The organism is Pseudomonas sp. VS40 (genome assembly GCF_018587885.1).
Classification (GTDB): domain Bacteria; phylum Pseudomonadota; class Gammaproteobacteria; order Pseudomonadales; family Pseudomonadaceae; genus Aquipseudomonas; species Aquipseudomonas pergaminensis.
Genome location: NZ_JAGYWD010000003.1, coordinates 397,093 through 510,607, shown reverse-complemented (window position 1 = coordinate 510,607; position 113,515 = coordinate 397,093). Strand labels below are relative to the sequence as shown.

Annotated in this window: 106 protein-coding genes, 1 other RNA gene and 1 pseudogene (2 of these 108 running past the window's edge); 42 read left to right on the top strand and 66 right to left on the bottom strand. The window is 61.2% G+C overall.

The annotated features are described in order from the left end of the window. Nucleotides 1–133, top strand: the 3' portion of a protein-coding gene (locus tag KHP07_RS11475) for a YfhL family 4Fe-4S dicluster ferredoxin (RefSeq protein ID WP_003195146.1). It extends 119 nt beyond the left edge of the window; the window shows 133 of its 252 coding nt (coding positions 120–252); the start codon falls outside the window, past its left edge; it ends in the stop codon at nt 131–133. A gap of 113 nt (nt 134–246) precedes the next feature. Here the strand turns inward: KHP07_RS11475 and mutM are convergent, their stop codons facing one another. Beyond that, nucleotides 247–1,059, bottom strand: coding sequence for a bifunctional DNA-formamidopyrimidine glycosylase/DNA-(apurinic or apyrimidinic site) lyase (mutM, locus tag KHP07_RS11470; protein WP_028618324.1), 813 nt, complete (start codon nt 1,057–1,059; stop codon nt 247–249). 21 nt (nt 1,060–1,080) lie between these two features. Continuing rightward, a complete protein-coding gene (locus tag KHP07_RS11465) occupies nt 1,081–1,893 on the bottom strand; it encodes an HDOD domain-containing protein (RefSeq protein WP_177409538.1) in 813 nt (270 codons plus the stop codon). Nucleotides 1,894–2,171: 278 nt separating this feature from the next. Here KHP07_RS11465 and KHP07_RS11460 point away from each other — a divergent pair, with 278 nt between their 5' ends. The 4 genes from KHP07_RS11460 to KHP07_RS11445 all read left to right on the top strand — a co-directional run bounded on the left by KHP07_RS11460 (nt 2,172) and on the right by KHP07_RS11445 (nt 8,441). Then, nucleotides 2,172–3,368 (top strand): class I SAM-dependent rRNA methyltransferase, encoded by a 1,197-nt coding sequence (locus KHP07_RS11460; RefSeq protein ID WP_003195152.1) that lies wholly within the window; start codon nt 2,172–2,174, stop codon nt 3,366–3,368. Between the two features lie 248 nt (nt 3,369–3,616). Then, nucleotides 3,617–4,777, top strand: a complete 1,161-nt coding sequence (locus tag KHP07_RS11455; protein WP_214497211.1) for an MFS transporter — start codon at nt 3,617–3,619, stop codon at nt 4,775–4,777. Nucleotides 4,778–5,067: 290 nt separating this feature from the next. Then, complete coding sequence (gene ilvD, locus KHP07_RS11450; RefSeq protein ID WP_078050582.1) at nt 5,068–6,909, top strand: dihydroxy-acid dehydratase; 1,842 nt, start codon at nt 5,068–5,070, stop codon at nt 6,907–6,909. Nucleotides 6,910–7,121: 212 nt separating this feature from the next. Beyond that, nucleotides 7,122–8,441: a surface-adhesin E family protein gene (locus tag KHP07_RS11445; RefSeq protein ID WP_214497210.1), complete on the top strand. Its 1,320-nt coding sequence runs from the start codon at nt 7,122–7,124 to the stop codon at nt 8,439–8,441. Between the two features lie 74 nt (nt 8,442–8,515). On the opposite strand, the pseudogene KHP07_RS29895 reads toward KHP07_RS11445, so the two are convergent. The 4 genes and pseudogenes from KHP07_RS29895 to KHP07_RS11425 all read right to left on the bottom strand — a co-directional run bounded on the left by KHP07_RS29895 (nt 8,516) and on the right by KHP07_RS11425 (nt 13,823). Then, nucleotides 8,516–10,963 (bottom strand): annotated as a pseudogene (locus KHP07_RS29895) (TonB-dependent siderophore receptor). Nucleotides 10,964–11,094: 131 nt separating this feature from the next. After that, nucleotides 11,095–12,042 carry a FecR family protein gene (locus KHP07_RS11435; protein WP_099493136.1) on the bottom strand — a complete coding sequence of 316 codons (948 nt, stop codon included), beginning with the start codon at nt 12,040–12,042 and terminating at the stop codon, nt 11,095–11,097. After that, entirely contained in the window at nt 12,039–12,572 is a 534-nt protein-coding gene (locus KHP07_RS11430) for an RNA polymerase sigma factor (protein WP_214497209.1), read from the bottom strand. Before KHP07_RS11430 ends, KHP07_RS11435 begins: the two co-directional genes overlap by 4 nt. 192 nt (nt 12,573–12,764) lie before the next feature. Then, nucleotides 12,765–13,823, bottom strand: a complete 1,059-nt coding sequence (locus KHP07_RS11425; protein WP_099493137.1) for an HAD family hydrolase — start codon at nt 13,821–13,823, stop codon at nt 12,765–12,767. A 241-nt stretch (nt 13,824–14,064) separates the two neighbouring features. Here KHP07_RS11425 and KHP07_RS11420 point away from each other — a divergent pair, with 241 nt between their 5' ends. Continuing rightward, nucleotides 14,065–15,456, top strand: coding sequence for an L-cystine transporter (locus KHP07_RS11420; protein ID WP_078050588.1), 1,392 nt, complete (start codon nt 14,065–14,067; stop codon nt 15,454–15,456). Nucleotides 15,457–15,533: 77 nt separating this feature from the next. Here KHP07_RS11420 and KHP07_RS11415 read toward each other — a convergent pair whose 3' ends face one another. Further along, nucleotides 15,534–16,046, bottom strand: coding sequence for a dihydrofolate reductase (locus tag KHP07_RS11415; protein WP_028618334.1), 513 nt, complete (start codon nt 16,044–16,046; stop codon nt 15,534–15,536). Nucleotides 16,047–16,115: 69 nt separating this feature from the next. Between KHP07_RS11415 and KHP07_RS11410 the strand changes: the two genes are divergently transcribed. Then, nucleotides 16,116–17,486, top strand: coding sequence for a DUF2868 domain-containing protein (locus KHP07_RS11410; protein ID WP_214497208.1), 1,371 nt, complete (start codon nt 16,116–16,118; stop codon nt 17,484–17,486). Then, the gene (locus tag KHP07_RS11405; protein ID WP_214497207.1) at nt 17,479–18,846 is read left to right on the top strand and encodes a DUF3482 domain-containing protein; all 1,368 of its coding nucleotides are present in this window, start codon (nt 17,479–17,481) and stop codon (nt 18,844–18,846) included. Before KHP07_RS11410 ends, KHP07_RS11405 begins: the two co-directional genes overlap by 8 nt. Before the next feature lie 5 nt (nt 18,847–18,851). Here the strand turns inward: KHP07_RS11405 and KHP07_RS11400 are convergent, their stop codons facing one another. From KHP07_RS11400 to KHP07_RS11365, 8 genes are all read right to left on the bottom strand, one after another. Beyond that, a complete protein-coding gene (locus tag KHP07_RS11400) occupies nt 18,852–19,391 on the bottom strand; it encodes a hypothetical protein (protein WP_214497206.1) in 540 nt (179 codons plus the stop codon). 91 nt (nt 19,392–19,482) lie between these two features. After that, nucleotides 19,483–20,037 carry a phosphonate degradation HD-domain oxygenase gene (locus KHP07_RS11395; RefSeq protein WP_078050593.1) on the bottom strand — a complete coding sequence of 185 codons (555 nt, stop codon included), beginning with the start codon at nt 20,035–20,037 and terminating at the stop codon, nt 19,483–19,485. Further along, nucleotides 20,037–21,170 carry a TIGR03364 family FAD-dependent oxidoreductase gene (locus KHP07_RS11390; protein ID WP_214497205.1) on the bottom strand — a complete coding sequence of 378 codons (1,134 nt, stop codon included), beginning with the start codon at nt 21,168–21,170 and terminating at the stop codon, nt 20,037–20,039. The genes KHP07_RS11395 and KHP07_RS11390 overlap by 1 nt, the downstream gene beginning before the upstream one ends. Before the next feature lie 126 nt (nt 21,171–21,296). Continuing rightward, nucleotides 21,297–22,319, bottom strand: a complete 1,023-nt coding sequence (locus KHP07_RS11385) for a putative 2-aminoethylphosphonate ABC transporter substrate-binding protein (protein WP_078050595.1) — start codon at nt 22,317–22,319, stop codon at nt 21,297–21,299. 18 nt (nt 22,320–22,337) lie between these two features. Next, the gene (locus KHP07_RS11380) at nt 22,338–24,044 is read right to left on the bottom strand and encodes a putative 2-aminoethylphosphonate ABC transporter permease subunit (protein WP_100491931.1); all 1,707 of its coding nucleotides are present in this window, start codon (nt 24,042–24,044) and stop codon (nt 22,338–22,340) included. A 1-nt stretch (nt 24,045) separates the two neighbouring features. Beyond that, nucleotides 24,046–25,110: a putative 2-aminoethylphosphonate ABC transporter ATP-binding protein gene (locus tag KHP07_RS11375; RefSeq protein ID WP_214497204.1), complete on the bottom strand. Its 1,065-nt coding sequence runs from the start codon at nt 25,108–25,110 to the stop codon at nt 24,046–24,048. Between the two features lie 273 nt (nt 25,111–25,383). Further along, nucleotides 25,384–26,247, bottom strand: coding sequence for a LysR family transcriptional regulator (locus KHP07_RS11370; RefSeq protein ID WP_078050598.1), 864 nt, complete (start codon nt 26,245–26,247; stop codon nt 25,384–25,386). A 16-nt stretch (nt 26,248–26,263) separates the two neighbouring features. After that, nucleotides 26,264–28,516, bottom strand: coding sequence for a heavy metal translocating P-type ATPase (locus KHP07_RS11365; RefSeq protein ID WP_214497203.1), 2,253 nt, complete (start codon nt 28,514–28,516; stop codon nt 26,264–26,266). An 85-nt stretch (nt 28,517–28,601) separates the two neighbouring features. Here KHP07_RS11365 and cadR point away from each other — a divergent pair, with 85 nt between their 5' ends. Beyond that, nucleotides 28,602–29,042 (top strand): Cd(II)/Pb(II)-responsive transcriptional regulator, encoded by a 441-nt coding sequence (gene cadR, locus KHP07_RS11360; RefSeq protein WP_214497202.1) that lies wholly within the window; start codon nt 28,602–28,604, stop codon nt 29,040–29,042. Nucleotides 29,043–29,172: 130 nt separating this feature from the next. Here the strand turns inward: cadR and KHP07_RS11355 are convergent, their stop codons facing one another. The 3 genes from KHP07_RS11355 to KHP07_RS11345 all read right to left on the bottom strand — a co-directional run bounded on the left by KHP07_RS11355 (nt 29,173) and on the right by KHP07_RS11345 (nt 31,730). Continuing rightward, nucleotides 29,173–30,006 (bottom strand): thymidylate synthase, encoded by an 834-nt coding sequence (locus tag KHP07_RS11355; RefSeq protein WP_078050601.1) that lies wholly within the window; start codon nt 30,004–30,006, stop codon nt 29,173–29,175. Nucleotides 30,007–30,057: 51 nt separating this feature from the next. Further along, a complete protein-coding gene (lgt, locus tag KHP07_RS11350; protein ID WP_078050602.1) occupies nt 30,058–30,870 on the bottom strand; it encodes a prolipoprotein diacylglyceryl transferase in 813 nt (270 codons plus the stop codon). 77 nt (nt 30,871–30,947) lie between these two features. After that, nucleotides 30,948–31,730, bottom strand: a complete 783-nt coding sequence (locus KHP07_RS11345) for a sulfite exporter TauE/SafE family protein (RefSeq protein ID WP_099493148.1) — start codon at nt 31,728–31,730, stop codon at nt 30,948–30,950. Between the two features lie 121 nt (nt 31,731–31,851). On the opposite strand from KHP07_RS11345, the gene KHP07_RS11340 reads away from it, so the two are divergent. Beyond that, nucleotides 31,852–32,598 (top strand): NRDE family protein, encoded by a 747-nt coding sequence (locus KHP07_RS11340; RefSeq protein ID WP_214497201.1) that lies wholly within the window; start codon nt 31,852–31,854, stop codon nt 32,596–32,598. Between the two features lie 99 nt (nt 32,599–32,697). Here KHP07_RS11340 and ptsP read toward each other — a convergent pair whose 3' ends face one another. Beyond that, nucleotides 32,698–34,977 (bottom strand): phosphoenolpyruvate--protein phosphotransferase, encoded by a 2,280-nt coding sequence (gene ptsP, locus KHP07_RS11335; protein ID WP_025859566.1) that lies wholly within the window; start codon nt 34,975–34,977, stop codon nt 32,698–32,700. A 22-nt stretch (nt 34,978–34,999) separates the two neighbouring features. Beyond that, nucleotides 35,000–35,479 carry an RNA pyrophosphohydrolase gene (locus KHP07_RS11330; RefSeq protein ID WP_003176750.1) on the bottom strand — a complete coding sequence of 160 codons (480 nt, stop codon included), beginning with the start codon at nt 35,477–35,479 and terminating at the stop codon, nt 35,000–35,002. Between the two features lie 144 nt (nt 35,480–35,623). Between KHP07_RS11330 and KHP07_RS11325 the strand changes: the two genes are divergently transcribed. After that, the gene (locus KHP07_RS11325) at nt 35,624–36,280 is read left to right on the top strand and encodes a histidinol-phosphatase (protein WP_214497200.1); all 657 of its coding nucleotides are present in this window, start codon (nt 35,624–35,626) and stop codon (nt 36,278–36,280) included. Nucleotides 36,281–36,391: 111 nt separating this feature from the next. Here KHP07_RS11325 and KHP07_RS11320 read toward each other — a convergent pair whose 3' ends face one another. The 3 genes from KHP07_RS11320 to ilvA are packed head-to-tail and all read right to left on the bottom strand — an operon-like array spanning nt 36,392 to nt 38,829. After that, on the bottom strand, nt 36,392–36,859 hold the full coding sequence (locus tag KHP07_RS11320; RefSeq protein ID WP_214497199.1) for a DUF2269 family protein: 468 nt from the start codon (nt 36,857–36,859) through the stop codon (nt 36,392–36,394). After that, complete coding sequence (locus KHP07_RS11315) at nt 36,860–37,273, bottom strand: DUF2269 family protein (protein ID WP_099493151.1); 414 nt, start codon at nt 37,271–37,273, stop codon at nt 36,860–36,862. A gap of 41 nt (nt 37,274–37,314) precedes the next feature. Further along, nucleotides 37,315–38,829: a threonine ammonia-lyase, biosynthetic gene (gene ilvA, locus KHP07_RS11310; protein WP_078050608.1), complete on the bottom strand. Its 1,515-nt coding sequence runs from the start codon at nt 38,827–38,829 to the stop codon at nt 37,315–37,317. Between the two features lie 136 nt (nt 38,830–38,965). On the opposite strand from ilvA, the gene rpiA reads away from it, so the two are divergent. Continuing rightward, nucleotides 38,966–39,637 carry a ribose-5-phosphate isomerase RpiA gene (gene rpiA, locus KHP07_RS11305; RefSeq protein WP_068936376.1) on the top strand — a complete coding sequence of 224 codons (672 nt, stop codon included), beginning with the start codon at nt 38,966–38,968 and terminating at the stop codon, nt 39,635–39,637. 117 nt (nt 39,638–39,754) lie between these two features. Here rpiA and KHP07_RS11300 read toward each other — a convergent pair whose 3' ends face one another. The 4 genes from KHP07_RS11300 to KHP07_RS11285 all read right to left on the bottom strand — a co-directional run bounded on the left by KHP07_RS11300 (nt 39,755) and on the right by KHP07_RS11285 (nt 44,033). Further along, nucleotides 39,755–40,669, bottom strand: a complete 915-nt coding sequence (locus KHP07_RS11300) for an SdiA-regulated domain-containing protein (protein ID WP_078050609.1) — start codon at nt 40,667–40,669, stop codon at nt 39,755–39,757. 120 nt (nt 40,670–40,789) lie between these two features. Beyond that, a complete protein-coding gene (locus KHP07_RS11295; protein WP_214497198.1) occupies nt 40,790–41,716 on the bottom strand; it encodes an SdiA-regulated domain-containing protein in 927 nt (308 codons plus the stop codon). A 234-nt stretch (nt 41,717–41,950) separates the two neighbouring features. Then, the gene (locus tag KHP07_RS11290; protein WP_025859317.1) at nt 41,951–42,616 is read right to left on the bottom strand and encodes a fumarylacetoacetate hydrolase family protein; all 666 of its coding nucleotides are present in this window, start codon (nt 42,614–42,616) and stop codon (nt 41,951–41,953) included. A gap of 22 nt (nt 42,617–42,638) precedes the next feature. Beyond that, nucleotides 42,639–44,033, bottom strand: coding sequence for a D-2-hydroxyglutarate dehydrogenase (locus KHP07_RS11285; RefSeq protein ID WP_214497197.1), 1,395 nt, complete (start codon nt 44,031–44,033; stop codon nt 42,639–42,641). A 205-nt stretch (nt 44,034–44,238) separates the two neighbouring features. Here KHP07_RS11285 and serA point away from each other — a divergent pair, with 205 nt between their 5' ends. Beyond that, a complete protein-coding gene (serA, locus tag KHP07_RS11280) occupies nt 44,239–45,468 on the top strand; it encodes a phosphoglycerate dehydrogenase (protein WP_003195214.1) in 1,230 nt (409 codons plus the stop codon). A 63-nt stretch (nt 45,469–45,531) separates the two neighbouring features. On the opposite strand, the gene KHP07_RS11275 is transcribed toward serA, so the two are convergent. Next, complete coding sequence (locus KHP07_RS11275; protein WP_025859315.1) at nt 45,532–45,972, bottom strand: DUF4399 domain-containing protein; 441 nt, start codon at nt 45,970–45,972, stop codon at nt 45,532–45,534. Between the two features lie 134 nt (nt 45,973–46,106). Here KHP07_RS11275 and KHP07_RS11270 point away from each other — a divergent pair, with 134 nt between their 5' ends. Beyond that, nucleotides 46,107–46,583 (top strand): transporter substrate-binding domain-containing protein, encoded by a 477-nt coding sequence (locus KHP07_RS11270; RefSeq protein ID WP_100491924.1) that lies wholly within the window; start codon nt 46,107–46,109, stop codon nt 46,581–46,583. Nucleotides 46,584–46,662: 79 nt separating this feature from the next. On the opposite strand, the gene KHP07_RS11265 is transcribed toward KHP07_RS11270, so the two are convergent. Both KHP07_RS11265 and KHP07_RS11260 read right to left on the bottom strand, forming a co-directional pair. Beyond that, nucleotides 46,663–47,145 (bottom strand): 2-thiouracil desulfurase family protein, encoded by a 483-nt coding sequence (locus KHP07_RS11265; RefSeq protein ID WP_100491923.1) that lies wholly within the window; start codon nt 47,143–47,145, stop codon nt 46,663–46,665. Nucleotides 47,146–47,147: 2 nt separating this feature from the next. Further along, nucleotides 47,148–47,780 (bottom strand): 2OG-Fe(II) oxygenase, encoded by a 633-nt coding sequence (locus tag KHP07_RS11260; protein ID WP_214497285.1) that lies wholly within the window; start codon nt 47,778–47,780, stop codon nt 47,148–47,150. A 131-nt stretch (nt 47,781–47,911) separates the two neighbouring features. On the opposite strand from KHP07_RS11260, the gene KHP07_RS11255 reads away from it, so the two are divergent. Further along, on the top strand, nt 47,912–48,664 hold the full coding sequence (locus tag KHP07_RS11255) for a DUF2059 domain-containing protein (protein ID WP_078050614.1): 753 nt from the start codon (nt 47,912–47,914) through the stop codon (nt 48,662–48,664). 103 nt (nt 48,665–48,767) lie between these two features. Here KHP07_RS11255 and bipL read toward each other — a convergent pair whose 3' ends face one another. Next, nucleotides 48,768–49,691 (bottom strand): phospholipase BipL, encoded by a 924-nt coding sequence (bipL, locus tag KHP07_RS11250; RefSeq protein ID WP_078050615.1) that lies wholly within the window; start codon nt 49,689–49,691, stop codon nt 48,768–48,770. Nucleotides 49,692–49,790: 99 nt separating this feature from the next. On the opposite strand from bipL, the gene KHP07_RS11245 reads away from it, so the two are divergent. Together KHP07_RS11245 and KHP07_RS11240 are read left to right on the top strand one after the other, a co-directional pair. Then, nucleotides 49,791–50,366: a DUF6436 domain-containing protein gene (locus tag KHP07_RS11245; protein WP_214497196.1), complete on the top strand. Its 576-nt coding sequence runs from the start codon at nt 49,791–49,793 to the stop codon at nt 50,364–50,366. A 31-nt stretch (nt 50,367–50,397) separates the two neighbouring features. After that, on the top strand, nt 50,398–52,752 hold the full coding sequence (locus tag KHP07_RS11240; protein WP_214497195.1) for a penicillin acylase family protein: 2,355 nt from the start codon (nt 50,398–50,400) through the stop codon (nt 52,750–52,752). Between the two features lie 128 nt (nt 52,753–52,880). Here KHP07_RS11240 and KHP07_RS11235 read toward each other — a convergent pair whose 3' ends face one another. Next, nucleotides 52,881–53,783 (bottom strand): AraC family transcriptional regulator, encoded by a 903-nt coding sequence (locus KHP07_RS11235; protein WP_078050618.1) that lies wholly within the window; start codon nt 53,781–53,783, stop codon nt 52,881–52,883. Between the two features lie 99 nt (nt 53,784–53,882). On the opposite strand from KHP07_RS11235, the gene KHP07_RS11230 reads away from it, so the two are divergent. Continuing rightward, the gene (locus KHP07_RS11230; protein ID WP_016973032.1) at nt 53,883–54,236 is read left to right on the top strand and encodes a carboxymuconolactone decarboxylase family protein; all 354 of its coding nucleotides are present in this window, start codon (nt 53,883–53,885) and stop codon (nt 54,234–54,236) included. Here KHP07_RS11230 and KHP07_RS11225 read toward each other — a convergent pair. Next, nucleotides 54,214–55,179 (bottom strand): GlxA family transcriptional regulator, encoded by a 966-nt coding sequence (locus KHP07_RS11225; protein ID WP_099493161.1) that lies wholly within the window; start codon nt 55,177–55,179, stop codon nt 54,214–54,216. The genes KHP07_RS11230 and KHP07_RS11225 overlap by 23 nt on opposite strands. Before the next feature lie 247 nt (nt 55,180–55,426). Between KHP07_RS11225 and KHP07_RS11220 the strand changes: the two genes are divergently transcribed. Beyond that, on the top strand, nt 55,427–56,068 hold the full coding sequence (locus KHP07_RS11220) for an HD domain-containing protein (RefSeq protein ID WP_214497194.1): 642 nt from the start codon (nt 55,427–55,429) through the stop codon (nt 56,066–56,068). A 131-nt stretch (nt 56,069–56,199) separates the two neighbouring features. On the opposite strand, the gene KHP07_RS11215 is transcribed toward KHP07_RS11220, so the two are convergent. The 7 genes from KHP07_RS11215 to KHP07_RS11185 form a co-directional block, all read right to left on the bottom strand. After that, a complete protein-coding gene (locus tag KHP07_RS11215) occupies nt 56,200–57,084 on the bottom strand; it encodes an ABC transporter permease subunit (RefSeq protein ID WP_034116303.1) in 885 nt (294 codons plus the stop codon). Next, entirely contained in the window at nt 57,081–58,001 is a 921-nt protein-coding gene (locus KHP07_RS11210; RefSeq protein WP_078050621.1) for an ABC transporter permease subunit, read from the bottom strand. Before KHP07_RS11210 ends, KHP07_RS11215 begins: the two co-directional genes overlap by 4 nt. Next, the gene (locus KHP07_RS11205) at nt 57,998–59,140 is read right to left on the bottom strand and encodes an ABC transporter ATP-binding protein (protein WP_003195240.1); all 1,143 of its coding nucleotides are present in this window, start codon (nt 59,138–59,140) and stop codon (nt 57,998–58,000) included. Before KHP07_RS11205 ends, KHP07_RS11210 begins: the two co-directional genes overlap by 4 nt. 68 nt (nt 59,141–59,208) lie before the next feature. Next, a complete protein-coding gene (locus KHP07_RS11200; RefSeq protein WP_078050622.1) occupies nt 59,209–60,303 on the bottom strand; it encodes a polyamine ABC transporter substrate-binding protein in 1,095 nt (364 codons plus the stop codon). Between the two features lie 225 nt (nt 60,304–60,528). Beyond that, nucleotides 60,529–61,623 carry a polyamine ABC transporter substrate-binding protein gene (locus KHP07_RS11195; RefSeq protein WP_078051003.1) on the bottom strand — a complete coding sequence of 365 codons (1,095 nt, stop codon included), beginning with the start codon at nt 61,621–61,623 and terminating at the stop codon, nt 60,529–60,531. 196 nt (nt 61,624–61,819) lie between these two features. Continuing rightward, nucleotides 61,820–63,184, bottom strand: a complete 1,365-nt coding sequence (locus KHP07_RS11190; RefSeq protein WP_099493165.1) for an aspartate aminotransferase family protein — start codon at nt 63,182–63,184, stop codon at nt 61,820–61,822. 58 nt (nt 63,185–63,242) lie between these two features. Next, entirely contained in the window at nt 63,243–64,601 is a 1,359-nt protein-coding gene (locus KHP07_RS11185) for a glutamine synthetase family protein (RefSeq protein WP_065902296.1), read from the bottom strand. Between the two features lie 598 nt (nt 64,602–65,199). Here KHP07_RS11185 and KHP07_RS11180 point away from each other — a divergent pair. After that, nucleotides 65,200–66,576 carry a glutamine synthetase family protein gene (locus tag KHP07_RS11180; protein ID WP_010207341.1) on the top strand — a complete coding sequence of 459 codons (1,377 nt, stop codon included), beginning with the start codon at nt 65,200–65,202 and terminating at the stop codon, nt 66,574–66,576. 259 nt (nt 66,577–66,835) lie between these two features. Beyond that, nucleotides 66,836–67,465: a TetR/AcrR family transcriptional regulator gene (locus tag KHP07_RS11175; protein ID WP_078050625.1), complete on the top strand. Its 630-nt coding sequence runs from the start codon at nt 66,836–66,838 to the stop codon at nt 67,463–67,465. Nucleotides 67,466–67,577: 112 nt separating this feature from the next. Here KHP07_RS11175 and KHP07_RS11170 read toward each other — a convergent pair whose 3' ends face one another. The 6 genes from KHP07_RS11170 to ssuE all read right to left on the bottom strand — a co-directional run bounded on the left by KHP07_RS11170 (nt 67,578) and on the right by ssuE (nt 72,331). Next, nucleotides 67,578–67,793, bottom strand: coding sequence for a TOBE domain-containing protein (locus KHP07_RS11170; RefSeq protein WP_003213899.1), 216 nt, complete (start codon nt 67,791–67,793; stop codon nt 67,578–67,580). Between the two features lie 105 nt (nt 67,794–67,898). Then, a complete protein-coding gene (gene ssuB, locus KHP07_RS11165) occupies nt 67,899–68,705 on the bottom strand; it encodes an aliphatic sulfonates ABC transporter ATP-binding protein (protein ID WP_015886420.1) in 807 nt (268 codons plus the stop codon). Then, the gene (ssuC, locus tag KHP07_RS11160; RefSeq protein ID WP_078050626.1) at nt 68,702–69,490 is read right to left on the bottom strand and encodes an aliphatic sulfonate ABC transporter permease SsuC; all 789 of its coding nucleotides are present in this window, start codon (nt 69,488–69,490) and stop codon (nt 68,702–68,704) included. Before ssuC ends, ssuB begins: the two co-directional genes overlap by 4 nt. A 9-nt stretch (nt 69,491–69,499) precedes the next feature. Then, nucleotides 69,500–70,648, bottom strand: coding sequence for an FMNH2-dependent alkanesulfonate monooxygenase (ssuD, locus tag KHP07_RS11155; RefSeq protein ID WP_003176786.1), 1,149 nt, complete (start codon nt 70,646–70,648; stop codon nt 69,500–69,502). A gap of 25 nt (nt 70,649–70,673) precedes the next feature. Continuing rightward, nucleotides 70,674–71,642 carry a sulfonate ABC transporter substrate-binding protein gene (locus tag KHP07_RS11150; protein WP_100491916.1) on the bottom strand — a complete coding sequence of 323 codons (969 nt, stop codon included), beginning with the start codon at nt 71,640–71,642 and terminating at the stop codon, nt 70,674–70,676. 95 nt (nt 71,643–71,737) lie between these two features. Continuing rightward, nucleotides 71,738–72,331, bottom strand: a complete 594-nt coding sequence (gene ssuE / locus KHP07_RS11145) for an NADPH-dependent FMN reductase (RefSeq protein ID WP_015886424.1) — start codon at nt 72,329–72,331, stop codon at nt 71,738–71,740. Here ssuE and KHP07_RS11140 point away from each other — a divergent pair. Continuing rightward, the gene (locus tag KHP07_RS11140; protein ID WP_149873291.1) at nt 72,330–72,527 is read left to right on the top strand and encodes a hypothetical protein; all 198 of its coding nucleotides are present in this window, start codon (nt 72,330–72,332) and stop codon (nt 72,525–72,527) included. The genes ssuE and KHP07_RS11140 overlap by 2 nt on opposite strands. 120 nt (nt 72,528–72,647) lie before the next feature. Here the strand turns inward: KHP07_RS11140 and KHP07_RS11135 are convergent, their stop codons facing one another. Further along, entirely contained in the window at nt 72,648–73,286 is a 639-nt protein-coding gene (locus KHP07_RS11135) for a peroxiredoxin (protein ID WP_078050628.1), read from the bottom strand. A 272-nt stretch (nt 73,287–73,558) separates the two neighbouring features. Continuing rightward, nucleotides 73,559–74,923, bottom strand: coding sequence for an OprD family porin (locus tag KHP07_RS11130; protein WP_123474852.1), 1,365 nt, complete (start codon nt 74,921–74,923; stop codon nt 73,559–73,561). Between the two features lie 370 nt (nt 74,924–75,293). On the opposite strand from KHP07_RS11130, the gene tauA reads away from it, so the two are divergent. Continuing rightward, nucleotides 75,294–76,280: a taurine ABC transporter substrate-binding protein gene (tauA, locus tag KHP07_RS11125; RefSeq protein WP_078050630.1), complete on the top strand. Its 987-nt coding sequence runs from the start codon at nt 75,294–75,296 to the stop codon at nt 76,278–76,280. A gap of 110 nt (nt 76,281–76,390) precedes the next feature. On the opposite strand, the gene argA is transcribed toward tauA, so the two are convergent. Continuing rightward, entirely contained in the window at nt 76,391–77,692 is a 1,302-nt protein-coding gene (argA, locus tag KHP07_RS11120; protein ID WP_078050631.1) for an amino-acid N-acetyltransferase, read from the bottom strand. A gap of 135 nt (nt 77,693–77,827) precedes the next feature. Next, the gene (argE, locus tag KHP07_RS11115; protein ID WP_214497193.1) at nt 77,828–78,976 is read right to left on the bottom strand and encodes an acetylornithine deacetylase; all 1,149 of its coding nucleotides are present in this window, start codon (nt 78,974–78,976) and stop codon (nt 77,828–77,830) included. Between the two features lie 158 nt (nt 78,977–79,134). Between argE and KHP07_RS11110 the strand changes: the two genes are divergently transcribed. After that, entirely contained in the window at nt 79,135–80,502 is a 1,368-nt protein-coding gene (locus KHP07_RS11110) for a CYTH domain-containing protein (RefSeq protein ID WP_214497192.1), read from the top strand. A 67-nt stretch (nt 80,503–80,569) separates the two neighbouring features. Here the strand turns inward: KHP07_RS11110 and KHP07_RS11105 are convergent, their stop codons facing one another. Next, the gene (locus tag KHP07_RS11105) at nt 80,570–81,040 is read right to left on the bottom strand and encodes an Lrp/AsnC family transcriptional regulator (RefSeq protein ID WP_010207358.1); all 471 of its coding nucleotides are present in this window, start codon (nt 81,038–81,040) and stop codon (nt 80,570–80,572) included. A gap of 127 nt (nt 81,041–81,167) precedes the next feature. Between KHP07_RS11105 and KHP07_RS11100 the strand changes: the two genes are divergently transcribed. From KHP07_RS11100 to KHP07_RS11070, 7 genes are all read left to right on the top strand, one after another. Next, nucleotides 81,168–81,506, top strand: a complete 339-nt coding sequence (locus tag KHP07_RS11100) for an ACT-like domain-containing protein (protein ID WP_078050634.1) — start codon at nt 81,168–81,170, stop codon at nt 81,504–81,506. Nucleotides 81,507–81,590: 84 nt separating this feature from the next. Then, entirely contained in the window at nt 81,591–83,270 is a 1,680-nt protein-coding gene (locus KHP07_RS11095) for a GspE/PulE family protein (RefSeq protein ID WP_214497191.1), read from the top strand. 77 nt (nt 83,271–83,347) lie between these two features. Beyond that, nucleotides 83,348–84,268 carry an SPFH domain-containing protein gene (locus KHP07_RS11090; RefSeq protein ID WP_078050636.1) on the top strand — a complete coding sequence of 307 codons (921 nt, stop codon included), beginning with the start codon at nt 83,348–83,350 and terminating at the stop codon, nt 84,266–84,268. Between the two features lie 10 nt (nt 84,269–84,278). Beyond that, a complete protein-coding gene (locus KHP07_RS11085) occupies nt 84,279–84,725 on the top strand; it encodes an NfeD family protein (RefSeq protein WP_034110117.1) in 447 nt (148 codons plus the stop codon). A gap of 69 nt (nt 84,726–84,794) precedes the next feature. Then, the gene (locus KHP07_RS11080) at nt 84,795–85,109 is read left to right on the top strand and encodes a DUF2388 domain-containing protein (protein ID WP_003176799.1); all 315 of its coding nucleotides are present in this window, start codon (nt 84,795–84,797) and stop codon (nt 85,107–85,109) included. Between the two features lie 188 nt (nt 85,110–85,297). Next, nucleotides 85,298–85,963 (top strand): outer membrane protein, encoded by a 666-nt coding sequence (locus KHP07_RS11075; protein WP_214497190.1) that lies wholly within the window; start codon nt 85,298–85,300, stop codon nt 85,961–85,963. A gap of 157 nt (nt 85,964–86,120) precedes the next feature. Further along, on the top strand, nt 86,121–87,263 hold the full coding sequence (locus KHP07_RS11070) for a DegT/DnrJ/EryC1/StrS family aminotransferase (RefSeq protein ID WP_078050638.1): 1,143 nt from the start codon (nt 86,121–86,123) through the stop codon (nt 87,261–87,263). Between the two features lie 126 nt (nt 87,264–87,389). Here KHP07_RS11070 and gcvH read toward each other — a convergent pair whose 3' ends face one another. From gcvH to KHP07_RS11025, 9 genes are all read right to left on the bottom strand, one after another. Next, the gene (gene gcvH / locus KHP07_RS11065; RefSeq protein WP_033897550.1) at nt 87,390–87,773 is read right to left on the bottom strand and encodes a glycine cleavage system protein GcvH; all 384 of its coding nucleotides are present in this window, start codon (nt 87,771–87,773) and stop codon (nt 87,390–87,392) included. Nucleotides 87,774–87,826: 53 nt separating this feature from the next. Beyond that, a complete protein-coding gene (gcvT, locus tag KHP07_RS11060; RefSeq protein ID WP_078050639.1) occupies nt 87,827–88,909 on the bottom strand; it encodes a glycine cleavage system aminomethyltransferase GcvT in 1,083 nt (360 codons plus the stop codon). 156 nt (nt 88,910–89,065) lie between these two features. Continuing rightward, the gene (locus KHP07_RS11055; RefSeq protein WP_078050640.1) at nt 89,066–90,682 is read right to left on the bottom strand and encodes an ABC transporter permease; all 1,617 of its coding nucleotides are present in this window, start codon (nt 90,680–90,682) and stop codon (nt 89,066–89,068) included. Nucleotides 90,683–90,846: 164 nt separating this feature from the next. Further along, a complete protein-coding gene (locus KHP07_RS11050) occupies nt 90,847–91,851 on the bottom strand; it encodes an extracellular solute-binding protein (protein WP_099493177.1) in 1,005 nt (334 codons plus the stop codon). A gap of 160 nt (nt 91,852–92,011) precedes the next feature. Further along, a complete protein-coding gene (locus KHP07_RS11045; RefSeq protein WP_177409536.1) occupies nt 92,012–93,229 on the bottom strand; it encodes a 2-octaprenyl-3-methyl-6-methoxy-1,4-benzoquinol hydroxylase in 1,218 nt (405 codons plus the stop codon). A gap of 9 nt (nt 93,230–93,238) precedes the next feature. Then, a complete protein-coding gene (locus KHP07_RS11040) occupies nt 93,239–93,724 on the bottom strand; it encodes a DUF4442 domain-containing protein (protein ID WP_078050643.1) in 486 nt (161 codons plus the stop codon). Next, entirely contained in the window at nt 93,717–94,904 is a 1,188-nt protein-coding gene (ubiH, locus tag KHP07_RS11035) for a 2-octaprenyl-6-methoxyphenyl hydroxylase (RefSeq protein ID WP_214497189.1), read from the bottom strand. Before ubiH ends, KHP07_RS11040 begins: the two co-directional genes overlap by 8 nt. After that, nucleotides 94,901–96,223 (bottom strand): Xaa-Pro aminopeptidase, encoded by a 1,323-nt coding sequence (pepP, locus tag KHP07_RS11030; RefSeq protein ID WP_078050645.1) that lies wholly within the window; start codon nt 96,221–96,223, stop codon nt 94,901–94,903. Before pepP ends, ubiH begins: the two co-directional genes overlap by 4 nt. A gap of 20 nt (nt 96,224–96,243) precedes the next feature. After that, on the bottom strand, nt 96,244–96,801 hold the full coding sequence (locus tag KHP07_RS11025; protein WP_078050646.1) for a YecA/YgfB family protein: 558 nt from the start codon (nt 96,799–96,801) through the stop codon (nt 96,244–96,246). A gap of 138 nt (nt 96,802–96,939) precedes the next feature. On the opposite strand from KHP07_RS11025, the gene KHP07_RS11020 reads away from it, so the two are divergent. The 4 genes from KHP07_RS11020 to KHP07_RS11005 all read left to right on the top strand — a co-directional run bounded on the left by KHP07_RS11020 (nt 96,940) and on the right by KHP07_RS11005 (nt 98,359). Then, complete coding sequence (locus KHP07_RS11020) at nt 96,940–97,149, top strand: TIGR02449 family protein (protein WP_007982902.1); 210 nt, start codon at nt 96,940–96,942, stop codon at nt 97,147–97,149. Next, nucleotides 97,146–97,463: a cell division protein ZapA gene (locus tag KHP07_RS11015; protein ID WP_003176812.1), complete on the top strand. Its 318-nt coding sequence runs from the start codon at nt 97,146–97,148 to the stop codon at nt 97,461–97,463. The genes KHP07_RS11020 and KHP07_RS11015 overlap by 4 nt, the downstream gene beginning before the upstream one ends. Before the next feature lie 30 nt (nt 97,464–97,493). After that, a non-coding RNA gene (ssrS, locus tag KHP07_RS11010) (6S RNA) lies at nt 97,494–97,672 on the top strand. Nucleotides 97,673–97,729: 57 nt separating this feature from the next. After that, nucleotides 97,730–98,359 (top strand): 5-formyltetrahydrofolate cyclo-ligase, encoded by a 630-nt coding sequence (locus KHP07_RS11005; protein ID WP_099493178.1) that lies wholly within the window; start codon nt 97,730–97,732, stop codon nt 98,357–98,359. A gap of 7 nt (nt 98,360–98,366) precedes the next feature. On the opposite strand, the gene KHP07_RS11000 is transcribed toward KHP07_RS11005, so the two are convergent. After that, a complete protein-coding gene (locus KHP07_RS11000; protein ID WP_010207387.1) occupies nt 98,367–98,516 on the bottom strand; it encodes a hypothetical protein in 150 nt (49 codons plus the stop codon). Nucleotides 98,517–98,711: 195 nt separating this feature from the next. Between KHP07_RS11000 and KHP07_RS10995 the strand changes: the two genes are divergently transcribed. From KHP07_RS10995 to KHP07_RS10980, 4 genes are all read left to right on the top strand, one after another. After that, nucleotides 98,712–99,161, top strand: a complete 450-nt coding sequence (locus KHP07_RS10995) for an EVE domain-containing protein (RefSeq protein WP_025857402.1) — start codon at nt 98,712–98,714, stop codon at nt 99,159–99,161. Nucleotides 99,162–99,230: 69 nt separating this feature from the next. Beyond that, nucleotides 99,231–100,196, top strand: a complete 966-nt coding sequence (locus KHP07_RS10990) for an HlyD family secretion protein (protein ID WP_078050649.1) — start codon at nt 99,231–99,233, stop codon at nt 100,194–100,196. Then, nucleotides 100,193–102,910, top strand: coding sequence for a ribosome-associated ATPase/putative transporter RbbA (gene rbbA, locus KHP07_RS10985; RefSeq protein ID WP_214497188.1), 2,718 nt, complete (start codon nt 100,193–100,195; stop codon nt 102,908–102,910). Before KHP07_RS10990 ends, rbbA begins: the two co-directional genes overlap by 4 nt. Next, nucleotides 102,910–104,028, top strand: a complete 1,119-nt coding sequence (locus tag KHP07_RS10980) for an ABC transporter permease (protein WP_078050651.1) — start codon at nt 102,910–102,912, stop codon at nt 104,026–104,028. Before rbbA ends, KHP07_RS10980 begins: the two co-directional genes overlap by 1 nt. Nucleotides 104,029–104,125: 97 nt before the next feature. Here the strand turns inward: KHP07_RS10980 and KHP07_RS10975 are convergent, their stop codons facing one another. Next, nucleotides 104,126–104,533 carry a flagellar basal body-associated protein FliL gene (locus KHP07_RS10975; protein WP_015886451.1) on the bottom strand — a complete coding sequence of 136 codons (408 nt, stop codon included), beginning with the start codon at nt 104,531–104,533 and terminating at the stop codon, nt 104,126–104,128. 150 nt (nt 104,534–104,683) lie between these two features. Here KHP07_RS10975 and KHP07_RS10970 point away from each other — a divergent pair, with 150 nt between their 5' ends. Both KHP07_RS10970 and glpT read left to right on the top strand, forming a co-directional pair. Then, nucleotides 104,684–105,661 (top strand): NADPH:quinone oxidoreductase family protein, encoded by a 978-nt coding sequence (locus KHP07_RS10970; RefSeq protein ID WP_214497187.1) that lies wholly within the window; start codon nt 104,684–104,686, stop codon nt 105,659–105,661. 269 nt (nt 105,662–105,930) lie between these two features. Further along, nucleotides 105,931–107,268 carry a glycerol-3-phosphate transporter gene (gene glpT, locus KHP07_RS10965; protein WP_025857408.1) on the top strand — a complete coding sequence of 446 codons (1,338 nt, stop codon included), beginning with the start codon at nt 105,931–105,933 and terminating at the stop codon, nt 107,266–107,268. On the opposite strand, the gene KHP07_RS10960 is transcribed toward glpT, so the two are convergent. Next, nucleotides 107,265–107,918 (bottom strand): gamma-glutamylcyclotransferase, encoded by a 654-nt coding sequence (locus tag KHP07_RS10960; RefSeq protein WP_099493183.1) that lies wholly within the window; start codon nt 107,916–107,918, stop codon nt 107,265–107,267. The two genes, glpT and KHP07_RS10960, sit on opposite strands and share 4 nt — an antisense overlap. A gap of 26 nt (nt 107,919–107,944) precedes the next feature. Continuing rightward, nucleotides 107,945–110,332, bottom strand: coding sequence for a TonB-dependent receptor plug domain-containing protein (locus tag KHP07_RS10955; protein ID WP_099493333.1), 2,388 nt, complete (start codon nt 110,330–110,332; stop codon nt 107,945–107,947). Nucleotides 110,333–110,660: 328 nt separating this feature from the next. Here KHP07_RS10955 and KHP07_RS10950 point away from each other — a divergent pair, with 328 nt between their 5' ends. Next, nucleotides 110,661–111,143: a sn-glycerol-3-phosphate transporter gene (locus KHP07_RS10950; RefSeq protein ID WP_078050654.1), complete on the top strand. Its 483-nt coding sequence runs from the start codon at nt 110,661–110,663 to the stop codon at nt 111,141–111,143. Nucleotides 111,144–111,241: 98 nt separating this feature from the next. Here KHP07_RS10950 and KHP07_RS10945 read toward each other — a convergent pair whose 3' ends face one another. Next, nucleotides 111,242–112,210: a CDP-6-deoxy-delta-3,4-glucoseen reductase gene (locus KHP07_RS10945; RefSeq protein ID WP_078050655.1), complete on the bottom strand. Its 969-nt coding sequence runs from the start codon at nt 112,208–112,210 to the stop codon at nt 111,242–111,244. Continuing rightward, nucleotides 112,210–113,515 carry the 3' portion of a 4-hydroxy-3-polyprenylbenzoate decarboxylase gene (gene ubiD, locus KHP07_RS10940; protein ID WP_003176824.1) on the bottom strand. The gene runs 161 nt beyond the window's last position, so the window shows 1,306 of its 1,467 coding nt (coding positions 162–1,467); its start codon lies beyond the right edge, outside the window — the gene reads right to left on this strand; the stop codon is at nt 112,210–112,212. The genes KHP07_RS10945 and ubiD overlap by 1 nt, the downstream gene beginning before the upstream one ends.

The following is a 113,515-nucleotide window of genomic DNA, read 5'->3' as shown; positions in this document are numbered from 1 at the left end:
GTGTGTCGGCCACTATGACGAGCCGCAGTGCCAGCAGGTTTGTCCGGTGGATTGCATTCCGCTGGATGAGGCCCATCCGGAGACGGAAGAGCAGTTGATGGAGAAGTACCGCAAGATTACCGGTAAGGCTTAAGGGCCTCTTCGCGAGCAAGCCCGCTCCCACAGTTGACCGAGTTCCAATATGAGAATGCGGTCGAATGTGGGAGCGGGCTTGCTCGCGAAGGCGGCATCAGCCATCACACAAGATCAGCTCTGGCACTTGGGGCAAAACACACTCGCCCGTTGCCCCAGCACCACATTGCGCAACTCGCTCCCGCAAACCTTGCACGCCTCGCCACCACGGCCATAGACGAACAATTCCTGCTGGAAATACCCCGGTTGCCCGTCGCCACCGATAAAGTCCCGCAACGTGGTACCGCCGCGCTCGATGGCAGCGGCCAGCACGCGTTTGATCTCAATCGCCAGCTTCAAGTAACGCCCGCGCGAAATGCCGCCCGCAGCCCGACGCGGATCAATCCCCGCCGCAAACAGCGCTTCCGTCGCATAGATATTGCCCACGCCCACCACCACCGCGTTGTCCATGATGAACGGCTTCACCGCCATCGACTTGCCACGGGACAGTTGGAACAGGCGCTCGCCATCAAACAGGTCGGTCAACGGCTCCGGCCCCAGGCGTAGCAACAGCTCGTGGTTGTGCGGGTCCTGGCTCCAGAGCATGGCGCCGAAACGCCGCGGGTCGGTGTAGCGCAGGGCCATGCCCGATTCCAGCTCGATATCCACATGCTCGTGTTTGGCCGCCGGCATGCCGACCTCCACCAGTCGCAAGTTGCCCGACATGCCTAAATGGCTGATCAAGGTGCCTACTTCGGCATTGATCAACAGGTACTTGGCCCGCCGCTCCACCAGCACGATGCGCTGGCCGGACAGGCGCACATCGAGGTCTTCCGGAATCGGCCAGCGCAGGCGCCGTTCACGCACTACCACGCGACTGACCCGCTGGCCTTCCAGGTGCGGCGCGATTCCGCGCCGGGTGGTTTCGACTTCTGGCAACTCGGGCATGTGTACCTCTTGAAGAAAGGGTCAGTGGGCGCCCAGCTCGCGGATCGACAACTTCATGCTTTCGAAGTCGTAGTCCGACAGGCCCACGTAGTCCAGCACCAGATGGCCGATGGCATTCCACTCATGGTCCACCGCCTGGTTGCCCAGCACGCGGTAGGACGAGCAAATGTGCTCGGCCATTTTCAGGATCGCCAGCAGGTTCTTGAGCTGCGAATTGCGCGACGACTCATCGCTGAACACCGCCAGGGCGTTGTGGTGGTTGGCGATGGCGTCGGTCACATGCTCCGGCAGGCGCCAGGACTTGGCCGTGTAGTAACCCACCACGGCATGGTTGGTGTTGAACGCGTTGTTCTCGGTGTCGACCACGCGGCAGTCGGGGCCGGCGTTGGCGTAGGCCTGCTCCAGTACCGACATGTAATTGGGGAAACGCTTGAGCATCAGCGGCACGCCGCAATCGTGGAACAGGCCCAGGGCATAAGCCTCGTCCACCGCCTGGGCGCCGGTACGCTTGGCCAGGGTGAGGCAGGTCATCGCCACATCCTGCGCGGTGTCCCAGAAGCGGTTGAGGGTGACGATGGTGTCGTCGCTCATTTCGCCCTTGATCGACAGCGCGTTGATCAGGTTGATGATCGAGCGGCTGCCCAACAGGTTCACGGCACGCTGGATCGAGGCAATCTTGTTGCTCAGCCCGTAATACGACGAGTTGACGATCTTCAGCAGCGCACCGGAGAGGCCCGGATCCTGGGAGATCAACCGGGCGATCACTTCCAGGTCCGGGTCGGGCATGTATTGCTCCATCTGCAAATCCACCATGATTTGCGGCTGGGGCGGCACGCTGATGCCTTGCAGGGCCTGTTGGATCTGTTCGGAAGAAAGCTCTTGGGACATAAGTACATACTCTGGGCTAGGCGGGGATTCTAACCCCTAAGCAAACCTGACCGACACCCAAATGCCCGATTGAAATCGGACTAAATGTGGGAGGGGGCTTGCCCCCCGATTGCATCACCGCCGTACGTCAGATACACCACGCCGCCTGCATCGCGGGCAAGCCCACTCCCACATGAACCGCGCCGCAACAGGTATACTCCCGCTCTTTTTTCCGGAGCGACGTCATGTCCCTGCCAAGCCTGCGTCTCAAAGCCAACGCCGATCGTCGTTTGCGCAACGGCCACCTGTGGGTCTATAGCAACGAAATCGACGTGGCCGCCACCCCACTTCACGGCTTCCAGGCGGGCGACCAGGCCATCCTCGAAGCGGCCGGCGGCAAGACCCTGGGCATCGTGGCCATGAGCCCGAACAACCTGATCTGCGCGCGCCTGCTGTCGCGCGACATCAAGTTGCCGTTGGACAAGTCGCTGCTGGTGCACCGCCTGAACGTCGCCCTGTCCCTGCGCGACCGCCTGTTCGACAAGCCGTTCTACCGCCTGGTCTACGGCGATTCCGACCTGCTGCCAGGCCTGGTGGTCGACCGTTTCGGCGACATCCTGGTGGTGCAGATCGCCTCGGCGACCATGGAGGCGCATAAAGAAGACGTGATCGCCGCCCTGACCCAAGTGCTCAAGCCGAGCGGCATCTTGTTCAAGAACGACTCCGCCGCGCGCGACGCCGAAGGCCTCAACCGCTACGTCGAAACCGTGTTCGGCCTGGTGCCGGAGTGGGTTGCGCTGGAAGAAAACGGCGTGAAATTCGAAGCCCCGGTGATCCAGGGCCAGAAAACCGGCTGGTTCTACGACCACCGCATGAACCGCGCACGCCTGGCCCCGTATGCCAAAGGCAAACGCGTGCTGGACCTCTACAGCTACATCGGCGGCTGGGGCGTGCAAGCCGCGGCCTTCGGCGCCAGTGAAGTGTTCTGCGTCGACGCCTCCGCCTTCGCCCTCGACGGCGTGGAGCGCAATGCCGCGCTGAACGGCTTTGCCGAGAAGATGACCTGCATCGAAGGCGACGTGTTCGAAGCGCTTAAAGAATTGAAAGCCAGCGAAGAACGCTTCGACGTGATCGTCGCCGACCCACCGGCCTTCATCAAACGCAAGAAAGACATGAAGAACGGCGAAGGCGCCTACCGCCGCTTGAATGAGCAAGCCATGCGCCTGCTCAGCAAGGACGGCATCCTGGTCAGCGCGTCGTGCTCCATGCACCTGCCGGAAGACGACCTGCAAAACATCCTGCTGACCAGCGCTCGTCATTTGGATCGCAATATCCAGATGCTGGAGCGTGGCGGCCAGGGTCCGGATCATCCGGTGCACCCGGCGATTGCAGAGACGCGTTACATCAAGAGCATTACGTGCCGGTTGTTGCCAAACAGCTAAAGCCAAGCACAGATAAAAATGTGGGAGGGGGCTTGCCCCCGATAGCCGTGTGTCAGCCAGCTAATATGGGGCTGACACTACGCAATCGGGGGCAAGCCCCCTCCCACATTTGTTTGGTGGTTGCCGTAAAAGCTTTCCTACCCAAGCAAGCCACGTCAATTCAGGAAGTTTCTCTCAACGCTTTTGATTGAATTCCACTTTTCGCAAACTAGTATCCGTTTCTGGTTTTACTCCGGAAAACAAAAACAATGTCTCGGCCCCACCTCTCCCGCTTCATCCTCATCACCTGCATTTCATTGATCAGTTTCTTTCCGATCAATATTCTCCTGCCCTCATTCCCTGCCTTGGCGGCCCGATTCGACACGCCAAGCGCAGACGTAGCGCTGTCCATCAGCCTGTTCACCCTGGTCTTTTCCATTTCTCAACTGATCACCGGCCCGCTGTCGGACAAATGGGGGCGCAAGGAAGTCCTGCTCGGGTGCATCACGCTGTCGATCCTGGGTGCCCTCGGTTGCGCACTGGCGACGGACTACCTGGCCTTCCTGCTGTTTCGCAGTGTCCAGGCCATGGGTTGCGGGTTCTTCGTATTGGGCCACGCACTGGTGGAAGACCTGTTCGAGGAGCAAGACCGCGCTCGCGTGCGCCTTTACTACATGACCCTGAGCGGTTCATTCGTCGCGCTGTCGCCGTTGATCGGCTCCTGGCTGCAAACCACCTTCGACTGGCAAGGCAGCTTTTATGGGTTCGCCGTAATGGCACTGGGCATGTTGATCCACGCCCTCTGCATCCTGCCGTCCAAGTCCGCCAGCCCACACCGCACGCCGGTGTCGATCATCGGCACGCTGAAAGCCGTCGCCCGTAATCGCGACTTCCTGCGCTACTGGTGGATCGCCGCACTGGTATTCGCCTGCTACTTCGCCTTGATCAGCGTGACACCGCTCATTTTCATGGACGCGCTGAAGCTCTCCGAATACCAGTACGCGTTGGTGTTGATGGTCTATGGCGTGGCCTACTTGCTTGGCGGCGTTGCGGCCTCGTACCTGCAAAAGCGGATTTCACTGTCCCGGCAAATCAATATCGGCCTGGGGCTGCTGCTCGTCGCGGGCGTGCTGTTAACACTGATCGTCAGCCTGGATGCCATCACCCCTGTGACGTTGCTCATCCCCATGCTAATCAGCGCCCTGGCCGTGACCCTGGTTCGTCCGGCGGCGATTTCTGCGGCAATGTTGCTGTTCTCAAGCAGTGCGGGTACTGCTGCCTCGGCGGGCAACAGCATCATGTTCCTGACCGCCGCCGTCAGCAGTGCCGTCCTGGCGCAAACCGGGTCCAACCTATTGATCACCATCGCCATGAGCTTCATCGTCTTTAGCCTGTGGGGTTGGCTGACCAATGCCCGAACTGGACGCTAAGCGACTGTAGGAGCCGGCTTGCCGGTTCCTACCGTGGGTCGTGCGCCTCCCGCACGTCCCGTAAGCGCTATCTTCACGGTTGCGGCCATTCCCTCTCGCCGCCAGCGGTGTAGAATCGACGCTATTCATCGCCAGTCATCCCCCGGCGGGTTTATGAGCTCGAGGCCCAAGCAAGCGGCGATCCCGCGACGCGAGTGGCAACTTCCGGACACACGGCCATTTCTGAGTGTTCCAGACGTCAATAGAAGCTCACTCCCCATTGATACCGATTAGCCGCCCGGAGTGCTCCAATGCCTGATTACCGCTCGAAAACATCCACCCACGGCCGCAACATGGCCGGCGCGCGCGCACTGTGGCGTGCCACGGGGATGAAAGATGACGACTTCAAGAAGCCGATCATCGCGATTGCCAACTCGTTCACCCAATTCGTACCGGGCCACGTCCACCTCAAGGACCTGGGCCAACTGGTCGCCCGCGAGATCGAACGCGCCGGCGGTGTCGCCAAGGAATTCAACACCATCGCCGTGGATGATGGCATCGCCATGGGCCATGACGGCATGCTGTATTCCCTGCCGAGCCGCGAGATCATCGCCGACTCCGTGGAGTACATGGTCAACGCCCACTGCGCCGACGCCATCGTCTGCATCTCCAACTGCGACAAGATCACCCCCGGCATGCTGATGGCCTCCCTGCGCCTGAACATCCCGGTGATCTTCGTGTCCGGCGGCCCGATGGAAGCCGGCAAGACCAAGCTCGCCTCCCACGGCCTCGACCTGGTCGACGCCATGGTCATCGCCGCCGATTCCAGCGCTTCTGACGAGAAGGTCGCGGAATACGAGCGCAGCGCTTGCCCAACGTGCGGTTCGTGCTCCGGCATGTTCACCGCCAACTCGATGAACTGCCTGGTGGAAGCCCTGGGCCTGGCCTTGCCGGGCAACGGTTCCACCCTGGCCACCCACAGTGACCGCGAGCAGCTGTTCCTGCAGGCCGGCCGCACCATCGTCGAGTTGTGCAAGCGTTACTACGGCGAGAACGATGAGTCGGTGTTGCCGCGCAATATCGCCAACTTCAAGGCGTTCGAGAACGCCATGACCCTGGACATCGCCATGGGCGGTTCCACCAACACCATCCTGCACTTGCTGGCCGCGGCCCAGGAAGCCGAGATCGATTTCGACCTGCGCGACATCGACCGCCTGTCCCGTCATGTGCCGCAACTGTGCAAAGTCGCGCCGAATATTCAGAAGTACCACATGGAAGATGTGCACCGCGCCGGCGGGATCTTCTCGATCCTCGGTTCGCTGGCCCGTGGCGGCCTGCTGCACACCGACCTGCCGACCGTGCACAGCAAGTCCATCGCCGAAGGCATCGCCAAGTGGGACATCACCCAGACTGACGACGAAGCCGTGCACACCTTCTTCAAGGCAGGCCCAGCGGGTATCCCTACGCAAACTGCGTTCAGCCAGTCGACCCGTTGGGACACCCTGGACGACGACCGTGAAAACGGCTGCATCCGCAGTGTCGAGCACGCCTACTCCCAAGAAGGCGGCCTGGCCGTGCTGTACGGCAACATCGCCCTGGATGGCTGCGTGGTGAAAACCGCCGGTGTGGATGAGTCCATCCACGTCTTTGAAGGCCGCGCCAAGATCTACGAAAGCCAGGACAGCTCGGTTCGCGGCATCCTCGCTGATGAAGTGAAGGAAGGCGACATCGTGATCATCCGCTACGAAGGCCCGAAAGGCGGCCCGGGTATGCAGGAGATGCTGTACCCGACGTCCTACCTGAAATCCAAGGGGCTGGGCAAAGCTTGCGCCTTGCTGACCGACGGCCGCTTCTCCGGCGGCACCTCGGGCCTGTCCATCGGCCACGCTTCGCCAGAAGCCGCTGCCGGCGGCGCGATTGGCCTGGTGCAGGATGGTGACAAGGTGCTGATCGACATTCCGAACCGTTCGATCAACCTGTTGATCAGCGATGAAGAACTGGCCGCGCGCCGGGTTGAGCAGGACAAGAAGGGGTGGAAGCCAGTGGAGAAGCGTCCACGCAAAGTGACTACCGCATTGAAGGCTTACGCCCTGCTGGCCACCAGTGCCGACAAGGGTGCTGTGCGTAACAAGGCGATGCTTGACGGTCTGTAAGCTGCGCCCATAAAAATGCCCCGCCACGTGCGGGGCATTTTTTTGCCTGGCGTTCTGACGCTGTAGTTTTTCATACGCCGGCCGATAACAGGCGCAACTGTATTCTCAAGGAACTTACCCGCATGGATGCCCGCTCTACCGCTCTACACCCGGCTGCATGGGCGCTTTCCCTATTGGCGTTGGCCGGTTGCAGCTCGCTGCAAAAGCCTCAGGTGGACCCAGGCCTGGCACTCTTCAACGAAGCCATGACACTGCCGGCGCTCGACTACACCATCCTGCGCAACGGCGACAGGGTCGCGTACTCCGTCGATTTGCAGCAAAACCCGATCTCTGTGCAGTTCGACGCCTATTGCACACAAGGCCCTGGAAGGATGTTCTACCCCACGCGCTCGGGCCTGCGGGCATTTACTCCCTCACCGGCAACAGGCGTCGACCTGCCGACGGTACAGGCACAACAACTGCAGCAAAGCGCTCAATTGCAGAGCGTATGCAAGGCACGCCCCGTCCCCGACTGGCGGATGCTGCAAACCTCTGCCGATCAGGGCTGGCTGCTGATCGACCGTAACAGCGTGCAGCAGCAAAGCAGTCAGATATCCGCCTGGGTCGCACAGGATTACCTGCACTATCAGGTCGCCAAGAACGCATCGTTGTTTACTCAACGGCAGGAGCGGCTGACGCTGGATTGCACACGACGCACCATCACGTTGATGAGCCAGTTCAACCTTGATGAAACGCGCCAGATGATCAACGGCGAAATCCGTCGACAATTCAAGCCGCAAGCCTTGGATCAAGCTTCCGTCGAACATGCCCAGCTCTTCAAGGCTCTGTGCCAGGCGCCGGTGGAGCTGACCCATTTACCCGCTTTCAAGGCGCGCCAGCCATTGCCACCCGTTGCCAGCGCAACCAATGCCAACCCGGCCGTGCTGGCGGCCATCCGAGCGCTCGGCCTGCCTGCGCCAACCCGCACCCTGAGCGAGCTGGCGTATGACTATGACGCCGTGCTCTTCAACAACACCCGAGTGGGCGACCAGACCAAACAGGCATTTATCAGTGTCGACAACGCATCCGGCCAGACACTGGTACAAACGCGCGACTCGGCACTCGGCTTTAACCAGGAGCTGACCTTCCAAGGCCTGTTTGATCTGGACAGCCAAGGTCTCGACCGCAAAACCGGCAGTGACAAGGTGAAGACCCGTCTCTTGGTTGGCCTGAGCTTTCAAGGCGATTGGCGTAACTTGCCCCTCGCCAGTGAGGTGAGCTACACCCAGACATGGTCAAAATCCATCAACCCCGATGGCAGTCCTTCGTCAGAGACCAGTGAACCAAGAACCGTGACCTGCAAGGTCGCTCGGGAAATCCCGGCTGCCACCCTGACCCCGGACCTGAAGGGGCAAGCTCAGGTACTCGACTGCGTTCAGATGAAAGGTTGGACTTATCAGGCAGCCTATTTGAGCGACTATGGGCTGTTCATCAAATTGCGTGAGAACGCGTTGGTTGCGCAATGGAACTGGCATCTGAAATCGGTGAAGTGACGCGCGATAGCGTGGCTTGTTTGAGCCTATGAAAATGCCCCGCCACGTGCGGGGCATTTTTATTCCGGTTGCACTCAGAACTGCGGCGTGTAGGTCATGGTGAACATCACATTGCGCGGGTCGCCATAGTAGTTGCTGCCCCAGTTCGCGTTGTAAGCCGGGATGTAGTACTTCTTGTCGAACATATTGTTCAGGTTCGCCGCGACGGTGAATTCCTGGTTGATCTTGTAGGCCACCCGCGAATCCCAGAGGGCATTGCCGGGCACGCTGAATGTGCGGTCATAGGCGACGGTGCTGCTTTGCGCGGTCACACCGGCGCCGACACTGACGTTGCTCCAGTCCCCCGGCAACTGGTAGTCACCCCAGACCTTGAGCAGGTGCTTGGGCGTCCAGGTGCTGAAGATCTTGCCTTCGTAGGTGTCGTCCTTGATGAATTTGGTGGTGTTGTAGGTGTAGCTGGAAACCAGTTGCAGGCCCGGCAGCACCTCACCGCTCAAGGTGGCCTCGAAGCCCTGGCTGCGAACCTTGCCGGACGCGAGCGAGCAGTACCAGCCGCCACAAACCTTGCCGCCTTGCAGATCTTGAGCCGCACGGTTTTCCTGGTCATAGCGGAAGACAGCAAACGACGTATTGAGGCGGCCATCCGCCAGTTCGCCCTTCAGGCCCAGCTCGTAGTTCTGGCCCTCAATGGGCTTGAGCACGGTCAATGAGGTGGTCAGGTTGGTTTGGGGCTCAAAGGCGTCGGTATAGCTGGCATAGGCCGACCATTGCTCGTTGAGCGCATAAACCAGACCGGCGTAGGGCGTGACGTGACCATTGCTTTGCGTGGTGCTGCTGGTCGGCTCGCCGTACACCCCCCTGGCACCGCTCTCGTCCTGATAGGAATAGTCATACCAACTGGTGCGCGCACCGAGGATCAACGTCAGCGGGTCCAGTACTTGGACGCGCTAGGTGCCATAAATCCCCTTCTGGCGAATGTCATACCAGCTCTTCGTCGCATTCCCTGCCTGGAACAACTGGTTCTTGTCGCGCTGCGGACGGTTGTGGTCGATGTTGAAGATATCCGCCCCCGGCGTCGCCGCGCGCGCCCAGAAATCATCCGTGGTGAGTTTGGAATAGTTGGCGCCCAGCACCATCTCCTGCCGCAACCCCAGGCCTTCGAACTTGCCGTCGACATACACGTCCACACCGCGACTCTTGGTATTGAAGTCAGTGACCCAGTCCACGTAGCGCACGGTGCCGGTGTCACCGGGATTGGGGATGGTGTCCCACGTGGCCTGGTAGGTCGCGTCGTTGTGTTCATCCATGGCCACCAGAGCGGCCTTCACTTTCCAGTCATCGTTGAAGCGATGCTCGATATCGGCAAATACCTGGGTCTGGTTATTGACGTTGCGGTTCCAACTGGCGCCGACAAAGGTCGAGCGCGACAGGCCGATATCGCTGCCGTTGGCGTACCGGGGCAGCGACATGAAGTTGGGCCGCGAGTGCCCTTTCTGGTTGCTGATGCCCACGCCGACGGTGGTGTCTGGCGTGAAGTCGTAGTCCACCGCGGCATAGACCGTCTGGTTCCAACCGCCGGCGTAATCGACAAAAGAATCGGTCGTGTCGTAGTCCGCCACAAAACGGCCGCGCAAGGTGCCTTCGGTATTGAGCGGGCCACCCGCGTCCACTTGTGTGCCGTAGTGGTCCCAGGAACCGGCCTTGGCAGTGATGGTGACAGTCGGCGCCTGTTGCCCGCGCTTGCGCACCAGGTTCATCGTGCCACCGGGGCTGTTCGCGCCCTGCAGCAAGGCGGCCGGCCCACGCAGGGTTTCCACGCGATCATAGATCGCCATGTTTTCGGTGAGGTAGCTGCCCAGCGCGTAGGTGTTGCGCGGGATGCCGACGCCGTCGTATTGCAGGGTGCCGACCTCAAAACCACGGGAGAAGATAAACATGCCAGGGCCAGGGGACTTGGTCGCCGTCAGGCCGGGGGTGCGCTTGACCACTTCGGACAACTTGGTGGTGTTCTGGTCGTCCATCTGCTTGCGGGTCATGACGCTGACCGATTGCGGGATGTCCTTGAGCTTTTGCTCGCCTTTGCCGAGGGTCACGGCACCGGTGGTGTAGGAGCCAGTGCCTTCGGTGGTCGCCCCCAAGCGTTCAGCGCTGATGGTGGTGGCACCGACTTCGAGAGCGCCACCGGTGTCCACGCGTTTTTCCAGGGTGACGGTATCGGCGTTGATAAACGCCGCGCTCAGCCCAGTGCCGCCGAGCAGTTGCCCCAAGGCTTCACGTTGGCCCAGATTGCCACTCACCCCCGGCGACACCACCCCTTGGGTCAATTCACCACTCACCAACACCTGCACCCGCGTCACCGCCGAAAACGCCGCCAGCGCACCGTCCAGGCTCTGCCCTGGAATATCAAAACGGTAGGTCTGTGCCTGAGTGGTCTCGGCGGCCTGCAAGTACAGCGGTGCGGTGCCGCAGGCCATGGAAATGGCCAGTGCCAGCAAGGGCCGTGCGGCGAGTCGGTGTGCCATGGATGGTGCTCCCCGGTGCAAAAAGTCTGTGATCGGCGCCGCACTACTTGAGAGTGCTTACTATTTACGCCTCAGTGATCAAGGACGATGGCTTGCGGAGAAACCCTGAAACTATTTTGAGAAAGTTGCAGTCAGGACGCTTTGCCTTCGCGCAGCACCAGTAAATACGGGGTGTAATGCTCGGCGTGCAGGTTGAGGGTGTATTCCAACGCCTTGATCACGGCGTCGGGTTTGTCGATCTCGAACACGCCGGACACCACGCGATTGCGCAACGCCTCGCCCAGCACCAGGGTCTTGCCAGGCCAGTAGCGGTTCAACTCGCTGACCACTTCCGACAGCGGTTGCTGGCGAAACACCAGTTGCCGTTGGCGCCAGGCAAAGCCGCTCGCCGGATCAAAACCGTGGACATCGGCCAGCCGCTGCGCCTGATACTCCACCGCCCGCCCCGGCTCCAGGTACACCGGCTCACCACTGCCCGCACTGACCTGTACCTTGCCCTGCGCCACCTGCACCCGTGTCTGCGCATCACGCCGCGCGACGCTGAATTGGGTGCCGACTACCTTGACCCAGCCATCCCCGGACTGCACCACGAAGGGTCGCGCCGGATCTTTGGTCACGTTGAAAAAACCTTCACCGCGCAATAGACGAATCTGACGCTCACCGCCGCTTATGCGCACTTGCACGGCGCTGTCAGTATTGAGTTGCAACTGTGAGCCGTCGGCCAATTCGACGGTGCGCGATTCGCCGGTGCCCGTGGCGTAGTCCGCGCGCAGGCGGTCGAGCCAAGGCGTGTTCTGCACGGTCAACCCCACCGCCAGCAGCACCGCGGCGGCGCAGGCCCAACGTCGCGCGGGCTTGCGCCAGGCGGCCTGCTCGGCGCGGCGGATGACCCGGGCCGGTTCTCGCAAACCACCCAGCATCGCCTGCACTTCCTGCCAGGCATCGTCCTGGGCCTGGCCCTGCCCCAGCCAGGCGGCGAAGGCGTCCAATTCGGCAGGTGTCACGTCCTCGGCCTGCAGGCGGAAGTACCAGGCGGACGCTTCTTCGAACAACGCGTCGCCAGTGGGTAAAGCAGTCATGACCGACGTCCTTGAGTGTCGCAGGCGAGCCGCGTCTTGATGTAGGCGCGGCATTCAATCAAGGCGCGACGCAGTTGGTATTCCACGCTGCGCGGGCTGATTGACAGGCGATTGCCAATCTCGCGGTAGGAAAGTTCGTCGACATGATAAAGCAGGAAGATCTGCCGAGTCGCTTCGGGCAGCGACAGGATAGCGTCCTGCATGAGTTGCTCCTGCTGGTAGGCGGCCAGTTGCTCGTCAGCACCTGGGTTGCCACACGGCAGCTCTTCGCTGGGCTCGCCGGCATCCAGACGCTCGCGGCGGATGGCCTGGCGCTGGTGATCGCGCACCAGGTTGCTGGCGATGGTAAAGAGGAAGGCTGGGAGGTTGTCGATCTTCTCGCCGGAGTCCAGCCGCGCCAGGCGCAGGAACGACTCCTGGGTCAGGTCGGCGGCCACCTGGGCGCTGCCGGTGCGGCGAGTGACGAAGGCTTCGAGGGCTTTCTTCTGCTCCGCGAACAGGCGCGCGATCTGCGAATTCCAGGAGGGCACAGCACTACCTTGAGAAGAACGGAGGGTTCTGGAAGTGCGCACGCTAGCAGAGGATGAGATTGGTTCGCAATTGATATCTATTTTTGCCGACCTCGGTAGGAGCCGGCTCGCCGGCGATGACGGCCTTGAGTCTTGCATTGATCTCACTGACGCCATCGCCGGCAAGCCGGGCTCCTACAAGGTTGCGTCGGGCTACTGGATTTCGTCAGGCTTGACGATCACCCAGTTCTTGTCCGCCGTCACTGGCAACCCTTCCTTGGCCTGCGCCGCCGCATGCTTGGCGATCATGCCGTTCAGTTGGGTCATGTATTTATCTTTGCGGTTGATCCACAGGTGGATGCCGCCCTTGGCCACGTCCACATCGTGGAACAGCATGTAGCCATCGCTGGTCGGTGTGTCGCCGCCGACGATCACCGGTTTTTTCCATTCGTCGATGTAGGTGAGGATGGCTGCGTGCTTGCCCGCCATCCAGGTGGCCGGGGTCCACAGGTACGGGGTCAGCTCCAGGCCGAGGTTGGCCTTCTCGTCATATTTGCCGGCGCTGATCTGCTTGCGCGCGGTGGTCAGCTCGCCGGTCTTGCGGTCCTTGAGCAAGGTGCTTACGCCGATGACGTTCTCGGGTTTGACGTTGTAGCCGTACTTCGGATCGGCGGCGACCATGCGCACCAGCTCTTCCGAAGCGGCGGTCATCACATACACTTCGATGCCGTTTTCCATCAGCTTGTTGTACAGCTCGGCCTGGCCGGTGAAGACTTTCGGCGGCTGCACCTCAGACTGCTTCACCACGTCGCCTTCGAAATAGCTGACCGGCACAGGCTTGCCGGAGGCCATCAGCTCATCGACCTGCACTTTGAGTTCCTTGAGGGTGAAACCGGAGAACACCTGGGCAACCCACGGGTAGCAGACCATGTCGTCCACTTCGCAGAGGCGATAGTAGTAACTGAACAGACTTTCCTTATGGTCAGCGGTGTCTTTGAACGGCATAAGCTTGAGCGACGGATCAAGGCTGTCGCGGGTGATCAGGCCCTTGTTTTCCATGTAGGGCAGCAGGGATTCTTCGAGGTCGTAGCGGTAGCTGGTGTTGTCCATGTCGAACACCGCGTAATTACCCTTGTTGGCGTTGGCGGCGATCATTTTGTTCAGTTGCTCGGCGGCCGGTGCCGGCCAGTGTTTCAACTCGGTGGCGGCCATGGTTTGTCCGGCAAGGCCCAGACACAGCGCGGCGGCAAACAATCTAGAAGCGAGCTTCATATGCGTTTTCTCCCTGAGTTAAAAACATCGACGCTAACAAATCCCTGTGACAGTTACCGCCCGGGCGCGACCGCTTGCGTCGTGATCGCGCCAAAGGCATGTGCATGCGCGCCAGAGGCTTATTCCAAAAACGACAGTCACCATTCCATATCGGTATTAAATCAATATATTTCAAGCTGTTAGGCTTTCCGGTTCGCAATCGCAGGCTCTCGCGATTGGCTGCCTTCTCAACGGAGCTTCAATGAATCTGCCCCTGATTCTCAACCTACTGGTGTTCGTGGCCCTGCTGCTGGGCCTGGCACAAACTCGTCGCACACACTGGAGCCTCGCCAAGAAGGTGCTGGTTGCCCTCGTACTCGGCGTGGTGTTTGGCACTGTCTTGCACACGATCTACGGCGACGGCAACCCAGTGCTCAAAGCCTCCATCGGCTGGTTCGACCTGGTCGGCAACGGCTACGTGCAACTGCTGCAAATGATCGTGATCCCGTTGGTGTTCGCCTCGATCCTCAGCGCCGTGGCGCGCCTGCACAATGCCTCGTCCCTGGGCAAGATCAGCTTCCTGACCATCGGCACGCTGCTGTTCACCACCGCAATTGCGGCGTTGATCGGTATCGGCCTGACCAACCTGTTCGGCCTCACCGCCGAAGGCCTGGTGGCCGGCACCCAGGAAATGGCGCGCCTGCAGGTGATCCAGAGTGATTACGCCGGCAAGGTCGCCGACCTGAATATCCCGCAACTGCTGCTGTCATTCGTGCCGGCCAACCCGTTTGCCGACCTGGCCCGGGCCAAGCCGACCTCGATCATCAGCGTGGTGATTTTCGCCGCCTTCCTGGGGGTTGCCGCGCTGCAACTGCTCAAGGATGACGTGGAAAAAGGCCAGAAAGTCCTCAACGCCATCGACACCCTGCAAGCCTGGGTGATGCGCCTGGTGCGCCTGGTGATGAAGCTGACCCCGTACGGCGTATTGGCGCTGATGACCAAAGTGGTCGCCGGTTCCAACCTGCAAGACATCATCAAGCTCGGCAGTTTTGTCGTGGTGTCGTACCTGGCCCTGGGCCTGATGTTTGTGGTGCACGGCCTGCTGCTGTCCCTGGCCGGGATCAACCCGCTGCGTTTCTTCCGCAAGGTGTGGCCGGTGCTGACCTTTGCCTTCACCAGCCGCTCCAGCGCGGCGGCGATCCCGCTGAGCATTGAGGCGCAGACCCGTCGCCTGGGCATTCCGCAATCCATCGCCGGTTTCGCCGCGTCGTTTGGCGCGACCATCGGCCAGAACGGCTGCGCCGGTCTTTACCCTGCGATGTTGGCGGTGATGGTCGCGCCGACCGTAGGCATCAACCCGCTGGACCCGCTGTGGATCGCGACTTTGGTGGCGATTGTGACCTTGAGTTCGGCAGGCGTTGCCGGCGTGGGCGGCGGTGCAACCTTTGCCGCGCTGATCGTGCTGCCGGCCATGGGCTTGCCAGTGTCACTGGTGGCGCTGCTGATTTCCGTAGAGCCGCTGATCGACATGGGCCGTACGGCGCTGAACGTAAATGGCTCGATGACCGCCGGTGCGATCACCAGCCAGGTCATGGGGCAGACGGATAAGGCGTTGTTGAATGCGGATGAGCATGCGGAGTTAGCGCAGGCTTGATAGACCGCTATCGCCGGCAAGCCGGCTCCTACAGGGTAACGCAATCAACTGTAGGAGCCGGCTTGCCGGCGATGCTCCTAGGCCTTTTCCCAAACCTCGAAGTTATACGCCGGCTTATCTCCCTCAGCCGCATTCTCGACATTCGACACCAGCTTCCACTGCTTCGTATCAAACTCCGGAAACCATGCATCCCCTTCCGGACTCAACGCCACCCGCGTCAAATACAGGCGATCCGCCTGCTCCAGCCCCTGCGCATACAATTGCGCACCGCCGATCAGCATCAACTCGTCCACGCCTTGCGCCTTGGCCCATGCTTCAGCGCGCTCTACCGCCGCCTCCAGTGACGGAAAAACTTCCGCACCTTCAAGCGCCAGATCGGTCTGACGGCTAACCACGATGTTCAAGCGCCCCGGCAACGGTCGGCCCAGGGAATCCCAGGTCTTGCGCCCCATGATGATCGGCTTGCCAAGCGTGGTGGCCTTGAAATATTTGAAATCCCCCGGCAAGTGCCAGGGCATGCTGTTGTCGACGCCGATCACACGGTTTTCACCGAGGGCTGCGATCAGGCTTAAAGGGAGAGTTTTTTTCATGGCGACGAGAATACCAGAGCCCCGAGCCAGGGGTTATGCTCCAGGCTCACAAACACAACAGGACTACGCGTGACTCCACTGCACACACTCTGGCTGACAGAAACCGTGCGCCTGCGCGAAGAACATGCAGGCCCCCTGGAAGACCTCGAAGCCAACCGCCTGGCCCGCACCGCCGGTGGCGACCTGCCGACGCGCATCCAGCAGCGCGCCTTGCACTTGGCCGAGCGCGATGGGCTCACGGCCGCCCTCACCCGCTGGCTGCAAGGTGCGCGTCTGGCGCTGGTGCTGCTGGCCATCGTCGCGGTCATCAGCGGCGCAGGGCTGGCGTTCGCTGCACTGGGCAACGGTCTAACGCCGGTGAATGTGTTCTGGGCCCTGGGCAGCCTGCTCGGCTTGAACCTGATCCTGCTGATCAGTTGGGCGCTGGGCCTGCTGTTTGCCGGCGAACACAGCGCCAGCCTCGGCCGACTGTGGTTGTGGCTCAGCGAAAAGCTCGCCCGCGACGCCAAGGCCGCCCAACTGGCCCCCGCACTGTTACTGCTGCTGCAACGGCAAAAACTCAATCGCTGGGCCGTGGGTGTGCTGGTCAACGGCCTGTGGCTGCTGGCGTTGCTCAGCGCCATGGTGATTCTGCTCACGCTACTCGCTACCCGCCGCTACGGCTTCGTGTGGGAAACCACCATTCTCGGTGCCGACACCTTCGTCGCCGTCACCCAGGCCCTCGGCACCTTGCCTGCTCTGTTGGGCTTCAATGTGCCGACCGTCGAGATGATCCGCGCCAGCGGCGACTCCGCCCTGAATATCGAAAGTGCCCGCCAAGCCTGGGCCGCCTGGCTGGTCGGCGTGCTGCTGGTCTATGGCCTGCTGCCCCGCCTGATCCTCGCGTTGCTGTGCCTATGGCGCTGGAAGCGTGGGCGCGCCGCGCTGCGCCTGGACCTCAACCTGCCCGGCTACAGCCAACTGCGCGAGCGTCTGATGCCGAGCAGTGAGCGCCTTGGGGTCAACGACGCTGCGCCCGAACAATTGCATCACGTCAGCGGCGGCGTCAGTGAACTGGAAAGCGATGGCGCGCTGCTGGTCGCCATCGAACTGGACGACCAGCACGCCTGGCCGCCCAAATTGCCGGCCAGCGTGAAGAACGCCGGCATCCTCGACAGCCGCGAATCACGCCACAAACTGCTGGAGCAACTCTCGCGCTTCCCACCCGCACGCCTGGCCATCGCCTGCGACCCACGACGCTCGCCGGATCGCGGCAGCCTGGCGCTGATCGCCGAACTGGCGCGCAGCGCCACTGCCACCCGCGTGTGGCTGCTGCAAGCGCCGCCCGGCCAGGCCCTGGATGCCGAGCGCCTGGGCGACTGGCACGCCGCGCTGCAACAGCTTGAGCTGCCGTTCGCCGACTGCGCGCCGTTGAACTGGCTGGAGACCGGTCATGACTAAGCCACTGAAACTCGCCGTGGTTGGCCACACCAACGTCGGCAAGACCTCGCTGCTGCGCACCCTCACCCGTGACGTGGGTTTCGGCGAAGTCTCCCATCGCCCCAGCACCACGCGGCATGTCGAAGGTGCGCGGCTATCGGTGGATGGCGAAGCCTTGCTGGAGCTGTACGACACGCCCGGCCTTGAAGACGCCATCGCCCTGCTCGATTACCTGGAGCGCCTGGATCGCCCCGGCGAACGCCTCGACGGCCCGGCACGCCTGGCGCGCTTCCTGGAAGGCAGCGAAGCCCGCCAGCGTTTCGAACAGGAAGCCAAGGTGCTGCGCCAACTGCTGGCCTCAGACGCCGGCCTGTATGTGATCGATGCCCGCGAGCCGGTGCTGGCCAAGTATCGCGATGAGCTGCAAGTACTGGCCAGCTGCGGCAAGCCGTTGCTGCCGGTGCTCAACTTTGTCAGTAGCAGCGACCACCGCGAGCCGGACTGGCGCGAAGCCCTGGCCCGTCTTGGCCTGCATGCGCTGGTGAGGTTCGACAGCGTGGCGCCGCCGGAAGACGGCGAGCGGCGCCTGTATGAAAGTCTCGCCCTGCTATTGGAAAACGCCCGTCCGCAGCTGGAGCGGTTGATTCTTGACCAGGAAGCCCAACGCCAGGCCCGCCAGCAAAGTGCTGCGCGCCTGATCGCCGAGCTGCTGATCGACTGCGCCGCCTGCCGTCGCAGCGTGGTTACCGAGGATGAACAGCAAGCCATCGCTGACCTGCGCAAAGCCGTGCGCCAACGCGAACAAAAATGCGTGGAAGCGCTGCTCAAACTGTTCGGCTTCCGCCCGCAGGATGCCGCTGCCAGTGACTTGCCCTTGCTCGACGGACGTTGGGGTGATGACTTGTTCAACCCCGAAACCCTCAAGCAACTCGGCGTGCGCGTTGGCGGTGGCATTGCCGCCGGCGCGGCGGCGGGGGCCGGCGTGGATCTGCTGGTCGGTGGGCTGACCCTCGGCGCCGCCGCCATTGCCGGTGCGATTGCCGGTGGTGCCCTGCAGACCGCCCGCAGCTATGGCAGCCGGCTGCTGGGCAAGATCAAAGGCCAGCGCGAGCTGACCGTGGACGACAGCGTCTTGCGCCTGCTCGCCCTGCGTCAGCGCCAGTTGCTCAAGGCCCTCAACCTGCGTGGCCATGCGGCGATGCACAGCATCAAGGTCGATACGCCTCAGGACAAGACTTGGCGCGAAGGCAAATTGCCGGACGCGCTGCACAAAGCCCGCGCCCATCCACAATGGTCGTCCCTCAACCCCCACGCCAAGTTGAGCCAGGCTGAGCGCCAGGAGCAGGTCGAAGTCCTGGCCGCTCGGCTTGATGAGACCTGACCGAGTTATTGCACAAACCACCCAAACGCCAGGAAAGTCGTACATAGCGAGCGAATCAGTTCTTTATCGGCTTTATCGGCTACCCCATTGCGGTCGATGTCGCTATTGGTGAACGACTCCAACACGCCGTCACTGTTGCCGTCATAAGCAACCGCTTGGTAAACCAGCGACGACTTGCACCCAGACGTCGTGCGCTCATGGAAGTCGAGCTTGATCGCGTTGGGCGTTCCGGTTTTACCGAAGTGATCGACGTACATTGTCAACGTACGCTGCCAATGGCTGCGCTGATTGAACCAGCCCAGTTTCAAGAAACTGTCGGCAAAACTATCGACCTGCTCTGTATTCAGCACACGTGGCCGGCTGACAGGGTTCAGATCCTCCGCCCACTGTAGATCGACACGGCCATCGGCACTCATGTCCACCGCGAAGATCTCGTGAACCAGTTCATCCGGGCAACCTGCCTGATGCTCATAAAAATGCAGGATGACCGTATCGGCGCGGCCATTACCACTCATGTCTTGGGCAGTGGCTTTCAAGTAACGCATCCGTGTTGCTCCTTAAGGTAAGAAGCAAACACCTTAATGACGCGATGCCCCCGCCTCCAGACGGCGAGTCTGCGTTCGGTGTAAGGCCTGTCTACGCAACCAGTAGCCGCGCAGCCTTTGCCTTGAGCATCTGCAGGTCAAGTACCGGCACGTGCATCTCCTTGGCCTGTTCATCCCAATGACGCATGCGCAAACTCACGGCGCACAGCGGGTCCTGTTCGAACGCCTGGGCTTCTTCGGTGCTCATCACGCCGCCCTGAAAGGCCAGGGTACGGCGGCTGGCCTCACTGAGGCGGGCGTAGTAGTCCGGCTGGCTGAAGGTCAGGTAACGCTTGGCCTGCACGTGGTATTCCACCAACCGGGCCATGCGTTCGCTGAAGCCCGCGCGGCGCAGGTAATCCGCCCCCAGCCGCTCATGACTGACCACGCCGTACCCGCCCATGTTCTCGCCGCCCTGGCCGCAGAGGTGGCCGATATCGTGGAAAAACGCCGCCAACACCACTTCATCGTCAAAGCCTTCGGCCATGGCCAACTGCGCCGCCTGGGACATGTGCTCGATCTGCGACACCGGCTCGCCGATGTAGTCCGCCGTACCGTGTTTTTCGTATAAGCCGAAGACCTCGGCAATCGCCTGTTCCGGGTTCATCACGCCGCTCCCCACAAGGTGGTGATATTTCGCTCAGCCATCGCCGGCCCCACGCTCATGCCCACGCCGGTGTGCATCAACGCCGCACTCACGCCTGGAGCAGCCCTCAGGAAGGAGAACGGTCCCGGTCCGCGCGAGCCGTATACGCCCTGCCAGCGCTCCACCACCTGGATCTTGCAGCCCAGGGTTTGCTCGGCCAGTGCGATCATCCAGTCGTCGATCTGCTCGGCATTGAAGGGCGACGCGTCGCTGCCGTAGTCATGGGAGTCGCCGATGATCAGTTCGCCATGGGGGGTCGGGCTGATCAGCAGATGGATGCCGTGCTCGTGCAGGTGTGGCGTTTCACGCAGGATCTGCGCCTGCACCGGCGCGGCTTCCGGCAGATCGGCGAAGGCACCGTAGTGCACGCAACTCAAGCCGGTGAGCAATGCGTGTTGCAGGTTCAGGTTCACCACCGGGCGGGCGCGCAACATTTGCAGGCGGCAGATGCTCGGGTTGAGTTCGGCGAGCGATTCGGCCAGCAGGGTCTGGTAGTCGTGGCCGGAGCATACGATGATCTGCTCGCCGCGAAAACTGCCCGCCGTGCTGTGCAATTGGCCCGGCTCCACGTCGCGCACCAGCGTGGAGAAATAGAACTCCACGTTCAGCTCTTGCGCCAGGTAGCTGATCAGCGCCGGGATCGCTTCACGCGAATACAGCTGCTGATCGTCCTTGCCATGCAATGCGGCGCGGTGATGACGGAACTGGCCGCCGTACAGATCCTTCATGGCGGCGCCTTGCAGCAGTTCGACGTTGTAGCCGTGCTCTGCAGCGCGGCCGGCGCAGAAGGCTTCCAGCAAATGCTCCTCCGCTTCGGTGCGGGCGAACAGGTAAGAGCCGTTACGCTTGAGCTGCAGACCCGCCCGCTCAGCCCATTGCCCCCAGATAGCACGGCTTTCCCGGGCCAGGTCGAGCATTGGCCCCGGCGGTTGGCCGGTGACCAGCGCCTGGCCAAAGTTGCGCACCGAGGCGCCCAGTGGCGTGGCGCTGCGTTCGAACACCTTGACCTTGAGGCCGCGCTTGGCGGCGGCAAAGGCGTGGGACAGGCCGAGGATGCCGGCGCCGATGATCAGTAGGTCGCTGTGGTGTGTCATGTCGTGATGTCCTGTATTCGAGGCCGCCATCGCGGGCAAGCCCGCTCCCACTTGTTGATGTGTGAATACCTTCAAATGTGGGAGCTGGCTTGCCTGCGATGAGGCCATCAGCCCTGACGAAAACCCTTACTGGCCCGCCACCTTCTCCGACTTGCCGTCATAGCGCTTGCGCCACTCGGCCAGGATGCTATCGCGGTTCTTCGACGCCCAGGCAAAGTCATTCTTGATCAGGCGTTGTTCATAGTCGGCCGGCAATTCGGTCTGCGGCTTGGCAATGCCGGGTTGGGCGAGGACGGCAAAGTTGTCCTTGTACAGGTCCATGGCTGCTGTGCTGGCAGAGAAGTCAGCCAGTTTTCTGGCCGCATCGGCGTGGGCTGTGCCCTTGATCACCGCCGTGGCTTCGATGTCCCAGCCCAGGCCTTCTTTCGGTAGGATGATGTCCAGCGGCGCGCCCTGGCGTTTCAACTGCACGGCCGGGTATTCGAAGCTGATCCCGATCGGGAATTCACCCGACGCCGCGAGCTTGCACGGCTTGGAGCCGGAGTGAACGTACTGGCCGATGTTCTGGTGCAGGTCGTCCATGTATTGCCAGCCTTGCTTCTCGCCAAAGGTCTGCAACCAGGCGCTGACGTCCAGGAAACCGGTGCCGGACGAGGCCGGGTTGGGCATGACGATCTTGCCCTTGTACTCAGGCTTGGTCAGGTCCTGCCAGCTCACCGGCTTGGTCAGGCCCTGCTTTTCGGCTTCGACGGTGTTGAAGCAAATGGTTGCCGCCCACACGTCCATGCCGACCCAGGCCGGAGGGTTGGCGGCGTCACGGTAGTTTTTGCCGATCTTGTCCAGGTCCTTCGGTGCGTAGTTGTCCAGCATGCCTTGCTGGTCGAGGATCGCCAGGCTGGAGGCGGCCAGGCCCCACACCACATCAGCCTGCGGGCGGGCTTTCTCGGCCAGCAGCTTGGCGGTGATGATGCCCGTGGAGTCGCGCACCCACTTGATCTCGATGTCGGGGTTGGCCTTTTCAAAGGCCTGCTTATAGGTCTTCAACTGCTCGGCTTCGAGGGCCGTGTACACGGTCAGCTCGGTCTTGGCGAAGGCATTCAGACTGAATGCAGTGAGTACGGCAGCGACCAGCGCCAGGGGCTTGAACATGAAACACCTCCTTCAGGATTATTGGCCTGGCGCGGTCTGGCGCCAGGCTTGGGAGCGGCGCAGTGCGCCACGTGAAGCCCACGCCAGCAGCAGCGAGACGCTGCCTGAGGTGAACAGGATCAGGGTCGACATGGCCGCCGCACCGCCCACGTTGCCGGCGTCGTCCATGTTCAACACGGCGACAGCGGCGAGGATGGTGTCGGGGCTGTAGAGGAAAATCGCGGCTGACACGGTGGTCATCGCCGACACAAACAGGTAGCGCACGATGTCCAGCAGCGCCGGCAGGCAGATCGGCACCGTCACTTTCAGGTAATGGCGGTACAACGGCGCCTTGAGCGACAACGCGGCGGCTTCGAATTCGGCGTCGAGCTGGCGCAGTGCGGTGGTAGCGGTCATCTGTGCGGTGGTCAGGTAGTGCGCAATGGTGCACACCACCAGCAGGGTCATGGTCCCGTAGAACACATGCAGCGGGTTGCCGTTGAGGTTGAAAAAGAACACGTAGCCCAGGCCCAGCACCAACCCAGGCACCGCCATCGGCACGAAAGTGAGCATGCGCAGGGCGAGGTTGAGGCCTTTCTGACCCTTGGTTTTTTCCATCAGGTAGGCCCCGGTGAAGATCAGCACGCTGCCGATCAACGCCGTGCACAACGCCATGGTCAGGCTGTTGCGATAGGCCAGCCAACCGCCGCCCGCCGTGTCTTCGAACTGATAGTGGTTGAGCGACAGCGACAGGTTGTACGGCCAGAACTTCACCAGCGACGAATACACCGCCATGCCGAACACCAGCAGCAACACGGCACAGATCAGCAGCACGATGGCCAGGTAGCAGGCGTCTCTCAGGCGCGATGGCGCCGGCTGGAACACTTGGGCACGCCCGCTCATCGAATCGCCATGACGGCGGCGCAGCCAGGCATCCACACCAAAGCTGAACAGCGCCGGCAGCAGCAACACCATGCCGATCAATGCGCCACGCCCGAACTGCTGCTGGCCAACCACGGCTTTGTAGGCCTCCAGCGCCAGCACCTGGTAATCGCCGCCCACTACCACAGGCACGCCGAAGTCGGTGATGGTGAGGGTGAACACCAGGCAGAACGCGGCGAACACCGCCTGGCGCGTGGCCGGCCAGGTGATGCTGCGAAACGCCCGGGCCGGGCTGGCGCCCATGCTGGAAGCGGCGTCGAACAGTCGCGCATCCGCCAAGGACAGCGCCGACAGCAGAATCATCAGGGCGTGTGGGAAGGTGTAGATCACCTCACCCAGCACAATGCCCCAGAAGCCGTAGATATTGTCCGAGAGCAGCCCGCGCAGCATGCCCTGGTTGCCGAACAGGTACACCAGCGCGATGCCCGGCAGCATCGACGGAGCCATCAGCGGCAGCAGCGACAGGCCACGCCAGATCGACTTACCGGGAATCAACGTGCGTTGCAGCGCGTAGGCAAACAGGTAGGCAAGCGGTACGACGATGGCAGCAACGCTGAGGGAAACCTTGAGGCTATTGCCCAGCAGCCAGTGGAAGTTGTCACTCGTGACCAATTCCCGCGCGGCCACCAGGCCACCGCCCTGCCCGGCTTCGCTGCTGAAACCGCGCCAGAAGATCGCCAGCAGTGGCAGCAGCACGGCGACGCTCAGCAGCAAAAGCCACAGCCACTTGCCGCCAATCACGAAAAGACGGTCACCCCTTTCGGCGCGGGTAGCCTGGCGCGGCAGCGTCATCACCCTAGCCATCTCAGGCAAACACCTGCAGGCTGCGCGGCGGCAAGGCCACCCAAATATCCTGTGCGCCCAGGCGCGGCATGGCCTCGGGGGCCAGTTCAGCCAGCAACGAGTGCCCGGGTAACTGCTCCAGCTCAAAGCTCATGCGGCAGCGGTTGCCAAGAAAGGTGATCTCACGAACCTTGGCCGGGAACAGGTTCTCTTCATGCACCGGCGGGTTGACGCTGATCGCCTCCGGGCGACAGAACAGGCGCCCAGACCTGGCGACACCGGCGTCGTCGGCCAGGCGCATGTTCATCCCACCCACTTGGGCGTGGCTGGCACTGTTACGGCTGAACGGCAGCCAATTGCCCTGGCCGACAAACTCCGCCACGAACGGCGTGGCCGGGCGGTCGTAGATCTCCTGGGGCGTGGCGTATTGCTCGACCTTGCCGTTGTTCATCACGGCGATGCGGTCGGCCATCAGCATGGCTTCGTCCTGGTTGTGGGTGACCATCAGCGTGGTGATGCCCAGGCGACGTTGCAGTTGGCGCAACTCGGTGCACAGATGCTCGCGCACCCGGGCGTCGAGGGCCGACATCGGCTCATCCAGCAGCAATAACGACGGCGCCGGGGCCAGCGCACGGGCCAGCGCTACCCGTTGCTGTTGACCACCCGAGAGCTGGCCGGGGAATTTCTTTTCGCTGCCCAGCAGGCCAACCAGTTCCAGCATCTGGCCGACGCGCTTGCGCACTTCGTCACGACCGCCGCCGGTGAGGCCGTAGCCGATATTCGCTTCAACGGTAAGGTTGGGAAACAGTGCGTAGGACTGGAACAGGATGCCGTAGTCCCGCGCCTGGGGCGGCAGCAGGGAAACATCCCGGTTGCCCAGGTAAAGCTCGCCGCTGTCCTGGCGTTCCAGGCCAGCGATGCAGCGCAGCAGGGTGGTCTTGCCGCAGCCGGACGGGCCCAGCAGGCACACCAGCTCGCCGGCGGCGACGTCCAGGGAGACGTCATCCAGCGCAGTAAAGGCGCCAAAGCGTTTCTGGATACCGCGCACCTTCATGGGCGCGCCGGGTTGGGTCAGGGCTGTGTTCATGCAAGGCACCTCATCGAACGGATGAAGGCCATGCTAGGCAGGCAATGCGTCCCTGATGTGGCAGAAAGGCAAAACCCGGCGATAGTGGTATTGGTGAATTTGGGTAGGACGCGAACACCATTGTGGTGAGCAGGCTTGCCCCGCGCTGGGGCGCGCAGCGGCCCTAAAATCAGGCTCCCGGTTTTTCCTGCAAAAAATGCGGTGGCATTATTGGGGCTGCTGCGCAGTCCAGCGCGGGGCAAGCCCGCTCACCACAGAGATCTTACTCGACCGTTAGAGTGGAGACATTTCCTGCGCCAACCCCAGGAACGCCGCCGGTAACCGCGCGCTTTTGCGCTCCTTGAGGCAGTACAGGTACTCGGGAATCTGCGGTGCATTTTCGATGGTCAGCACACGCAGTTGCGGGTCGTGGGGCACTTCCTGACGCGCAATGATGCTGATGCCGATATTGCGCAGCACCGCCTCACGGATCGACTCGCGGCTGCCGATTTCCAGCAACGGGCCGAAGCTCACGTTGGCGCTTTGCAAGAGCTCTTCGGTCAGGCGTCGCGTGGTCGAGCCCGCTTCACGCATCAGCAAAGTGTGCCCGGCCAACGCTGAGAGCGGCACATGATCGAGCTTGGCCAGCGGATGGTTGCGGTGTACCGCCAGCACTAGCGGGTCGGTGCCCAGCACCCGGCGGATCAGCCGCGGGTCTTCCAGCAGTTGCGAGGAGGCAGCGACGTCGACGCGGTAATCGTCCAACGCTTCCAGCACCTGCTGGGAGTTGCCGATCTCCACCGACACATCCACTTGCGGCAGGCGCTCGCGAAAGGCTTTGACCAGGTCGAGGATGTAATACGGCGCTGTCGCGGCGATTCTCAATGCCCCCTGGACCTGGCCGTTGTTGCGCAGGAAAAACTCGATGTCCGCTTCCTGCTGCAACAGCGCCTTGACCATCGGCAGCAGGCGCGCGCCGTCGTCGCTGACGGTGAGGCGGCGGCCGCCGCGGTAGAACAGTTCGACACCGTACTGGCTTTCCAGGTTACGGATCTGGGTGGTGACCGTGGGTTGGCTCAGGCCGAGTTTTTTCGCCGCCTGGGTAATGCTGCCCAGGCGGGCGACCATGAAAAACGCCTTTAACTCCGCACTCAGCACACCGCCCTCTCATCGTTTATTTGCGCAACAGGCGCAGACCATTGAACACCACCAGCAGGGCCACGCCCATGTCGGCGAACACCGCCATCCACATGGTGGCCAGGCCCAAGAAGGTGACCACCAGGAAGATCGCCTTGATCACCAGCGCCAGGGTGATGTTCTGCTTGAGGATACTCGACGTTTGCCGCGACAGACGAATGAATGCCGGAATCTTGCGCAAGTCATCATCCATCAGCGCCACGTCAGCCGTTTCGATGGCCGTGTCGGTGCCGGCGGCAGCCATGGCAAAACCGATCTCGGCACGGGCCAGGGCCGGGGCGTCATTGATGCCGTCGCCGACCATGCCCACGCGGTGGCCTTGGCCGTAGAGCGATTCGATGGCTTGCAGCTTGTCCGTCGGCAACAGGTCACCCTGAGCCTGGTCGATGCCCACCTGGGCGGCAATCGCCTGGGCGGTGTGAGTGTTGTCGCCGGTGAGCATCAGGGTCTTGATGCCCAGTTCATGCAGTTGCTGGATGGCTTCGCGGCTGCTGTCCTTGACGGTGTCTGCCACGGCGAACAGTGCCAGCGGGCCGGAATTGTCGAGCAGCAGCACCACGGATTTGCCCTGCTTTTCCAGGGCGAAGAGTTTTTCTTCCAACTCCGGCGAGCACAGGCCCAGGTCTTCCACCAGGCGATGGTTGCCCAGGTGGTAGGTTGCACCGTTGATATCACCGCGCACGCCGCGACCGGCCAGGGCCTCGAAGTTATCCACAGCGTGAACCGGCAGTTTTTTATCCACAGCCGCATTGGCAATCGCCAGTGACACTGGGTGATCGGAGCGCCCTGCCAGGCTGGCGGCCAGGGCCGGCGCGCTGTCTTCAAGGTTCGGGAACAGCGCCAGGTAATCGGTTTGCACCGGCTTGCCGTGGGTGATGGTGCCGGTCTTGTCGAGCGCCAGGTAGTCGAGCTTGTAACCGCCCTCCAGGTACACGCCGCCCTTGATCAGGATGCCTTTGCGCGCGGCGGCGGCGAGGCCGCTGACGATGGTCACCGGGGTGGAAATCACCAATGCACAGGGGCAGGCAACCACCAACAGCACCAGGGCGCGGTAGATCCAATCGAACCAGGCGCCGGCCATGAACAGCGGTGGAATAATGGCCACGCCCAAGGCGAACAGGAATACCGCCGGGGTGTAGACCTTCGAGAAGCTGTCGACAAACCGTTGGGTCGGTGCCCGTGCGCCATGGGCTTGTTCCACCGCGTGAATGATGCGCGCCAGGGTGGAGTTGTTGGCCGCGGCAGTGACTTTATATTCCAGGGAGCCGGCCTGGTTGATGGTGCCGGCGAAGACCTTATCGCCCACGGTCTTTTCGATCGGCAGGCTTTCACCGGTGATCGGCGCCTGGTCGATGGTGGATTGGCCCGCAGTGACTTTACCGTCCAGGCCGATGCGCTCGCCGGGTTTGACCCGCACGATGGCACCCAACTCAATGCTTTTGACCTCTTTTTCGACCCATTTTCCATCCGCCTGCTGCACTGTGGCCTGCTCAGGCGTCATTTGCATCAAGCCGCTGATGGCATTGCGCGCACGGTCCAGGGACTTGGCTTCGATCAACTCGGCCACGGTGAACAGGAACATCACCATGGCGGCTTCCGGCCATTGGCCGATCAGGATCGCACCGGTGACGGCGATGCTCATCAGGGCATTGATGTTCAGGTTGAGGTTTTTCAGGGCAATCCAGCCCTTTTTGTAGGTGGTGAGGCCGCCGCTGAGGATCGACACCAGCGCGACCACCGCGATAACCCAGGTGGGTGCGGCATTGGTGAAGTGCAGCACCTCGGCAGCCAACGCGCCAACGCCGGACAGCGCCAGCGGCCACCAGTGCTTCTTGGGCGGTGGCTCGGCGGCAGGCTTGCCTTCCTCGATAGGGTCGGCCTGCATGCCCAGGGATTTGATCGCGTCGACGATGGGCGCAGTGTTCGGCAGGTCGTGAGTAACGCCGAGGATGCGGTTGATCAGGTTGAACTCCAGCTGCTGCACGCCCGCGAGCTTGCCCAATTTGTTCTGGATCAGCGTCTGCTCGGTAGGGCAGTCCATGGCTTCGATACGGAAGGTGCTCAGCCGGGAGCCGGCGGTGGGCGCTTCGCTCAGTTGCACCCGCGCAGTGGCGGGCGTGCCGGAACAGCACGAACCACCGTGGCCGTGGTCATGCACGGGCGTGAGTTTCTTCGGGCCATGATCATGGTCGTGGTCGTGCTTATGCGGGGTGTGGAGGGAATCGCTCATTCTGTCGCGTCCGTAAAGGTGCCTGTTGCCAAGTAAAGACCCTGTAGCCACTATAGGGTCAAGCACCCATTTGGAGATTGCTGCGATGAAGATCGGCGAATTGGCCAAACTGACCGACTGCCCGGTGGAAACCATCCGTTACTACGAGAAGGAAGGCCTGCTGCCACACCCGGCGCGCACCGATGCCAACTACCGCGTGTACACCCAGGCACACACCGAGCGGCTGATCTTTATCCGCAACTGCCGCAGCCTCGACATGACCCTGGAAGAAATTCGCAGCCTGCTGGGCCTGCGGGACAGCCCCCAGGACCAGTGTGAAAACGTGAATGCGTTGATCGACGAGCATATCCACCATGTGAAAGCGCGGATCGACGGGCTGTTGGCGTTGCAAGAGCAATTGCTGGACTTGCGCCAACGCTGTGGCGGCGGGCCCGAGTGCGGGATTCTGCAGCGGCTGGAAGTCAGCGGGAGTGTGGCAGCCAGCGAGGCTGAGCCCTCGCATGTAGGCAGAAGCCACGCCCACTAAATCAAGTGAACACCGCCTAAATGTGGGAGCGGGCTTGCTCGCGAATGCGGTGTGTCAGCCACTGCATGTGCAAGCTGATACTCCGTATTCGCGAGCAAGTCGAATCGTCGCACCGCCACTCCCACATTGATCAGATGGCCACGTCGGCCTTGATGCTTGGGTCGGCGTCGTAACCGACGATTTCGAAGTCTTCAAACGTGTAGTCGTAGATCGACGCAGGTTTGCGCTTGATCACCAGTTCCGGCAGTTTCTTCGGCGTGCGCGCCAGTTGGGTGCGGATCTGCTCCATGTGGTTGCTGTAGGCGTGGGTGTCGCCCGTGGTGACGATGATCTCGTGAGGGATCAGGTCGCACTGCTGGGCAAGCATATGGGTCAGCAATGCCAGCGCGGCGGTGTTGTACGGCAGGCCGAGGAACACGTCGGAGCTGCGAATGTACAACTGCATCGACAGGTGACCGTCGTGCACGAACGCCTGGTACAGCAGGTGGCACGGTGGCAGGGCTTGCTTGCCGTTGCGCGCGTTTTCCTGCGGGCTTTTGGTTTCGTCGGGCAGGTACTCGACGTTCCAGCCGTGGAACAGGATGCGGCGGCTGTTCGGGTTGGTCTTGAGCGTGTGGACCATGTAGTCGATCTGGTTGATCGTACCGCCGTCCTTGGTTGGCCAGGCGGTCCACTGCTCGCCGTACACCGGGCCCAGGTCGCCCTCTTCGGTGGCCCATTCGTCCCAGATGCGCACGCCGTTTTCGTTCAGCCACTTGATGTTGGTGTTGCCACTCAACATCCAGATCAGCTCATTGGCGATGCTTTTGAAGTGAAGCTTCTTGGTGGTCAGCAGCGGGAAGCCGTCGGCCAAGTTATGCCGATACTGACGGGCGAACACGGCCTTGGTGCCGGTGCCGGTGCGATCGCCCTTGGTCAATCCATTGGTCACGACGTCGTTCAGTAGTTCGAGATATTGCTTCATGTTGGTACCTGTATCGGTGAAGCCGAGGCTGGCGAGCCTCGGCATTCGAATTTAAAGCGCAGCGTTCTTCAGCGGTTGCGGGCGGTTATAGGCCCACCACAGCAGGCCCAGGCCCACGAGGATCATCGGCAGGCTGAGGATCTGACCCATGGTCAGCCAACCCCACGCCAGGTAGCCCAATTGTGCATCCGGCACGCGCACGAACTCGACGATGAAGCGGAAGATCCCGTAGAACAACGCGAACATGCCCGACACCGCCATGGTGGGGCGTGGCTTGCGCGAGAAGATGTACAGGATAAGGAACAGCGCCACGCCTTCCAACGCGAACTGGTAAAGCTGCGACGGGTGGCGCGGCAGTTGCGCCGGGTCGCTGAACGGCGGGAACACCATGGCCCACGGCACGTCAGTCGGCTTGCCCCACAGCTCGGCGTTGATGAAGTTACCGATACGCCCGGCACCCAGGCCGATCGGCACCATCGGCGCAACGAAGTCCATCAGTTGGAAGAACGACTTGCCATTACGACGGCCGAACCACCAGGCGGCGATCATCACGCCGATAAAACCGCCGTGGAACGCCATGCCGCCCTTCCACACTTCGAAGATCAGCGTCGGGTTGGCGATGTACGCCGAAAGGTCGTAGAACAGCACATACCCCAGGCGCCCGCCGACGATCACCCCCATCGACAACCAGAAGACCATGTCGGAGAGCTTCTCCTTGGTCCAGGTCGGGTCGAAACGGTTCAGGCGCCGGGAGGCCAGCAACCAGGCACCGCCGATGCCGATCAGGTACATCAACCCGTACCAGTGGATTTTCAGCGGACCGATGGCCAGGGCCACCGGGTCGATCTGCGGGTAAGGCAGCATTGCGACTCCTCGTTAATCATTCGTTGTTGCGACCGGACCATGCCCGGGCGCGATTAAGACTGCATTACTCACGTTTTTCAAAGCAAAAAGTTTATGCCGACACAGAACAGCAACCCGGCAAACAACCGCTTGAGCAAACGCGGCGACAACCGGTGCGCCAGGCGCGCGCCGAAGCGGGCGAACACCATGCTGGTCAGGGCAATGCCCAGCAGTGCCGGCAAATACACGAACCCTAGACTATGAGCGGGCAACAGCGGGTCATGCCAGCCCAGAATCATGAAACTTAATGCACTTGCCAGCGCGATCGGCAGGCCGCAGGCCGATGAGGTGGCGACCGCCTGTTGCATCGGCACGCTGCGCCAGGTCAAGAACGGCACGGTCAGCGAGCCACCGCCAATCCCGAAAATCGCCGAAGCCCAGCCAATCACGGTGCCCGCCAGGGTCAGGCCGACCTTGCCCGGCACCGTTCGGCTGGCCTTGGGCTTGACGTCCAGGGCCAGCTGCACGGCCACCAGCAGGGCAAACACACCAATGATTTTCTGCAGGTGCGGGCCGGAAATCGCCTCGGCGGTCAACGCGCCAAAACCCGCACCGATCAGGATGCCCACGGTCATCCACACAAAGATCGGCCAACGCACCGCGCCACGTCGGTGGTGCTCACGCACGGCATTCACCGAGGTAAAGATGATCGTTGCCAGGGAGGTGCCCACGGCCAGGTGGGTCAGCACCTGCGGGTCGAAGCCCTGCAAGGTGAAGCTGAACACCAGCACCGGCACGATGATGATCCCGCCGCCCACGCCAAACAGCCCGGCGAGCACGCCCGCACAGGCGCCGAGCAGCAAATACAGCAGAAATTCCATGGGAGCCCCCGAACCAAGTCCGGCATGTTAACGGATGGAAGGCATGCGACCCAACTGGATACGATGGAACGGCGCTGCCGGTGTGGGTAGAGTGGGAAAAAACACAAAAGGGAATCGCCTGATGTGCCTGATTGTTTTCGCCTGGCGGCCGGGCCACGCCCAGCCGTTGATCGTCGCGGCCAACCGCGATGAATTCTACGCCCGCCCCAGCCTGCCGCTGGCCCAGTGGCCGGATGCGCCCGACGTCTACGCCGGTCGCGATCAGGAAGCAGGCGGCACGTGGCTGGGGGTGAATGCCGATGGGCGTTTTGCTGCCCTCACCAATATCCGTGACCCGCACCAGCCACCGGCCCGCAAGTCCCGTGGCGAGCTGGTGGCGCGTTTTCTCAACGGTTCTCTGCCGATTGAGGACTATTTAGCCGACGTTAACGGCCGTTCGATTGAATATGCCGGGTTTAACCTGCTGCTGGGCACACGGGATGAGTTGTGGCATTACAACGCCAATCATACGGAGCCGACGCGATTGGAGCCTGGGGTGTATGGATTGTCCAACGCCGGACTGGATACGCCGTGGCCCAAACTGCTCAAGGCCAAGGCGGCATTGAGCGCGCTGCTAGAGGATCCGCAGCCGGAAGCCTTGTTGGGGATTTTGAGTGATCCGCAGACGGCGCCGTTTGCGGACCTGCCGGACACCGGCGTGGGGTTGGCGACCGAGAGTTTGCTATCGAGCGTGTTTATTGCCAGCCCAAGCTATGGGACGCGGGCGAGTACGGCGCTGATTGTAAATGCCGACGGGACGCGGCGGATGGTGGAGCGTAGTTTTGGGCCGCATGGTGGCCGACTTGGCGAGGTAGAACTGAGGATTTAGCGGTGCTTGAGCGAGCGCCATCGCGGGCAAGCCCGGCTCCCACAGTTGAAATGCATTCCAATGTGGGAGCTGGCTTGCCTGCGAAAAAGGCGACTCGGTCTAGAGGGTTTTTGCGGAGGCCGGGTTGATCATCCGCGTCAGCCCCAGGTTTTTCAGGGCCAATTGCAACGAGCTGTGGATAACTTGCGGGTTGTCGATGGTCATCAACTCCGCCAGCAGGTCCTTGGCCATGCTCAGTTCAACCTGGCGCAGCATCCACTTCACCTTCGGCAAGTTGGTGGCGTTCATCGACAGGCTGTCAAAGCCCATCGCCATCAACAGCACCGCCGCCGCGGGGTCGCCGGCCATTTCACCGCAGATGCTCACCGGCTTGCCTTCGGCGTGGGCGTCGCGCACCACATGCTGCAGCGCTTGCAGCACGGCCGGGTGCAGGTAGTCGTAGAGGTCGGCCACCCGTGGGTTGTTACGGTCCACGGCCAGCAGGTATTGGGTCAGGTCGTTGGAGCCCACCGACAGGAAGTCCACCTGCCGCGCCAGCTCCTTGGCCTGGTACACCGCTGCCGGGATTTCGATCATCACGCCAATCGGCGGCATCGGTACGTCGGCGCCTTCGTCGCGTACTTCACCCCAGGCGCGGTGGATAAGATGCAACGCCTCTTCCAGCTCATGGGTACCGGAGATCATCGGCAGCAGGATGCGCAGGTTGTTCAGGCCCTCACTGGCCTTGAGCATGGCGCGGGTTTGTACGAGGAAGATTTCTGGGTGGTCGAGGGTGACGCGGATACCACGCCAGCCGAGGAACGGGTTGTCCTCTTTAATCGGGAAATACGACAGTGACTTGTCGCCGCCAATGTCCAGGCTGCGCATGGTCACCGGCAACGGGTGGAAGGCTTGCAGTTGCTCGCGATAAATCGCCAGCTGCTCCTTCTCACTCGGGAAACGCTGGTTGATCATGAACGGCACTTCGGTGCGGTACAGCCCCACCCCTTCGGCGCCGCGCTGTTGCGCGCGGGCCACATCGGCGAGCAGGCCGGTATTCACCAGCAGCGGCACACGGTGGCCATCGGTGGTCACGCACGGCAGCTCGCGCAATGAATCCAGGCCCAGCGCCAGTTGCTTCTCTTCCTCGACCACTTCGGCGTATTGCTTGCGCAGTACTTCGCTGGGGTTGGTGAACACTTCACCACGATGGCCATCGACGATCATGTCGATGCCATCCACTTTGGAATACGGCAGGTCCACCAGGCCCATCACCGTCGGGATGCCCATGGCCCGGGCCAGGATCGCGACGTGGGAGTTGCCCGAACCCAGTACCGACACCAGGCCGACCAGCTTGCCTTCCGGCACTTCGCCGAGCATGGTGGCGGTCAGTTCTTCACTGATCAGGATGGTGTTGTCGGGGTAGACCAGGTTGGTGGTGCGGTCTTCCTGCAGGTAGGCCAGCAGACGGCGACCGAGGTCACGCACGTCCGAGGCGCGCTCGCGCAGGTAGGCGTCATCCATCAATTCGAAACGGTTGACGTGATCGGTGACCACTTGGCGCAGCGCACCCTGGGCCCACTGGCCAGTCTTGATTACAGTCTTGACTTCATTACCCAGCGACGCATCGTCGAGCATCATCTGGTACACGTCGAACAGCGCACGCTCTTCGGGGCGCAGTTGTGTGGCCAGCTTGGTCGACAGGTTGCGCATGTCCGCGCGCACGCCTTCAAGGGCGGTCTTGAACAATTTGATTTCAGCGTCGATGTCATCGACGGTCTTGTCCGGCACTACGTCGAGGTCAGCCGGCGGCAGCATGACCACGGCGGTACCGACCGCCGCACCCGGCGAACCCGGTACGCCGACGAACTTGGCTTCCTGGATGCCCTTGCCCTGGCGCCCAAGGCCACGAATCGAGCCGGTGGCTTCGGCGTGGGCGATAACCCCGGCGAGCTGCGCGCTCATGGTCACGAGGAAGGCTTCTTCACCTTCGTCGAACTGGCGGCGCTCTTTTTGCTGGATGACCAACACGCCGACAACGCGGCGGTGGTGAATGATCGGTGCGCCGAGGAACGAGGCGTAACGCTCTTCACCGGTTTCGGCAAAGTAGCGATAACGCGGGTGATCGGCCGCGTTTTCAAGGTTCAGGGGTTCTTCACGCGTCCCCACCAGGCCCACCAGACCTTCATTGGGCGCCATGCTGACCTTGCCGATGGAGCGCTTGTTCAAGCCCTCCGTGGCCATCAGCACAAAACGGTTGGTCTCGGGGTCCAGCAGGTAAACCGAGCAGACCTGGCTGCCCATGGCTTCCTTGACGCGCAACACAATAATCCCCAACGCCGCCTTGAGATCCTTGGCGGAGTTAACTTCCTGGACGATCTTGCGCAGCGTATTGAGCATGGCTCGGGGTCGAACTCCGTCGTCAGTCGCGCGCTAAAAGGCGCGGGGCAAGCTCTTTGAGAGCGCGACGATAAACCTCGCGCTTGAATGTCACCACCTGGCCCAACGGGTACCAATAGCTGACCCAGCGCCAGCCATCGAACTCCGGTTTACCGGTCAAATCCATCCGCACCCGCTGCTCATTGGAGATCAGGCGCAGGAGAAACCATTTCTGCTTCTGGCCGATGCACAGCGGTTGGCTGTGGGTACGCACCAGGCGTTGCGGCAAACGATAGCGCAACCAGCCTCGGGTACAGGCCAGAATTTGTACATCTTCGCGCTCAAGGCCGACTTCTTCGTTCAACTCACGGTACAAGGCGTCTTCAGGGGTTTCGTCGGGGTTGATTCCACCTTGAGGAAACTGCCAGGCATCTTGGTTGATTCGGCGAGCCCATAGCACCTGTCCGGCATCATTCGTAAGAATAATCCCGACATTAGGACGGAAACCATCGGGGTCGATCACGGCAACAACCTCGCAAACGCATGTCGCCGCATTGTTCCACAAAGGTTGATGAAGCGGCAACGAGGCTTCTTACCTTATGTGCACTCTTGTGAAAAGACCGTATTCTGGACGCCTTTTTTACAGACTTTTCAGCGAGTAACTGCAATGCGCCTGGCTTTATTCGACTTGGACAACACCCTCCTCGGCGGTGACAGCGACCACGCCTGGGGCGATTACCTGTGCGAGCGCGGGATTCTCGACCCGGTGGCCTACAAGGCCCGCAACGACGAGTTCTACCAGGATTACCTGGCCGGCAAGCTGGACAACGCCGCCTACCTGAACTTTTGCCTGGAAATCCTTGGCCGCACCGAGATGGCCCAATTGGATGAGTGGCACAACGACTACATGCGCGACTGCATCGAGCCGATCATGCTGCCGCTGGCGATTGAGCTGCTGGCCAAGCACCGCGCTGCCGGTGACAAGCTGGTGATCATCACCGCCACCAACCGCTTTGTCACCGCACCGATTGCCGCACGCCTGGGCGTGGAAACCCTGATCGCCACCGAGTGCGAGATGGAAAACGGCCGCTACACCGGGCGCAGCACCGACGTACCGTGCTTCCGCGAAGGCAAGGTGACACGCCTGAACCGTTGGTTGGAAGAAACCGGCTACACCCTCGAAGACAGCTACTTCTACAGCGACTCGATGAACGACCTGCCGCTGCTGGAGCAAGTGACGCATGCGGTGGCGGTGGATCCGGATCCGAATCTGCGGGCTGAGGCCGAGAGGCGCGGCTGGCCGGTCATCACGCTGCGCAGCTGATGGCCCCATCGCAGGCAAGCCAGCTCCCACATTTTGACCGCATTCTCATGTTGGAACTCGGTCAAGTGCGGGAGCTGGCTTGCCTGCGATGAAGTCGACACGGTCCCAGCCCTACATAGGCTTGGCGACCATCAAGTAGAAAATCACCATAAACGCCAGGAACGCCGGCCACCCCAGGCCAAACCACCAGCGCATATAGATCGCAGCCTTGATCGGCATCGCCGTGCCCTCCAGCAACGCCTGCTCGGCCATCTGGTGCACGCGAATCTGCAACCACACCACCGGCAGCCAGCAGATACCCGCCAGCACGTACAGACCGAACGTCCACTGCAGCCAGCTCTGCTGCAACGACCACCCCGCAAGATGCATCAAGCCGAGCCCGCTCAGCGGCTGGAATACCGCCGTGGTCGCGGTAAACGCCCAGTCGGCGAACACCAGGTGCTTGAAGGTCACCGCGATCACTTCCACCTTGCCGGTGCGCCAGGCGCGCAACGCGTAGTACGCCGAGCCCGCGCCCAGCCCGAACAGGAGGGTCGACGAGAGGATATGCAGGGTTTTCAGCAGCAGGTAAGCGCTCATCTAGACGGGCTTGGCACCCATCAGCCCGGCAATCGCCACAAACCCCACCAGGCTGACCACCGCCAGCACCAACGTGAAGTTCAAGCTACCGCCCTCGCCTTTGCGCAGGCGATTAAGCCGCGCCACCAGCCAGAACCACGCCAGCGCCGCCACGGTATAGAGGATGCTGGACCCCAGGATCCAGGTCTGCCCCAGCGGCCAGCCGATCAGATGGACCAGCCACCAGCCGGTAAAAGGCATGCTCACCACGCAAATACCCATCAACAACCAGACGAATGCCCACGGGCGCTGCACGGTCACCGCCGGGCCGGCGCTGCGTTTGCGCCAGGCCAGCAAAGCCAGCCCCAGGCCGCTGAGCAGCAGCAACACGGTGGCTGCTATGTGGATAACTTTCAGGGTTGTCAGGGTTTCCATGTGTCGTCTTCCTTAAAGGCCGCCCCCATCAGCGTAGTCGCTCAACCGAGGAACAGTTTGTAGGCCGGGTTATCGCTTTCATCCCAGTACGGGTAGCCAATGGCTTCCAGGGCTGCCGGCACCAGGTGGCGCTCATCCGCCGGCACTTGCAGGCCGGCGACCACACGGCCGTCTGCTGCGCCGTGGTTGCGATAGTGGAACATCGAGATGTTCCAGCGCCCGCCCAATTTGTTAAGAAAGTTGAACAAGGCGCCCGGGCGCTCCGGGAATTCGAAACGTAACACCACTTCATCGCTGACCTTGGCTGCGTGCCCGCCGACCATATGACGGATGTGCAATTTGGCCAGTTCGTTCTCGGTCAGGTCCAGCACCGGGAAACCCTGGCCTGTCAGGCTGGCGATCAGTGCACTGCGCGGATCGTTTTCCGGGTGGGTCTGCACACCCACAAAGATGTGCGCCTCGCTGCCGGAGTGGTAGCGGTAGTTGAATTCGGTGATCTGGCGCTTGCCCACGGCCTCGCAGAACGCCTTGAAGCTGCCGGGCTTTTCGGGAATGGTCACGGCGATGATGGCTTCGCGACCTTCACCCAGTTCGGCGCGCTCGGCCACATGGCGCAAGCGATCAAAGTTGACGTTGGCACCGGAGTCGATGGCCACCAGGGTCTGCCCGGTCACGCCACGGGTCTCCACGTATTTCTTGATGCCCGCCACACCCAGGGCTCCCGCCGGCTCGGTGATGGAACGGGTGTCGTCGTAGATATCCTTGATCGCCGCACAGATTTCATCGGTGCTCACGGTGATCACTTCATCCACATAGTCCTTGCAGATGTCGAAGGTGTGCTGGCCGATCTGCGCCACCGCCACGCCATCGGCAAAGATGCCCACGGCCGGCAGTACCACGCGCTCGCCCGCCGCCATGGCGGCTTGCAGGCAGTTGGAGTCGTCCGGCTCGACACCGATGACCTTGATCTCCGGGCGCAGGTATTTTACGTACGCCGCGATACCGGCGATCAGCCCGCCGCCGCCCACCGGTACGAAGATCGCGTCCAGCGGCCCTGGATGCTGGCGCAGGATTTCCATCGCCACGGTGCCCTGCCCGGCAATAGTGTGCGGATCGTCGTAGGGGTGAATGTAGACGTAGCCTTTTTCGTCGACGAGTTTCAGCGAATAGGCCAGGGCTTCGGGGAAGGAATCGCCATGCAGCACCACCTTGCCGCCACGGGAGCGCACGCCTTCGACCTTGATCTCGGGGGTGGTCTTGGGCATCACGATAGTGGCCTTGACCCCCAGCACCTTGGCCGCCAGGGCCAGGCCTTGGGCATGGTTGCCGGCCGACGCCGTGACCACGCCGCGCGCACGCTCTTCGGCAGTCAGTTGGGTCAGCTTGTTATAGGCGCCGCGAATCTTGAACGAGAACACCGGCTGCAAGTCTTCACGCTTGAGCCAGACCTTGTTGCCCAGCCGCTCGGAGAGCTGGCGGGCGGTCTGCAACGGGGTTTCTACGGCAACGTCGTAAACGCGCGAGGTGAGGATCTTTTTGACGTACTGTTCAAGCATCGGCGGATATCACTGGGCGGGTTGGGCAGGGCCAAGGAGTCTAACCCAGCGTTTGGGCGGGCGACCACACGAATCCAGAGGTTTTGTTGGGTTATACTCGCGCCCCTCTTTACTCCCCGCCCGTTCCGGAGCCCGCATGACCCAGGATCAACTCAAACAGGCAGTGGCCCAGGCCGCCGTCGATTTAATCCTTCCTAAACTCGACGACAAGAGCATCGTCGGTGTCGGCACCGGCTCCACCGCCAACTGCTTTATCGATGCGCTGGCCCAGCACAAGGGCGCGTTCGATGGCGCCGTGGCCAGCTCCGAAGCCACCGCTGCGCGCCTCAAGGGCCACGGCATTCCGGTGTATGAGCTCAACACCGTGAGCGACCTGGAGTTCTACGTCGACGGCGCCGATGAAAGCGACGAGCACCTGAACCTGATCAAGGGCGGCGGCGCAGCCCTGACCCGCGAGAAGATCGTCGCCGCCGTGGCCAAGACCTTTATCTGCATCGCTGACGCCAGCAAGCTGGTGCCGGTACTCGGCGCATTCCCGCTGCCCGTGGAAGTGATCCCGATGGCCCGCAGCCACGTGGCCCGCGAGCTGGTGAAACTGGGCGGTGACCCGGTGTACCGCGAAGGCGTGTTGACCGACAACGGCAACATCATCCTCGACGTATTCAACATGCAGATCACCAACCCGGTGGAGCTGGAGACGCAGATCAACGCGATCGTCGGCGTGGTCACCAACGGCCTGTTCGCCGCGCGCCCAGCCGATGTACTGCTGCTGGGTACTTCGGAAGGAGTGAAAACCCTCAAGGTTTAACGCGTGACTAAATGTGGGAGCGGGCTTGCTCGCGAAAGCGGTGTGTCAGTGAAAGATTCTTCAACTGAACCACCGCTTTCGCGAGCAAGCCCGCTCCCACATTGGTCCTGCGGTACTTCAGGGATTGGTTTTCTTGAAGACGTAGAACAGGTTCGGCTCGCTGACGAGGTACAACGTGCCCTCGTCATCCATGGCGATCCCCTCGGCCTGCGGCACCCGCTTCGTCAGGCCATGGCGCCCGTTGAGCAGTGACAGACTGCTCAACGGGCGACCGTCGATATCCAGTTCCAGCACCAGGAACGACTCGTCCGACAGCGCCAGCAAATGGCCGCTGCGCTCATCGTATTGCAGGCTCGACAGGTCACGCACGAACAATCCGGCATCACGCTTGGGGTTGTTGATCACGTGGACCGAGTAGGTTTTTTCCGGTTTGAAATGCGGGAAGCCGTGCACCTCGTAGATGAGCATCGGATCGCGCTCCTTGGCCACGAACAAGCGCTTGCCCACCGAGTCATAGGCCAGCCCTTCAAACCCCTTGTTGCCACCGACGTGCAGGCCCAGGGTCATCTGCTCCGCATCGGCGGCGTCGAGGAATTGGGTGTCGTCGTCCACATGCACCTTGATCAGCCGCTGCTGGCGCTCATCGCTGATGACATAAATGTTGTCACTGATGAACTCCACGGCTTCGGCATCACCAAACCCCACCAACGGAATACGCCGTAGGATCTTGCCCTCCAAGGACAGCTCGATCAATTCGGCGTTTTTGTTGGTGACGGTAAACAGGCTTTTGCGCACCGGGTCATAGGTCAGGGCCGAGACATCGTCATCAAGCCCCTCGATGACCTGGGCTTCCAGCGTCACCCGGTAATCCGCAAGGCCAATGGAGCGCTCATCCGCCGGCTGGCGCCACGCCTGCCAGTTGAACCAGGCGCGCTCGAAGAGGCGGAAGTGCTGCGCAACGGCCCCGGCGCCGACCAGGGCGATCAGCACCAGCATAAAGAAGAGGGGTTTGGGGCGGGCTAGTCGTCGCATCGGGCGGGCTCAAAGTCAAAAGTGGCGAATGAATATCACGCCTGTCTGAATTTAAACTTAAACGCGCCCGGATGTCTGGCGAATGCCGCACATAGAGACATATCCGACGTAATCGGTGTGCTATTTCTGCTTTTCGAAACGATAGAACAGGTTGGGCTCACTGATGATGTACAAGGTGCCAGCCTCGTCCATGGTCACCCCTTCGGCTCGCGGAATGGTGTTTTTGAGGCCGTTGAATCCGCCGAGCAGGGTCATGAAGCTGACTTGCTCGCCCTTCTCGTCCAGCTCCAGCAGCAAATGGGAGTCGGCCGAGAGCACCAGCAAGTGCCCGGTGCGCGGGTCTACCGCCAGCGCGGAGAGATTGCGCATGTCCAACTCTTTGCTGGCCAGCTTCTGTTTATCGCCCGCCAGGGTCTGGCCACCGTCGCTTTTCCAGGTAAACAGCGCGGGCGGGCGCTCTTCGCCGAGTACCAGCTGCTGGTTGCGTTTGTCCCAGGTGATGGCTTCGAAGGCCTTGTTCTGGTCCTTTGAAGGGCCCAGGTCATAGCTGGTGAAATCCGCCTTGTTCAGCTGGGTGGTACTGGCGTCGACCTTGACGATGGTCAACGTGTGCTGGCGTTCGTCGACCACTGCCAGCAGGCCGTTTTCCATCACGGATACGCCTTCCGGGTTGTCCCAGCCGTTGAGCGGCATCTTGCGCAGCACATCGCCCTGCAGGCTCAGCTCGACAAGAAACGGGTTTTTGCCCATCACCGAAAACAGGGTTTTGGTCTGCGGGTTGTAGGAGACGTCGGAAGCTTCGTCCTTTTCCATTCCCGGCAAAAGCTTGCCATCAATGACGGCACGGTAGTCCGGCAGCCACACGCTCTCCTGGCGTTCGGCGGGCGTCTCAAAGCGTTCCAGCACCCACAACGCGCCGCGATCATCCCAGTGCATGGCCCAGGCAATGCCATACACAATGGCCCCGACCAGAAACAGCCAGGAGTACCAGCGCAGGGCAAAACGGGAACGCGGCTTGGGTGTAGCGGAGGGCAGAGGCACGGCCATTGGGCGCTTTTTCCGGAAAGTCAGCGTTAGGTGATAGCACAGGAACACAGGGGCCCGCGCGCTGGAGGCTGAGGATTATCCGGATGGCGTGTGAAAAAAATGCAAAAAATTGGAAACTTCAGGCGCACACAAGACCCTGTGGGAGCCGGGCTTGCCCGCGATGGCATCAACGCGGTACGTCAGTCACACCGAGTCGATGCCATCGCCGGCAAGCCGGCTCCTACAAGCGCAGGTTCAGCGCACGCTGCTGTCGAAACGGCTCACGTTCGACAGTTCCAGCACCAGCTCATCACCGACATTCAATGGGCCTACGCCCGCCGGGGTACCTGTGAGGATCACGTCGCCGGCTTGCAGCGAGAAGCAGCCGGCCATGTGCTGGATCATCGGGATGATCGGGTTGAGCATCTGCGCGCTGTTGCCGTCCTGGCGCACTTCGCCATTGATGGTCAGGCGGATGCCGATGTCGGTGACGTCGGCAAAGGTGCTGCCCACGACGAATGGTGCAATCACCGCCGCACCGTCAAAGGACTTGGCGATTTCCCACGGCAGGCCCTTGGCTTTCAGCTCGGCCTGTTTGTCGCGCAGCGTCAGGTCCAGGGCTGGGGCGAAGCCGGAGATGGCGTCGAGCACTTCTTCGCGGCTGGGCTTGGTCGACAGCGGCTTGCCGATCAATACCGCGATTTCCGCCTCGTAATGCACCGAACCGCGCTCGGTCGGAATGCTGAAACCGCCTTCGAGCGGGACCACGCAACTGCCCGGCTTGATGAACAGCAGCGGCTCGGTGGGCACCGGGTTGTCCAGTTCCTTGGCATGTTCGGCGTAGTTACGCCCGATACACACCACTTTACCGACCGGGAAGTGGATGTTGGTGCCGTCGACATACTTGTGCTGGTAGCTCATGGAACGACTCCTCAAGGGGCGATTAAACAGCGAAGATCTTGCCCGGGTTCATGATCCCGTTCGGGTCGAACACCGCTTTCACAGCCTTCATGTATTCGATTTCAACCGGCGAGCGGCTGTAGGTCAGGTAGTCACGCTTGGTCATGCCCACGCCGTGTTCGGCGGAGATCGAACCGTTGTACTTCTCGACGGTTTCAAACACCCACTTGTTCACGGTGGCGCACTTGGCGAAGAACTCATCCTTGCTCAAGTTTTCCGGCTTGAGGATGTTCAAGTGCAGGTTGCCGTCGCCGATGTGGCCGAACCAGACAATTTCGAAGTCCGGGTAATGTTCGCCGACGATCGCGTCGATTTCCTTCAAGAACGCCGGAACTTTGGAGACAGTCACCGAGATGTCGTTCTTGTACGGGGTCCAGTGGGAAATAGTCTCGGAGATGTACTCGCGCAGTTTCCACAGGTTGTGCAGTTGGGTTTCGCTCTGGCTCATCACGCCGTCCATCACCCAACCTTGCTCCACGCAGTGTTCGAAGGTTTCCAGCGCGTGGTTGGCGACTTCTTCGGTGGTGGCTTCGAATTCCAGCAGCGCGTAGAACGGGCACTCGGTGTCGAACGGCGCCGGCACGTCGCCGCGGCCCATGACCTTGGCCAGTGCCTTGTCGGAGAAGAATTCGAAGGCGGTCAGGTCCAGTTTGCTCTGGAACGCGTGCAATACCGGCATGATCGAATCAAAGTCGGTGGTGCCCAGCACCATCGCGGTGAGGTTTTTCGGCGCACGGTCCAAGCGCATGGTGGCTTCGACCACAAAGCCCAAGGTGCCCTCGGCGCCGATGAACAGCTGGCGCATGTCGTAGCCGGTGGCGTTCTTGATCAGGTCGCGGTTCAGCTCCAGTACGTCGCCCTTGCCGGTGACAACCTTCATGCCGGCCACCCAGTTACGGGTCATGCCGTAGCGAATCACCTTGATCCCGCCGGCATTGGTGCCGATATTGCCGCCAATCTGGCTGGAGCCCGACGACGCGAAGTCCACCGGGTAGTACAGGCCTTTCTCTTCAGCGACGTTTTGCAATTGCTTGGTGACCACGCCCGGCTGGCACACGGCGGTGCGGTCGGTGAGGTTCACGTCGAGGATCTGGTTCATATAGTCGAACGACACCACCACTTCGCCATTCGCCGCCACGGCAGCAGCCGACAAGCCGGTACGCCCGCCCGATGGCACCAGCGCCACCTTGTGGGTATTGGCCCAGCGCACAATGGCCTGGACCTGCTCAGTGGTCTTGGGGAAGACGATGGCGGTCGGCGCGGGTGCGAAGTGCTTGGTCCAATCCTTGCCGTAAGCCTCCAGGGAGTCTGCATCGGTCAGCACTTTGCCGGGCTCAACCAGGGTCTTTAGCTCATCAATCAGGGCAGGATGGGTCATCGACAGAACTCTCGAACAATTCATGGTCATCCTGAGAACGCTTCACGTCGCAGGAATAGGTGTTTAGCGGGGCGCGTATGCTAGCATACCGCCCCCGCAGGACAGAGCCCAAGGGCGTTTCTGCGGTGACGGCTTTCCTGCCGTCCGGGTCAGCTTAAGCGATCCGATTCCCTGCCATTTTTCTCCGGGATACAGGTTTACGCAGATGAGCAAGACTTCTCTCGATAAGAGCAAGATCAAGTTCCTTCTTCTGGAAGGCGTCCACCCATCGGCTGTCGACGTTCTGAAAGCCGCCGGGTACACCAGCATTGAGTACATCACCAGTTCTCTGCCGGAAGCCCAGCTCAAGGAAAAGATCGCCGACGCGCACTTTATCGGCATTCGCTCCCGCACTCAGCTGACCGAAGAGATCTTCGACCACGCCAAGAAACTCGTGGCGGTCGGCTGTTTCTGCATCGGCACCAACCAGGTCGATCTCAACGCAGCGCGTGAGCGCGGCATCGCGGTGTTCAACGCACCGTACTCCAACACCCGTTCCGTTGCGGAGTTGGTGCTGGCTGAGGCGATCCTGTTGTTGCGCGGCATTCCTGAGAAGAACGCTTCCTGCCACCGTGGCGGCTGGATCAAGAGCGCAGCCAATTCCTTCGAAATCCGCGGCAAGAAGCTGGGTATCGTCGGTTACGGCTCGATCGGCACTCAGTTGTCGGTCCTGGCTGAAGGCCTGGGCATGCAGGTGTTCTTCTATGACACCCTGACCAAGCTGCCATTGGGCAACGCCACGCAAGTGGCCAGCCTGACCGAGCTGTTGGGCATGTCCGATATCGTGACCCTGCACGTTCCGGAAACCGCTGAGACCCAGTGGATGATCGGCGAGAAGGAAATCCGCGCCATCAAGAAAGGCGGCATCCTGATCAACGCAGCGCGCGGCACCGTGGTCGAGCTGGACGCCCTGGCCGACGCGATCAAGGACAAGCACCTGATCGGCGCCGCCATCGACGTGTTCCCGGTTGAGCCACGCTCCAACGACGACATCTTCGAAAGCCCGCTGCGTGGCCTGGACAACGTGATCCTGACCCCGCACATCGGCGGCTCCACCGCTGAAGCGCAGGCCAACATTGGCCTGGAAGTGTCGGAAAAGCTGGTCAAGTACAGCGACAACGGTACGTCGGTGTCGTCCGTAAACTTCCCGGAAGTGGCCCTGCCGGCTCACCCAGGCAAGCACCGTCTGCTGCACATCCACCAGAACATCCCTGGCGTGATGATGGAGATCAACAAGGTCTTCGCGGAAAACGGCATCAACATCTCCGGTCAGTTCCTGCAGACCAACGAGAAGGTCGGCTACGTGGTGATCGACGTCGACGCCGAGTACTCGGACCTGGCGCAAGAGAAGCTGCAGCACATCAACGGTACGATTCGTAGCCGCGTGTTGTTCTAAGGTTTCGCCGCAGCATGAAAAAGGGAGCCCCTCGGGGCTCCCTTTTTTGCATCTGAACAAATCTTATTTGACGTTAACCGTGATCACTTTAGAGGCTACAGTCGGGTTGAACTGCATGTGCAGTTTGTCACCGGCCACCAGTTGCAGGGTGTGCTTGCCTGGGGTGAGGGTCAGTTCGGTTTCGGTCTGGGCCTTGCCGTAGTGGATCACGGTGTCGGTGGCCGGGATCGGCACGCTGGCGTCAGGCAGCTCTTTCTGGTCGATCAGCAGATGGTGGTGACCGGTGCCTGGGTCCTGGCTGGTGGCCGGGGCCAGCTTCAAGCCTTCCATGCCGAACTTCACGGTGAAGGTTTTATCGACCGTGGCGCCGTCTTTTGGCGAGACGATAAATACTTTGGCATCTGCAGGTGGAGCGCTGCGCGGGATACCGTCCGCAGCAGTGGCCAACATCGAAGCACCCAGCATCAGGGAGGCCAGGGTGGCACGGGACAAAAAGGCGTTCATTCGCTTCTCCAGTTTTTCTATGAAATCTGTAGGGTTATGACAACTTCGCGACAAATTGCTGTCCAAGGCACTCAACACCATAGCAAAGCGATGCTGAACGGCGCCTCGCACATTAAAAATCTCTAGGAGTGACCATGCGCTTTTCGCCTGGCCTGTTACTTTTGCTTCCCCTTATGAGCCCCTTGGCTCACGCCGAACTGATCGATGACGTCTTCGACCGTGGCGAACTGCGCATCGCTCTCGAAGCCAACACTCCGCCGTTCAACTTCAAGGAAGGCGACAAGGTCACCGGCTTCGAAGTGGAACTGGGCGAGCAACTGGCCAAGGAGATGGACGTGCGACCTTCGTTCATCACCACCGATGACACCGACCTGCTACCAGGCGTGGAAACCGGCAAGTACGACGTGGCCATCAACCATATCGCTATGACTGCCGAGCTGCAGGATCGGTTCGATCTCAGTGAGGCGTATAACGAGAAGCCGGCGTTGGTGATCCCGTTCCAGAAGGGTAATCCGGCGTTCAAGGCGAGTTTGGACAAGGCGTTGCAGCGCGTGAAGGCGGATGGGCGCTTGAAGGCACTGACCAATAAATGGCTGGAACCCGAAGGGTAGGCGCCGGCTTGCCAGCGATAGCGGTGAATCAGCGACAAATCAGATGGCAGGAGGATTGCGATCGTCGGCAAGCGCGCCTCTACAGGTTTTTTAGCGCCTGGGCGGCTTCGGGCAATTCCAGCTCACTGAACACCAACACGCCATGCTGCCTCAGCAACGCCGTCGTGACGCCCTCGCCCGTTACCTTGGTGCCGCTGAACGTGCCGTCGTAGGTCTGCAGGCTTCCGCAGGACGGGCTATTGGCCTTGAGCACGGCGATGCGGATGTTGTGGCGCTGCACCAGCGCCAAAGCCTGACGAGCGCCGTCGAGGAAAGCCTCGCTGAAATCTTCGCCTTCGGCGGTCAGCACTTGGGCACGGCCCTCCCACACATCCACGCCTTGCCCGCCTGGGATCTCGGCGGCAGGTCGTGGGGTTGGCAAACCACCCGACACTTCCGGGCAGATCGCAACCACACGCCCCTCGGCCTGCCATACGGCCAACTGGTCGAACGGCCCACTGGCCCCGCCGTCGTAACGCACCTTGTGCCCGAGCAGGCAGCGGCTGATCAGAATCTTTTGCATACTTAAAACGGCTCGTTACCCCGCCGGCGAAACCAACCGGTGAGGGACAGGCGTTCGCGCGTGGCGGGCAGGACTTCGTGGGGCACTTCGCCCGACAGGAACACCACCAGGCAACCGCCGGTGGGCACCACATCGTATTCGACGCCGTCCTTGAGGTACATGCGCAACTGGCCGCCCTGCTCGGGGAGCCAGGCGTCATTCAAGTAGATCACCGCCGAGACCATGCGGCGGTCGTCGTCGCGGAAACGGTCCAGGTGCTTGAGGTAGAACGCCCCCGGCGGGTACATCGCAAAGTGGCTTTCGAAGTCTTCCAGGCCCAGGAACAGGCTGCGGTTCATCGCCAGGCGCAGGCTGTCCATCAACGCCATATAGGTGTCGCAGACCGCCGCATCGCCCTCTTCCAGCCACTGGATATGGTCACCGCGAATGCCTTCACGGATCTCCTGGGTCGGGCCACGCCCCACCGCCGCCGGAGCCAATTCACCCTCGGCTGCACGTTTACGGCACTCAGCCGCCAGTTCCAGGGTCAGAGCCTGGGGCAGGAAGCCGTCCTGCCGGGACCAGCCCTTTTCGGCCAGGTCGTCGACAATACGTTGCAGCAAGGGGTGATCGAGGGGTATTTGCATGGCGCGCATAGTATCCATACGCCTGTGAATCCGACAGAGCCGCCGAGCGTCTGAATACACTTTAGTCAGGTGACCGATAGGACTTCTCGACAAATCCTACGCCCGACACGGACAATAGTGGCCGACTGACAGGAGTCCATATGCGTCGTTTGTTTTTTTCCTTGCTGATGTTCTGCGTTTTGCCCGCCTGGGCAGACGGCCATGACCAGTTGTACAAGGTCGCCGGCTGGGCCGAACAACGTGCGCATTTCAATGACGCCCTCAGTGCCGCCCAGCAACGCTACCGCAACAGCCTGCCGCCAGCGGTGTACCAGGCGCTGGTGGACAACAGCAATAAACGTTTCGCTGCCCAGGCCATGGACCAGCGCGCCGAAGCGCAATTGCGCAAGAACCTCGCAGACCCCAAGCCTGCCCTGGCGTTTTTCCAATCCCCCCTGGGCCGCAAGATTGTCGCCGCCGAGCTGCTCGCCACGCGCCGCGACCAACTGGCGAAGAACGCCCAGGGCCTGCCGAAGATCGAAGCCGATGCCACCCGCAGCCTGATCATCGGCCACCTGGCCCAAGCGCTGCCTGCGCGCGAGGCCGGCGCAGAAGTCAGCCTGGCGATTGCTGGCGTGGCGGCAGACAGCTTGAGCCAGATGATCCCCGGCCTGTTGGGCGGCGGTCAGGCCCAGGGCATGTTGAATGGCCAGCGCGAGCGGCTGATGCAACAGATCGATAAGGACCTGAACAACACGCTGCTGTACGTCTATCGGGATTTGTCCGACCCGGAACTGGAAGAGTTCGCTACGTTTGCTGAGTCGCCGGAGGGTAAGGCGTATTACCAGGCGGCCCTTGCAGCCATCCGCGCCGGCCTGGCAGTCGGCCAAAGCACCTCAAGCCTTACGCAGTAAAAAATGTGGGAGGGGGCTTGCCCCCGATGGCGATTTGTCAGACATCTATTGTTTGCTGAACCACCGCTATCGGGGGCAAGCCCCCTCCCACATTTGGATTGTGTTACCGCAGGTGGTCAGTGAGATACCGGAAGTACTGCTCACGAATCTCCGGAATCTCATTGGCCAAGTGATGCCTGCCACGCGGCAACATCAACACCTCGGGCTGGTCGAACTTGCCGCGCAACACCTGCAGGTTGTGCTGCCAGTCCACCGTCATGTCTTCCTCACCTTGAATGATCACTGGCCGCCGGGCACTGCGCGGTGCAGCTTCGATGCGTTTGATCCAGCGCGCCAAGGCGCCCACCCATGCGGTCGGCAGTTGGCGCGGCTGCAGCGGGTCGGCTTCCAGGAACGGCTTGAACGCCGGATCGTGGGTGTTCTCGCTGAATCGCCGCGCAATGCCTTTGACGAACGGGCGCAACAGGTAATAGCTGACTTGCGACCAGCCCCAGGCCCGTGGCCGCACCAGGGGTGACAACAGGAAAGTCTTGCCTTGGGCCGGGCTGTCGGCGCCATGGTTGAGCAGGTGATCCACCACCACCGCGCCGCCGGTGCTTTGCCCGAACAGGTGCCAGGGTTGCGGCAGTTGCAGCGCTTGCGCCTGGGTGAACAGCGCATTCACCACCTGTTGATACACCGCAAAATCATCGATGCTGGCACGTACGCCACTGGACAGGCCGTGCCCCGGTAAATCGCAGGCTATCACCACGAAGCCCTGCTCCAGCGCCCACTTCACCACATGGCGGTACAGCCCCATGTGGTCGTAGAAGCCGTGGAACATGAACATCGTCGCCACCGGCGTGGTCGGCCACCACACCTGCGCCACCACCTCAAAACCTTCCACCTCGAAACGCCCCAGACGGCTTACGGCCTGGTCCAGACCGTAAAAACGCTGGTAGACCCGAGCCTCGGCGCTGAGCGGTTGCGCATCCACCAGGGGCCGCAGGCTTTCGCGCAGATGATCGGGGTCAAAGGTGACAGGCATAAAGGGTTCCAGACTGACGGCAAAGATGAATATCGAGCTGCGATATTCATCTGTCAGGACAAGCATGGCAAGCTACGCGACCTTCGAGGATACATCTGAATGCGACAGCCCTACCGCACCGCCCTGTTCGCCAGCCTGATCCTGGTTATCTGCGCCGGCGTGCTGTGGGCGGCGTATGACTGGTTCCAGGGCCGCTACCTGCGCGCCTTCAGCGAACACACGGCGGTGTTTTCCGGTGACCCACTCACACTGCCTGCCGACCTCGCCGGCCCCGGCCCGATCCGCCTGGTGCACTTCTGGGACCCGGCCTGCCCCTGCAACGTCGGCAACCAGCAGCACCTGGGTGAATTGATCGCGCAATATGCCCCCCAGGGCGTCGAGTTCTATGCCCTGCAAAAGCCCGGCAGCCGTGGCCAACTGCCCGACAACCTGCGCACGATGAAAACACTCACCGCCCTGCCCGGCGCCGACCAAGTGCCGGCCAGCCCGGCCGTGGGGATCTGGGATCGCAGCGGCAAGCTTGCGTATTTCGGGCCCTACAGCGAGGGCCTCACGTGCAACTCCAGTAACAGTTTTATCGAGCCGATCTTGAAAGCCCTTGAAGCAGGACGCGAGGTGAATGCCACGCACACCCTTGCGGTGGGCTGCTATTGTTCGTGGCCAAAAGGCTCGTAACTCGCCGCCCCACTCTTGGTAAGGAATGTTCATGAAGCGCGTCTTGCAGGTTCTCGCGGTTCTGGTGGTACTGGTCGCCCTTGGCGCCGGCGCGTACGTCTACAGCAAGCAACCCACCCGCCAGGGCACGGTGACCCTGGCCAACCTGCAAGGCTCGGTCACGGTGCGCTACGACGACCGGGGCGTGCCGCACATTCGTGCCGAGAACGAAACCGACCTGTACCGCGCCCTGGGCTATGTGCACGCCCAGGACCGCCTGTTCCAGATGGAGATCATGCGGCGCCTGGCCCGTGGCGAGCTGGCCGAGGTGCTCGGCCCCAAGGTGCTGGAGACCGACAAGCTGTTCCGCAGCCTGCGCATTCGCGACCGCGCGGCCACCTATGTGGCGCAGCTGGACCCTGAGTCGGCGCACTGGAAGGCCCTGCAGGCCTATCTGGACGGGATCAACCAGTATCAGTACAGCCACGCCCGCCCGATGGAGTTCGACGTGCTGGGCATCCCCAAGCGGCCGTTCACCGCCGAAGACACCATCAGTGTCGCCGGGTACATGGCCTACAGCTTTGCCGCCGCGTTTCGTACCGAGCCTTTGCTGACCTACGTACGCGACCAGTTGGGCAGCGACTACCTGAAAGTCTTCGACCTCGACTGGCAACCCAAGGGCGCCCTCAACCTGGCTGCCAGCGATTGGCAGACCCTCGGCGCCATTGCCTCGCTGAGCGAGCAGGCCCTGGCCGACAACGGCCTGCCACAGTTCGAAGGCAGCAACGCCTGGGCTATCAGCGGCAACCGCACCAAGAGCGGAAAACCGTTGCTGGCCGGTGACCCGCATATCCGTTTCTCGGTGCCGTCGGTATGGTACGAGGCGCAGCTGTCGGCGCCGGGGTTTGAGCTGTACGGCTACCACAATGCGCTGGTGCCGGTGGCGTTCCTGGGGCACAACCTGGACTTCGGCTGGAGCCTGACCATGTTCCAGAACGATGACCTCGACCTCATCGCCGAGAAGATCAACCCGGACAACCCCAACCAGGTTTGGTACCACGACCAGTGGGTCGACATGACCAGCACCGAGCAACAGATTGCGGTGAAGGGCCAGGCACCGGTGACATTGACCCTGCGCCAATCCCCCCACGGCCCGATCATCAATGACGTGCTGGGCGAAAACGCCGGCAAGACGCCGATTGCCATGTGGTGGGCGTTCCTCGACACCCAGAACCCGATCCTCGAAGGCTTCTACCAGCTCAACCGCGCCGACACCCTGGTCAAGGCGCGCGCAGCGGCAGCCAAAGTGTCTGCGCCTGGGTTGAACATCGTGTGGGCGAATGCCAAGGGTGATATCGGCTGGTGGGCGGCGGCGCAGTTACCGATCCGTCCGGCTGGGGTCAACGCCGGGTTTATCCTCGACGGCAGCAGCGCCCAGGCCGACAAGCTGGGCTTCTACCCCTTCAGCGCCAACCCGCAGGAAGAGAACCCGGCGCGCGGTTACGTGGTGTCGGCCAATGCCCAACCGGCCTCGCCTACCGGCATGGAGATCCCCGGCTATTACAACCTGGCCGACCGTGGCCAGCAGCTCAACGCGCAACTGAGCGACAAGAGCGTGAAGTGGGACGTGAACAACAGCCAGGCCTTGCAGCTGGGCACCACCACCGCTTTCGGCCCGCGCCTGCTGGCGCCGCTGTTGCCGCTGCTGCGTGAGGGGGTCAAGGACCCGGCGCAATTGAAACTGGTGGAGCAGCTTGCAAGCTGGAAGGGTGACTACCCGCTGGACTCCACCAGCGCCACGCTGTTCAACCAATTCCTGTTCAACCTGGCCGATGCCGCCTTCCATCCGAAGCTGGGCGACGCCATGTTCAAGACCCTGCTCAGCACCCGCGTGATCGACGCCGCGCTGCCACGCCTGGCCGCCGCGCCGGATTCGCCGTGGTGGGACGGCAAGCGTTCGCAAACCGTCAAGCTTGCCTGGGACAACAGCCTCGCGCACCTCAAGGCCACCTTCGGTGATGACCCGAGCCAATGGCAGTGGGGCAAGGCCCACACCCTGACCCACGGCCACCCGCTGGGCTCGCAGAAGCCGTTGGACCTGATCGTCAACGTCGGTCCGTTCCCGGCACCCGGCACCCATGAAGTGCCGAACAACCAGTCCGCCAACATCGGCCCGGCACCGTGGCCCGTCACCTACGGGCCTTCTACCCGCCGCCTGATCGACTTCGCCGACGTGGCCCACGCCCTGACCATCAACCCGGTCGGGCAAAGTGGCGTGCCGTTCGACAAGCACTATGGCGACCAGGCAGAGACCTACATCGAAGGCGGCTATGAGCAGGCGCATTTCAGCGATGAGGAAGTGACGGCGAATACGCGCAGCACCCTGAAACTGCTACCCGCCAGATGAGCGCCTGGAACTCGGTCAAACTGCGGGAGCGGGCTTGCTCGCGAATGCGGAGTGTCAGTCAATATACCCGCCACTGAACCACCGTATTCGCGAGCAAGCCCGCACACATTGGATATACGCTACAGCGGCTACCGTGCCCGCACCCGGCCCGGCGCCTCCCCATAGGTTTCCTTGAATTTCTTGCTGAACGCCGCCTGGGACTGGTAACCCACCTGGGCGGCGATATCCAACAGGCTCAGGCGTGACTGGCGCAGCAGGTTGAATGCCAACTCCATGCGCAACTGGGTCAGTAACACCCAGGGCGATACGCCCGCCACTTTTACAAACGCGCGCATGAACGTAGCGCGCGACATCGTCGCGGCGGTGGCCAGGCTGTCGATGGTCCAGTCGTGCCCGGGATCGGCCAGCATCGCCTGCCAGGCCTGGCTCAGGCGCTTGTCGGCGAGCAGCGCGAAGGTGCCGGCAACTGGCGCCTGGCGGTTCAGCCAGGCACGCAGGATCAGGGTGAACAGCGCTGAAGAGAGTGCATCGATAAACGAACGTGCGCCGATTTGTTCGCCGTCCGCTTCGCTGCGCAGCAACGCAATCAACGCAGCCAATTGACCATCGGCCTGCCATTCGCGGCTGGATACCACCAGGTACTCCGGCAACGCACCGAACAACAGCGATTGGCGGTTGTAGTGAAAGCTGCCGCAGAGCATGTCCACATCCGGCTGGTCACCGCCCAGGCGGTGCACCTTGAGTACGCCGCCTTCGATCACCCGAGGCTGCATCGGCCTGATCCTCGCGCCCTGGCTGCGCAGCAAGTGCGTGGCGCCACCAGGCATCAGCAGGATGTCACCCTCCTCCAGCGTCACCTGTTGCCCGCCCGACAATTGCGCGCGGCAGATACCACTGAGCACGATGTGATACGGCGCCACACCGAGATTCTCGGGCGCATGCTCCAGCGCCCAGTCGCCCTGGAACTGGCAACGCAAATCCAGGCTGCCGCGCAGGTTGGCCAGCGCGATAAGGGTGTCGATCGAATTCATTTGCGAGCATCGGTCAAAAAGATGAGCGGATTGAACAATAACGCCAACTTCAAACAGAACAGACTGGCTTCACACCCAACCTGTTGAGGAGTAACCGCAATGTTCAATAACTGGTCCGACTTGCTGCCTACCGTGAAGAAAGCTTTTGGCGCGCTGGGCAAGAGCAACCCGAAGATGGTCAAAGCCTACATGGCGCTGGGCGAGGCTGCCGAGGAAAACAACGTACTCGACGCCAAGACCCGTGAGCTGATTTCCATCGCCGTGGCCATCACCACCCGCTGCGACGGTTGCATCGGCGTGCATGCCGACGCCGCAATCAAGGCCGGCGCGACCCGCGAAGAGGTTGCCGCCACATTGGCCACCGCGATTTCGCTGAATGCCGGCGCGGCGTACATCTACTCGCTGCGCGCGCTGGAAGCCTACGACACGCTCAAACCGGCGCCGCAAAGTTAAGCCGGAACTGTTGCGGCGTCACACCCAGCCGGCGGTTGAACACACTGCGCATGTGCTGGGCGTCGCGAAAGCCGCATTGATAGGCCACGGTCTTGAGCGGTGCAGGGCTGCTTTCGAGCATCACCCGCGCCGCGTCCACCCGCGCCCGCTCGACAAACTCCGCCGGCGTGATCCGCGCCTCACGGGCAAACACCCGGGAGAAATTGCGTGCGCTCATGTTGGCCGCCTTGGCTAGGTCGGCAATGGTCAGGTCCCCGGTCAGGTTCGCCAACACGTACAACTGCACCAGCGCCACCGCCGATGTGGGTTCGGCGTGGGGCGTCAGAAACGGGCTGAACTGCGACTGCCCGCCCGAACGCTGGGTGAACACCACCAAGCGCTTGGCCACGCTCAACGCGACTTCCGGGCCGTGGTCCTGGGCCAGCAGGTACAACGAGAGGTCGATACCCGCCGTGACTCCCGCCGAGGTGTAGAGGTTGCCGTCCTGCACGTAGAGGCGGTCGGCCTCGACCTGGGCGGTGGGGCACAGGCGGGCCAGGTCGGCGGCATCGTTCCAGTGAGTGGTCACGGTTTTCCCATCCAGCAGCCCGGCGCGGGCCAGCATGAAGGCGCCGTTGCAGATCGAGCCGAAGCGCTGCGCACGGGCACTGGCGCCACGCAGCCAGTCATCGAACTCGGCGCCGAAGTCTTCGAAGGGCAACTGCGGGCCGCCGGCGACCAGCAGCAGGTCGTAGGCCTGAAGCGCTTCGCTGTAGTGCCGGTGGGCCTGCAATGACAGGCCGTTGGAAGCCGCCATGTTGCCGTGGCTGAAGCCGACAACTTCCAATTGGTAATGGTCTTGCGGCGGCAGAAAGCGGTTGGCTTCGCAGAAAACATCCATGGGGCCGGTCACATCCAGTGACTGGACGCCGGGGAAGATCAGGATGGCGACGGTTTTGCTCATGAGCAGGCACACCTTCTCTAACTGGATAAACACAGAACCCCTGTGGGAACTGGCTTGCCTGCGATGCAGACGCCTCGATCATTCAGGTATACCGAGTCGATGCTATCGCAGGCAAGCCAGCTCCCACATTTGACCGAGTACACCTTTGGCACGATGTACAACCACATTGGCCGGGATTGCTCCCTCGCCGCAATGGCCCCTTCGCTGGCACAAGACCAGACTGGAATCTTTCCAGAGGAGAACGACCATGAGCACCACCATCGCCGGCATCCAGATCCCGGACAGCGCACTGGCCAAGGCCACCACCGAATATATCCGCGACGTCGAATCCGACCTGCTCTACCACCATTCCCGCCGGGTGTTCCTGTTCGGTGCGTTGAGCGGTGAACGCAGGCAACTCGCCTATAACCCGGAACTGCTCTACGTCGGCGCGATGTTCCACGACCTGGGCCTGGTGGAAGGTCATCGCAGTGACAACGAACGCTTTGAAGTCGACGGCGCCAACGCGGCAGCCGCGTTCCTCAAGCCTTACGGGCTGACCGATGACGATATCGAACAGGTGTGGCTGTCCATCGCCCTGCACACCACGCCGGGTGTACCGCAGCATTTGCGCCCGACCGTGGCACTGGTAACCGCCGGTGTAGAGATGGACGTGCTGGGTATCGACTACGCCGCGTTCAGCACCGTGCAGCGCGAAGCCGTGGTGCATGCGCATCCACGCGGTGAAGGGTTCAAGGAGTGCATCATCTGCGCGTTTGCCGACGGCTTGCGCCATCGTCCGCAGACCACGTTTGGCAACGTGAAGACGGATGTGCTGGTGGATCAGGAGCCGGGGTTCAAGCCGATGAATTTTGTCGAGGTGATCCGCAAGTCTCCCTGGACTGCATAGTTGACCTGAAATGCAATCAACTGTGGGAGCTGGCTTGCCTGCGATGAGGCCCTGCCAGTCGACTCATCTGTCGACTGATAGACCGCTATCGCAGGCAAGCCAGCTCCCACTTCTTTACCGCATTCCGTCAGTTAGACCGGTGCAGGTGCCCGACGCTTGTCCGGCTGCTGCCAGCCATCGGCGGCGGCTTCTTCAATGGCTTGCTGGATGGCTTTCTTGCGGTGCTCTTCGGCACGGCGGCTGAAGAACCACACCAGGAACGTCACCAGCGACACCGCCAGCAGGATCAGGCTGGCCACGGCGTTGATCTCGGGTTTAACCCCAAGGCGCACCGCCGAGAACACTTCCATCGGCAAGGTGGTCGAGCCAGGGCCCGACACGAAACTTGCCAGTACCAAATCATCCAGCGACAGTGCGAACGACATCATGCCGCCCGCCGCCAGCGACGGCGCGATCATCGGAATGGTGATCAGGAAGAACACCTTCCACGGCCGCGCCCCCAGGTCCATCGCCGCCTCTTCGATCGACAGGTCCAGCTCACGCAGACGCGCCGACACCACCACCGCCACATACGCCGCACAGAAGGTGGTATGGGCGATCCAGATGGTGACGATGCCACGCTCCTGGGGCCAACCGATCATCTGCGCCATGGCCACGAACAGCAGCAACAGCGACAGCCCCGTGATCACTTCCGGCATGACCAGCGGCGCAGTCACCAGGCCGCCAAACAGCGTGCGGCCCTTGAACTGGCTGATGCGCGTCAGCACGAACGCCGCCAACGTACCCAGGGCCACTGCGGCCACCGCCGTGTAGCAGGCGATTTCCAGGGAGCGCGCCACCGAGCCCATCAACTGGGTGTTGTCCAGCAGGCCCACGTACCACTTGATCGACCAACCGCCCCACACCGTCACCAGTTTGGATTCGTTGAACGAGTAGATCACCAGGATCAGCATCGGCAGGTAGATGAACAACAACCCCGCCACCAGCATGAAACTCGAGAAACTGAAGCGCTTCATATCTTGCCCTCCATCTCTTTGGCTTGGCTGCGGTTGAACAGGATGATCGGCACGATCAGGATCGCCAGCATCACCACCGCCAAGGCAGAGGCCACCGGCCAGTCACGGTTGTTGAAGAATTCTTGCCACAACACTTTACCGATCATCAGGGTTTCCGGGCCGCCCAGCAGTTCCGGGATCACAAACTCACCCACCACCGGGATGAACACCAGCATGCAGCCGGCGATGATGCCGTTCTTGGACAGCGGCACGGTGATCTTCCAGAAACTGTTGAAGGTGCTCGAACCCAGGTCCGATGCAGCTTCCAGCAGGCTCTGGTCGTGCTTAACAAGGTTGGCGTACAGCGGCAGGATCATGAACGGCAGGTACGAATAGACCACGCCGATATACACCGCGATGTTGGTGTTGAGGATCTGCAGCGGCTCGTTGATCAACCCGATGGACATCAGGAAGCCATTGAGCAAACCGTTGTTGCTGAGAATGCCCATCCACGCATACACGCGGATCAAGATCGCGGTCCAGGTCGGCATCATGATCAGCAGCACCAGCACGGTCTGCATCTCTTTGCGCGCACTGGCGATGGCGTAGGCCATCGGGTAGCCGATCAACAGGCACAACACCGTGCTGAAGAACGCCATTTTCAGCGAGCCCAGGTACGCGGCGATATACAACTCGTCGTCGCCGAGCATCGCGTAGTTGGCCAGGTTGAGCACCAACTGCAGTTTCTGCTCAACGAAGGTGTAGATCTCGGTGTAGGGCGGGATCGCTACGTCGGCTTCGGCAAAGCTTATCTTCAGGACGATGAAGAACGGCAGCATGAAGAACAGGAACAGCCACAGGAAGGGAATGCCAATGACCGCATGACGGCCACTGGGCGTTATTCGTTGCAGGCGGCGCTTGAGCTTCTTCATGTTCATGAGCGAAGTACCACGCCGCTGTCGTCTTCCCACCATACGTACACCTGGTCACCCCAGGTCGGCCGCTGGCCACGGCGTTCGGCGTTGGCCACGAAGGACTGCACCAGCTTGCCGCTCGGCAGCTCCACGTAGAACACCGAGTGGCCGCCCAGGTAGGCGATGTCGTGCACCTTGCCGCTGGACCAGTTGTGCTCGCAGGTCGGCATTTCGGTGGTGACCAGCAGTTTTTCCGGGCGAATCGCGTAGGTCACCGACTTGTCTTCCACCGACGTGGCGATGCCGTAACCCACGTAGATGTCGCGGTCCAGGTCCGGGCACTTGAGCACCGCATGGCCTTCGGCGTCATCGACCACCTGGGTGTCGAAGATGTTGACGTTACCGATGAACTCGCACACCAGGCGGCTGGTAGGCGTTTCGTAGATGTCGATCGGGCTGCCGATCTGCGCGATCCAGCCCAGGTGCATGATCGCGATGCGCTCGGCCATGGTCATGGCCTCTTCCTGGTCGTGGGTCACCATCACGCAGGTCACGCCGACGCGCTCGATGATCTCCACCAGTTCCAGCTGCATCTGCGAACGCAGTTTCTTGTCGAGGGCGCCCATGGGCTCATCGAGCAGCAGCAGTTTCGGGCGCTTGGCCAGGGAACGGGCCAGGGCCACACGCTGGCGCTGGCCACCGGACAATTGGTGCGGCTTGCGCTTGGCGTACTGGCTCATCTGCACCAGCTTGAGCATCTCAGCCACGCGGGCGTCGACCTCGGCCTTGGGGATCTTGTCCTGTTGCAGGCCGAACGCGATGTTCTGCGCCACAGTCATGTGTGGGAACAAGGCGTAGGACTGGAACATCATGTTGATCGGCCGCTCATAGGGCGGCATGTCAGTGATGTCCACACCGTCGAGGTAGATGCGGCCCTCAGTCGGGCGCTCGAAACCTGCGAGCATGCGCAGCAAGGTGGACTTGCCCGAACCCGAACCGCCGAGCAAGGCGAAGATCTCGCCTTTCTTGATTTCCAGGGACACATCGTCCACGGCAATCGTCTCGTCGAACTTCTTCGTGACCCGGTCGATTTTGACCAGCACCTTTTTCGGTGTCTGGTCGCCCTCGAGGGCTTTCTTATAGGCGCCGGAGGCAACTGCCATTTACGAAACTCCCAGAAAAAAAAGAGTGCAGCGGACCCAATGCGGGCCTGCCTTGGATAGTTTGAGCCTTACTTGCCCGTCTTGACCTTGGTCCAGCTACGGGTCATCAAACGTTGCACTTTCGGGGGTAGCTCGAAGTTGACGAATGTCCTGTCGAGCACCGCCTGCGGTGGGTAAACCGCTTCGTCCGTGCGTATCGATTGCTTCATCAGTTTGTCCGCCCCTGGGTTAGGGTTAGCGTAACCGACGTAATCACTGACCTGAGCGATCACCTCAGGTTGCAGCAAATAGTTGATGAAGGCGTGGGCCTCTTTGACGTTGGTCGCATCCTTGGGGATAGCCAGCACGTCGAACCACAGGTTGCCGCCTTCTTTCGGGATCGCGTAGGCGATGTTCACGCCTTTGCCCGCTTCAGCCGCACGGGCCTTGGCCTGGAACACATCGCCAGAGAAGCCTGCCGCCACGCAGATGTTGCCGTTGGCCAGGTCCGAGATGTATTTGGATGAATGGAAGTAGGTCACGTAGGGCCGCACTTTGAGCAGCTTCTCTTCGGCCTTCTTGTAGTCTTCGGGGTTGGTACTGTTGGGGTTCAGGCCCATGTAGTTGAGCACCGCCGGCAGCATTTCATCCGCCGAGTCCATGAACGACACGCCGCACGTCGCCAGCTTCTTCATATTCTCAGGCTCGAACAGCACCGCCCAGGAGTCGATATGGTCGACGCCCAGCACTTCCTTCACTTTATCGACGTTGTAACCAATGCCGTTGGTGCCCCACAGGTACGGCACGGCGTACTGGTTGCCCGGGTCATTCTTTTCCAGGCGCTTGAGCAGCACCGGGTCGAGGTTGGCGTAGTGGGTCAGCAACGACTTGTCGAGCTTCTGGAACGCCCCGGCCTTGATCTGCTTGCCGAGGAAGTGGTTGGACGGCACCACCACGTCGTAACCGGTACGCCCGGCCAGCAGCTTGCCTTCCAGGGTTTCGTTGGAGTCAAACACGTCATACACGGGCTTGATGCCGCTGGCCTTTTCGAAGTTGGCCAGGGTGTCGTCGCCGATGTAATCCGACCAGTTATAAATATGCACGGTCGGTGCGGCCTGTACGCTCAACGTGAGCGTGATACCTGCACCCACCAGCATGGCTTTGCGAAATAAAGAAATTGGCAAGTGGAGGTCCTCTTAAATAGTTGGGCCCAAAGTTGTTGCCCGGCAACAAAACCGGCGCGCAACTTACCCTCGATAAACCGATCCGGCAAAACTTTCTGTCATTTAATGTGTTGGCGCTGGTGTATGTGGGAGCGGGCTTGCTCGCGAAGGCGGTGTGTCAGCCAGCATCTGTATCAACTGATACACCGCTTTCGCGAGCAAGCCCGCTCCCACAGGTATTACGGTTTACTTACCCGATTTGATCTTGGTCCAGCTGCGTGTCATTTCACGCTGGGTCGCAGCCGGCAGGTCGGCAATGGCGTAGAGCTTGGCTTGCACGTCCGCTGGCGGGTAGATGCCTGGGTCGCTGGTGATGTCTTTGTCGACCAGTGCAGTGGCTTTCTCGTTACCGTTCGGGAACCGTACGCTGTTGGTGATCGACGCCATGACGTCCGGCTTCAACAGGTAGTTCATGAACTTGTAGGCTGCGTCGACGTTTTCGGCATCTTTAGGGATGGCGACCATGTCGAAGAAGCTACCAGCGCCTTCTTTCGGAATGTCGTAGGCGACCTTGACCTTGCCACCCGCTTCAGCAGCACGAGACTTGGCCTGCTGGATGTCACCCGAGTAACCCACGGCTACGCAGATATTGCCGTTGGCCAGGTCGGAGATGTACTTGGACGAGTGGAAGTAGCCGATCGATGGACGGATCTTGAGGAACAGCGCTTCGGCCTGCTTGAGGTCGTCTTTCTTCTGGCTGTCGGTCGGCAGGCCCAGGTAGTGCAGCGCGATCGGCAGCATCTCGGTTGGCGAATCGAGGAAGCTCACGCCGCAGCTTTTCAGCTTGGCGATGTTCTCGGGCTTGAGCAGCACGTCCCAGGAATCGATCTTGTCCACGCCCAGCGCGGCCTTGACCTTCTCCGGGTTGTAGCCGATGCCGATCGAGCCCCACATGTACGGGAAGGCGTGCTTGTTGTCCGGGTCGCTGACCGACACGGCTTTAAGCAGGGATTTGTTCAGGTTGTCGTAGTTGGACAGCTTGGACTTGTCCAGCTCCTGGTAGACACCGGCCTTGATCTGCTTGGCGAGGAAGTTGTTCGACGGTACGACGATGTCGTAGCCGGACTTGCCTGCCAGCAACTTGGCTTCCAGGGTTTCGTTGCTGTCGAAAACGTCGTACACCACTTTGATGCCCGACTCTTTTTCAAAGTTGGCGATGGTGTCCGGTGCAATGTAGTCGGACCAGTTGTAGACGTGCAGCACTTTATCGTCGGCCTGGGCCGCGCCCGCCATTGCGCCCATCAGGGACAAGGCGAGGAGGGTCTTGCCAGCGTTCTTCAAACCTAATGCCTTCATTTGGTGATGCTCCAATTTTTTCTTTTTTGGGCCACAAGCTTTATATGTTTCGAGGCCCAGCCAAAGGGCAACAAAACAGGGCGACAGTCTGGCAAGTTCCGAGGCCGGCTTTCAACCAATGCCTCATTTATAACTGCTCAGGACGCGGCGCCCGAAAGCCGCTGCGTCCTGAGCCTAGCACTTAGCCCTGCAATGCCGCCAAAGTCAGGTCCAGGCATTGCCGAGCCTTGGTGACCAGCTCGTCGATTTCAGCCTTGCTGATCACCAGTGGCGGCGAAATGATCATGGTGTCGCCCACGGCGCGCATGATCAGGCCATTCTCGAAGCAAAAGGTGCGGCAGATCATGCCAACGCCCTTGCCTTCGTAACGCTTGCGCGTCGCCTTGTCCTGGACCAATTCGATCGCACCGAGCATGCCGACACCACGCACTTCACCCACCAGAGGGTGATCAGCCAGCTCCCTCAGACGTTTCTGCAAATAGGGTGCCGTTTCGTCGTGCACACGCTTAACAATTTGCTCGTCGCGCATGATGCGGATGTTTTCCAGCGCCACTGCAGCGGCCACCGGGTGACCGGAGTAGGTGAAGCCGTGGTTGAAATCACCCCCTTCATTGAGGACGTCCACCACTTCATCGCGCACGATCAGGCCGCCCATGGGGATGTAACCCGAGGTCAGGCCCTTGGCAATGGTCATCATGTGCGGCTTGAGGTCGTAGAAATCGCTGCCGAACCACTCGCCGGTACGGCCGAAACCGCAGATCACTTCGTCGGCGATAAACAGGATGTCGTACTTGGCGAGGATTTCCTTGATGCGCGGCCAGTAGGTGGCGGGTGGCACGATCACGCCACCGGCACCCTGGATCGGCTCGGCAATGAAGGCACCGACGTTGTCCACGCCCAATTCCAGGATCTTCTCTTCCAGCTGGTTGGCCGCCCACACGCCGAATTCTTCCGGGCTCATGTCGCCGCCTTCGCCAAACCAGTATGGCTGGGCGATGTGGGTGATGCCCGGGATCGGCAGGTCGCCCTGCTCGTGCATGTACGTCATGCCGCCCAGGCTGGCGCCGGCCACGGTGGAACCGTGGTAGCCATTCTTGCGGCTGATGATGGTTTTTTTGTTCGGCTGGCCCTTGATCGCCCAGTAGTGGCGGACCATGCGCAACATGGTGTCGTTGCCTTCGGAACCCGAACCGGTGAAGAACACGTGGTTCATGCCGGCAGGCGCGATGTCGGAAATGGCCTTGGCCAGCTCCAGCACCGGCGGGTGAGCGGTCTGGAAGAACAGGTTGTAGTACGGCAGTTCTTTCATCTGCTTGGCGGCGGCGTCAGCCAGTTCATCGCGACCGTAACCGATCGCCACGCACCACAGGCCGGCCATGCCGTCGAGGATCTTGTTGCCTTCGCTGTCCCACAGGTAAACGCCGTGGGCTTTGGTGATGATCCGTGGGCCTTTCTCTTTCAATTGCTTGAAGTCGCTGAACGGCGCCAGGTGGTGATCACTGCTCAAGGCTTGCCATTCACGGGTTTGCGGGTTGTTGCTGGACATACCAATCTCCTAGACTTTTCAGGTGAGGGCGCGCCTTTCCTACGACGCGCCCGGCGCATCAGACGGCGAAGAGCAGGAATTCCCGCTCCCACGAACTGATCACGCGCTTGAAGTTTTCATGCTCGGCCCGCTTGACCGCGACGTAACCTGTGATGAATTTCTGACCCAGGTATTTCTCGATGGTCTTGCTGTTTTCCATGCGTTCCAGGGCGTCTTCGATGGTCAACGGCAGGCGCAGGTTGCGTCGCTCGTAACCACGGCCCACCACCGGCGCGCTCGGGTTGTGGCCTTCGACCATGCCGATGTAGCCACACAGCAGGCTGGCGGCAATCGCCAGGTACGGGTTGGCATCGGCACCCGGCAGGCGGTTTTCCACACGACGGTTCTGCGGGCCGGCGTCCGGTACGCGCAGGCCGACAGTGCGGTTTTCCTCGCCCCATTCCACGTTGACCGGCGCCGAAGTGTCGGGCAGGAAGCGGCGGAACGAGTTCACGTTGGGGGCAAACAATGGCAGCAATTCAGGGATAAATTTCTGCAGGCCGCCAATGTGGTTGAGGAACAGCTGGCTCATGGTCCCGTCTTCATTGGAGAAGACGTTCTTGCCGGTGGCAATGTCGATGATGCTCTGGTGCAGGTGCATCGCACTGCCAGGCTCACCGGTCATGGGCTTGGCCATGAACGTTGCGGCCACATCGTGCTTGAGCGCGGCTTCACGCATGGTGCGCTTGAACACCAGGATCTGGTCGGCCAGGGACAGTGCATCGCCGTGACGGAAGTTGATTTCCATCTGCGCCGTGCCGTCTTCGTGGATGAGGGTATCGAGGTCCAGCTCCTGCAGTTCGCACCAGTCGTAGACGTCTTCGAACAGCGGGTCGAATTCGTTGGCCGCTTCTATAGAGAAGGACTGGCGACCGGTTTCCGGGCGGCCAGAACGGCCAATCGGCGGTTGCAGCGGGAAGTCCGGGTCTTCGCAGCGCTTGGTCAGGTAGAACTCCATCTCCGGCGCCACGATGGGCTGCCAGCCTCTGTCGGCGTAGAGCTTGAGGACTTTCTTGAGCACGTTGCGCGGCGACAGCTCGATCGGGTTGCCTTGCTTGTCGTAGGTGTCGTGGATCACCTGGGCGGTCGGCTCAATGGCCCAGGGCACCAGGAATACCGCGTTCTGGTCGGGACGGCAGATCATGTCGATGTCGGCCGGGTCGAGCAATTCGTAATAAATGTCGTCTTCGACATAGTCGCCGGTCACGGTCTGCAACAGAACGCTCTCGGGAAGGCGCATGCCTTTTTCAGCGATGAACTTGTTGGTCGGCGAGATCTTGCCCCGGGTGATGCCGGTGAGGTCGCCAATCATGCATTCGACTTCTGTGATCTTGTGGTCTTTCAACCAATCGGTGAGCTGGTCGAGGTTGTTACTCATAAATGCCTCTGGGCTGGGTTTCCTGGCATCCATTAAAGGCCAGGCGTTGGTTGACGCAGCATCCGCGTCGTTTTTTTCATTCAGGGTAGGAGCTTACCTGCCATTTGCTGCAGCGTTGCATTCCTCACGCCAAAGTTGTGTGCAATCTTGAGCAGCACACGGGTCGGGCGTGTTTCAAAGGCATGCGAGGAGGCAAAAAAGAGGTTGGACCGGGCGTCAAGAATATTGGCCGGGCCACGCGCTATCACGCGGGAGGAATATATGGGTGACACAGCCTGACTGAAGCAGGCCAAGACGCCGTTGGGCGGCAGGAGACACATGAAGCACCCCGGTATTATTGCTGTTATGGGTTTGAATCGAGCTTAGCCTTGTTCATTTTTTTACACAACACCCCCGTAAAAAATACAACACGGCCCGCTCAAGCCTGCTAGTCCCAAGCCCTCCAAACCCAAAAAACCGCCCCAAAAAGCCCCAAAAAAGCCCTCGTGGCGCTTTTTTAGGGCAAAAAAGGCCTCGCTTGACTTCGGCATGCCGTTCGGGTTGACTGAAACCAGAAAAGATCAATGATTGATATTTTTAACAACAAAGGTGTTGCATCATGTCGGTACCCCCGCGTGCCGTTCAGCTTAACGAAGCGAACGCGTTCCTTAAGGATCATCCTGAGGTTCTGTACGTAGACCTTCTAATTGCGGATATGAATGGTGTGGTGCGCGGCAAGCGCATCGAACGCACCAGCCTCCACAAGGTTTACGAGAAGGGCATTAACCTGCCTGCCTCTTTATTTGCCCTGGATATCAACGGCTCTACGGTGGAAAGCACCGGCCTGGGCCTGGACATCGGTGATGCTGACCGAATCTGTTATCCAATCCCCGACACCCTGTGCAATGAACCTTGGCAAAAGCGCCCTACTGCGCAATTGCTGATGACCATGCACGAACTTGAAGGTGAACCTTTCTTCGCCGATCCGCGCGAAGTGCTCCGCCAAGTTGTAAGCAAATTTGACGACCTCGGTCTGACCATCTGCGCCGCCTTCGAGCTTGAGTTCTACCTGATCGACCAGGAGAACGTGAACGGCCGCCCACAACCGCCCCGCTCGCCGATCTCCGGCAAACGCCCGCACTCGACACAGGTCTACCTGATCGACGACCTCGACGAATACGTCGACTGCCTCCAGGACATTCTGGAAGGTGCCAAAGAGCAAGGCATCCCGGCCGACGCCATCGTCAAGGAAAGTGCTCCGGCGCAGTTCGAAGTGAACCTGCACCACGTGGCCGACCCGATCAAGGCCTGCGACTACGCGGTACTGCTCAAGCGCCTGATCAAGAACATCGCCTACGACCATGAAATGGACACCACCTTCATGGCCAAGCCTTACCCAGGCCAGGCAGGCAACGGTTTGCACGTGCACATTTCGATCCTGGACAAAGACGGCAAGAACATCTTTGCCAGCGAGGATCCCGAGCAGAACGCCGCACTGCGTCACGCGATCGGCGGTGTGCTCGAGACCCTACCCGCTCAAATGGCGTTCCTGTGCCCCAACGTCAACTCCTACCGCCGTTTCGGCGCACAGTTCTACGTGCCGAACTCGCCGTGCTGGGGCCTGGACAACCGCACCGTGGCGATTCGCGTACCGACCGGCTCGTCCGATGCGGTCCGTATCGAACACCGCGTTGCCGGTGCCGACGCCAACCCTTACCTGCTGATGGCTTCGGTCCTGGCAGGCGTGCACCACGGCCTGACCAATAAGATCGAGCCTAATGCACCGGTGGAAGGCAACAGCTACGAGCAAAACGAGCAAAGCCTGCCGAACAACCTGCGCGATGCATTGCGCGAGTTGGACGACAGTGAGGTGATGGCCAAGTACATCGATCCTAAATACATCGATATCTTCGTCGCCTGTAAGGAAAGTGAGCTGGAAGAGTTTGAACACTCCATCTCCGACCTTGAGTACAACTGGTACTTGCATACCGTGTAAGCGGTTGCTGCCGTAACTGCGGTGAGCGGGCTTGCTGTGGTGAGCGGGCTTGCCCCGCGCTGGGTGGCGAAGCCGCCCTAAAACCAGACGCCGCATTCTGCCTGCCAGAATGCGGCGTTTTTATTGGGGCCGCTTCGCAGCCCAGCGCGGGGCAAGCCCGCTCACCACAGCAAGCCCGCTCACCACAAAAGCCTCCGCCCTAGGTATGGATCCTCCCCAGGCTCTGCGTACAATGCCCCCTGCCTTGTAGGAGACTTCCATGACCACCCGCCCCGCCGCCCCTCGCAAACCCCGCGCCCGCAGCCAGGCCCGGATCGACGCGATCCTCGACGCCGCCCGCACCTTGCTGGCCGCCGAAGGCGTGGCAGGTTTGTCGATCTACAGCGTGGCCGAGCGTGCGCAGATTCCACCGTCATCGGTGTATCACTTCTTCGCCAGCGTACCGGCCTTGCTGGAGGCACTCACGGCAGACGTCCACGCGGCCTTCCGGGCAGCGATCCAGGCACCCATCGAGCACGAGTCACTCAAGCACTGGCGCGACCTGTCCTGCATCGTCGAGCAACGCATGCTCGCCATCTACGACCAGGATGCCGCCGCACGCCAGTTGATCCTGGCCCAGCACGGGCTCACTGAAGTGACCCAGGCGGATCGCCAGCATGATCTGGAGTTGGGGAACTTGATGCTGGAGGTGTTCAATCGCCACTTTGAAGTGCCGACACTGCCCAGCGATGTAGACGTGTTTGCCCTGGCGTTGGAACTGAGCGACCGCGTGTATGCGCGCTCGGTGCATCAGCATGGGCTGATCACACCGCGCATGGCGGATGAAGGGATGCGGGTGTTTGACGCGTATGTGGGGCTTTATTTGCCGCCCTATCTGCCCAAGCGTTGATTCTTGGGTGACAGGGATGGCCTCATCGGGGGCAAGCCCCCTCCCACATGTTGACCGCGCCGCCTATCAAATGTGGGAGGGGGCTTGCCCCCGATGGCGACCTCAAGAACGATCACAACTTGGCAATCGATACCTCGGTGGATTTAACGAAGGCAATCACTTCGCTGCCAATCACCAGCTCCAGCTCTTTGACCGAACGGGTGGTGATCACGGACGTCACGATGCCGGACGCCGTCTGCACGTCGATTTCCGACAGCACGTCGCCTTCGACGATTTCCTTGATGGTGCCTTTGAACTGGTTACGCACGTTGATGGCTTTAATAGTCATACGATTTCTCCTCGGGTCGAAATAGCTGCAAGTTGTTAGCTATAAGCTGCAAGTAAAAGCGCATTGCTTTCCCTTACAGCTTGAGGCTGGAAGCTTGCCGCTGCTTTATTGCGCCCAACGCAGTTGCGTAGGCAGCGGTGAAACAGGTTCGGGTTCCGGCGGTGTGCCGGGCAACGACAGCACACGGTTGAGCACTTCGGCTTCCAGCGCGGCCAAGCGATGCGAGCCCCGGGCACGCGGGCGCGGTAGGTCGACGATGAGGTCCAGGCCGATTTCGCCGTCTTCAATCAGGATGACGCGGTCGGCAATCGCCACGGCTTCGCTGACGTCGTGGGTCACCAGCAACACGGTGAAACCGTGCTTCTGCCACAGGTTTTCGATCAGTTGCTGCATCTCGATGCGGGTCAGGGCATCCAGTGCGCCCAGCGGCTCATCCAGCAGCAGCAAACGCGGTTGGTGGATCAACGCACGGGCCAGGGCCACGCGTTGCTTCTGCCCGCCGGACAGCGCCGCTGGCCATTCATTGGCGCGTTCGGCCAGGCCGACCGCTTCCAGGGCTTCCAGCGCCTTGGGGCGCCAGTTGCCTTTAAGGCCCAGCCCAACGTTGTCGATGATCTTTTTCCACGGCAGCAAGCGCGCTTCCTGGAACATCAACCGCGTGTCTTCAATAGCTTCGCTCAAGGGTGCGGAACCGGCCAACAGCTCGCCGCCGCTGGCCTTGTCCAGGCCGGCCAGCAGGCGCAGCAAGGTGCTTTTACCGCAACCACTGCGACCGACCACCGCGACGAATTGGCCAGCCGGAATGTGCAGGTCGATGTCCTTGAGCACTTCGCGCGCGCCAAAGGCCTTGCGCAACTTGCGCACCGCCAGGGGAATGCCCTTGAGCAGGCGCGGGGGTTGTTGAGCTGTCATGCCGCACCTCCTTTGTTCACTTGATACGCCGGGTGCCAGCGCAGCCACACACGCTCCAGACCGCGAGCGGCCAGGTCGGCGAGTTTGCCGAGGATGGCGTACATGACGATGGCCAACACCACCACATCGGTTTGCAGGAATTCACGGGCGTTCATCGCCAGGTAGCCGATGCCCGAACTGGCGGAGATGGTTTCCGCCACGATCAGCGTCAGCCACATGAAGCCCAGGGCAAAGCGCACGCCCACCAGGATCGACGGCAGCGCGCCCGGCAGGATCACCTGGCGGAACAGGCTGAACCCGGACAAGCCATAACTGCGCGACATTTCCACCAGTGCCGGATCAACATTGCGGATGCCGTGATAGGTGTTGAGGTAGATCGGGAACAGCGTGCCGAGGGCGACCAGGAAAATCTTCGCCGTCTCGTCAATGCCGAACCACAGGATCACCAGGGGAATCAGCGCCAAGTGCGGCACGTTACGGATCATCTGCACCGAGCTGTCCAGCAGGCGTTCGCCCCACTTCGACAGGCCGGTGATAAAGCCCAGTGCCAGGCCGATGCTGCCACCGATCAGGAAACCCAGGCCGGCACGCCAGCCGCTGATGGCCAGGTGGGTCCAGATTTCGCCGCTGGCGACCAGGTTGATGCCGGCTTCAATCACTGCGCTGGGGGCCGGCAGGATCCGGGTGGACAACCAGCCCGCCGACACCGACAACTGCCACACCGCCAGCAATAGAACCGGCAGTACCCAGGGCGCCACACGGTGGCTTAGTTTTTCATAGTTCATGGCGCTGCCTCAGCTCTGTGACGCAGCTTTGGGAAGGATGTCGTTGGCGACCATCTCGCCGAACGGGCTCACGTAGCCGGCGCTTTTCGGCAGCTCGGGACGTTCGATATCCAAGTGGGGGAACAGCAGCTCCGCGACGCGATACGACTCTTCCAAGTGTGGATAACCGGAGAAGATAAAGGTGTCGATGCCCAGCGCTGCGTACTCCTTCACGCGTGCTGCTACGGTTGGGCCATCGCCCACCAGCGCGGTGCCGGCACCGCCACGCACCAGCCCGACGCCGGCCCACAGGTTGGGGCTGACTTCGAGGTTGTCACGGTTGCCACCATGCAAGGCAGCCATGCGTTGCTGGCCGACGGAATCGAAACGCGCCAGGGAGGCCTGGGCACGGGCGATGGTGTCGTCGTCCAGATGGGAGATCAGTTTGTCGGCGGCTTTCCACGCTTCATCGTTGGTTTCACGCACGATGACATGCAGGCGAATACCGAAGCGCACGGTGCGCCCGAGTTTCGCGGCCTTGGCGCGCACCTGTTCGATTTTCTCCGCGACGGCCGCCGGCGGCTCGCCCCAGGTCAGCACCATTTCCACCTGTTCGGCTGCCAGGTCCTGGGCCGCTTCGGAAGAACCGCCGAAGTACAGCGGTGGACGCGGCTGCTGGATCGGCGGGTAAAGCAACTTGGCGCCTTTGACGCTGATGTGTTCGCCGTCGTAGTCCACGGTTTCGCCTTCCAGCACACGGCGCCAGATACGGGTGAATTCCACCGAGGCCTGGTAGCGCTCTTCATGGCTGAGGAACAAGCCATCGCCGGCCAGTTCCTCCGGATCACCCCCGGTGACCAGGTTGAACAGCGCACGGCCACCGGACAAGCGGTCAAGGGTCGCAGCCTGGCGCGCCGCTACCGTCGGGGAAATGATCCCGGGGCGCAGCGCGACTAGGAATTTCAGACGCTGGGTCACGGGGATCAGCGAGGCGGCCACCAGCCACGAATCTTCGCAAGAGCGCCCGGTGGGAATCAGTACCCCGCCGAAACCCAGACGGTCAGCGGCTTGGGCCACTTGCTGCAGGTAACCGTGGTCAACGGCGCGAGCGCCTTCGGCGGTGCCAAGGTAATGGCCGTCGCCGTGGGTAGGCAGGAACCAGAAAATATTGAGGCTCATGGAGTTGTCTCCTGAAGAAGTCGGATTACGGCGCTTTGGCCACGGCGGCGGGTGGCGTCCAGATCACGTCCTTGATGTTCAAGGGCTTGGGGATCAATTTGAGTTGGTAGAAGCTGTCGGCGATTTTCTGCTGGGCCGCCACCACTTCCGGGGTCAGGAACAGTGCACCGTAGCCTTGGCGTTTCACCGAGGTCAGGGTGATGTCAGCCGGCAGACCGAGCAGCGGCGCTACTTGTTCAGTCACTTCCTGTGGGTTGGCCTTGGACCATTCGCCCACGGCGCGCACTTCTTCGATCAGGGCCTTGACCACTTCCGGATGCTTTTCAGCGTACGGCTTGGTTGCCAAGTAGAACTGATGGTTATCGGCAATGCCGGTGCCGTCACGCAGGGTGCGGGCTTGCAGTTGTTTCTCGGCGGCGGCCTGATACGGATCCCAGATCACCCAGGCATCCACGCTGCCACGTTCGAAGGCGGCGCGGGCATCGGCGGGCGGCAGGAACACGGTCTGCACGTCGGTGTATTTCAGGCCGGCATCTTCCAGGGCACGTACCAACAGGTAGTGCACGTTGGAGCCTTTGTTGAGCACGACTTTCTTGCCTTTGAGCTCGGCCACGGATTTGATCGGCGAATCTTTCGGCACCAGGATCGCTTCGCTGGTCGGTGCTGGCGGCTCGTAGGCCACGTAGACCAGGTCGGCGCCGGCTGCCTGGGCGAAGACCGGCGGGGTTTCGCCTGTGACGCCGAAGTCGATCGAGCCGACGTTCAGGCCTTCAAGCAATTGCGGGCCGCCCGGAAACTCGGTCCACTGGACATTGACGCCCTGGGCCGCCAGGCGTTTTTCCAGGGTGCCCTTGGCCTTGAGCAGCACCAGCGTGCCGTACTTCTGATACCCGATCCGCAGGGTCTCGGCCGCTTGAGCTTGAACAATGGCGCCGAAGGACACAGCCGCAGCAAACAGTGCGACCAGACCACGACGCAAGATGACAGTGCGCATGGCGCTCTCTCCAAATAATGCGATGAGGGGGTTGGCTGCACCTGCTTGGCCGTTGGCGGCTGAGTAAGGTGAGTTTTTTTACATTTCGGTGTGGCTTAAATGCTCCAGCGAGCACTCAACAAACGTTCATTCAACACATGGGGGTCCAGCGGTTTCGGGCGACGGGCCATGGCGCCGTAAAGCGTTTCCAGGGCCTCGTGCAAACGGTGTTCGAGCACCGGCACCAGTTGCGCCTGGGCGCTGCCCTCGCCATAAGCAATCTGGCTGTCTTCGGCAAAGATGCCGTGCAGCAATTCCTGGGCTTTCAGCGCCGACAGCACCGGCTTCAACGCGTAGTCCACCGCCAGCATGTGGGCGATGCTGCCGCCAGTGGCCATTGGCAATACGATCTTGTGGGCCAGGGCGCGCTCGGGCAGCAGGTCCAGCACGGTTTTCAGCGCGCCGGAGAACGACGCCTTGTACACCGGCGTAGCGATCACCAGGCCGTCCGCGTTAGCCACTTGTTGCAGCAGGTCGATGACCTTGGGGCTGTCGAAGCGCGCGTGCAGCAAGTCCTCCGCCGGGAAGTCCCGTATCTGGTAACTCACCACTTCTACGCCTTTGTCTTGCAACCACTGACGGGTTTTATCCAGCAACACCCCGGAGCGGGAACGCTGGCTGGGACTGCCTCCAAGTGTTACGACCAACATGCAGGAATTCCTTGAGCAGGTGTCGGCGGTTCGCTGTGTGGCGATGGCGCCAAGATGGAACAGACCTTATCAGCAGATTTATATATCTTTAAATCTTATTTTTTCATGTGTTTATTCTTTAAATGCATATGCGAGCGATCAAATCCCAGGCGAAAAAAAAGGCCGTGAAAACGGCCTGAAAACCCCTGCTATGTGATTCGGTTTACATCTCAATGCTGTGGTACATGCACCGCCGCCATCGCGGGCAAGCCCGGCTCCCACAGTTGACCGTATTCCCCTGGGGGAGCCGGGCTTGCCCGCGATGGCGATTTCAGCATCAACGATTGGGCTGAGGGGTGAGCCGCAAGTACGGCTTCACCGCCCGGTAACCCTTCGGAAAGCGTTTCTTGATCTCGTCCTCATCCTTGAGCGACGGCACGATCACCACCTCGTCACCGTCCTGCCAGTTGGCGGGCGTGGCAACCTTGTGGTTGTCGGTCAGTTGCAGCGAGTCGATGACCCGCAGGATTTCGTGGAAGTTGCGCCCGGTGCTGGCCGGGTAGGTGATGGTCAGGCGGATCTTCTTGTTCGGATCGATGACGAACAAGGAACGCACGGTGAGGGTGTCACTGGCGTTGGGGTGGATCAGGTCATACAGGTCAGACACCTTGCGATCGGCGTCGGCCAGGATCGGGAAATTGACGACGGTGTTCTGAGTTTCGTTGATGTCTTCGATCCACTTGTGGTGCGAGTCCACAGGGTCCACCGACAGGGCGATGGCCTTGACGCCACGCTGGGCGAATTCGTCCTTGAGCTTGGCGGTGAAGCCCAACTCGGTGGTGCACACCGGGGTGAAGTCCGCCGGGTGGGAAAACAACACACCCCAGCTATCGCCCAGCCATTCGTGGAAACGAATCTTGCCGGCGCTGGAATCCTGTTCGAAGTCGGGGGCGATATCGCCCAGTCTTAGGCTCATGGTGTGGCTCCTGGTGAGTGCTTATGGAGCCCACTGTGCATGTATTGCGGATTATTTAAAAAGAATAAATATCGATTTATCTAGACGATAAAAGAATATTAAAAATCTGTTCATTGGACGTATTCGAAGGCGAGGAGCACCATCGCTTCCAAGGTTCGAGAAGGCCTTGAGACGCTGTACACAGAGGGGTTCAGGAAGGGCCTGCGGGGGTTTGGCCCGACTTGAAAGCAAGACACCTTGCCCGGTGTTGCACCGGGCAAGGTTTTGCACACTTACAACAGCGGGATCGAGTAGCTGACGATCAGACGGTTTTCATCTTGATCACGCGCGCCAGCAATGTCGGTGCGCCACATGGCGTTTTTCCAAGCTACGCCGAGGTTTTTCAGCGGACCTTCTGGGATCACGTAGGCAACAGTGATGTCACGTTCCCATTCGGACTGGCCGTTGAACTGGGTACGAGAAGCAGTGTTGGCTACGGTGTCGATGTCGCTACCTTTAAGGTAGACAACGCCGGCAGTCAGACCAGGAACGCCAACTTTGGCGAAGTCATAAGCGTAGCGAGCTTGCCAGGTACGTTCGCCGGCACGGGCAAACTTCTGGATCTGCATGTCAGTGGTCAGGTAAGCCGAAGAGCCATCACCCTGGTTCAACCAAGGGAAGTCGCTGCTACCGTTACTGACTTGATAACCACCACCGAAGGTGTGACCGGCAACGGTGTACAGGAACAGGCCACTGTACAGATTGTTGTCGACCTTGCCCTTACCAGCGCGGAAGCCTTGGTAGTTACCGGTAGTGAAGTAAGCCGACTCGTTACCGTTGGCACCGTCATCAGAGCTGTTGAAGTAACGCAGATCAGACTTCAAGACACCAGGACCGATAGCCCAGTTGTGGGTCAGACCCAGGAAGTGCTGCTTGTAGAAGTCTTCCAGATTGCCGTAGTAGTACTGGGCAGTCAGGTCCTTGGTGATTTTGTAGTCACCACCGGCGTAGATGAACTTGTTACTGTCGCGCCAAGTAGCGCCACGGCTGTTCGCACCCGCCAACGAAAGGCTTTCGTTGCTGCTGGAGTTACGGCCTTTGGCTTTCTCAATCTGACCGCCGACCAGCGTCAGGTCCTTGATATCGTTGGTAGTGATCTGGCCACCCTGGAAGGTCTGTGGCAACAGACGACCATCGTTGGTGATGATCACAGGCAACTTAGGCTGCAGGGTACCCAACTTCAGTTCTGTCTGAGAGATCTTGGCCTTGGCCGTCAGCCCCAGGCTGGAGTAGTCATTGACGGCTTTGCCGTTATGCTCGCTTGGGAAGATGGTGCCGCCGTAGGAGCCTGGGTTGGCGCCGCTTGGCTTAGTCGCGCCGTTTGTGCCGCCGCCCGAATCCAGGCGAACGCCCAACAGGCCGATCGCATCAACGCCGAAACCAACAGTACCTTGGGTGTAACCGGAGATGAAACGCAGATCGAAGCCTTGGCCCCATTCTTCGTTCTTGTTCGCGCCGGTACCGTTACGGTTGTCGGTGTTGATGTAAAAGTTACGCAGCCCCAGTGTTGCCTTGCTGTCTTCAATGAAACCGGCAGCGCCTGCTTGCTGGGCGATTGCGCCCAAAGCTACAGCCAAAGCCAAGGTGGACTTCTTCATGTACCGCTCCTCTCATTTCTAATTTTTGTATTTCTTTGGTCTCGGGTCTGACGCCCTCGATCCACAGATGCGCGATTAGCGCCAGATAGTGACTACCAAGTCAATCGTAACCTTGTGTGTCTACTACCTTCGTCTAATCGCAGTTGATTTGGTCCCTGCAGGGTAATGAGTTTTTCATACACCCAAAAAGAATTGTTTCATTCTTTTTCATACGATTCGGGAATAAGCCTTTGCATGACGCGGACAAGTCAGGGTAGACGAACCGCTCCATAAGCTAATTCCTAAAGGGTATTTGTTAGCGCTTTTTTAGATCGTTTAGTGTGGTCGTACTGTTGCATACGTCACCCACGATCAAAAAGGCGACGCCATCATGGCCAAACGCACATCCTCCCGTCAATTTGTTACAGTTTTTGTGTCACTAATACTTTCTTTTGGTGTCAAAGCCGCCGATTTAACCATCGGCTACCAAACCGGTATTGATCCCAGCAAAGTCCCACAGGCCGACGGCCTGTATGAAAAGGCCATTGGCGAGAAGATCGCCTGGCGCCGGTTTAACAGTGGGCCGGAAGTCGTAACGGCTATCGCCTCTGGCGATGTGCAAATCGGCAACCTCGGTTCCAGCCCCCTCGCTGCGGCAGCTTCGCGCAATCTACCCATCGTCGCGTTTATCGTATCGGCCCAGATCAATACTTCTGAAGCATTGGTGGTGCGTAACGGCAGCGGCATCGAAAAACCCGAAGACCTGGTCGGCAAGACCATCGCCACGCCTTTCGTCTCCACCTCTCATTACAGCCTGCTCGGCGCACTGAAGCACTGGGGCCTGGATACCAAGCAAGTCAAAGTGGTGAACTTGCAACCCGCCGAAATTGCCGCCGCGTGGAAACGTGGCGACATCGACGGCGCTTTTGTCTGGTCACCCGCGCTCGGAGAGATCCGCAAGACCGGCAAGACCCTGACAGACGCGGCCCAGGTGGGTCAGTGGGGCGCACCAACGTTTGAGGTGTGGGTGGCACGCAAGGATTTTGCGCAAAAACACCCTGACGTAGTGGCCAAGTTTGCCAAGGTCACGCTGGACTCCTTCGCCGACTACGCCGCCCATAAAGATGCCTGGACGGTGGACTCCGAGCCGGTGCAGAAAATCGCCAAACTGACAGGTTCAAACGCCGCCGATATCCCAGAGCTGTTGGCCGGTACCACGTTCCCGGATGCGCAGGCACAGCAAACTGACGCGCTGCTTAAAGGCGGCACGGCGAAGGCGATTGGGGAGACGGCGAAGTTCTTGAAGGAACAAGGAAAGGTTGAGGCAGTGTTGCCAGACTATTCAGCGTACGTGACCGATAAATTCGTCAAGCCCTGAACCCTGTAGGAGCCGGCTTGCCGGCGATGCCAGCGACTCGGCCTTGCACATAACCGAGGTGATGCAATCGCAGGCAAGCCAGCTCCCACGAGAGCCAACCTTGCATTAAGTCAGAGAGCCTTCTCGAAAATCTTCGAATTACGCTGATAGTTGTACAGCGACGCCCGCGCCGACGGCAGGCGATCCACGCTGCTCGGCACAAAACCCCGCTCACGGAACCAGTGGGCGGTGCGGGTAGTGAGGACAAACAAGGTCTTCAAGCCCTGGGCACGGGCACGGGTCTGGATTCGCTCCAGCAACACGTCACCCCGCGCGCCGTGACGGTACTCCGGGTTCACCGCCAGGCACGCCAGCTCACCCGCATCCGAATCTGCGATCTGATACAGCGCCGCACACGCGATGATCATGCCTTCGCGCTCCACCACGCTGAATTGCTCGATCTCACGCTCCAGCACCTCCCGCGAACGACGCACCAGGATGCCCTGCTCTTCCAACGGGCTGATCAAGTCGAGCAAGCCACCGACGTCTTCAATCGCCGCTTCGCGCACCAGTTCGAATTGTTCCTGGGCCACCAGCGTACCGCCGCCGTCCCGGGTGAACAGCTCAGTGAGCAAGGCGCCGTCTTCGGCGTAGCTGACAATATGGCTGCGCCCGACTCCACCCCGGCAGGCCTCGGCGGCCGCATCCAGCAATTCAGCCTGATAGTTACTGCTGCCCAGGCGCTGCAAATGAGCCGGCACTTGTTGCGGGCGCAGTTCGCGCACCAGGCGACCGTTTTCATCGATCAGGCCCATGTCTGCGCCGAACAGCAGCAGCTTGTCAGCGCCCAAGTCAATGGCGGCGCGGGTCGCGACGTCTTCGCAGGCCAGGTTGAAAATCTCACCGGTAGGCGAATACCCCAGCGGCGACAGCAGCACAATCGAGCGCTCATCCAGCAGGCGGTTGATACCCTTGCGGTCGACGCGGCGCACTTCGCCGGTGTGGTGGTAGTCCACGCCGTCCAATACACCGATGGGGCGTGCTGTCACGAAATTGCCGCTGGTTACACGCAAGCGCGAGCCCTGCATCGGCGACGAGGCCATGTCCATCGACAGGCGCGCTTCAATGGCGATGCGCAGGTGGCCGACCGCGTCGATCACGCACTCCAGCGTCGCCGCGTCAGTGATGCGCATGCCTTCGTGATAAGTCGGGATCAGGCCACGCGCTTCAAGGCGCACTTCGATCTGTGGCCGCGAACCGTGTACCAACACCAAGCGCACGCCCAGGCTGTGGAGCAGCACCAGGTCGTGGACGATATTGCCGAAGTTGGGGTGCTCCACACCGTCGCCGGGCAACATGACCACAAAGGTGCAGTCGCGATGGGCGTTGATGTAAGGGGAAGCGTGACGAAGCCAATTAACGTAGTCGGGCATGGAACCTGGGCCTGTAATAAAAAGCAGCCGAAAAAGGATGGATCGTGAAAGCGCACAGCGGGCTGATGGTTATCGTCGGAACAGGCTTGGCGACACGCTCACTCTCCTTCTATGTACGAACAGGCAGGGGTTAATTTATGCAGGTTTCAGGCAGTAATGTTCGATCAGTTCCCGCAATAGACGCACTGTAGGCGTCAAGCGTGACATTTCGAGGTACTCGCCCGGCTGGTGGGCGCAGGCGATATCGCCAGGGCCAAGCACCAGGGTTTCACAACCCAGGCGCTGAAGATAAGGCGCTTCGGTGCCGAACGCTACTGCTTCGGCACGGTGGCCGGTCAATCGTTCCGCAACCCGCACCAGTTCGGCATCTTCCGGCTGTTCGAAGGGTGGTACTTCGGGGAACAGTGGCGCGTAATCAATCTTGACCTGATGACGCTCGGCCAACGGCTGGAGCTTCTGCCGGATGGCATCGCGCAGCACTTGAGGGTCCATGCCGGGCAGAGGGCGCAGGTCGAATTCCAGGGAACACTGGCCGCAGATGCGGTTGGGGTTATCGCCGCCGTGGATGCAGCCGAAGTTCATGGTCGGTTGCGGCACGCTGAATTGCGGGTTGCGATACTCGCGCTGCCAGGCCAGGCGCAAACCACGCAGTTCGCCGATGGCGTCGTGCATGGCTTCGAGGGCGCTGTGGCCTAGGCGGGGGTCCGACGAATGGCCGCTTTGGCCAAGGATGTCGATGCGTTCCATCATCACGCCTTTGTGCAGGCGGATGGGCTTGAGCCCGGTCGGCTCGCCGATCACCGCGGCGCGACCCAGCGGGCGCCCCGCTTCGGCCAGTGCGCGGGCGCCGGACATGGAGCTTTCTTCATCGCAGGTCGCAAGGATCAGCAGTGGCTGCTTGAACGGCTGATCCAGCAGCGGCAACACCGCCTCGATGGCCAAGGCAAAAAAACCCTTCATGTCGCAACTGCCCAATCCTACCCAACGGCCGTCTACTTCCGCCAGCTTGAGCGGATCGGTCTTCCACAGCGCCGCGTCATAGGGGACGGTGTCGCTATGCCCCGACAGCACCAGGCCACCAGGGCCACTGCCGAAGCTGGCCAGCAGGTTGAATTTGCCAGGGCTGACTTGCTGGATGTCGATGGCAAAACCCAGGTCACCCAGCCAACTGGCGAGCAAATCGATCACCGGGCGGTTGGTCTGGTCGAGAGACGCCTGGGTGCAACTGACCGAAGGTGCGGCAATCAGCGCGGCAAACTGCTCTTTCATGGACGGTAACGGCATGCGCGGTCTCTCTACTTCCCGGATGAGCCTCACTATAGAACCATCTGCACGACACAATAAACCGTTGCGGCACGTTGCCGGGCTCAGTCCTGTACACTGCACGACCTTGGCAGCCACTCTTTTCCCCGGCTGCGCTCCCGATCCTGGATTTTCCGGCCATGCAGAAAGAAACTGAAATCAAGCTCCGCGTCAGCCGCGAGACCCTCGCCGCGCTGCGTGAGCACCCGCTCCTGAAAAAACGCAACAAAAGTGGCTGGGAACGCCGTGAGTTGATGAACCAGTACTTCGACACCCCCGAACGCGACCTGGCCCAGGCCAAAGTCGCCCTGCGCTTGCGCAAGGACGGTGACGACATCATCCAGACCCTCAAGACCCGTGGCCAAAGCGTCGCCGGCTTGTCGGAACGTAACGAGTACAACTGGGAATTGCCCAAAGCCAAGCTCGATGTGAAGAAGCTCGACGGCGAATGCTGGCCCGAGCAACTGGCCGAGCTGGACAAGAAAACCCTCAAGCCGATCTTCACCACCGACTTCGTGCGTGAACGCGCCGAAATCGCCTGGGGCCGTGGCAAGGCCAAGGTGGTGATCGAAGCCGCCCTGGACCTCGGCCATGTGGTGGTCGGCAAGCAGAAAGAAGAAATCTGCGAGCTGGAACTGGAACTGCGTGAAGGTGAGCCGGCAGCGCTGCTGGAACTGGCCGCCGAACTGGCCGCCACCCTCGCGCTGATGCCCTGTGACATCAGCAAGGCCGAACGCGGCTACCGCCTGTACGACGCCAGCAGCTACTCTCTGAGCCTGCCCGCGCCACAACTGAACGCCGAAATGCCACTGGATGACGCCTTCGCCGCGATCATGTGGCACCTGCTCGGCAGCAGCCAGCGCCTGGCCGAGCAATACCGGTTCAATGGCCACTGGCGTCTGCTGCAGGACTGGGTCGACAACCTTGGCGAACTGCGCGCCCTGATCGGTAGCCTCGGCCAGGCCGCACCGCGCCAATCCACCAGCGAACTGCGCAGCGCACTGGATGCATTGCTGGAAGACTGGCGCCCGCTGGTTCAGGCCGGTGATGACGATGAAGACATTCGCAAAGCCGCGCCGGAACAATTCGTCGAAGAATTGGACGACGTGCGCTGGGGCCTGTTCTCACTGAACGCTTCGCGCTGGCTGCTGGCCCGCACCTGGACCGCAGACCGCAACGTACGAGGCAACCGCCAAGGCGCTGCGCAGATCACCAACTGGCTGCCGCGCCTGTTGGCCGACGATGCCGTCGCCCTGCAACTGCCGCGCTATCAGCAACAGCCGGAAGACCTGGCTGAACAACTGCCGCGTATCGAACGTATCCAGGCCTGGCTGCACCACGCGCGTCAGGTGGTGGACATCCCGGAACTCGACCGCCTGTATGGCGAGCTGAACAAGTTGGTGCAACTGGCCAACCAGCCGATCACCGACGAGTCGCTGGATGCGCGGATGCATCAGGCGATTGCGGTGTATCAGAACCGTGCCTGGAAGACCTTGTTGCGTCTGTAAGTTCGCGATCGCCGGCTCCTGCACTGTCCCTGCAGGAGCCGGCTTGCCGGCGATAAGGCCATCCCTGTCAGCGCAATACTGGCAGGCTGGTGGTGGACTTGATCTCGGACAACGCCACGATCGAGTTGACCTCCTGAATCCCCGGCACCATCGACAGTTTTTCGAAGAAAAACCGCTCATACGCCTCAATGTCCGAGGTGACGATGCGCAACAGAAAATCCACCGCCCCCATCAGCACATAACACTCCAATACTTCCGGAAACCCACGAATCGCGTCGGTGAACTCGGTGAAGTTGGAACGGCCGTGGGCGTTGAGTTTTACCTCGGCGAAAATCTGCGTATTGAGGCCGATCTTCTTGCGATCCAGCAGGGTCACCTGGCCACGAATCACGCCCTCTTCCTTCAGCCGCTGGATCCGCCGCCAGCAAGGGGATTGAGACAGCCCCACCTGTTCGGCGATCTGCGCGCTGGAAAGCGAGGCGTCCTCTTGCAACAGAGCCAGGATACGGCGGTCGTAGGCGTCCAGCTCGCTGTGCATATAAATACCTGTTATGGCGCTTATCTTGAATTGAATGAGTCGATTAATCGAATAACAGGCTCATCTTAGATAAGAAATCTCCCGAGGCGAATGTAAAAATTTCTCCAGCCGATTTTGGAGAGCTCGCATGCACGCCGTCGAAACCACCCACCCTGTTACCCGCGTTGATGCGTGGGCCGTGGATAGCGCCCATTGCCAGGCGCACTACCGGATCGTCGCGGAGGCGGAGCCGGACGTGTTGTGCCGGGTACTCAACTTTTTCGCCCTGCAGTTCCTCACGCCTCAGCAAGTCACAGCGAGCCGGGAAGACGACCTGCTGCACCTCGACATCGTGATGGATGGCTTGAGCTGGCACCGCGCCCAGGTGATCGGTGAAAAGATTCGAAACCTGATCAGCGTTTGCACGCTGGACCTGTGGTCCGCCGACTCCGTGGGGCCTGCGGCGGTGGTGGCCGTCGCCCAGTAAAAGCCTGCAATACACGCGGGGAGGTGGATAGCCAGAGCCTGGCTAGCCTGGGATCTACGCCCACTGCCTCCCAGGAAATCCACCATGCCTGTCGATCAACGATTGGAACTGCATCAGCTGTTGCCGGCTTTGGTCGAAGGGCGGCTGATCACTCCCGAAGTCGCGCAGCACTTGTCGGCATTGCCGGCCAGCAACACCGAGCATCCCCTGGAGCGCATCGCAGCCCTGGGTCCTAACCTGGAAACCCTGACCGAATGGCTTGCCCAGCAGGCCGGGCAACCTTATCTGCGCATTGATCCCTTGAAGATCGACGCGGCAGCGGTAGTGCCGCTGATGTCCCAGGCGTTTGCCCAACGCCACGCCATCCTTGCTGTGGCGGTGGACGCGCAGACCGTTACTGTCGCCAGCGCCCAGCCCTACATCAGCAGTTGGGAAGCCGGGCTGGCCCAGGTGCTCAAGCGTTCGATCAAGCGCGTGGTCGCCAACCCCCAGGATATTGCGCGTTGCATCGGTGAGTTCTACCGGTTGGCCAAGTCCGTCAGCGGTGCCGACCAAAAGGTCGCGGCGCCCGGCCATGTCGACCTGCTCAACCTCGGCGCCAGTGACCAGGAACCAGATGCCAATGACGCGCATATCGTCAATATCGTCGACTGGTTGTTGCAGTACGCTTTCGGCCAGCGCGCCAGTGATATCCACATTGAGCCGTGCCGCGAACAGGGCCGCGTGCGCTTTCGCATCGACGGTTTGCTGCATGACGTCTATCAGTTTCCGCCCCAGGTCACGATGGCGGTGGTCAGCCGCCTGAAAAGCCTGGGGCGTATGAACGTGGCGGAAAAACGCAGGCCCCAGGACGGTCGGGTCAAGACCAAAAGTCCCACGGGGGCGGAAGTGGAGTTGCGCCTTTCCACCTTGCCCACAGCGTTTGGCGAGAAACTGGTGATGCGGATTTTCGACCCGCAGGTGCTGCTCAAGGGCTTTGACCAGCTGGGTTTGTCCGTGGATGACCAACAGCGCTGGCACACCATGACCCAGCAAACCAACGGCATCATCCTGGTCACCGGCCCGACCGGTTCCGGCAAGACCAGCACGCTCTACACCACGCTCCGACAACTGGCGACCCGCGAGATCAACCTGTGCACGGTGGAAGACCCTGTCGAGATGGTCGAGCCGGCGTTCAACCAGATGCAGGTGCAGCACAACATCGACCTGACCTTTGCCAGCGGCGTCCGCGCCCTGCTGCGCCAGGACCCGGACATCATCATGATCGGCGAGATCCGCGACCAGGAAACCGCTGAAATGGCGATCCAGGCTGCGTTGACCGGGCATCTGGTGCTGTCGACCCTGCATACCAACGATGCTCCCAGCGCGATCAGCCGCTTGCAGGAGCTGGGCATTGCGCATTATTTGATCAAAGCCACGTTGCTGGGCGTGATGGCGCAACGGTTGGTGCGGGTTTTGTGCCCCCACTGCAAACGGGCGCAGGGGGAGGTCCACGAAGCGGTGGGGTGCGTTGAATGTCGCAACAGCGGGTATCGGGGGCGGGCCGGCGTGTACGAAATCATGGTGTTGAACGAGGAACTCAAAACCCTGATCACGCCCGGCGCCGATGTGCAGGTGCTGCGCCAGGCCGCGGTGGCCCAAGGCATGTGCAGCCTGCGCAGGGCCGGCCTGCAAAAAGTCGAAGCGGGGCTGACCACGATGGCGGAAGTATTACGGGTGACCCCTGGGGATTCGGTAACAAATCCTTTGTTTGTTACGCGGTGAAACCGTTCTTATCGGTGACAACACCGTTACAATCGGCCGAACGTCGTTTCACTGACACCATCAGATAGGGAATCGCTATGCAGATCGGAACCGTACTGCTTCTTTTCGTGGGTTTGGCCATCGCCATCCTGTTCATGGGCTTCAAGGTCGTCCCCCAGGGTTACCAGTGGACGGTCGAGCGTTTCGGCCGCTACACCAACACCCTCAAGCCAGGCCTGAACATCATCATCCCGATCATGGATCGCATCGGCCGCAAGATCAACGTGATGGAAAGCGTGCTGGATATCCCGCCCCAGGAAGTCATCACCGCCGACAACGCCACCGTACAGATCGACGCCGTGTGCTTCTTCCAGGTGGTCAACACTGCCCAGGCCGCCTACGAGGTCAACAACCTCGAACACGCTATCCGCAACCTGCTGCAAACCAACATCCGTACCGTGCTCGGCTCCATGGAGCTGGATGCGATGCTCAGCCAGCGTGACGGCATCAACGAAAAACTGCTTAAAACCGTGGACGAAGCCACCGCGCCATGGGGTATCAAGATCACCCGTATCGAGATCAAGGACATCAGCCCACCCGCCGACCTGATGGCCGCCATGTCCGGCCAGATGAAAGCCGAACGGATCAAGCGTGCACAAATCCTCGAAGCCGAAGGCCTGCGCGCCTCGGCGATCCTGACCGCGGAAGGCAAGAAGCAGGCGCAGATCCTGGAGGCCGAAGGTAGCCGGCAGGCGGCGTTCCTTGAGTCCGAGGCACGCGAGCGTCAGGCCGAAGCAGAGGCCCGTGCGACACAGGTGGTGTCGGAGGCGATTGCGTCGGGCAACGTGCAAGCGGTCAACTACTTTGTTGCGCAAAAATACATCGATGCCCTGGGCAAGCTGGCGTCAGCCAACAACAGCAAGGTCATCCTGATGCCGCTGGAGGCCAGCCAGGTGATCGGCGCGGTCGGCGGCATCGGCGAGATCGTCAAGGCAACGTTCGACAACAAGAAAGGCTGAGGCCGGCGCCATGTGGGATTTCCTGCAGCATCTCTCGTTTTGGGATTGGCTGGCACTGGGCACGGTGCTGTTGATTCTTGAAGTATTCGGCGCCGGCGGCTACCTGTTGTGGATGGGTATCGCGGCGGCCGCCGTGGGTGTCATCAAGTTCCTGGTGCCACCCCTTGGGCTGGAATGGCAGCTCCTACTGTTTGCCGTGTTGTCGATCTTGACGGCGGTGTACTGGTGGAAGCGCCAGCGCAGCAGCGCCAAGGCCAGTGATCAGCCGGGTCTCAATGAGCGAGGCTCGGAGCTGATCGGGCGCACCTTCATGGTGCACCAGGCGATTGTGGATGGCCGGGGCAAGGTAAAAGTCGGCGATGGCGTATGGATGGTGACCGGGCCTGACAGCCCCGTAGGCGCTCAAGTACGGGTGGTTGGCCAGGAAGGCGTGGTTTTAAAGGTTGAAACTGTTTAGTCAGTGATGGAACTCGGTTGGGTTAACTACAATCATAAAGTACAGATAACCCACCCGGAGTCACCCATCATGCGTCTCAAATATGCTGTCGCAACCCTTGCTGTGCTTTCCCTCCCTGTCGGTTCAGCCATGGCCGACAGTTTCTGGCGCAACGTCATCTCGTCGGGCGCTACCACCGGCTCGACGTACTTGACCTTCAAAGACCACAAGCTGGTGGTTGCCGCGCAAGACGACGCAGGCAGCTTCGTTGCCAGCGACGGCGGGATCCGTGGCCCGTACCTGGAAGCGGCGATGCAGAAAGTCCGCGCCGATAACCCTGGCCTGCAGGCCACGGACATGGAGCTGGCCAACGCCATCCTCGCGAAAAACGCAGTGACCGAATAACTCGGGCTGTATAAAAAATGCCGCTGTTAACAGCGGCATTTTTTTGTCCTCAATTCCTACGGTCCTCGTCGCTGGGCACTACGCAAACATTGCTGCTTTCCCAACTGAATACAGAGAAGTCCTGTCGAGCCTCAGTCTGCGGGGCAACAAGCTAAGGGTTCCTTTTTAAATAAAGCGAATCACTGCCCATGCACAAGATTGTCTACGCACTGCTGCTCTCTGCGTTTTCCACCGCCTACGCCCAGGCGGAAAGCTGGTACGGATCAGCCAAAATCAACAGCGCTCGCCAGAACCTCTCCAGTTCACTGCTCACCAGCCCTCGCGTGACGGACAGGGTGGACGCCCCGGATAGCAGCAAAGCATTCGTCGCCTCTTTTGCCGCAGGCTACGCCTTCGACAATGGTTGGCGTCTGGAAGGGGAATACACGATGCCGAATGACTCGGCATTCAAGTCCTACTGGGCCCCCTTCAATGCCAACGTCAACAGCCTGCAGGTCCAGAGCCAACGCTTGATGCTCAATGGCTATAAAGATATCCCGATCAACTCATGGTTATCGTTCTACGGTATGGCCGGGGTAGGTGTCGCTCGCATTGAAGCCGAGGGCTATCAAACCAATGAGACCCGTCTTTTCGCCAATCACCGTCAGCATAACTTCGCCTACAGCGTAGGCTTGGGGCTGGAAGCCAAGGTCAGTGAGCAAATCACGCTGGGTACTGGTTACCGTTACATCGCAATGGGCGATGTTGAAACCGGCTACAACACCTTCGCGAACCGCGTGAACGCCCGGGATGAACAACTCAAAGGCAAGCTCAAGGAGCAGAACCTATTTCTGGAAGCGCGTTACTCCTTCTGAACCCGCAGAAAATGCCGCTGTAGAAGCGGCATTTTTTTGCCCGGACGGTGACGTTTCATTCACAGGCGACAGGCTATATTCAGTCAAGCCGTGCAACCATGCCGGTACTGATACCTCGCTTACTCATCGCCAACCTGAAACGGATGCCTTCGTCGTCATGAGCCAACAGCCCTTCCTGCCGTTTTCCAAACCCACCATTGATGAAGCCACCATCTCGGCGGTCGGTGATGTATTGCGCTCGGGCTGGATCACCAGCGGGCCGAAAGTGCAGGCCTTCGAGGCGCAGTTGTCGGAATACTTTGGTGGCCGGCCAGTGCGCACCTTCAACTCGGGCACCTGCACCATGGAGATTGCCTTGCGCATCGCCGGTATCGGGCCGGGTGATGAGGTCATCACCACACCAATCTCCTGGGTTGCCACGGCCAACGTGATCCTGGAAGTGGGCGCCACGCCGGTGTTCGCCGACATCGACCCGGTGACCCGCAATATCGACCTGGCCCAGGTAGAAGCGGCCATTACCCCGCGCACCAAGGCGATCATCCCGGTGTACCTGGCCGGCCTGCCGCTGGACATGCCAATGCTGTATGCACTGGCGAACAAGTACAACCTGCGCATCGTCGAAGACGCGGCCCAGGCACTGGGTTCGAGCTGGGATGGCGAACGCATTGGCGCTACCGGTGATTTCGTGTCGTTCAGCTTTCAGGCCAACAAGAACATCACCTCTTCCGAGGGCGGTTGCCTGGTCTTGAACAACGCCGAGGAAGCCCGGCTGGCGGAGAAGTATCGCCTGCAAGGCGTGACCCGCACCGGCTTCGATGGCTTGGATGTGGACGTGCTGGGCGGCAAATTCAACATGACCGACATCGCCGCCGCCATTGGCCTGGGGCAGTTTGCCCATATCGAGCAGATCACCGCGCATCGCCAGCACCTGGCGCGGCACTATTTCAAATGCTTTGGCAGTGATTTTGAAGAGCAGTACGGCGCACAACTGCCACCGGCCGATTTCGAAAACAGCAACTGGCACCTGTTCCAACTGGTGCTACCGGAACGCCAGGACGGCCTGCCGGCCCGCGCCACCTTCATGGAGCAGATGCAGGCCCAGGGAGTCGGCATTGGCTATCACTACCCGCCGATCCACCTGCTGAGTCTTTATCGGGCACAGGGGTTCAAGGAAGGCATGTTCCCGGTCGCAGAAAAGGTGGGGCGTTTGATCGTGTCGTTGCCGATGTTCACGGCGATGACAGAGGCGGATGTGGAGCGATCGGTGGCAGCAGTGAAAGCGGTGCTGAAAGCGAACTAAGCACTCACAGCTGACACAATCCAATGTGGGCGCGAGCTTGCTCGCAAAAGCGGTGTATCAGAAACACATTCAGTGACTGACATTCCGCTTTCGCGCGCAAGCCCGCTCCCACAGTGGGTTTTGCGTTTACTCGCCGATGGCGGCTTTGTAGCCAGCAGCATCCAGCAGTTTTTCCAGATCAGCCGGGTTGCTCGGCTTGAGTTTGAAGATCCACGCGCCGTACGGGTCGGAGTTCAGCAGCTCAGGACTACCGCTCAGCTCTTCATTGACGGCAATCACTTCGCCTGCAACCGGAGCGTAGATATCCGAGGCGGCCTTCACCGACTCAACCACACCCGCTTGGCCAGCAGCGTCGAACTGCGCGCCCACTTCGGCCAACTCAACAAACACCACATCACCCAACGCTTCCTGAGCATGGTCGGAAATACCGACGGTCACGGTGCCGTCAGCTTCCAGGCGTGCCCATTCGTGGCTTTCGGCAAAACGCAGGTCGGCAGGGATATCGCTCATAGTCTGTGTCCTCAAGAAGTAATGTCAGCGGCCTTCGGCCTGCCAAAAATAGGTTAGATCAAGGTTTTGCCATGGCGCACGAAGGTCGGTTTGACCACTCGAACCGGGTACCACTTACCGCGGATTTCCACTTCGGCCCGATCGGCAGTTGCCGTCGGTACGCGCGCCAGGGCAATGGATTTGCTCAGCGTAGGAGAGAAACTACCACTGGTGATCTCTCCTTCGCCAATATTGGCGATACGAACCACCTGGTGAGCGCGTAGGACCCCGCGTTCTTCCAGCACCAGCCCGACCAGTTTCCACTGCACACCGGCGGCTTTTTCCGCCTCCAGCGCGGCGCGGCCGATGAAATTACGCTGCGCAGGCTCCCAGGCGATGCTCCAGGCCATGTTCGACGCCAGGGGCGAAACATCCTGGTGGATGTCCTGGCCGTACAGGTTCATCCCAGCTTCCAGGCGCAGGGTATCGCGGGCGCCAAGGCCGATGGGTGAAATGCCCGCGCCCACCAAGTCGTTGAAAAAGCCCGGTGCCTGGTCGGCAGGCAGGACAATCTCCAGGCCGTCTTCGCCGGTGTAACCCGTGCGCGCGATGAACCAATCGCCATCGGCCTGGCCCTCAAAGGGTTTGAGCTGGTGGATCAGGGTGCCGCGAGACTGGGTGACCAGCTCGGCAATCTTTTGCCGGGCGTGGGGGCCCTGAATGGCGAGCATGGCCAATTCAGGCCGTTCATGCAGTTGCACCTGATAGTTACCCAACTGCGCGTGCATCCAGGCCATGTCCTGGTCACGGGTGGCGGCATTGACCACCAGCCGATAGGCGGACTCGGTTCGGTAGACAATCATGTCGTCCACCACACCGCCCTTTTCGTTGAGCATGGCGCTGTACAACGCACGGCCGCAGCCATGCAGACGTTCGACATCATTGGCCAGCAGGTGCTGGAGCCATTCCTTGGCCTGGGGGCCGGTGACATCGATCACGGTCATATGAGATACATCGAACACCCCGCAGTCGCGTCGCACCTGATGGTGTTCTTCAACTTGCGAGCCATAGTGCAGAGGCATATCCCAACCGCCAAAATCGACCATTTTCGCGCCGAGGGCGAGATGCAGGTCATACAGAGGCGTACGCTGTCCCATGGGTTTCTCCTTCCGGGCGTGGCGAAGGTGCGCAGCGTTGCCGTTCGTGCCGGACACCTTGAATTACAAGGCCTGCAGCCACGCCCAGCGACTCGATCCGAAAGACGGACCGCACCGAATGCCGCGCATTGTAGCCGCAAGCCGTAGGACTGGCACCTAACCGATTTGCCGAGCCGAGCGTCGGATCAGCCCGATTACCGGCAAGAGCCCCACCAGAACCAGGCTCAACGCCGGCAAAGAAGCCCGCGCCCACTCGCCTTCGCTGGTCATTTCAAAGATCCGCACCGCCAGCGTGTCCCAGCCGAATGGGCGCATCAGTAGGGTAGCGGGCATTTCCTTGAGTACGTCGACGAACACCAGCAGCGCTGCGCTCAAGGTCCCCGGCAGCAGCAACGGCAGATACACTTTGCAAAACAGTCGTGGGCCACTCACACCCAGACTGCGTGCAGCCTCCGGCAAGGACGGTCGGATGCGCGCCAGGCTGTTTTCCAACGGCCCGTAGGCCACCGCCAGGAATCGCACCAGATACGCCAGCACCAACGCCGACAGGCTGCCCAACAACAACGGTTTGCCCGCCCCGCCGAGCCAGCCGGACAGCGGCACCACCAGTTCACGGTCCAGGTAGCTGAACGCCAACATGATCGACACCGCCAGCACCGACCCCGGCAAGGCATAGCCGACATTGGCCAGGCTGATGCCGGAGCGGATTGCCCGCGTTGGCGCCAGGCGGTTGGCAAAGGCCAGCACCAGCGCCACGCTCACGGTGATCAAGGCGGCGATGCCACCCAGGTACAGGGTGTGGATGATCAGGCCGGAATAACGCTCATCCAGATCGAAGCGGCCGCGCTGCCAGAACCAGGCCACCAGTTGCAGCATCGGAATGACAAAGGCACAGGCGAACACCAGCCCGCACCAGCCACTGGCGGCGGCCGCCTTGAACCCGCGCAACTGATACAGCGCCTTGCCCCGTGGTCGTTCGTTACTTGGTCGGCTCGCACCACGGGCGCGGCGCTCACCGTACAGCACCAGCATCACCACCAGCAGCAAGAGGCTGGCTAATTGGGCGGCGCTGGACAGGCTGAAAAAGCCGTACCAGGTCTTGTAGATGGCGGTGGTGAACGTGTCGAAGTTGAACACCGAGACCGCGCCGAAATCCGCCAGGGTTTCCATCAATGCCAAGGCCACCCCGGCGCCAATCGCTGGCCGCGCCATGGGCAGGGCCACGTGCCAGAACGCTCGCCATGGCGATTGCCCCAGCACCCGCGCCGCTTCCATCAGGCCTTTGCCCTGGGCCAGGAATGCAGTGCGCGCCAGCAAGTAGACGTAGGGGTAAAACACCAGCACCAGCACGATAATCACGCCACTGGTAGAGCGCACCCGTGGCAGCCTCAAGCCGGTGCCGAACCATTCACGCAGCAGGGTTTGCACGGGGCCGGAGAAGTCCAGCAGGCCCACAAACACAAATGCCAGCACATACGCAGGAATGGCAAAGGGCAGCATCAGCGCCCAGTCGAGCCAACGTCGGCCGGGGAATTCGCAGAGGCTGGTCAGCCAGGCCAGGCTGACCCCCAACACCGTCACGCCCACGCCGACACCCAGCACCAGGGTCAGGGTGTTGGCCAGCAGGCGCGGCATCTGGGTTTCCCAGAGGTGGGACCAGATCTGGTTGTCGATGCTTTGCCAGGACAGCAACAGCACGCTCAGCGGAAGCAGCACCAGGGCGGCGACGGTGAAGACCGGCAGGTACCAGCGGCGTTGAGCGGGGTGGGCCAAGGAAAAGCTCTCTGGAAATGATGATTTTGAATTCACCACGAACAATGTGGGAGCGGGCTTGCTCGCGAACGCGGTGTATCAGTCACAGATGTATCGACTGACACGGCGCTTTCGCGAGCAAGCCCGCTCCCACATTTAGATCTGCGGTGTCCTGCAGATTGTACTTAGTTCCAGCCAGCGCGATCCATCAACCGAATCGCCTCGGCCTGGCGCTTGCCCGCCACTTCCACCGGCAAGGTGTCCGCCACAAACTTGCCCCAGGTCGCCACTTCGGCCGACGGCGGTACCGCTGGATTGGCCGGGAATTCCTGGTTCACGTCGGCAAAGATCTTCTGCGCCTCAGGCGTGGTCATCCACTCCACCAGCGCCTTGGCCGCTTCCGGGTGCGGCGCGTGCTGGGTCAGGCCGATGCCCGACAGGTTCACATGCACGCCACGGTCACCCTGGTTCGGCCAGAACAGTTTCACGGCCAGGTCCGGTTTCTGCTTGTGCAGGCGACCGTAGTAGTAGGTGTTGACGATCCCCACGTCGCACTGCCCAGCGTTGATGGCTTCGAGCACGGCGATGTCATCCGAGAACACGTCGGTGGAGAGGTTGTTGACCCAACCTTTGACGATCTCTTCGGTTTTAGCCGCACCGTGGGTCTCGATCAAGGTGGCGGTCAGCGACTGGTTGTAGACTTTTTTCGCCGTGCGCAGGCACAAGCGGCCTTCCCACTGTTTGTCAGCCAGGGCTTCGTAAGTGGTGAGGTCACCCGGTTTTACCCGGTCGGTGGAATAGGCGATGGTCCGCGCGCGAAGGCTCAGGCCGGTCCAGGTGTGTTTGGAAGAACGGTATTGCAGGGGGATGTTCTTTTCGATCACCGGGGAGGTGAACGGTTGCAGGATGCCCATTTGCTCAGCCTGCCAGAGGTTGCCGGCATCGACGGTGAGCAGCAGGTCGGCGGTGGCGTTTTCGCCCTCGGCCTTGATGCGCTGCATCAGCGGGGCTTCCTTATCGGTGATGAACTTCACCTGCACGCCGGTTTTTTTGGTGTAGGCATCGAACACCGGCTTGATCAGTTCGTCGATGCGCGAGGAGTAGACCACCACTTCGTCGGCGGCCTGCACGGTGGTGCTGCCGATCAGGGTAAGTGCCAGAGCAGTCAGGAGGCGCTTGGGTGCCAACATGGGGCCAGTCTCTCATTTGCAAAAAGAGGGCAAATGATAAGGACTGGCATTTAGTGGCGCTTGGTGGAGGCGTTACCAGATGTTGCATGGCCGGGATTTGCAGTGCGGCTTATGGCCTCATCGCGGGCAAGCCCGGCTCCCACAGGGATCGTATTCAATGTCAGGGCTTGGCCAGCTCCGGCAGATCCCCGCTCAGCCCGAGCGCCTGGCGCACAAACACTGCCTTGGCTTCGGGCATTTGGTCGACCATCTTCAATCCGGCATTACGCAACCAGCGCAGCGGCAGTTGATCGGCCTGGAACAGTCGCTCAAACCCTTCCATTGCCGCCATCAATGCCAGGTTGTGCGGCATGCGTCGACGCTCGTAGCGGCTCAACACCTTCACATCGGCCAGGCGCTCGCCGCGCTCGGTTGCCGACAACAAGACCTCAGCCAATGTCGCCGCATCCAGAAAACCCAGGTTCACACCCTGCCCCGCCAAGGGATGGATGACGTGAGCCGCGTCGCCAATCAACGCCAGGCCTTCGGCCACATAGCGCTTGGCATGGCGCTGGCGCAGTGGCACGCAGACGCGTGGGTCGGCGCTCAGCACCGTACCGAGCCGCCCTTCAAAGGCGCGCTCCAGTTCACGGCGGAAGCTTTCATCATCCAATGCCATCAAGCGTTCAGACTCGGCCGGCGTGGTCGACCAGACGATCGAACACCAATCCTCCTGCCCATCCCGCACCAGCGGCAAAAACGCCAGCGGGCCGGTGTCGGTAAACCGTTGCCATGCCGTGCGCTGGTGCGGCTGGCTGCTGCGCACGCTGGTGACGATGGCGTTATGCAGGTAATCCCATTCGCGGGTCGCGGTGCCGGTCAGGCGGCGCACGGCGGAGTTGGCGCCATCGGCGGCCACCACCAGCGGCGCGCGCAGCTTGCGGCCATCGGCCAAGGTCAGCAGCCACTCATCGCCAGAGCGGCGCATCTGTTCCAGGCGTGCACTGGCCAGCAGGCCCAGGTCGCAGTCGTGCAAGCGGTCGAGCAAGGCATCCTGAACCACGCGGTTCTCGACGATGTGCCCGAGCACGTCGGCATGCACACTGGCCGCCGAGAAATGGACCTGCCCGGTGCCGCTGCCGTCCCACACCTGCATCTCGCCGTAGGGGCTGGCGCGCCGCGACACGATGCCGTCCCACACGCCCAGGCGTTCGAGGATGCGCTGGCTGGCAGCCGACAAGGCGCTCACCCGGGGCTCGAAGGCCGCGTCACGGTCGAACGGCTTGACACTCAACGGGCTGCCATCAAGCAGCAGCACCTGCAGGCCACTGCCTTGCAACGCCAGCGCCAGGGCGCTTCCGACCATTCCGGCCCCGACAATCAGCACATCTGCGCGCATGTCCATGCTTTAAGCCTGTCTCACTGGCGGCTTGCGCCGCACGTAAAGGGTTTTGTCGACCCGCGCCACCAGGGTGCCGGAGCCGTCATGAATCTGCACCTTGAGGTGGGGCAGGTACTTCTCGCCACCTTCGGTGTGTCGACGGATCTCGTCCAGCAAGGCCTCGTCGATGGAAAATTCGGCATATACCGGGCCTTTGCCGGGCGAAACGAAGTCGATACTCGCGGCCTTGTCCCACACGATGTAGTCGCGGCCCAGGTTCTCCATCAGCATCAGCATGTAGAACGGGTCAACCATCGAATACAGGCTGCCGCCGAATTGCGTGCCGACATAGTTACGGTTGTACCAGCCCAGGCCCATGCGCACTTTGACGTGACGAAAATCGGCGCTCATGTGCCGTACGCTGACCCCCGCGCCCAGATACGGTGGGTACAGGGTCATGATCCAACGCAACAACCGTGCCTTGCCCAGGCGCTCGATCAACCACTTACGCATCGGGACGCGTGCCCAGGCCCATGGCCTGACGGGCGAACCAGCGCTTGGCCGGCGGCAGCAGGTCCAGGCCCAGCAGGCCCATGTTGCGGCCCAGGGCGACTAGCGGTTGAGCGCTGCCAAACAGGCGCGTCACTTGGTCGGAAAAGCCCACGGTGAGTTTCTGGTCCAGGCGCTGGCGCTCGCGATAGCCTTGCAAGGTTGCCAAGTCTCCCGGCACTTGCGGCCCGGCCAGCAAGGCCTCGGCCAAGGCGTTCGCATCACGCAGGGACAGGTTGAAGCCCTGCCCGGCAATCGGATGCAGGCTGTGGGCGGCGTTGCCGAGGACCGCCAGGTGGGAACGCACTTGTTCCTCGGCTTCCACCAGCGTCAGCGGATACAGGTGACGCGCCCCAACCTGCTTGAGGGTGCCCAGGCGATAGCCGAACACGCCCTGCAATTCACTCAAGAAGCTGCGTTCGTCGAGACTGGCCAGGCGCTGCGCGTCCATGCCGAGGCGAGTCCAGACCAGCGCGCAGCGGTTGTCCGGCAATGGCAGCAGGGCCATCGGGCCTTCATCGGTGAAGCGTTCAAAGGCTTCGCCGTTATGGGATTCACTCGGGGTGATGTTGGCGATCAGCGCGCTCTGGTTGTACGGGCGGGTTTTCACACCGATACCTAACTGTTCGCGCAACCCGGAGCGGCCACCATCGGCCAATACGGCGAGCTCGCACTCCAGCACGGTTTCATCGTTGAGGGTCAGGCGGTAGCCATCGGGCAGCGGCTCCATGCGCGCGACTTCCGCCGGGCAACGCCAGCTGACCACGTCTTTGTCCAGGCCTTGCCACAGGCATTGGCCCAGCCAGGCGTTTTCCACCACGTAACCGAGGGCCGGCACGCCCTCCTCCATGGCAGACAAACGTGCGGTGGAGAACCTTCCACGGTCCGACACGTGGATCTGCTTGATCGGCTCGGCACGCCGGGAAATGTCCTGCCACAGGCCCAGGCGCTGATAGATCTGCCGAGCGCCGAAGGACAGCGCTGAAGAGCGCGCATCGTAACTCGGTTGGTAGCTGTCGCCCGGCGCGAAAGGTTCGATCAGCACGATCTTCCAGCCACGTGCCTTGGCCCCGGCCTGCAACGCCAGCGCCAGGCTGGCGCCCACCAGGCCGCCGCCGATAATCGCCAGATTGACCCGGCTCATCGGGCAGCCGCCATCAGCGCTTCGATGTCGGCGACGGTCTTGGGCACGCCGCCGGTCAGGATTTCACAGCCTTGCTTGGTCACTACCACGTCGTCCTCGATGCGCACGCCAATGCCACGCCATTTCTTTGCCACAGTCTGGTTGTCCGGCGAAATGTAGATCCCCGGCTCCACGGTCAATGCCATGCCGACCTCCAGCACACGCCATTCGCCGCCCACTTTGTACTCGCCCACGTCATGCACATCCATGCCCAACCAGTGCCCGGCGCGGTGCATGTAGAAGGCACGGTAGGCTTCACTGGCGATCAGTTCGTCGACTTCACCCTGGAGCAGCCCCAGCTCGACCAGCCCGGAGGTAATCACACGCACCGTCGCTTCATGCGCCTGGTTCCAATGTTTGTTCGGCGCGATCTCGGCAAAGGCGGCTTCCTGGGAGGCCAGCACTATCTCGTAGATCGCCTTCTGTTCCGGCGAAAACTTGCCATTCACAGGCCAGGTACGGGTGATGTCGCTGGCATAGCAGTCGATTTCGCAACCGGCGTCGATCAGCACCAGGTCGCCGTCCTTGAGCACCGCGTCATTCTGCTGGTAATGCAGGATGCAGCTGTTGCGCCCGGCAGCGACGATGGAGCCATAGGCCGGCATCTTCGCGCCGCCCTTGCGAAACTCGTAATCCAGCTCGGCTTCCAGGCTGAATTCGTGCAACCCGGCGCGGCTGGCCTGCATCGCCTTCACGTGGGCGGCGCAGGAGATTCGCGCAGCCTCGCGCATCACCTTCACTTCTGCCGCCGATTTATACAGGCGCATGTCGTGGAGCAGATGATCCAGGGCAACGAATTCGTTCGGCGGCTGGGCGCCCAGGTGCGCTTTAGAGCGGATCACGTTGATCCACTCCATCAGGTGTCGGTCGAATTCAGCGTTGCTGCCCATCGCCGAATACACCCGGTCGCGGCCTTCAATGAGGCCGGGCAGGATGTCGTCGATATCGGTGATGGGGAAGGCATCGTCGGCGCCAAAGTCACGGATCGCGCCTTCGGTACCGGCGCGCAGGCCATCCCACAGTTCGCGTTCGGCATTGCGCTCGCGGCAAAACAGCACGTACTCGCCGTGCTGGCGACCGGGCATCAGCACGATCACCGCTTCCGGCTCGGGGAAGCCGCTCAGGTACTGGAAGTCACTGTCCTGGCGGTACACATGTTCGACATCGCGGTTGCGGATCGCCACGGCGGCGGCCGGCAGGATCGCGATGCTATTGGGTTCCATCTGCGCCATGAGCGCCTTGCGGCGTCGGGTGTATTCCGCTCGGGGGATATGGATCATGGGCAGATGGGCTTCCTTTCTTAGTGCAGCGACGGCTTGGGTGCAGCAGGCTCAGCGGACTTCCTGGTCTCGGTGAACAGCAGCAGCGGCGCGACGCGCAGGTATTCCATCACTTCCATGTAGTCGCTTTCGCCGTCCTCGGACTCTTCCAGGGCATCTTGCACCTGGGAGATAGCGGCCAGATCCTGCAGCACTTCCTGGGCATCGGTGCTCAGGTCCAGGCCGCCGGCGTTGACGCCGAAACCGTGGAGGAAACCCTGGCACCATTGGCCCAGGGCGGCAGCGCGCTCGGTGAGCGGCGCGTCGTCGGTCGGCAGCAGCAGGACCACGGTGACGTCATCACCGGTCAACTCGCCCTTGACCATCTCTTGCAGGCCGATCAGTGCGTTACGCACGTTCTCGGTCGGTTCGGTTTCCAGCAGCTCGGCCACGTCGGCCAGCCAGTTGTCGGCATCAAAGCCAACGCCAGTGCAGCTGCGACCCAACAGCACGCCGTGCAGTTCGGCAGGCGAGCAAGGGTGGCCGCTGGTGCTCAGCAGTTTGGAAAAAGCATCGTACGGGGAGTTCTGAATGGGCATGGTGAGCTAGGCGCCAGACGGCGCAATGTCTAGAATGGAGCGCTGTATCCTAGCACCGGCAGACGTACCAAGACTATCAAGGGCGTCAGATCGTTTATCCTGCAGTTGCCATTCATCAGACAAATCCAGTGGAACCCAATGGAAGACACCGACCTGCAAGCGCTGATGGCCAGACTCGAACTGCTAATTACTCGGGTCGAGCAACTTAAGAGTCAAAACGGACTCCTATTAGCTCAGGAAAAGACCTGGCGCGAGGAACGCGCTCACCTCATTGAAAAAAACGAAATCGCCCGGCGTAAGGTCGAATCGATGATTTCGCGCCTGAAGGCCCTGGAGCAAGACTCATGAGTTCAAGCAATAGCGTCACCGTGCAGATCCTCGATAAAGAGTATTCGATCATCTGCCCCCAGGAAGAGCGCAACAACCTGGTGAGCGCCGCCCGCTACCTGGATGGCAAGATGCGTGAGATCCGCAGCAGCGGCAAAGTGATTGGCGCCGATCGCATCGCCGTGATGGCCGCCCTGAACATTACCCACGATTTACTGCATAAGCAGGAACGCCCCGACGTGCAGGCCAGCGGCTCGACGCGTGAGCAGGTGCGTGACCTGCTGGAACGAGTCGATCTGGTGCTTTCCAGCGATTCAGACGCACCCAAGGGCTGATTGCCGCGACTGTTTAAGGTATACTCGCCCCACTCCCTGGCGTGTTTGCCAGTCGGCGATGTCCCTGAGCCGATTCGCACTACCCTGGAAGTTGCACGTTGGGCTGGTGTGCATGTCCGCTAGACGGAAAGCCTTAAAGCCTACTGCATCTTCCACCTTGAACTTTCGGGTTCAAGGGCTAAGTCGACAGCGGCTCTGTCGGGGAGCCTGAATTCCCAAACTCAATGCCAGTCCTCGGACTGGCATTGTTTTATGAGCCGAAAACCATGACCGAACCTGCGCCGCTTTCCCGTCCGCAACTTCGACGCATGTTGCGCAAAGCCCGCCGCGCCCTCACGCCGAGCGAGCAACGCCAGGCTGCCCACGGCCTGTATCGGCAACTGGCACAGCATCCGCTGTTTCGCCGGGCCAAACATATCTCTTTGTATCTACCGACGGACGGTGAAATCGATCCGCGCCTGCTGCTGCGCGCCGCCCAGCGCCGGGGCAAGGCCACCTACCTGCCGGTGCTCAGCGCGTGGCCGCGGACCAAGATGGTGTTCCAGCGCGTAAGGCCTGGGGAAAAGCTGCTGCCCAATCGCTTTCGCATCCTGGAGCCACGGGTGAATATCAGCCGCCAACGCAAAGTCTGGGCGCTGGACCTGGTGTTGCTGCCGCTGGTGGGGTTCGATGATGCGGGAGGGCGCTTGGGCATGGGCGGCGGGTTCTACGACCGCAGCCTGGCCTACCTCGCGCGGCGACAGAGCTGGCGCAAGCCGACGCTGCTGGGCCTGGCCCATGAATGTCAGAAGGTCGAACGGTTGGCACAGGCAAGCTGGGATGTGCCGCTGGCGGGCACCGTCACCGATAAGCATTGGTATATTGCGAAGACGCCACTGGAGTCAGCGGCGCCTTGAAGAAGGGTCAGCGCTTGAACGGTTGTGGCTGCTGCTGAGCCAGTTCAACGGGAGCATCGGTCTTGTTCGACCACAAGCTTTGGGCATACCCGGTGGTCACGACGCCCAGACCAAACAAAATCACCAAAATCCATAGTAAATCCGGTTTACGTTGCATCGATTGCCCCCCTTCAGGCACCTCGTACACGATGACAACAACGTTCCAAAGTAGTCCGTTGCAGCTGCGCCAAGCTTTAAAAGCCGGCATTCTGCGGTAACGTGAACCAACACGCAAACCTTGGCGCCAACCGACTGTCGGTTTGTCATCAAATTGCCTGACAACTTGCCCACGCCCTTTTTCAGGAGCCCAAAAATGGCCTATTGGCTGATGAAATCCGAGCCCGACGAACTCTCCATCAAAGGCCTGGAAAAGCTCGGCGAAGCCCGTTGGGACGGGGTGCGCAACTACCAGGCACGCAATTTCCTGCGTGCGATGGCGGTGGGTGACACGTTTTTCTTCTATCACTCCAGTTGCCCGGAGCCGGGGATTGCCGGCATCGGCAAAATCGTCGAAGCGGCCTACCCGGACCCTACCGCGCTCGAACCAGAAAGCCATTACTTCGACGCCAAGGCCACTCCGGAGAAAAACCCGTGGAGTGCGATCAATGTGGCGCACGTGCAGACCTTCCCCAAGGTGCTCGGCCTTGGCTACCTGAAGCAGCAGACTGCGCTTGCCGAGCTGCCCCTGGTGCAAAAAGGCAGCCGGCTATCGGTGATGGCCGTCACGCCAGAGCAATGGGCTGCCGTGCTCAATTTGCTTTAACTGACCGGTATCAAGGCCCCGCCGGGGCAAACCGTTCAAACTAGGACGCTAATGCCGCAGGAAGCAGCCATGTCAACGAATCACCACACCTCCCGCCTTTTCGCCATCGCACTCATTGCCCTGTTGCTGGGTGCCGGTGGCTTCGGTTACTGGCGTTCCACCCAGGACCGCCTGCCCGAAGGCCTGAGCATGGGCAATGGCCGCCTGGAATCCACCGAAGTGCAGATCGCCGCCAAGATCCCCGGGCGCCTGGCCGACGTGCGCGTGGACGAAGGCGACAAGGTGCTCAAGGGCCAACTGCTCGCACGCATGGACACCCGCACCCTCGAAGCCCAGCGCGCCCAGGCCGAAGCCGAAGTGCTGCGTGCCAAGGAAAACTTCGCCGCCGCCGAAGCCAACGTGCAACTGCGCCAGAGCGAACAACTGTTGGCCAACCAGGAACTCAAGCGCACCCAGGAGCTGTACAAGCGTGGCTTTGCCAGCAGCCAACTGATTGATCAGCAGCAGGCACGGCAAAATACCGGCAATGCCGCTGTGATTGCCGCGCAAGCCCAGGTCAACTCCGTGAAGGCCGCCATCGGCGCCGCCGAGGCCCAAGTGGCCCAGCTCACCAGCGAGATCGATGACAGCAGCCTGCGCGCGCCCATCGACGGCATTATCCAGCTACGCCTGGCCGAGCCGGGTGAAGTGTTGGGCGCGGGCGGCCGTGTACTGCTGTTGATCGATCCCAATGATCAATATATGAACCTCTACCTGCCGGCCTCCGTCACCGGCCGCCTGACTGTCGGCAGCGATGCGCGCATCCTGCTCGACGCCCTGCCCGACCAGCCACTGCCGGCCAAGATCAGCTTTGTCGCGGCCAAATCCCAGTTCACGCCCAAGGAAGTGGAAACCCGCGACGAACGCCAGAAACTGGTGTTCCGCGTCAAACTGCGCCTGACCCAACCCAGCGCCGTGCCCCAGGCCAAGCCCGGCATGCCCGGCGCAGGCTATGTGCGCACGGCTGACATTGACTGGCCGGCCAACCTGCAATGACCGCCCTGGCGCTGCAGGCCACGGGGATCAACCACCGCTACGGCAAGCAGCAGGCCCTGGTCGACATCGCCTTCAGCTTGCCGGCCGGTACACGCTGCGGCTTGATTGGCCCGGATGGCGCGGGCAAGTCGAGCCTGTTGGGTTTGATCGCCGGGGTCAAAAAGCTCCAGGACGGCCAGCTGCAGGTGCTCGGCGGCGCCATCGATGACCGCCGCCACCGCAACAGCCTGTACCCGCGCATTGCCTTTATGCCCCAGGGGTTGGGCGGCAACCTGTACCCCGAGCTGTCCATCAGCGAAAACATCCGTTTCTTTGCCACCCTGTTCGGCCTGTCAAAAGCCGATTGCGACCAGCGCATGCACAACCTGTTGCTGGCCACCGACCTCGCACGTTTTGCCGATCGCCCGGCCGGCAAGCTGTCCGGGGGGATGAAGCAGAAGCTTGGCCTGTGCTGTGCGCTGATCCACGACCCGGACCTGTTGATCCTCGACGAGCCCACCACCGGCGTTGACCCGCTGTCACGCCGGCGTTTCTGGGAACTGGTCGACAGCGTACGCAGCGAGCGCCCGCAACTGACGCTGCTGGTGGCCACGGCCTACATGGAAGAAGCCGAGCAGTTCGAACACTGCCTGATGCTCGATCGCGGCAAGCTGATCGCGGACGGCTTGAGCAGTGAACTGGCGGGCGCGACCTCCAGCGGCAAATTAGACGAGGCGTTTACCCACTTCCAGGGCGACAGCGCCCACGACAATCAACCGCTGGTGATCCCGCCCCGAAAAAGCGCCACCACTGATATCGCCATCGAAGCCCATGACCTGACCCTGCGGTTTGGCGATTTCACGGCGGTGAACAAGGTCAGCTTCGCCATCGGCCGAGGCGAGATCTTCGGCTTCCTCGGCTCCAACGGCTGCGGCAAGACCACCACCATGAAGGTGCTCACCGGGCTGATGCCGGCCACGGAGGGCAGTGCGAAGCTGCTGGGCAACCCGGTGAATGCCAAGGACCTGGCCACCCGTAAGCGCGTGGGCTTCATGTCGCAAAGTTTCTCGCTGTATGGCGAGCTCAGCGTGCGCCAGAACCTGGTGCTGCATGCGCAATTGTTCGACTTGCCCAAGGTCGACAGCGGTCCGCGCATTGATGAGCTGATCCAGCGTTTCGACCTCGGTGACGTGGCCGAACAACCGTCCGGCGAGCTGCCGCTCGGCTTGCGTCAGCGTTTGTCATTGGCGGTGGCGGTGCTGCATCGCCCGGAAGTGCTGATCCTCGACGAACCTACGTCGGGCGTCGACCCGGCCGCGCGGGATGACTTCTGGCGGTTGCTGATCGAGTTGTCCCGCGAACAAGGCGTGACCATCTTCCTGTCCACTCACTTCATGAACGAAGCCCAGCGCTGCGACCGCATTTCCCTGATGCACGCGGGTAAGGTGCTCGCCTGCGATACGCCAGACGCGCTGCAGCGGCAATTCCACGGCGACACCCTGGAAGCGGCGTTCGTCACATGCCTGGAGCAGGCCCAGGGCGAAGCCGAACCCACCGCACCCGCCAACACCGTCAGCGAAGCCAGCGCGGCGCCTGTGAGCAAACGCGGCTTCAGCCCCGCTCGCCTGTTGGCCGTGGCCAGCCGTGAAAGCAAGGAGTTGTTGCGCGACAAAGTCCGCATGGCCTTCGCGCTGCTGGGTGCGATGTTCATGATGGTGATCTTCGGCTACGGCATTTCCCTGGATGTGGAAAACCTCGCCTTCGCGGTCTACGACCAAGACCAGACACCCCAAAGCCGCGCCTACCTGGAGGCCTTTCGCAGCTCCCGCTATTTCGCCGAGCAGTCGCCCATCCAGGACTCGAATGAACTGCACCGGCGCCTGCAACGTTCGGAAATCAAATTGGCCCTGGAGATCCCGCCCGGTTTTGGCCGTGATCTGTACGCCGGGCGCCAACCCACAGTGGCTGCGTGGCTCGATGGCGGCATGCCATTTCGTGCGGAAACCAGCCGCAACTATGTCGAGGCCGTGCACCAGGGCAACCTGGCACAACTGGCCGAGCTGAGCAGCCTACCCCGCGGCAACCCGGCGGCCGCCAGACTGGAAACACGCTTTCGCTACAACCAAGACGTGGTCAGCGTGAACGCCATCGGCCCCGGGGTGATGGCGCTGATCCTGGCGTTTATCCCGGCGATGCTCACCGCCCTCGGCATCGTGCGCGAGAAGGAACTGGGCTCGATCACCAATTTCTACGCCACACCGCTGACACGCCTGGAGTTCTTGCTCGGCAAACAGGCGCCCTACCTGGCCGTGAGCCTGGTCAACCTGGCAGTACTGGTGGCGATGAACCGCTGGCTATTCGGTGTGCCGTTCAAGGGCAGCATTCTCACGCTGGCGTTCGGCGGCCTGCTGTATGTGCTGGCGACCACCAGCATGGGCCTGCTGATTTCGGCATTCACCCGTACGCAGATCGCGGCGATCCTCGGCACCATGATCATCACCAGCCTGCCGACCATCCAGTTCTCCGGGCTGATTGTGCCGCGCTCGTCCCTGGAAGGCGCAGCGGCGTTGATGGGCATGCTGTTTCCGGCCGGTCACTTCCTGGATATTGCCGTGGGCACCTTCACCAAGGCCCTGGACCTGCGCCAGTTGTGGCCGCAATGCCTGGCGCTGTTCGGCTTCTTTGTCGGGTTTACCGGGCTGAGCCTGATCATGCTCAAGAAGCAGGAGGCCTGATGCATAAGTTCGCGCATATCCTGCGCCTGGGAATCAAGGAACTGACCAGCCTGCGCCACGACAGCGTGTTGCTGCTGTTTCTGTTCTACGCCTTCACCGTCGCCATCTATATGCCCGCCGCCGGTTCGGTGATCGGGGTGCACAACGCCAGCGTGGCGTTTGTCGATGAAGACCACAGTTCGCTGTCGCGCCAGATGGCAGAGGCGCTGCAGCCGCCGGAGTTCCAGCCCCCGGCACCGCTGGCGTACGACCAATTGGACAAGGTCATGGACAGCGGCAAATACACCTTCGTGATCAATGTGCCGGCGAATTTCCAGGCCGACCTGTTGGCAGGGCGCCAGCCGGGCGTGCAGGTGAATGTGGATGCCACGGCGATGAGCCAGGCGTTCATGGGCGCGGGCTACATCGGGCGGATTTTCCAGCGCGAACTGCTGACCTACAGCGGACAAGCCGATGTCGCCAGCCAGGCGCCCGCACTGCTCACCACTCGGGCGCTGTTCAACACCAACCTGGAAGGCGGCTGGTTTCTGGCGGTGATCCAGATCGTCAACAACATCACGATCCTCGCCATTATCCTCACCGGCACCGCACTGCTGCGTGAACGCGAACACGGCACCCTCGACCACTTGCTGGTGCTGCCGCTGACTGCGCTGGAGATCATGCTGGCGAAAATCTGGAGCAACATGCTGGTGGTGGTGCTGTGCACTTGGCTGTCGCTGGAAGTGGTGGTCAAGGGGTTGCTCGGCGTGCCGCTGGCCGGATCGCTGAGTTTGTTTCTGTTGGTGACGGCGCTGTACCTGTTTGCCAGCACCGCGCTGGGCATCTTCCTCGCCACCCTCGCCCGCTCGACGCCGCAGTTCGGCCTGCTGGCGATCCCGGTGATCATCCCGATGCTGCTGCTCTCGGGCGGCAGTACGCCACTGGACAGCATGCCCGAGTGGTTACAGTGGGTGATGCAGGGCTCGCCGTCGACGCACTTTGTGAGTTTGAGCGCGGCGATTCTGTTCCGTGATGCGGGCGTGAGCGTGGTGTGGCCGGACTTGCTGGCGCTGGCGGGGATTGGGTTGGTGTTCTTTGCCGTGGCACTGGCGCGGTTCAGGAAGAGCCTGGCGTCCTGAGGCGCCTGTACCGCCGTCATCGGGGGCAAGCCCCCTCCCACATTTGATCGCATTCCAACTGTGGGAGGGGGCTTGCCCCCGATAATCGCGTAGCGACTTATTGGATGATCAGGTTATTGAACAACAGGTCTTCCACCACCGGCTTGCCGGTCTCATCGTTCATCACTTGCTGGGTTTGCTTCAACGCTTCCTGGCGCAGCTTTTCCTTGCCTTCAACGGTGCTCATGGCCTCGTTGGTCTGCTGGGTGAACAGTGCCACCAGCTGATTGCGGATCAATGGATCGTTGGCTTTGACCAGTGCTGCCGCCTCGGTGCCAGTCACGCGCAGGGCGATGTCGGCCTTGAACACCTTGAGTTTCGCGGTGCCGTCCAGACCATAGTTGCCCACGAACGGCGGGCTCAGGCTGATATAGCTGACCTTCGGCGCCTCGCCTTCTTTGGCTTCTTCGGCCTGGGCTGCCATCGGCAACGTCAGGGCCAGCATCAACAGGATCCACGCTTTCACAGTTCATTCCTCACATTCGGTTGCCGGGTAGCATAACGCTAGCAAGGCAGAGCACAAGCTTATGGCGGCTTATCAGGCCCGGGCATGCTCGTTGACCCACGGGCGTACCCTCCTACACTTATCGGCCACGACGCCAAAAGGAATAGTCCGATGAAAGCTGTGCTGTGCAAAGCCTTCGGCCCCGCCGAAACCCTGGTGCTGGAAGAGATCGCCAGCCCGGCGATCAAGAAGAACGAAATCCTGCTGGACGTGCATGCCGCCGGGGTCAACTTTCCGGACACGCTGATCATCGAGGGCAAGTACCAGTTCAAGCCGCCCTTCCCGTTCTCGCCGGGTGGCGAGGCGGCGGGCGTGGTCAGTGAAGTAGGGGAAAAGGTCAGCCATTTGAAAGTCGGTGACCGGGTCATGGCACTGACCGGCTGGGGCAGCTTTGCCGAGCAGGTCGCAGTGCCGGGCTATAACGTGCTGCCGATCCCACCGAGCATGGACTTCAACACCGCTGCCGCCTTCAGCATGACCTACGGCACCTCCATGCACGCGCTGAAACAACGCGCCCACCTGCAACCCGGCGAAACCCTGCTGGTCCTCGGCGCTTCCGGTGGCGTGGGCCTGGCCGCCGTGGAAATCGGCAAGGCCATGGGTGCGCGGGTGATCGCCGCCGCCAGCAGCGCCGACAAACTCGCGGTGGCCAAGGCCGCCGGCGCCGATGAGCTGATCAACTACAGCGAAGCCAGCCTGAAAGACGAGATCAAGCGCCTCACCGACGGCAACGGCGCCGATGTGATCTACGACCCGGTGGGTGGCGACCTGTTTGACCAGGCCATTCGCGCCATCGCCTGGAACGGCCGCCTGCTGGTGGTGGGGTTTGCCAGCGGGCGCATTCCTGAGCTGCCGGTAAACCTGGCGTTGCTCAAGGGCGCGGCGGTGGTCGGAGTGTTCTGGGGCTCGTTCGCCCAGCGCCAGCCGCAGGACAATGCGGCGAACTTCCAGCAATTGTTCACGTGGTACGGTGAAGGCAAGCTCAAGCCACTGGTGTCGCAGTTGTATCAGCTGGACCAAGCCGCCCAAGCGATCAACGACCTGGGGCAGCGTAAGGCGGTCGGTAAAGTGGTTGTCCAAACCCGATAACACACCTGAAATGCAATCCTTGTGGGAGCTGGCTTGCCTGCGATAGCGGTGGGCCAGCTGCTACAAATGAACCTGAGGACCGCCATCGCCGGCAGGCCGGTGCCTACAGATTTATTCACGACCACCACTTATCTATTCGCGACATGTTCATAAGAGAACATGCAATAGCGTTCATTTCCTGTGTTTGCAGATAAGAGGCGATGCTATTTTCGGTAACGAAACTGTAACATTCGCATCCGCAGTCAAAACAAGAAATTTGGAGCTCTTGAATGTTTGCTTTCTTTCGACCTGCCGCACACCAGGCGCCCCTGCCTGAAGAAAAAATAGACAGCACCTATCGACGCCTGCGCTGGCAGATCTTCGCCGGTATTTTCTTCGGTTATGCCGGGTACTACCTGCTGCGCAAGAACTTCTCCCTGGCCATGCCCTACTTGATCGACGAGGGTTACACCCGTGGCGAACTGGGCCTGGCAATGTCGGCCATCGCGATTGCCTACGGCCTGTCCAAGTTCCTCATGGGCCTGGTGTCCGACCGCTCCAACCCCCGCTACTTCCTGCCCTTCGGCCTGCTGGTTTCGGCCGGTGTGATGTTCATTTTCGGTTTCGCACCTTGGGCGACGTCCAGCGTGACCATGATGTTCATTTTGCTGTTCATCAACGGCTGGGCCCAGGGCATGGGCTGGCCACCGAGCGGACGCACCATGGTGCACTGGTGGTCGCAGAAGGAACGCGGCGGCGTGGTGTCGGTGTGGAACGTGGCCCACAACGTCGGCGGCGGCCTGATCGGCCCGCTGTTCCTGCTCGGCATGGCCTGGTTCAACGACTGGCATGCCGCGTTCTACGTACCGGCCACCGTGGCCTTGCTGGTGGCGGCGTTTGCCTTCATCACCATGCGCGACACCCCGCAATCGGTGGGCCTGCCCCCGATCGAGCAGTACAAGAACGACTACCCGGAAGGCTACGACGCCAGCCACGAAGACGAATTCAGCGCCAAGGAAATCTTCGTCAAGTACGTGCTGCGCAACAAAATGCTGTGGTACATCGCCTTCGCCAACGTGTTTGTCTACCTGCTGCGCTACGGCGTACTGGACTGGGCACCGACCTACCTGAAAGAAGCCAAGCACTTCACGGTGGATAAATCGTCGTGGGCGTACTTCTTCTATGAGTGGGCCGGTATCCCGGGCACGCTGCTGTGCGGCTGGATGTCGGACAAGATCTTCCGTGGCAACCGTGGCCTGACCGGCATCGTGTTCATGGCGTTGGTGACCGTGGCGACCCTGGTGTACTGGCTCAACCCGCCAGGCAACCCAATGATCGACATGATCGCGTTGTTCTCCATCGGCTTTCTGATCTACGGCCCGGTGATGCTGATCGGCCTGCAGGCGCTGGAATTGGCTCCGAAGAAAGCTGCGGGTACGGCTGCGGGCTTTACCGGCCTGTTCGGTTACCTGGGTGGTTCGGTGGCGGCCAGTGCGGCCATGGGCTACACCGTGGACCATTTCGGCTGGGACGGTGGTTTCGTGCTGCTGATCGGTGCGTGCCTGCTGGCGATCGCCTTCCTGATCCCAACGCTGTGGCACACCAACAGCGTCAGTTCGGCGCGTTAACCGCCTGGGCAATCCTTTGCACAGCGCTTGAGCCGCGCCTCCAGATTCTTGTCTGGCATGGCGTGGCTACGCAGGGCGTTGACGGTCTGCTCGACATAATCGCGAGTGGTGCCGTAACGCCCGCAAGCGCTTTGCAACACATGGTTCAGCACAATGTCGGGCAAGTTACCGGCGTAGCTGGGCAAGTGCCGCTCCAAGACAAACCCCAACGCCTGCACGGTAGTGCCATCTTCCAGGCGGCAGCTGAGCCAGTGTGGCCGGTAGGAAGGGTAAGGCATCTCGCGTTGCCATAAAGCGTAAAGCGAGGCCTCCAGCTGATCCTCCGGCAAGCGGTAGGCGAACCCGCTGCAAGAGCCACCGCGATCCAGGCCAAAGACCAACCCTGGCAACTCCGGCGTACCCCGATGCTCGTGGGACCACAGGTACAGGCCCCGGTGATAACCGTGAACCCGTGCCCGCCGCCTCTCGGTCGACGAGCATTCAGGGCGCCAGATCAGCGAACCATAAGCGAAAAGCCAGACCGGCCCACCCTTATGCTGGGCCATGGTGGCCTGCATCGAGCTCATCAACTGTTCGTGAGTGAGTTGCGGCCCAAGATCGAGCCGCGGAGGGTAAGCCAATTGCAAAAGATCGGATTCAATAACGGTCATGGCGGATCGCTTAGGTCTCCTGTGCTTTACCAGTTATAGGCAACTTTACCGTAATAGAACGCGCCGCTGTAACCGTACGGCGAAAAAGTGCTATAGGCCAAATTGCCACCACTGCTGGCGAAGGCATTGACCTTCTCCGGGTATTTATCGGTGACGTTGTCGCCGCCGAGGGTGAAGGTCCAATTCTTCAACTTGTAGTCCGCCGACAAGTCCAACACCCACGCAGCCTTGAAGGTCTGGTCGTTGACCTTGGTTGCCTGGTAGCTGGTGAATTCACCATAGCGCACCAGGTTGCTGTGCAGCGCCCAATTGCCAAACGTGAAGTCGTTACCCAGGCTCAGCTTGTGCTCGGGTGTGGTATCGCCCAGCAAACCGCTTTTCTCGCGACGGTCCACCCGCAGCAGGTTCACACCCAGGCTGTCAAGGATCGCCGGGTTGGCTTTCACGTCGGTGACCTTGGTGTGGTTGTAGTTGTAGCCCACGGTGCTGTTCCAGCGAATGCCGTTGTCGAACTGGTAGCGATAGTTGGCCACGAGGTCGACGCCATCGGTACTGGTATCGGTGGCATTGGTGAAGTAGCGGGCGCTGGTGTAGTTGATGTTGCCCACCCCGTTGGCTTGCAGGTAGGCAATCGCCGCCGGGTTGAGGTTGAGGTTTGACGACAGGCTGATGCGGTCACGGATGTCGATGCGGTACACGTCGACGGTCACGGTCAGGTCATCGGCAGGTTCCAGCACCAGGCCAAGGCTGTAGTTGCGTGACTTTTCCGCCTTGAGGTCTTCGGCACCCAGCAAGCGAGCCACCTGACTGTTGGCCGGGAAGGTGCCCGCTTCCTGAATGGTGCTGCCGATCAACTGCGATGAGGTGTAGGCAAAATTCTGCTGGGCCAGGGACGGCGCGCGGAACCCATTGGAGATACTGCCGCGCAGGGCCACTTGTGGAGTGAAGTCGTAGCGCGCCGACAACGAGCCACTGACGTTGGAGCCAAAGTCACTGTAGTCCTCATGGCGCACGGCGGCCGAGGCACTGAGTTTCTCGGTGAAGTTGGTTTCCAGGTCCAGGTACTGAGCCCAGTTGTGCCGCGTGCTGGTGCCGGCATCGGCATCGCGGAAGCCGCCCAGGCCCGAGCTGCCGGTCTGGTAGTAGGACGCCGGCTCACCGGCTTCAATTTCATAGCCCTGGTGCAGGTATTCGCCGCCAAAGGCCACGGAAACCGGGTACGGCAGGAAGCCCACGTCGAACTCACGGGACAGGTCCAGGCTGACTTGCTTCTGGTCGTTGCTCAGGGTGCCGTTGTCGAACTTGCGCGGCGTGGCCAGACCCAAGGAAGTGTTGATGGTTTCGGTGCTCAGCTCGTACTGATTCTTGCCGTAGTTGGCCGACAGGTCGTAATGCCAGTCGTAGGCCAGCAAGCCACGCAGGCCCACCACCAGCGAGGTGTCTTCCAGGTTGCCCTTGATCAGCGGCAGGTAGCCGTTGGGATTGAGCGCCGGGATGTTGTTGGAAGCGTTACTCGCCCGGTAGAACGCCGCCGTCTCGCCGCGCCGCTTGCTGTAGCCACCGAAGGTGTAGAACTCGGCCGCATCGTTGAAGGCATATTCCGAGTTGAACTGGAACTTGCCTTCATTGGTGGCCGGCTCGCCCTGACGGAACACGCGCTGGCCGTAGGTAGTGGAGCCGATACTGGCCGGGCGGTAATCATCGCCGGCGCGGTTGGTGTAGTCATTGTCAGCGCCCTCGGCCGACAGGTTGATAAAGCCGTTGTCGCCCAACGCCAGGCCGGTATTGCCGCTGACATTACGCTGGATACCGTCGCCCTTCTTGTATTCGCCGAACTTGGTGGAGATCGAGCCGCCATGGTCGGCATGCTTGAGGATCACGTTGATCACCCCGGCAATCGCATCGGAGCCATAGCGGGCCGAGGCGCCGTCGCGCAGCACTTCGATATGGTCCACCGCCGACAGCGGAATCGCGTTCAAGTCCGCCGGGGCAGAGCCACGACCCACCGCCCCGCCAAGGTTGACGAATGCACTGGTGTGGCGACGCTTGCCATTGACCAGCACCAGCACCTGATCCGGAGACAGGCCGCGCAACTGCGCGGGGCGCACCAGTTCGGCACCATCCACCAGGCTTGGGCGTGGGAAGTTGATCGATGGAATCAGCCGCGCCAATACCGCGCCCAACTCGTCGGAGCCGGTACTGCGCAGGGTATCGCCAGAAATCACATCGATAGGCGACAGCGACGCACTGGCGGTGCGCTCTTGGGCGCGGGTGCCGGTGACGATCACGGTGTCGAGCTTGGGTGCATCGGTGGCGGTCGTTTCGGCCGCAAAGACTGGATTGAAACCCACGGCAGTCAGCAAATTGGCCGACAAAATCGCCGTGTACAGCGCGTGTTGCTTGTAGCTCCCCATACCGCTCCCCTTGGATTCAAAACCCAGAACCTCGTGCTCTGGGTTCATACGATCGATCCGGCTGGCGGGCGGTGGCGGTCAGTTGTTGGTGGTTGTGAATGAGTCGGTAGTCCGTTGCGATATAGCTTAATGATATTTATGTAACAAATTAAATACCTTTAAAGCATAAGCGAATGCATAAGCAAACCCGTCCATTCGTCAGGATTGCGTGAGGCAATTTCGCTACTTTCAGCCCCGGTTCAGCCTGGGAGCGCGCCAAGCCGTCAAAATGGCGCACCGGTCACGACCCACCTAGCCGCCTACCAAACCGACTATCGAGGTCGCACCCATGAAGAAATTCCGACTGCCTGGCCTGCTGTTCCTGGCCCAGGCCACCACCGCCCTGGCGGGCGAAGCGCCAGCGACTGAAGACGACAAAGGCTTCTGGTACGCGCAGACCAGCGTCTACACCCGGCACTTCGCGCCCGACCCGGAGCACAACAACAACCAGGACCTGATCGGCCTGGAGCGCAATGAAGCCTCAGGTTTTGTGTATGGCGGGGCGACGTTTCGCAACTCGTTCCGGCAGCGCTCGTACTATGCGTATGCGGGAAAACGCTACGACATGGCCGACTATCCGGTGTATTTGAAGCTGACGGGCGGGGCGATCCAGGGTTATCGCGGCAAGTACCGCGACAAGATACCGTTGAACCGTTTCGGCGTGGCGCCGGTGATCATTCCGTCGGTGGGCACGCATTACGGGCCGGTGGCGGCGGAGTTGGTGTTGCTGGGGTTCAATGCGGCAATGGTGACGACCGGCGTACGGTTCTGACACTGACACGGCACGGTCTACTGTGGGCGCTGGCTTGCCTGCGATAGCGGTGTTGGCTGACAGCGCCGGCAAGCCGGCGCCTACAAAGGGGCTCGGCGTCAGGGACGTGGGGCGTAGGCAAACACGTCGGCGCGCATCTGGTGTGCATCCATGCCGGCGTCGACCAGTGCGTCCAGGGTGCCGTAGATCATCGCCGGTGAGCCGCTGGCGTAGACGTGCACCGACTTGAGGTCGCTGATGTCTTCGCACACCGCTTCATGCAGCAACCCGCAGCGCCCTTCCCAGCCGCACAAGTCACTGACGACTTTATGCAGGAACAGGTTGGGCAGTTGCAGCCACTGGTCCCAGTGCTCGATCTCGTAGAAGTCTTCCGGGCGACGCACGCCCCAGTACAGGTGCACCGGGTGCTTGAAGCCGGACGCGCGGCAATGTTCGATCAGGCTGTGCATCTGCGCCATGCCGGTGCCAGCAGCGATCAACACCAGCGGCCCATCCGGCAGTTCGGCCAGGTGGGTGTCGCCAAATGGCAGCTCGACGCGGGCCATTTGGTTGCGCTGCAGTTGCTCCAGCAGGCTGCGCGCGCTGTCTTCACGCACCAGCACATGCAGCTCCAGCTCGCGCCCCGCATGGGGTGCCGAGGCCAGGGAGAATGCCGACTTCTCGCCGTTCTCGCGCTCGATCATCAGGTACTGACCGGCGTGGTAACGCACCGCCTTGCCGGCCGGCGCGCGCAGGCGCACACGCCACACATCGCCACCGACCTCTACGCATTCACTCAATTGGCACGACAATTTGCGCAACGGCAACTCTCCCGGCGCCAGCACGCCATCCCACAACACCACGCAATCTTCCAGCGGCTCGGCAATGCAGGTGTAGAACTCACCATGGTCACGCACTTCCCCGGCTTGCTGCACCCGGCCCTCCACCAACAGCGCGGCGCACACATGGCAAACGCCATTGCGACAGGCCTGGGGGCATTCGTAGCCCAGGCGGCGCGCGCCTTCGAGGATTCGCTCGCCAGGGACCAGCTCCAGCACGGCGCCGGAAGGTTGCAGGGTTACACGCATCAATCTATTCCCAATTCTTTCCAGATCGCATCGACACGGGCGGTGACGGCTTCATCCTTGACGATCACCCGGCCCCACTCGCGGGTGGTTTCACCCGGCCATTTGTGGGTAGCGTCCAGGCCCATCTTCGAGCCCAGGCCCGACACCGGCGAGGCGAAGTCGAGGTAGTCGATCGGCGTGTTGTCGATCATCACCGTGTCACGCTTGGGGTCCATGCGTGTGGTGATGGCCCAGATCACGTCGTTCCAGTCGCGGGCGTTGATGTCGTCGTCGGTGACGATAACGAACTTGGTGTACATGAACTGTCGCAAAAACGACCACACACCGAGCATTACCCGCTTGGCATGGCCGGGGTACGACTTTTTCATGGTCACGATGGCCATGCGGTACGAGCAGCCTTCGGGCGGCAGGTAGAAGTCGGTGATCTCCGGGAACTGCTTCTGCAGGATCGGCACGAACACTTCATTGAGCGCCACGCCGAGAATCGCCGGCTCATCCGGTGGACGGCCAGTGTAGGTGCTGTGGTAGATCGGCTTGATCCGATGGGTGATGCGCTCGACGGTGAACACCGGGAAGCTGTCGACTTCGTTGTAGTAGCCGGTGTGGTCGCCGTAGGGGCCTTCATCGGCCATCTCGCCCGGATGAATCACTCCCTCAAGGATGATCTCGGCGGTGGCCGGCACTTGCAGGTCGTTGCCACGGCATTTCACCAGTTCGGTGCGGTTACCGCGCAGCAGGCCGGCGAAGGCGTATTCGGACAGGCTGTCAGGCACCGGGGTCACGGCACCGAGGATGGTAGCCGGGTCGGCACCCAGGGCCACGGAGACCGGGAATGGTTTGCCAGGGTGTTTCTCGCACCACTCGCGAAAATCCAGCGCGCCGCCACGGTGGCTCAGCCAGCGCATGATCACCTTGTTGCGGCCGATCACTTGCTGGCGGTAGATACCGAGGTTCTGGCGGTCCTTGTTCGGGCCCTTGGTGACGGTCAGGCCCCACGTGATCAGCGGGCCGACATCGCCGGGCCAGCAGGTCTGCACGGGCAGCATGGCGAGGTCGACATCATCGCCCTCGATGACCACCTCTTGGCACACCGCGTCCTTGACCACCTTGGGGGCCATGGCAATGATCTTGCGGAAGATCGGCAGCTTCGACCAGGCATCCTTGAGCCCCTTGGGCGGCTCGGGCTCCTTGAGGAAGGCCAGCAGCTTGCCGATCTCGCGCAGTTCGCTGACCGACTCGGCGCCCATGCCAAAGGCCACGCGCTCGGGGGTACCGAACAGGTTGCCGAGCACCGGGATATCAAAG

Bases quoted from the DNA above. Each gene is read 5' to 3' on its own strand.
- KHP07_RS11095 (WP_214497191.1), top strand. From the start codon at position 81,591: ATGCCTGTCGATCAACGATTGGAACTGCATCAGCTGTTGCCGGCTTTG.
- KHP07_RS11240 (WP_214497195.1), top strand. From the start codon at position 50,398: ATGAAGCGCGTCTTGCAGGTTCTCGCGGTTCTGGTGGTACTGGTCGCC.
- KHP07_RS11340 (WP_214497201.1), top strand. From the start codon at position 31,852: ATGTGCCTGATTGTTTTCGCCTGGCGGCCGGGCCACGCCCAGCCGTTG.
- rpiA (WP_068936376.1), top strand. From the start codon at position 38,966: ATGACCCAGGATCAACTCAAACAGGCAGTGGCCCAGGCCGCCGTCGAT.
- gcvT (WP_078050639.1), bottom strand. From the start codon at position 88,909: ATGGGACAGCGTACGCCTCTGTATGACCTGCATCTCGCCCTCGGCGCG.
- KHP07_RS11355 (WP_078050601.1), bottom strand. From the start codon at position 30,006: ATGAAGCAATATCTCGAACTACTGAACGACGTCGTGACCAATGGATTG.
- KHP07_RS11390 (WP_214497205.1), bottom strand. From the start codon at position 21,170: ATGACACACCACAGCGACCTACTGATCATCGGCGCCGGCATCCTCGGC.
- tauA (WP_078050630.1), top strand. From the start codon at position 75,294: ATGGCCAAACGCACATCCTCCCGTCAATTTGTTACAGTTTTTGTGTCA.
- rbbA (WP_214497188.1), top strand. From the start codon at position 100,193: ATGACCGCCCTGGCGCTGCAGGCCACGGGGATCAACCACCGCTACGGC.
- KHP07_RS11295 (WP_214497198.1), bottom strand. From the start codon at position 41,716: ATGGCCGTGCCTCTGCCCTCCGCTACACCCAAGCCGCGTTCCCGTTTT.
- bipL (WP_078050615.1), bottom strand. From the start codon at position 49,691: ATGCCTGTCACCTTTGACCCCGATCATCTGCGCGAAAGCCTGCGGCCC.
- argA (WP_078050631.1), bottom strand. From the start codon at position 77,692: ATGCCCGACTACGTTAATTGGCTTCGTCACGCTTCCCCTTACATCAAC.
- KHP07_RS11365 (WP_214497203.1), bottom strand. From the start codon at position 28,516: ATGAGCGATTCCCTCCACACCCCGCATAAGCACGACCACGACCATGAT.
- KHP07_RS11285 (WP_214497197.1), bottom strand. From the start codon at position 44,033: ATGACCCATCCTGCCCTGATTGATGAGCTAAAGACCCTGGTTGAGCCC.
- KHP07_RS11290 (WP_025859317.1), bottom strand. From the start codon at position 42,616: ATGAGCTACCAGCACAAGTATGTCGACGGCACCAACATCCACTTCCCG.
- KHP07_RS11460 (WP_003195152.1), top strand. From the start codon at position 2,172: ATGTCCCTGCCAAGCCTGCGTCTCAAAGCCAACGCCGATCGTCGTTTG.
- KHP07_RS10980 (WP_078050651.1), top strand. From the start codon at position 102,910: ATGCATAAGTTCGCGCATATCCTGCGCCTGGGAATCAAGGAACTGACC.
- KHP07_RS11015 (WP_003176812.1), top strand. From the start codon at position 97,146: ATGAGTTCAAGCAATAGCGTCACCGTGCAGATCCTCGATAAAGAGTAT.
- KHP07_RS11380 (WP_100491931.1), bottom strand. From the start codon at position 24,044: ATGGCTAGGGTGATGACGCTGCCGCGCCAGGCTACCCGCGCCGAAAGG.
- glpT (WP_025857408.1), top strand. From the start codon at position 105,931: ATGTTTGCTTTCTTTCGACCTGCCGCACACCAGGCGCCCCTGCCTGAA.
- KHP07_RS11300 (WP_078050609.1), bottom strand. From the start codon at position 40,669: ATGCGACGACTAGCCCGCCCCAAACCCCTCTTCTTTATGCTGGTGCTG.
- KHP07_RS11020 (WP_007982902.1), top strand. From the start codon at position 96,940: ATGGAAGACACCGACCTGCAAGCGCTGATGGCCAGACTCGAACTGCTA.
- ilvA (WP_078050608.1), bottom strand. From the start codon at position 38,829: ATGCTTGAACAGTACGTCAAAAAGATCCTCACCTCGCGCGTTTACGAC.
- KHP07_RS11400 (WP_214497206.1), bottom strand. From the start codon at position 19,391: ATGCGTTACTTGAAAGCCACTGCCCAAGACATGAGTGGTAATGGCCGC.
- KHP07_RS10955 (WP_099493333.1), bottom strand. From the start codon at position 110,332: ATGGGGAGCTACAAGCAACACGCGCTGTACACGGCGATTTTGTCGGCC.
- KHP07_RS10990 (WP_078050649.1), top strand. From the start codon at position 99,231: ATGTCAACGAATCACCACACCTCCCGCCTTTTCGCCATCGCACTCATT.
- KHP07_RS11395 (WP_078050593.1), bottom strand. From the start codon at position 20,037: ATGAACCCGGAACAGGCGATTGCCGAGGTCTTCGGCTTATACGAAAAA.
- KHP07_RS11025 (WP_078050646.1), bottom strand. From the start codon at position 96,801: ATGCCCATTCAGAACTCCCCGTACGATGCTTTTTCCAAACTGCTGAGC.
- KHP07_RS11070 (WP_078050638.1), top strand. From the start codon at position 86,121: ATGAGCCAACAGCCCTTCCTGCCGTTTTCCAAACCCACCATTGATGAA.
- KHP07_RS11190 (WP_099493165.1), bottom strand. From the start codon at position 63,184: ATGTCCAGCAACAACCCGCAAACCCGTGAATGGCAAGCCTTGAGCAGT.
- KHP07_RS11110 (WP_214497192.1), top strand. From the start codon at position 79,135: ATGCAGAAAGAAACTGAAATCAAGCTCCGCGTCAGCCGCGAGACCCTC.
- KHP07_RS11005 (WP_099493178.1), top strand. From the start codon at position 97,730: ATGACCGAACCTGCGCCGCTTTCCCGTCCGCAACTTCGACGCATGTTG.
- KHP07_RS11255 (WP_078050614.1), top strand. From the start codon at position 47,912: ATGCGTCGTTTGTTTTTTTCCTTGCTGATGTTCTGCGTTTTGCCCGCC.
- KHP07_RS11455 (WP_214497211.1), top strand. From the start codon at position 3,617: ATGTCTCGGCCCCACCTCTCCCGCTTCATCCTCATCACCTGCATTTCA.
- KHP07_RS11325 (WP_214497200.1), top strand. From the start codon at position 35,624: ATGCGCCTGGCTTTATTCGACTTGGACAACACCCTCCTCGGCGGTGAC.
- KHP07_RS11135 (WP_078050628.1), bottom strand. From the start codon at position 73,286: ATGAGCCTAAGACTGGGCGATATCGCCCCCGACTTCGAACAGGATTCC.
- KHP07_RS11375 (WP_214497204.1), bottom strand. From the start codon at position 25,110: ATGAACACAGCCCTGACCCAACCCGGCGCGCCCATGAAGGTGCGCGGT.
- KHP07_RS11260 (WP_214497285.1), bottom strand. From the start codon at position 47,780: ATGCGCGCCATGCAAATACCCCTCGATCACCCCTTGCTGCAACGTATT.
- KHP07_RS11150 (WP_100491916.1), bottom strand. From the start codon at position 71,642: ATGCGCACTGTCATCTTGCGTCGTGGTCTGGTCGCACTGTTTGCTGCG.
- KHP07_RS11415 (WP_028618334.1), bottom strand. From the start codon at position 16,046: ATGAAAAAAACTCTCCCTTTAAGCCTGATCGCAGCCCTCGGTGAAAAC.
- mutM (WP_028618324.1), bottom strand. From the start codon at position 1,059: ATGCCCGAGTTGCCAGAAGTCGAAACCACCCGGCGCGGAATCGCGCCG.
- KHP07_RS11180 (WP_010207341.1), top strand. From the start codon at position 65,200: ATGTCGGTACCCCCGCGTGCCGTTCAGCTTAACGAAGCGAACGCGTTC.
- KHP07_RS11130 (WP_123474852.1), bottom strand. From the start codon at position 74,923: ATGAAGAAGTCCACCTTGGCTTTGGCTGTAGCTTTGGGCGCAATCGCC.
- ssuB (WP_015886420.1), bottom strand. From the start codon at position 68,705: ATGACAGCTCAACAACCCCCGCGCCTGCTCAAGGGCATTCCCCTGGCG.
- KHP07_RS11175 (WP_078050625.1), top strand. From the start codon at position 66,836: ATGACCACCCGCCCCGCCGCCCCTCGCAAACCCCGCGCCCGCAGCCAG.
- KHP07_RS11205 (WP_003195240.1), bottom strand. From the start codon at position 59,140: ATGGCAGTTGCCTCCGGCGCCTATAAGAAAGCCCTCGAGGGCGACCAG.
- KHP07_RS11040 (WP_078050643.1), bottom strand. From the start codon at position 93,724: ATGCGTAAGTGGTTGATCGAGCGCCTGGGCAAGGCACGGTTGTTGCGT.
- KHP07_RS11000 (WP_010207387.1), bottom strand. From the start codon at position 98,516: ATGCAACGTAAACCGGATTTACTATGGATTTTGGTGATTTTGTTTGGT.
- ssuD (WP_003176786.1), bottom strand. From the start codon at position 70,648: ATGAGCCTCAATATTTTCTGGTTCCTGCCTACCCACGGCGACGGCCAT.
- KHP07_RS11085 (WP_034110117.1), top strand. From the start codon at position 84,279: ATGTGGGATTTCCTGCAGCATCTCTCGTTTTGGGATTGGCTGGCACTG.
- KHP07_RS11230 (WP_016973032.1), top strand. From the start codon at position 53,883: ATGTTCAATAACTGGTCCGACTTGCTGCCTACCGTGAAGAAAGCTTTT.
- KHP07_RS11220 (WP_214497194.1), top strand. From the start codon at position 55,427: ATGAGCACCACCATCGCCGGCATCCAGATCCCGGACAGCGCACTGGCC.
- KHP07_RS11315 (WP_099493151.1), bottom strand. From the start codon at position 37,273: ATGGAAACCCTGACAACCCTGAAAGTTATCCACATAGCAGCCACCGTG.
- KHP07_RS11185 (WP_065902296.1), bottom strand. From the start codon at position 64,601: ATGAGTAACAACCTCGACCAGCTCACCGATTGGTTGAAAGACCACAAG.
- KHP07_RS11210 (WP_078050621.1), bottom strand. From the start codon at position 58,001: ATGAACATGAAGAAGCTCAAGCGCCGCCTGCAACGAATAACGCCCAGT.
- KHP07_RS11385 (WP_078050595.1), bottom strand. From the start codon at position 22,319: ATGTTCAAGCCCCTGGCGCTGGTCGCTGCCGTACTCACTGCATTCAGT.
- KHP07_RS11105 (WP_010207358.1), bottom strand. From the start codon at position 81,040: ATGCACAGCGAGCTGGACGCCTACGACCGCCGTATCCTGGCTCTGTTG.
- ptsP (WP_025859566.1), bottom strand. From the start codon at position 34,977: ATGCTCAATACGCTGCGCAAGATCGTCCAGGAAGTTAACTCCGCCAAG.
- KHP07_RS11075 (WP_214497190.1), top strand. From the start codon at position 85,298: ATGCACAAGATTGTCTACGCACTGCTGCTCTCTGCGTTTTCCACCGCC.
- KHP07_RS11245 (WP_214497196.1), top strand. From the start codon at position 49,791: ATGCGACAGCCCTACCGCACCGCCCTGTTCGCCAGCCTGATCCTGGTT.
- KHP07_RS11265 (WP_100491923.1), bottom strand. From the start codon at position 47,145: ATGCAAAAGATTCTGATCAGCCGCTGCCTGCTCGGGCACAAGGTGCGT.
- lgt (WP_078050602.1), bottom strand. From the start codon at position 30,870: ATGCTGCCTTACCCGCAGATCGACCCGGTGGCCCTGGCCATCGGTCCG.
- KHP07_RS11270 (WP_100491924.1), top strand. From the start codon at position 46,107: ATGCGCTTTTCGCCTGGCCTGTTACTTTTGCTTCCCCTTATGAGCCCC.
- argE (WP_214497193.1), bottom strand. From the start codon at position 78,976: ATGCCGTTACCGTCCATGAAAGAGCAGTTTGCCGCGCTGATTGCCGCA.
- KHP07_RS11045 (WP_177409536.1), bottom strand. From the start codon at position 93,229: ATGCGCGCAGATGTGCTGATTGTCGGGGCCGGAATGGTCGGAAGCGCC.
- KHP07_RS10945 (WP_078050655.1), bottom strand. From the start codon at position 112,210: ATGCGTGTAACCCTGCAACCTTCCGGCGCCGTGCTGGAGCTGGTCCCT.
- ssuE (WP_015886424.1), bottom strand. From the start codon at position 72,331: ATGTTGGTCGTAACACTTGGAGGCAGTCCCAGCCAGCGTTCCCGCTCC.
- serA (WP_003195214.1), top strand. From the start codon at position 44,239: ATGAGCAAGACTTCTCTCGATAAGAGCAAGATCAAGTTCCTTCTTCTG.
- KHP07_RS10970 (WP_214497187.1), top strand. From the start codon at position 104,684: ATGAAAGCTGTGCTGTGCAAAGCCTTCGGCCCCGCCGAAACCCTGGTG.
- KHP07_RS11320 (WP_214497199.1), bottom strand. From the start codon at position 36,859: ATGAGCGCTTACCTGCTGCTGAAAACCCTGCATATCCTCTCGTCGACC.
- KHP07_RS11425 (WP_099493137.1), bottom strand. From the start codon at position 13,823: ATGAAGCTCGCTTCTAGATTGTTTGCCGCCGCGCTGTGTCTGGGCCTT.
- KHP07_RS10960 (WP_099493183.1), bottom strand. From the start codon at position 107,918: ATGACCGTTATTGAATCCGATCTTTTGCAATTGGCTTACCCTCCGCGG.
- ubiH (WP_214497189.1), bottom strand. From the start codon at position 94,904: ATGAGCCGGGTCAATCTGGCGATTATCGGCGGCGGCCTGGTGGGCGCC.
- KHP07_RS11405 (WP_214497207.1), top strand. From the start codon at position 17,479: ATGACTAAGCCACTGAAACTCGCCGTGGTTGGCCACACCAACGTCGGC.
- KHP07_RS11420 (WP_078050588.1), top strand. From the start codon at position 14,065: ATGAATCTGCCCCTGATTCTCAACCTACTGGTGTTCGTGGCCCTGCTG.
- KHP07_RS11235 (WP_078050618.1), bottom strand. From the start codon at position 53,783: ATGAATTCGATCGACACCCTTATCGCGCTGGCCAACCTGCGCGGCAGC.
- cadR (WP_214497202.1), top strand. From the start codon at position 28,602: ATGAAGATCGGCGAATTGGCCAAACTGACCGACTGCCCGGTGGAAACC.
- KHP07_RS11140 (WP_149873291.1), top strand. From the start codon at position 72,330: ATGCAGGAATTCCTTGAGCAGGTGTCGGCGGTTCGCTGTGTGGCGATG.
- ilvD (WP_078050582.1), top strand. From the start codon at position 5,068: ATGCCTGATTACCGCTCGAAAACATCCACCCACGGCCGCAACATGGCC.
- KHP07_RS11090 (WP_078050636.1), top strand. From the start codon at position 83,348: ATGCAGATCGGAACCGTACTGCTTCTTTTCGTGGGTTTGGCCATCGCC.
- KHP07_RS11080 (WP_003176799.1), top strand. From the start codon at position 84,795: ATGCGTCTCAAATATGCTGTCGCAACCCTTGCTGTGCTTTCCCTCCCT.
- gcvH (WP_033897550.1), bottom strand. From the start codon at position 87,773: ATGAGCGATATCCCTGCCGACCTGCGTTTTGCCGAAAGCCACGAATGG.
- KHP07_RS11050 (WP_099493177.1), bottom strand. From the start codon at position 91,851: ATGTTGGCACCCAAGCGCCTCCTGACTGCTCTGGCACTTACCCTGATC.
- KHP07_RS10995 (WP_025857402.1), top strand. From the start codon at position 98,712: ATGGCCTATTGGCTGATGAAATCCGAGCCCGACGAACTCTCCATCAAA.
- ssuC (WP_078050626.1), bottom strand. From the start codon at position 69,490: ATGAACTATGAAAAACTAAGCCACCGTGTGGCGCCCTGGGTACTGCCG.
- KHP07_RS11275 (WP_025859315.1), bottom strand. From the start codon at position 45,972: ATGAACGCCTTTTTGTCCCGTGCCACCCTGGCCTCCCTGATGCTGGGT.
- pepP (WP_078050645.1), bottom strand. From the start codon at position 96,223: ATGATCCATATCCCCCGAGCGGAATACACCCGACGCCGCAAGGCGCTC.
- KHP07_RS11170 (WP_003213899.1), bottom strand. From the start codon at position 67,793: ATGACTATTAAAGCCATCAACGTGCGTAACCAGTTCAAAGGCACCATC.
- KHP07_RS11435 (WP_099493136.1), bottom strand. From the start codon at position 12,042: ATGACTGCTTTACCCACTGGCGACGCGTTGTTCGAAGAAGCGTCCGCC.
- KHP07_RS10950 (WP_078050654.1), top strand. From the start codon at position 110,661: ATGAAGAAATTCCGACTGCCTGGCCTGCTGTTCCTGGCCCAGGCCACC.
- KHP07_RS11215 (WP_034116303.1), bottom strand. From the start codon at position 57,084: ATGAAGCGCTTCAGTTTCTCGAGTTTCATGCTGGTGGCGGGGTTGTTG.
- KHP07_RS11100 (WP_078050634.1), top strand. From the start codon at position 81,168: ATGCACGCCGTCGAAACCACCCACCCTGTTACCCGCGTTGATGCGTGG.
- KHP07_RS11345 (WP_099493148.1), bottom strand. From the start codon at position 31,730: ATGGAATTTCTGCTGTATTTGCTGCTCGGCGCCTGTGCGGGCGTGCTC.
- KHP07_RS11225 (WP_099493161.1), bottom strand. From the start codon at position 55,179: ATGAGCAAAACCGTCGCCATCCTGATCTTCCCCGGCGTCCAGTCACTG.